Raw genomic sequence first — 115,343 nt, forward strand, 5'->3', positions numbered from 1 at the left:
GCCCAGCAGTTGATGCGCTTTCGGCTGCTGCACGATTACCTGCGGGTCAAGACCCAGGACATCGCCCAGGCCAACCAGACCATGGGCGAGCTGGCCAGCGTGCCGGCCAACCGCCGCCGCCTGACCAATATCGGCACCTTCCGCGCCTACGGCCTGGCCTATCTGAAGCAGAACCCCGAGGTGCGCCAGGACATGGCGATGATGGTGCGCATGATGGAACCCACCGCCGATGGCATTCCGGTCGAGGTCTATTGCTTCACGGCCGTCACCGCCTGGGTCGAGTACGAACGCATCCAGGGCGACATCTTCGACCATCTGCTGGCGATCCTGCCGGAACTGGGCCTGCGGCTGTACCAGCAGCCGTCTGGCGCGGACATCGGCGCCATGGGCAGCTACCTGCGCGAGGGCGCCGTCCAGGCGGCGCTGGCGGCCGAAGGCGCGCATCACCGGGCCGATCCGGAGCGCCTGGCGCCGCCGTCCGGCGCATGACGCCGTGAGATAATCGCCCGGTAGGATTCCCAGGGCCTGCAGCAGGCCCGTTTCGTGCAGTTCCGTATCAAGGCGCCCCAGGCGATGGATCCGATGTCGAACCCGTTCTTCAACCTGTATTCCCATGGCTTCGCCCGGGTCGCCGTGGGCGTGCCCGAGTGCAAGGTCGCGGACCCGGCCTTCAACGCCGCGCAGACCATCGCGCTGGCGCAGCAGGCGGCCCAGGGCGGCGCCGTGCTGGTGGCGTTCCCCGAACTCGGCTTGTCGGCCTACACCTGCGACGACCTGTTCCACCAGAAGGCCCTGCTGGACGCCTGCGAGGCGGCGCTGGACCAGGTGGCGCGGGCCACGGCCGAACTGGATATCGCCGTCATCGTCGGCGCGCCGCTGCGGGTGGCGCACCAGCTGTACAACTGCGCCGTGGTCATCGCCGGCGGCCGCATCCTGGGCGTGGTGCCCAAGAGTTTCCTGCCCAACTACAGCGAATTCTACGAAGCGCGCCAGTTCAGCGCGGCCGATTGCGCCGTCGCCACCGAGATCCGCCTGCTGGACCAGGCCGTGCCGTTCGGCGCCGAGCTGCTGTTCCAGATGGAAAAGCTGCCGCTGTTCCAGTTCCACGTCGAGATCTGCGAAGACGTCTGGGTGCCGATCCCGCCGTCCTCGTTCGCGGCGCTGGCCGGCGCCACGGTGCTGGTGAACCTGTCGGCCTCGAACATCGTGGTCGGCAAGTCGGCCTACCGCCACCAGTTGGTGGCGCAGCAGTCGGCGCGTTGCCTGGCGGCCTACATGTACACCTCGGCCGGCCGCGGCGAGTCGTCCACCGACCTGGCCTGGGACGGCCAGGCGCTGATCTACGAAAACGGCGAGCTGCTGGGCGAGTCCGAGCGCTTCCTGAACGAATCGCACCTGCTGTTTGCCGACGTCGACCTGGAGCGCCTGTCGCGCGAGCGCATGCACCAGACCACCTTCGGCCAATCGGCGCGCCGTCACCGCGACGAAGTGCGCCAGTTCCGCCTGGTGCCGGTGCCGGTCGCGGCGCCGCTGGAGGACGCCGAGCTGCCGCTGGAGCGGCGCGTGGCGCGCTTTCCGTACGTGCCGGCCGATGCCCGGCGCCGCGACGAGCGCTGCAAGGAGGTCTACAACATCCAGGTGCAGGCGCTGGCGCAGCGGCTCTCGGCCAGCGGCATGTCCAAGGTGGTCATCGGCATCTCGGGCGGCCTGGATTCGACCCACGCGCTGCTGGTCTGCGCCCAGGCCATGGATACGCTGGGGCTGCCGCGCGCCAACATCCTGGCCGTGACCATGCCGGGTTTCGCCACCAGTACGCGCACGCTGCAGCAGGCGCGCCAGTTGATGGCGGTGGTCGGCTGCACGGCCTCCGAGGTCGACATCCGCCCGAGCTGCCTGCAGATGCTCAAGGACCTTGGCCATCCCTATGCCGAAGGCCAGCCGGTGTACGACATCACCTTCGAGAACGTGCAGGCCGGCGAGCGCACCAACCACCTGTTCCGCATCGCCAATTTCAACAACGCCATCGTCATCGGGACTGGCGACCTGAGCGAGCTGGCGCTGGGCTGGTGCACCTATGGCGTGGGCGACCACATGTCGCACTACAGCGTCAACGCCAGCGTGCCCAAGACGCTGATCACGCACCTGGTGCGCTGGGTGGCCGAGTCCGGCCGCCTGGGCGAGACCGGCGCGGCGGTGCTGCTGGACGTGCTGGGCACGGACGTCAGCCCCGAACTGGTGCCAGGCGGCGATGACGGCAAGCCGACCCAGAAAAGCGAAGACACCATCGGCCCCTACGAGCTGCAGGACTTCAACCTGTACTACACGCTGCGCTACGGCTTCGCGCCGACCAAGGTGGCGTTCCTGGCGCTGGCGGCCTGGCGCGACCGCGATGCCGGCGCCTGGCCGGAAGGCGGCCACGTGGCGCGCAACCAGTACGACCTGGCGGCGATCAAGCGCAACCTGAAGATCTTCCTGGACCGCTTCTTCCGCCTCAGCCAGTTCAAGCGCACCTGCGTGCCGAACGCGCCCAAGGTGGGCTCGGGCGGGTCGCTGTCGCCGCGCGGCGACTGGCGCGCGCCGAGCGATTCCGAGTCGGTGGTGTGGATGCGCGACGCCGACCGGATTCCGGACGAGGCGCCGCCGGGCTGAGCCGTATTCGGGTTTTCCCGGCAATGGCGGACGGGCCGGTTGGCCCCCGGCGCCGGTGGTATTCTCTCAATCATTGCGCCTGGGTCCGATAGTGTTCGAGGCCGGGCGCCGCAACAGACCGCACAATCAGGACGACCAACGTGAAACAAGTCACCGCCATCATCAAACCCTTCAAGCTCGACGAAGTCCGCGAGGCGCTGGCCGAGGTCGGCGTCAGCGGGCTGACCGTGACCGAAGTGAAGGGCTTCGGGCGCCAGAAGGGGCATACCGAGCTGTATCGCGGGGCGGAGTATGTGGTGGATTTCCTGCCGAAGATCCGCGTCGAGGTGGTGCTGCCGGATGATCAGGTCGAGGCGGCGATCGAGGCGGTGGTGAAGGCGGCTCGGACCGGGAAGATCGGGGATGGCAAGATTTTCGTGACGCCGGTCGAGCAGGCCATCCGGATTCGGACGGGGGAGAGCGACGAAGAGGCGCTTTGAGTTTGCGTTTGAATCGCTTGGGTTGGATGTCGGGGTGGCCGTAAGGGTCGCCCCGAAGTTTTTTGCGGTAGTGGTTTTTTCTTGGGTCGCCCGGCGCGCAGGCGGGACGGATGCGGGCGCCAACGATTGCGGTCCGGAGCGTTCGCTCCGGACTTCCCCGTTGTCATCTTCGTCCAGGCCTGCGGCCTTCCCTTCAGATTCCCTCGGGCGCATCGACGGCGCCCGCATCCGTCCCGCCTGCGCGCCGAGCTGGCGCCTTTGAGAATTGACGCGCTGCTGTGGTGGTGGCTTGCGGGGGAGCTTGCGGGGCCCGCAAACTGTGGCCGCGCGGGCGGCCGCAGTTTGCATACGCTGTGGTGGGGCGGCGGGGTGTTGTCGCTTCGCGCGGGTGGGGAGAGAGAACTGTAGGGCGGCGGCTTTTGGGGGGGCCGCTTTTTTTCTTTGGCGTTCACTTTTCTGTTTTTCCGCGCGCTGTTATTCCAGCTGTTCCGCGGCGTGCCAATGCGCGGGTTGGCGGTTGTTCGATTCCTTGTTATGGATTCCCTGAGGCCCGCGGCTTGGACGCGGGCCTTTTCTTTTTGTGCGCCTAGCGGATCAGCTGGTTCATTTCCAGGATCGGCATCATCACGGCCAGCACGATCAGGAGGACGAAGCCGCCCATCAGCAGGATCAGGGCGGGTTCCAGCAGGGCGGTCATGGCCATGGCGCGGCGTTCGAGGTCGCGCGACAGGTTCTGCGCGCCACGGTCCAGCAGTTCGGGGAGCTGGCCGGTCTTTTCGCCGCTGGCGATCAGGTGGATGAGCAGCGAGGGGAAGGCTTTCTGCGCGGCCAGCGAGGCCGACAGGGACGCGCCTTCGCGCACGCGCGCGGCGGCTTCGTCGACGGCGCCGCGCAGCACGTCGTTGCCGAGGGTGCGGCGGGCGGCGTCCAGGGCGGTGAGCAGGGCGACGCCGCTGCCGCAGAGAATGGCCAGGGTCGAGGCGAAGCGCGCGGCGTTGACGCCGAGCACGAAGCGGCCGGCCAGGGGCAGGCGCAACACGCGGGCGTGCCAGGCGTGGCGGGCGGCGGGCACGCGCAGGGAGTAGCGCCACAGCACGATGGCCAGCGCGACGGCGGCGCCGGTGGCCAGGCCCCAGTCGCGCACGTAGTCCGACAGCGCCAGCATGATGCGGGTCAGCAGCGGCAATTGCTGCTTGGCGTGGTTGAAGGCCGACACCACCTGTGGCACCACGTAGCCCAGCAGGAAGATCACGATGATGACGGAGACGCAGGCCACCACGGCGGGATAGATGAACGCCGTCATGACCTTGCTGCGCAGCGTGTTGCGCTCTTCGATGTAGTCCGCCAGTTTTTCCATGACCTGCGCCAGATCGCCGGATTCCTCGCCGGCGCCGATCAGCGCGCGGTAGATCTCGGGAAAGTCGCGCGGGCGCGAGGCCAGCGCGGTGGACAGGCGATGGCCGGCGCGTACGTCGTCGCGCACGCCTTCGAGCGTGGCGGCGATGTGCTTTTTCTCGGCCTGTTCGAGCGTGGCGCTGAGCGCGGCGTCCAACGGCAGGCGGGCGGCCAGCAGGCTGGCGAGCTGGCGCGTGAGCCAGGCCAGGTCGGCATCGGACAGGCGCGTGCGCAGCGCGGCGCCCAGGCCTTCGACGCGCGCGGCGGGGGAGGTGGACAGGGGCAGCAGGCCGCGGCCGCGCAACTGGTTGCGGGCGCCGCGCTCGCTGTCGGCGTCGATCGTGCCCTGCACGATTTTGCCGAGCGCGTCAGTCGCTTCGTAACGAAAGGATGGCATGGTGGGAAGGTGGCTCGGGCCCGCGCCGCTTGGCGGAAAGGCCCGTAAATCAAGGCTTTGCAGCCCGTCACCTTGCCTTTGGATTATGACCGTAGTGTTGCAGTGTCACCCCGTATACTCCGACGCGCTTTCACGTTTTTTCACACGACTTCACGTCTCAGGCATATCTCGTCATGCGTCATATCGCGCAACTCAGCCTTGCGGTCTTGCTCGCGGCAAGCCAACTCGGACCCGCGGCCGGCCAGGCCTATGCTCAACAGGCGGACAATCGCGTCAGCCTGAACTTCGTCGACACGGACATCCCTGCCGTGCTGCGTGCGCTGTCGTTGTTCACCAAGCGCAATTTCCTGGTGGATCCCCGCGTGAAAGGCAAGCTCACGCTGGTGTCGGACCGGCCGGTCGACAGCGGACAGGCGCTGTCGATGCTGACCGGCGCGCTGCGGCTGCAGGGCTTCGCGATCGTCGAGGTGGACGGCGTGACGCGCGTGGTGCCCGAGGCCGACGCCAAGCTGCAAGGCAGCGCGGTGGTGGGCGATCCGCGGCCGGCGCCCGCCGCCGGCGGCGCGGGCAAGGCGCCTGTGTCGGTCGCGGACTTCGCGCGCGGCCGCTCGGGCAACAGCGGCGAGATGCTGACGCGGGTGTTCCCGCTGAAGTACGAGAACGCGGCCAACCTGGTGCCGGTGCTGCGCCCGATGGTGCCGCCGAACAATCCCATCAATGCGTACCCGGGCAATAACACGCTGGTGGTGACTGACTATGCCGACAACCTGGATCGCATCGCCGCGGTGATCGCCCGCATCGACGTGCCCAGTTCGATCGACACCGACGTGGTGCCGGTGCGTTCGGGCATCGCGTCGGACATCGCCGTCCTGGCCTCGCAATTGCTGGACACGCAGAGCAGCGATCCGACCCAGCGCATCGCCGTGGTGGCGGACCCGCGCAGCAACAGCGTGCTGATCCGCGCGGGCAGCCCGGCCCGCACGCGACTGGCGCGCGACCTGATCATGAAGCTGGACGCGCAGCAGAACCGCGCCGGCAATCTGCACGTGGTTTACATGCGCAATGCGCAGGCCACCCGCATCGCCGAAGTGCTGGGCGGCCTGCTGGCCGGCCAGGCCAACGCGGCGCCGGGCTCCAGCCCCAATGGCGGCGCCGGCGGCGGCATCGGGCAGACCGGCGGCAACCGCCCGGCGCAATCCTCCGCCAGCGCCAACAACACCGGCCTGGGCATGTCCGGCTCGTCGAACAGCGCCGGCAACGCCAAGGGCGGATTGTCGGGGGACCAGGAACGCATCGCGCGCGACGATTCCGGCAACCAGGCCGTGTCGTATTCCGCCGGCGGCGCCACCATCCAGGCGGACCCGGCCACCAACTCGTTGATCATCGCGGCGCCCGAGCCGCTGTACCGCAGCCTGCGCGAAGTGATCGACCAGCTCGACCAGCGCCGCGCGCAGGTGCTGGTCGAGAGCCTGATCGTCGAGGTCAGCGAACAGGCGGCCGCCGAATTCGGTATCCAGTGGATGACCGGCGCGGGCAACATCAACAGCGGCGGCACCAGCTTCATCGGCGGCACCAATCTGGGCGGCAGCGGCTTGTCGGGCACCGGTCCGACCTCGATCGACGCGCTCGGCAGCGGCCTGAGCCTGGGCGTGGTCAAGGGCACGGTCGACGTGCTGGGCAACAAGGTGATCAACCTGGGCGTGCTGGCGCGGGCGATGCAGAACACCGGCGAAGCCAACATCCTGTCCACGCCGAACCTGCTGACGCTGGACAACCAGTCCGCCAGCATCCTGGTGGGCAAGACGGTGCCCTTCGTAACCGGCCAGTACGTCACCAACGGCGGCAACAACAACAACCCGTTCCAGACCATCCAGCGCGAGGACGTGGGCCTGAAGCTGAACATCCGGCCGCAGATCTCCGAAGGCGGCGCGGTCAAGCTGGACATCTACCAGGAAGTCAGCAGCATCGATGAGAGCCGTTCGACACCGACCACCGGCATCGTCACCAACAAGCGCGCCATCGACACCAGCGTGCTGATCGACGATGGCCAGATCATCGTGCTGGGCGGCCTGCTGGAAGACAACGTGACGCTGACCTCCAACAATGTGCCGGGCCTGAGTTCGATTCCGGTGCTGGGGTCGCTGTTCAAGTACGACAGCCGCAAGCGCACCAAGACCAACCTGATGGTGTTCCTGCGGCCCTACGTGGTGCGCGATGCGCGCCAGAGCGCCAGCGTGACGATGGACCGCTACGACTACATGCGCCGCGCCCAGGGCGTCGCGCAGCCGGGCGATCACTGGCTGCTGCCCAACATGCAGGCGCCCATGCTGCCGCCGCCGGGCTCGGCGCCGTCGGTGTCCAACAACGTCTACGACATGCGGCCCGATCAGTTGGCGGACACGATGCGGCGTCCGCCGCCCGCCACGGTGGAATCGTTCGCGGTGCGCCAGTATCCGGCGGCGCGCCAGACCAGCGATCCGTCGCTGCCGATCCGCGCCAACCTGCCGCTGGGCGTGAGCGTGGCGCGCGACCCGGCTTCGCTCTACGGCGAAGTCGACAAGACCAGCGCGACCCTGCAGTTCGCCTCGGTCAAGACGCGCGGCGAGGCCGATCGCATCGTCCAGCGGGTCCAGGCCAGCGGCCTGCAGGCCTACGTGCAGGCCGGCCCGGGCGGCATGGGCTATGTGGTGCGCAGCCAGGTGTCCAAGGATCCCGGCACCATCTCCACGGCCACCTCGCTGCTGCGCGAGCTGGGCTACAAGGGCGAACTGGTCTCGCATCTATGAGCGCGCATCCCTTGCCGTACGCGTGGGCGCGGGCGCAGCGGGCGGTGCTGTCGCTGCGCGCGGGTCATGCGCAACTGACCGTGAGCCCGCGCACGCCGGAATGGGCGGTGCGCGAGATCCGGCGCTGCCACGGCGACATCGCCGTGACGCGGGTCGACGACGAGGCGCTGGAAACGCTGCTGGCGGCGGCCTACAGCCATGCCGAGGACGCCGCCTCGGTGATGGGCGTGGCCGAGAACGAGATCGACCTGGACCGCTTGCTGCAGGATATGCCGGAGGTGGCCGACCTGCTGGACGCGCAGGACGACGCGCCGGTGATCCGCATGATCAACGCGCTGTTCGCCCAGGCGGCGCGCGATGGCGCCAGCGATATCCACATCGAGCCATTCGAGACCCATTCGGTGGTGCGCTACCGCGTCGATGGCACGCTGCGCGACGTGGTCTCGCCGCGCAAGGCGCTGCACGCGGCGCTGATTTCGCGCATCAAGATCATGGCGCACCTGGACATCGCCGAAAAGCGCCTGCCGCAGGACGGCCGCATCGCGCTGCGCGTGGGCGGCCGGCCGATCGACGTGCGGGTGTCGACCCTGCCCACCGGCCACGGCGAGCGCGCGGTGCTGCGCCTGCTGGACAAGGAAGCCGGCCGGCTGCAGCTGGAAAAGCTGGGCATGGCGCCTGGTGTGCTGCGCCAGCTCGACCGCCTGATCCGCCAGCCGCACGGCATCGTGCTGGTGACAGGGCCCACCGGCAGCGGCAAGACCACCACGCTGTACGCGGCGCTGAGCCGGCTGGACGCCTCCACCAGCAACATCCTGACCGTGGAAGACCCGATCGAGTACGACCTGCCCGGCATCAGCCAGACCCAGGTCAACGCCAAGATCGACATGAGTTTCGCGCTGGCGCTGCGCGCCATCCTGCGCCAGGATCCGGACGTCATCATGATTGGCGAGATCCGCGACCTGGAGACCGCGCAGATCGCGGTGCAGGCATCCTTGACGGGTCACCTGGTGCTGGCCACGCTGCACACCAACGACGCGGTGTCGGCGGTGACCCGCCTGACCGACATGGGCGTGGAGCCGTTCCTGCTGTCCTCGTCGCTGCTGGGCGTGCTGGCCCAGCGGCTGGTGCGCAAGCTGTGCCCGGCCTGCAAGAAGCCGGCGATGCAGGACGGCGAGCGGGTGTTCCAGCCGGTCGGCTGCGAGGCGTGCAACCACACCGGCTACGCCGGCCGTTCCGGCATTCATGAACTGTTCACGGTCGACGACGAGGCGCGCCGCCTGATCCACGAAGGCAGCGACGAACGCGAGTTGCGCCGCGCGGCCAGCGCCGCCGGCATGCTCAGCATGCGCGAGGATGGCGCGCGCTGGGTGCAAAGCGGTGAAACCTCGCCCGAGGAGATCCTGCGGGTGACGCGCGACGCCTAGTGTGCGGCCGGCTACCGCGCCACGCGGTTCAGGGCGCGACCGCGCCCGGCTTGCCCGGCGCCCGCGCGCAGGCGTCGGCGATGCGGCGCAGGTCCGCGCTGGACAAGGCGCCGAGCTGGCCCTCGCAGATGCGGGCCTGACGGGTCGCCACCGTGAAGGGCAGGGCGCCGCCCCGGTTGCCAGCGGCGCGCATCAGGGCGACGACATTGCCGCCGGGGCGCAGCACCGGCAGGCGGACGTCATGGCGCCGCGCGAATTCGGTGGCGGCGGCCGGGGCGTCGGTGCTGACCAGCAGCACCGTCCACGCCGGATGGGCGTCGGCGAAGCGCTGCAGCCGTGGCAGCTCGGTGACGCACGGCGGGCAATCGCGGCTCCAGAAATTGACCAGCACCGGCCCTTCCAGGGATGCCAGCCGCACGAAGCGGCCGCCGTCCAGGGTGGGCAGGGAGAAGTCCCAGGCTCGACCCGCCGGCGGGCGCGAGACCGGCCGTGGCTGGGCGCTGGCGATCGCCGTCGCCGCGCACAGGGCCAGGCAGGTCCACGGCAGGCGGCGCATCAGAAGCTCAGCCGGGTGCCGGCATACAGGTAGCGGCCGCGGCTGGGGCCCCACAGCTGGGTGACGTCGAGGTCGCCATCGCCGTTGACGAACAGCGGGCTTTCCTTGTCCGACTGCTTGTAGTCGAACAGGTTGTCGACCCCGGCATAGAGCGTGAAGTGCTTGTTGACGGCGTATTCGCCGCGCAGGTCGAGGGTGAAGAAACCGGGGCTTTTTTCGCGCTTGGGCGTGCCGTCCAGGTTGTAGCGATCCTGCCGGCCCGAGCCGTCGTCATGGAACTTGCGCAGGTTCATCGGGCCGGTCCAGACCAGCTTGGCGTTGAAGTCGAAATCGCCGCGGTCGTAGTCCAGGCCCAGGTAGGCCTTGGCGTTGGGACGCGCGAAGATCAGCGTCTTGGCGGGGAAGCGGTAGTTGAACGCCTCGGCCGCCGCCATCACGCTCAGGGCCGGCGTCAGCAGGTAGGACATCGTCAGGTCCACGCCCTGCACGATGACGGGCTCGCGGGAGCTGGAGAACAGCGTGATGTCGTTGCCGTCCGCATCGTGCCGGTCGGGGTCGAGCATGGCGAAGTTCTTGATGCGGTTGTAGTTGTACGAGCCGGTCACGGCGAGGCGGTCGTCGGCGTAGTTGAGCGCGTAGCTGGCGTTGAGCGATTCTTCGGGCTTGCTGATCTGGCGGTCGATGCGGATGGTGTTGAGGATGCCGTGTTCCTGCTCGAAGAAGCTGGTGGGCGCGCGGAAGCCCTTGCCGACGCTGACGCGGCTGGAAAGCCGGTCGTTGTGGTGGTACAGCGCGTTCAGGCGCGGCGAGGTGATGCCGCCGAAGACGTTGTGGCGGTCATAGCGCACCGAGCCGTTGATCTCTAGCGCGTCGTCCAGCAGCGCGCGGTAGGCCTGCACGAACAGGGCCGGAGTGCGGTAGGTGTAGTCGTCGACGCCGCTTACCGGGGTGCCGTCTTCCATGCTGCCGTGGCTTCTCAGGTCTTCGTAGCGCAGGTTGGCGCCCAGGGTGGTCAGCCAGCCCGCGATGGGCGTCTGCCAGCTGGCCTCGGCGTAATACTGCTTCTGGCGGGCGATGTAGGTGGCCAGCTCGTAGAAGCTGTCCTGCTTGTGCTCGGCCGCGCCCACGGCCAGGCGCAGCAGGCTGTCGCCAAAGCGCTTTTCGCCGGTGGAGATGAACTGCACGCGGTCGGTGAAGATGATCTCGGACATGCCGCCACGGCCGCCGCGGTCGCCGCCCGGGCCCTTGTCGTAGGCGATGATGGCGCCGTCCGCCGGGTCGACCCAGCCGTCGCGGTCGGGCGAGCCATGCACGCCGCCGCGCCAGTCGAAGGGGTTGCCCGTGGTGCTGTGCTTGATGGCGGAATAGTCGGTGCCGAGTGCCCCGCCGCCGCGCTTTTCGTTGACCACGTCGAGCCGGCCGCGCACCTTGAAGCCGCCGGCGTCGTCCAGGAAGAAGCCGATGCCGCCCAGGCGGCGGTCGTAGCCGGTGTATTCGGAGATGCCGTTGTGGTCGGCGTCGACGGAGTCGTGCTTGTTGTAGTTCAGCGTCGCGGTGATGGCGCCGCCGTCGAACGGCCGCGCGAGGTAGGCGTCGCCCTGGCGCGACCCATAGCTGCCGATCTGCGCGCGGGCGCGGTTCTCGGCCTCGGTGGGGCGCTTGGTGACGATGTTGACCGAGCCGGACAGGGCCTCGGGGGCGATCAGGCTGGCGCCGGCGCCGCGCGCCACGTCGATGCGTTCGACGCCGTAGACGCTGACGCTGTCCAGTCCGTAGGCCGACGATACCGAGGAGAAGATCGGCACGCCGTCGATCATCAGCGTGGTGTAGCGGCCGGGCAGGTTGTTGAGCAGGATGTTGCGCACGTTGCAGATCGAGCATTCGACCTGGACCGCGATGCCGGGGTTCTTGTCGAGCGCCTCGTTGACGTTGGTGGCGCCGGCCTTGGCAATGGCGCGTTCGCTGATGGATTCGGTCTTGACGAGTTCGTCGCGCAGGGCGCCGGGCCGCATCGAGCCCTGGTTCGAGCGGTCGATGACGGTGATCGGGGCAAGCGTGGGCGCCGCGTCGGCGGCAGCCGCGTTCTGCATCGGGGCGGTCCAGGCGGCGGCCAGGGCCGCGGCCAGCGTGGCGAATCGGAGGCGGGTGCGGGGAGGGAAGACGGAAGGCATGGCGGAGGGCATCGGATGGTCGGGTTCCAGGAAAGGCGGCCACGGCCGGGGCGGCGAGCCCCGGCCGTGGTGCGTTCAGTTGAGACAGGAGCCGGCCGTGGCGATGTCGCGCGTCGTGGCCCGGGATGCGGACCGGAGCGGCGGCGCGGGGGGATGCGCGGGACGTGCGCGGGGCGAATACGACATGGGGAGACGAACGAAAACGACGGCTGCAAAAATCATTCAAAACGTTATGTTTTATGAATTTTTGCGTCAATCGAGAGACAGTCCGAGATCGCGCGGGCGTGTCCGCGAGCGGGCTGCTGCGCGGTCTACGCAGGGCGGAAACGATGCAGACTCCGCGGCGTCGCCGAGGACGCCGCGGAGTCTGCGACTCAGTCTGACAAAGACGGCTTCGTGGCCGGCGTGCAACAGGACGCCGGTCCGGCGCTACTTGTCGGTGCCGAAGATCACCGTGTCGTTGTTGCGGCGGCCCAGCGTCGACATGAGGCCGTCGAGCGCGCCGCGGTCGGCTTCGCTGGCGCCAGGCGCGAACGTGGCCTGGCCCTGGAAGCGCACGCCGCGGGCAGTCACGCTGCCCTGGCCGGTCACCGCCAGCGGACCGCTTTCGGTGCTGAGCGCCAGCGTGGCGCCGGCGCGGCCGTTGCCACGCACCCGCAGCACGTAGGTCCCCACCGGCGCCACGGGCGACAGGGCGGTGGCGGCATCGCGCCAGCGCAGTTCGGCCAGCGGCGCATCGGGCAGGGCGCCGCCCAGCCGCAGCGCCTGCCACTGGATTTCCAGCAGGCCCTCGGGCGCCAGCGTGTTCCAGGGCGCGCCCAGCGCCGGCAGCACCGTGGCAGGCAGGCGCAGCGATTGCGCCGACAGGCTGATGCCGTTCCAGCCCAGGCCGGCGCGCACCGGGCCCTGCAGCCAGGGGTGCGACAGTTCCAGCGACAGCGACGACCAGCGCCATTGCCAGCGCAGGGCCTGGGGCAGCATGCGGCGCGCCCCCGGCGGACCCAGCGCGATCCAGGCGCTGCCGTCCCAGATCGTGCCGCCAGCATCGGCCAGCGCCACCGGCGCATCGGCGGGCAGGCAGGCCAGCAGCCAGCGCGCCGGCAGCACGGCGGCCGCGGCGATCGCGGCGCTGGCGGCGCAGGCCAGCGCCAGGCCGGTGCCTTTGGGCAGGCGGGGCAGGCGCATCAGGATCGCGCCTGGCGGGCGGGCAGGACCAGCGTCACGCTGCCGTTGACCAGGCCGGGCAGCGGCCGGCCATTGGCGTTGGCGGCGCGCGTCAGGTCGGCCTTGCCGACCGTCAGCCCCCAGTCGCCGGCAATGTTCTCCAGCCACCGCAACAGCGCCGAGGCGGGCACTTCGGTCAGCGCCAGCGTCACGCTGTCGCCCTGGCCGGGGGACTCCAGCTTCCAGTGATCGGCCGGCAGGCCGGCGCGCGCCAGGCTGGCGCCGATGTCGGCCGCGGCAGGCAGCGTGGCGGCGGGCGCGGCGGCCTGGTTGCGCAGCCCGGCCGCCTGGCGGGTCAGGTCGGCTACGGCGGCGGCCTGGCCGCGCAGCCGTGGCAGTTCCTCGCGCAGCTTGCGCACCGAATCGAGCGCCGGCTCGACCAGGATGGTGAAGACCAGCGCCAGCCCCAGCAGGACGCCGGCGCTGTTGATCAGCCGGCGTTCACGCGGGGCCAGGGCCTGGTAGCGCTGGCGCGCGCGATCGGCGGCGGGGGCCAGGGGGGTGAGGGCGGCGCGCCAGGCGGCGCTCAGGCGTTCGATCGGTTTCATGGTTGGCTGCGCGTGATGCGCCAGGTGTTGTCGGTGTCGCCGCGTTCCAGTTTCAGGCCCTGGGCCGCGGCCTGCTGGATCAGCGCCGGGGTTTCGGCGACGCGCTGGGCCTGGGCGCCGGCGTCGGCCAGTTGCAGGGTCAGCGCCTGGTCGCCGTACGACAGCCGCGCGACGTTGTCGGCGGCGAAGGGCAGGGTCTGGGCCGCGGCCCGCGCCAGCGGCAGGAAATCGCCGGCGGTGGCGGCGCCGCGGCGATTCTGCAAGGCGTCCAGCCCCTGCCGCGCCTGGCGCGCCGGATCCAGCACCACCGGGATGTCGGGAAAGGTCGCCAGCACCTGGCGCCGCATGTCTTCGCGCAGCGCCTTGGCCTCGCCGCGCATCTGGGCGGCGTGCAGGTTCAGCCCGCCGATCCAGACCACGGCGGCGGCCGCGCCCCAACGCCACACAGGCCGCCAGCGCGAGACGCGCGCCGGCGCCAGCTGCGGCATGGCCAGCGACCAGGAGGGCGAGGGCGCGAGCCAGCGCGGGTCGGCGGGATCGCGCAGCGGCGCGGCTTCGCCGGGCGCCAGCGTCTGCGGCGCGATCAGGGCGTGGGCGCGCAGGCCCTGGGCGTTCAGCAGGCTCCAGGCGCGGCGCACGGGTTCGCGTGGCGCCCAGGCCAGCGGCACCTGGCCATCGGCGCCGCGCGGGCCGTGGCCGATGGCCAGCTCGTCCAGGTCGCTCAATACCAGCGGTTCGAGCGCGCCGCGCACGGCGGCGGCGAAGCGGGCCTTGGCCACGGCGGGCACCTGTACGGTGGCGGCGATTACGTCGCCGGGATGCAGCACGGCTTCGCAGGCCGCCTGCGGGTAGGCCTGGCCGAGGGCATGCAGCGGCAGTTCGCCCTGGCGCGCGCAGCGGCCGCGGCGGTCGAACCAGGCATAGGGCAGCAAGGATCCCGGACCGAGTTCGGTCAGGGGGACCAGTGCGATGCGCAGGGAATTCTTCAAGGGTTTTCTCTCGTCCAGATAGTGTCGGGCGCGGCCGGCGGGGCGCTGCGTATCAGCGCCTGCATCGAGACGCGGGCCCGTTCGTACACGACCGCGCCGCTGGCCATGAACCAGCCGCTGGCCGTGGTCACGGCCGGCACCGGGCCCTTGACGCCGGTGGCGGCCAGGCGGTTGGCGAAGTCGCCGCTGTTGTTGAACCAGTTGCCGCGGTCGCGTTCGCCGGTCAGCGCGCGCGCCTGGCTCAGCGACAGGCCGGGCACCAGCGCCGCCACGACTTCGGGCGGCGCCGTATTGACGTTGACGCTGGTGGCCACGGGCAGCACCGTCATGGTGCGCCGCATTTCGTTGCGCACGGCCGGCTCCAGCCCCAGCAGCGCGCTGACGTCGTCGATGCCGCGCGGCAGCGGCGCGCGCGCGTCGGGGGTCGGCCCGCCCTGCGCCGGCGTGGGCGCGCCGGCCGCCGGCGCCGGCGGCTGGCTGGCGGCGATGATTCCGACGATGCGCGCGGCCAGCGTGTCCGGCAGGCGCTGCGCGCCCAGCAGGCGCCGCAGCACCTGTTCCTGTTCGGGCTGGGGCACGCCATGGCTGGCCAGGTTGCCCAGGTTGTACTTGCCCTGTTCGTCCTGCACCTGGCCGGAGAACACCGCCACGCGATCGTCGCCGGGCCGTTCGATGCGGGTGTCGAGCACCGGCGTGGCCCAGATCTGGTCGCCGCGGGTGGTCGATTCGCGCCGGCCGTGGTCGCGTATCACCAGGCGCGCCCAGTCGATGCCGCCGGCCAGCAGCATGCGCGCCTGCACCCGGGCCATCTCGTTCTCGATGCGGCGGGTGCTGGCCGTCTGGCGCTGGAACAGGCTGGTGGTCAGGGCCGCGACGATGGCGACAATGATCAGCGCGCTGACCACCGCGGCGCCGCGTTCGCGCGGCAGGCACGGGTTCATGGCGGCCCCCTCATGGCAGTTCCAGGATGCGGCTGTAGCGCCGCGCGTCGCCGGCCGGGCCGCGGTCGAGCGTGATCTCGATGCCGGCGGGCGTGGCGGAGAAGGGCGCGCGGGTGTCGACCCAGCCCATGCCCGTCACCCAGCCGCGCAGCGCCAGCGCGCGCACGCCGGGCAGCAGCAGCACGCCGTCGTTGACCGGCGGCAGCGGTCCCTGTTCGGCCGGCAGGCCGCTGGCGCGCCACAGGCCGTCCTTGCGCACCGACCATTGCACCCGCTGCCAGCGGCCGTCGTCATCGGGGGCGGGGCGCAGGATTTCCAGCGTCTGCGCGCCGGCGGCGCCGCGCAGCAGCCGCACGCCCGAGGTGAAGACCTGGGCGTCGACGCCGGGCGCGGCGAACGACGGACCGTTGTAGGCCATTTCCACATCGCGTCCCATCTGCCCGAGGGTGCGGACGACGGCGTCGGTGTCGTCGGCCTGCCGCGCGATCCAGTCGCGCGCGCTGGAGACGCTGTCCAGGCCGCGCCAGGCCATCAGGCTGACGAGCGCCATCAGGGCCAGCGCCACCAGCACTTCGATCAGGGTGAAGCCCGCCTGGGCGCGGGCGACGGCGCGGCGGGAATTCATCGCAGGCTCGACAGGAGGCCGTCCAGCTGCAGCAGGGACGCGCCGTTGGCGCCATCGCGCACCTTGACCGAGACCTGGCGGAAGCTGCGGTTCAGCGAATTGGTGAAGACCAGTTCGCATTGCAGCGCCAGGCCGCCTTGCGGGCAGGGCACGGTCTGCGAGCCGGCGCGCGGCAGGGTCTGTTCCAGCCGCAACTGGGTCAGCGCGTTCTGCGCCGCCAGCAGCGCCAGGGTCTTGTCCTGCAGCGCGCGGTTGTTGGCGGCCATGACGCCAGTGGCGCGCAGTGCCGCGCCCATCGCCACGGCGATGATGGCCAGGGCCACCAGCACCTCGATCAGGGTGAAGCCGCGCTGGCGTTGCCGCCGGCGGCTAAGCGGAAGGGGGGAATCAGTGAATCTCATAATGTCCGGCGGCGTCGCGCGTCAACGTCACGTGCGAGTCGCCCGCGCGCAGCTGCACGCTGAACGGGTCGGCCACCCATTCGGTGTTGAAGCGCAGCGGGCGTTCGGGCGACAGATGCCATTGCACCGGGCCGGCTCGCCAGGCTTGCGGCCGCAGCACCTCGTCGCGTTCCAGCTTGTCCGCGGGCAGGGGCGAGTCATCCTGGGCGGTCGGCGCGGCGGAGCGGCCCTGGCGCTCGAACGACCAGCCGCCGCTGGTGGGCAGCCAGCGGATCGGACGGCCATCGCTGCGCGCCTCGCCCTCGGCCACGGTGAAGGCGTCGGCCAGGCGCCGCGCATCCTCGCGCAATGGATCGGCGCCCTTGCCGATGGACAGGCTGACCATGCTGGCGGCGATGGCGACGATCACCAGCACCACCAGGACTTCGACTAGCGTGAAGCCGCGCTCAGAGTTCCCACGAACCGATGTCGGCATCGCCGCCTTCTCCCCCGGGCTTGTTGTCGGCGCCGAACGAGAACACATCGATTTCGCCTTTGACGCCAGGGCTCAGGTATTGGTAGGGATGGCCCCAGGGATCGTTGGGCAGCTTGTCCAGATAGCCGCGCCAGTTGGACGCGCCTTCGGGCTTTTCCACCAGCGCGCGCAGGCCCTGGGCGGTGGTCGGGTAGCGGCCGTTGTCGAGGCGGTAGAGCTTGAGCGCCTGCATGATGCCGCCGATGTCCTGGCGCGCGGCGACCTGGCGCGCCTGGTCGGGGCGGTCCAGCACGCGCGGCACGATCAGGGCCGCCAGAATCCCCATGATCACGATGACCACCATGATCTCGATCAGGGTGAAACCTTGCTGGCGGGCGAGCCCACGCGATGACTGGCGCACTTCACGACTCCGGTATTTCAGTGAGAAGCGTGCGATTGTGGACATGAAATATGACAGCAATATGAGGCGCGCGGCTCACGGCGCGGCGCGCGCGATGCCGCCCTCGGGGGCGGGAGCGGCCGGCGCGGCGATGCGGCTGGCGCGGCCGCCTTGCTCGACCGTGACGGCGTCGGCGCCGACGGCCTTGAGCACGATGCCCGGGGCGACCTCGTCGCCGACGCGCCAGGCCAGCGGCGGGCCGCCGTCGACGCTGAAGACGGCGGCGCCGTCGGGGCCGGCCGCGATCACCCCAAGCACGCTGATCTGCGTGCGCAACACTTCATCGCGGCCGAACCACAGGGCCACCGGGCCGTTGTCGGCCGCGCGCGGCTCGGGCGCGGCGACGGGGGCGGGCAGGGCGGGCGGCGCGGGCGCGAACAGCACCGCGCCCCACACGCCCAGGCCGGCAGCCAGCGCCAGGATGGCAAGGACTCGGAGCGCGGCGGGGGCCGCGGGCGGGGACAGGCGCAGGGACAGGGGCATGGCGGTGACGCGGGCAACGTTACGGCGGAAATGCGCCCGACTCTAGCAGCCGATCATGACAATTGCGCGATACGGCGGCGCGGGTTCTTTCAAACAACCAACACCGCACTGTCATCAAGCTTACATCGCGTCTCTCTAGCATGCGTGCACGTTGCGGCCGGGCGCCGCGGCACCGATCCCTTCCCACAGGAAACCACGATGCAAGACACGACACACGCCAATCGCCGCCGCCTTCTGAAGATGCTCGGGGGCGCGCCGATGCTGCCGCTGGGCGGCGTCGGCATGGCCGCGCTGCTGACGGGCTGTAATTCGAGCGACGACGATGACGACAGCCCCGTCGTCACGCCGCCGCCGAACGTGACCTTCACGTCCGCCGCGTTCACCTCGATGGCCGCGCCCACGCTGGCCACGCCCGAGCTGATGGCGCGCACCACCGTGGGGTCGGCGATGGTGCTGACCTTCAGCGACGGCTCCACCCGCAAGATCGAGCTGGGCTACGAACCGTTCTTCATGACCGGCGACGCGGTGCCGGACGGCAAGGGCGGCAGCATCATCGCCGGCGCGTATTTCAACAACAGCGGCGCGCCCATCATGGACAACTCGGTGCCGGCCAAGGCCCGCCAGTTCTTCTCGAACTGTCCGGACGGCATGTCGCTGCTGAAGCTGGACGCGCCCGCCGTGCCCGGCGTCAACGGCAATACCGTGTTCGCCGTGGTGCAGTTCGAATACCAGTCGATGGACCAGTCCGGCGCCGACATGTATGGCCGCCTGCCGTCGCCGATCGCGGTGCTGACGCTGGCGCAGGACCCGGCCACCGGCAAGCTCAGCCTGGTCAAGTACAGCAACGTGGACACCTCGTCGGTCAACGGCCTGTGGATCACCTGTGGCGCCAGCCTGTCGCCGTGGAACACGCACCTGTCCAGCGAAGAGTACGAACCGGACGCCACCATCGCCCGCTCGGACGCGCAGTTCCAGGCCTACAGCCAGAACCTGTTCGGCGATCCCAACAAGGCCAACCCTTATCATTACGGCCACATGCCGGAGGTGACGGTCAACCCCGACGGCACCGGCAGCATCAAGAAACACTATTGCATGGGCCGCATCTCGCACGAGCTGGTGCAGATCATGCCCGACCAGCGCACCGCGCTGATGGGCGACGACGCCACCAACGGCGGCCTGTTCATGTTCGTGGCCGATCGCAAGGCCGACCTGTCGTCCGGCACGCTCTACGTGGCCAAGTGGACGCAGACCTCGGGCACGGGGCCGGGCGCGGCCACGCTGACCTGGATCAAGCTGGGCCACGCCACCAGCGCCGAAGTGAAGGAACTGGCCGACCAGCTGACCGCCGCCGACATCATGGACGTGCGCACTGCCGATCCGGCCGACAGCAGTTTCACCAAGATCCGCTTCAACGGCGCCAACAACTGGGTCAAGCTGCTGCCGGGCCGCCGCCAGGCCGCGGCGTTCCTGGAAACCCACCGCTATGCCGCGCTGGTCGGCGGCTCGCTGGGCTTTACCAAGATGGAAGGCACCACCGTCAACGTCAAGGACAAGATCGCCTACAGCGCCATGTCGCGCATCGAGAAGTCGATGATCGACGGCACGGTGGACGGCATGAAGGTGCAGGCCAACGCGGCCGGCGCGGTGTACCAGCTGCACATGAAGGCCGGCCAGGTCGACAGCACCGGCCAGGCCATCGACAGCGAATGGGTGCCGGTCGACATGGCGGCGGTGGCCGAGCTGGTCGGCGCGCCGATCTCGCCGGTCGACGCGCTGGGCAACACCCACAATGCCGACAAGATCTCCAATCCCGACAACCTCAAGTTCTCGGAGAAGCTGCGCACGCTGTTCGTGGGCGAGGATAGTGGCGGCCACGTCAACAACTTCCTGTGGGCCTATAACGTCGACACCAAGCAGCTGTCGCGCCTGTTGTCGTGCCCGGTGGCGGCTGAATCGACCGGCCTGCAGGCGGTCGACGAGATCAACGGCTGGACCTACATCACCAGCAATTTCCAGCACGCCGCTGATTGGGGCACGCCGCAGAGCGCACTGTTCAACACGGTGCGTCCGATCCTGGAACCGCTGGTCAAGGCCAACTACAAGGACGGTTTCGGCGCGTCGGTCGGCTACCTGACCGGCGTGCGGATCGGCGCCTGATTCCGCGGCCACCGGCCCTCCGACCAGCATGGGACCGGCTTGCCGGTCCCATGTCGTTGTTGCGGTCTGTAGCGCTGCGGAAAAAAATCCTGATCCATCGATCAATGATTCCTTTCTTCCCTTAATGGGGCTTTCACCTTGCGACGCCACTATGTGGGCCACCCATAAAGCGGGTTTCGAAAGGGAAAGAACATGCAGGTATTGAAATGGAAGCGCTGGTGCGCGGCGCTGGCGGCGCTGGGCGCGCTGGCCGGCTGCGGTGGCGGCGATGACAACAACGACGACGGCACGACGGCGCCGCCGGCCGTGCAGCCGCAGCCGGGCGCGGCCGCCAAGGTGCTGTTCATCGGCGTGGACGGCCTCACCTATGACGCCTACCGCCAGAGCATGGCGGACAAGTCGCTGCCCAACCTGGCGCAGTTGACGGCGACCCGTTCCTGGACCGGCGGCGTCACCGGCGGGGTGACGCAGCAGCCCACCCTGCTGGCGCCTGGCTGGGCCACGCTGCTGACCGGCCAATGGGCGGATCAGCACGGCGTGCGCAGCAACGCCCCGGGTCAGGCGCCCAAGACGGCGACCCTGTTCAAGCGCGTCAATGCCGCCAAGCCGGCCGCGCGCGCCGCGGCGGCCTTCAACTCGTCGTTGCTGGCCGGCCTGGTCGGCGGTGACCGCGACGCCGGTTATCTGCAAAGCCTGACGGACTGCGCCGGCGTCGACGATTGCGTCGCCAGCCAGGCGCGCGATCGCATCATTGAAGGTTACGACGTGGTGGTGGCGCAGTTCGGCGCCGCCGAGCGTGCGGCCGCGACCGGCGGCTTCGGCGACGGCTACCGCGCCACCTTGCGCCAGACCGACAGCGCCATTGGCGCGTTGCTCAAGCAGGTCGCGGATCGCCGCGCCGCCCATCCGGAAGAAAACTGGCTGGTGGTGGTGGCTTCCAGCCACGGCCTGGACCGCACCGGCGGCAGCGACGGCCTGCCGCTGTCGCTGAACAAAACCACGCTGCTGGCGATGAACCGCTCGCCGCTGCTCGGCGGCAGCGCCGATGATGCGGCGGTCGACGGCGCCTGGGACAACGCCTGGTACGGCCTGCCCAGCGCGGCCGATGCCGCGCCAACGCTGCTGGCGCACCTGGGCGCGCTGCCGGCGGCGGGGCAGTACGACCTGGCCGGCACCGCCTTGTCCGAGGCCGTGGCGTTGCGCCGTGGGGCCAGCCGCACCTCGATGGATAACAAGAGTGTGACGTTGAGCTGGACCCGCGTGGGCACGCCCACCGGCGACATCGTCATCAGCCGCGACGGCAAGGAGATTGCGCGCCTGCCGGGCACGGCCACGGACTATGTCGACACCGGCTTCGTCTTCACCACCGAGGGCGTGCATGAGCTGAACTATGGCATCGCGGTGGGCAACGCCGTGACGGCGGTGCGCGCCACCGTGGTCTACACCGCGCCGGTGCCGCTGCTGCCGTCGTTGAGCAACGGCCTGACGATGCTGTTCCCGTTCGAAGGCAACCTGACGGACAAGGCCGCCGGCGGCGGAGCCATCACCCCTTATGACGGCGTGCAGGCGCCGGTGTTCGCCGACAAGGGCGTGTTCGGCAAGATGTTCCAGAACGAGCGCAGCGGCGACCCCACCGGCGCCTTCAAGCTGGACTATCCGGCGGGCCTGCTCGACAGCGTCCAGGCCTTCACCATCGGCTTCTGGTATCAGTCCGATGGCACCGCCAACGACCGCTCCATCCTGGGCAACAAGGACTACAACTCCGGCGGCAACCCCGGCATCACCATCGCCCAGTGGGCCGGCCCCGAGCTGCGCTTCAACCTGGCGGGCGGCAGCCGCGTGGACATCAACGGGGTCAAGTTCACGGCCAACAAGCCGGTCTACGTGGCGATGGTCATCAACAAGACCGCCAAGACCATGGCCGCCTATGTCTACGACACCGAAATGGGCTGGTTCAGCCGCTCGATCTCCACCGGCAGCGTCAATTTCGCCCAGATCGCCGGCGTGTTCGGTCCGCACCTGGGCCTGAATGAAGACGGCAAGGGCACCTACGGCGTGTGCTGCGCCGGCACCAAGGGGCCCTACACGATGTACTTCGACGACCTGGCTTTCTGGTCGCGCGCCCTGACCGAAACCGAGGTCAAGTCGCTGGCCATGTCCGGCAAATCCGTTTCCGAACTGCTTCCCTGATGTCCAAGGATAGATACGACATGAACACTGCCTCCCCGATCTTGCGCGCCTGCCTGCGCGCGGGCGCCGCCCTGATGGTGGCCGCCGTCCTGACCGCCTGCGGCGGCGACAAGGATGACGACGACGCCGGCACCAACCCCGGGACCCAGCCCGAGACGCCGACCCAGCCGGTCAAGCCCCAACTGCGTTGCGCGCCCTGAAGCCGCGCTTTTTTCAGAATCCAAGGAATAGCATCCGTGACGTCCGCTAAAGACCCGATCCACGCCGGCAAGCGCCGCTTCCTGCGCAACGCCGCCGCCTCGACCGCCGGCCTGACCGCCTTGTCGATGTTTCCGCCGGCCATCCGCCGCGCCCTGGCGATTCCCGCCAACAACCGCACTGGCACCATCAACGACGTCGAGCACGTGGTCATCCTGATGCAGGAAAACCGCTCGTTCGACATGTACTTCGGCACGTTCAAGGGCGTGCGCGGCTTCGGCGACCGCATTACCGTGCCGCTGCCGCAGAACCGCTCGGTCTGGGAACAGACCAACGGCACCCGCGTGGTGCTGCCGTACCATCTGGACAGCACCAAGGGCAACGCCCAGCGCGTGTCCGGCACGCCGCACGACTACCCGGACGCGCAGAACGCCTGGGACGGCGGCCGCCTGTACCAATGGCCGCGCTACAAGCAGAACCAGTCGATGGGTTACTACACGCGCCAGGAGTTGCCGTTCCAGTTCGCGCTGGCCGAGGCCTTCACGCTGTGCGACGCCTATCACTGTTCTTCGCACGGCGGCACCAACACCAACCGCCTGTTCCACTGGACCGGCACCAACGATCCGCTGGCGCAGGGCAATGGCCCCTCGACCCGCAACCAATGGGACGGGCTGGGCGTGTCCACCACGGGCTGGACCTGGGAAACCTATCCCGAGAAACTGCAGAAGAACGGCGTCAGCTGGAAGGTCTACCAGAACCTGCCGGACAACTTCACCGACAATCCGTTGGCGGGTTTCCGCCAGTTCCGCAAGGCTTACGAACTGTCCGGCAATGATCCGGCCGCCAGTAATCCCAGCCCGCCGGCCTGGACGGCCGCGGCGGACAGTGGCAACCCGCTCTACAAGGGCGTGGCCAACACCATGCCAGACGGGGGCTTGTTGCAAGCCTTCCGCGACGACGTGTTGAACGGCGCGTTGCCGCAGGTGTCGTGGATCGTGGCGCCGGCCAACTACTCGGAGCACCCCGGCCCGTCGAGCCCGGTGCAGGGCGCCTGGTACATCCAGGAGACGCTCAACGCGCTGACGGCCAACCCGGACGTCTGGAGCAAGACCGTGCTGCTTATCAACTTCGACGAGAACGACGGTTTCTTCGATCACGTGCCGTCGCCGGCCGCGCCGTCGCTCAATCCCGACGGCTCGATGGCGGGCGCGTCCACCATCAACACCGACCTGGAGCGCCACATCAAGCCGTCGCTGCAGGACGCGGCCGACAAGCGCGTGTACGGCCCCGGCCCGCGCGTGCCGATGTACGTCGTCTCGCCCTGGAGCCGCGGCGGCTGGGTCAACTCGCAGGCCTTCGACCACACCTCGGTGCTGCGCTTCCTGGAAGCGCGCTTCGGCGTCAAGGAAACCAACATCAGCGACTACCGCCGCGCGGTGCTGGGCGACCTGACCTCGGCCTTCAACTTCGCTACGCCCAACAGCGAGCAGTTGCCCGACCTGACCATGTGGACCAAGGCCACGGCGGACCAGACCCGCGCCGACCAGCAGGCGCTGGCCCAGGTGCCGCTGCCCGACACCACCACCCAGGCCAGGCCCAGGCAGGAAACCGGCGTGCGTCCGTCGCGCGCCTTGCCCTACGAGATGCACACCAGCGGCCGCGCCCAGCCCGGCAGCAGCGCCATGTGGCTGGTGTTCGCCAACACCGGCAGCGCCGCCGGCGTGTTCCACGTGTACGACCGCCTGCACCTGGACCGCCTGCCGCGCCGCTACGCGGTCGAGCCCGAGAAGCAGCTCGAAGGCAGCTGGGACGTGGCCGCCGATGGCGGCAAGTACGACCTGTGGGTGATGGGCCCGAACGGCTATCTGCGCCATTTTGCCGGCGATCTGGCGCTGGCCCGCGCCGAAGGCCTGGGCGCGGAAATCCGCGTCTGCTACGACATCGCCAACGGCGACGTCTACACCAGCTTCATCAACAGCGGCGCCAAGCCCTGCACCTTCGTCATCACGCCGAACGCCTACTACACCAATAACGAGAAGTGGACGATCACGGTGCCGGCCGGCGGCCAGGTCGAGCAGTCGTGGTCGCTCAAGGCCAGCGGCAGCTGGTACGACTTCACGGCGCGCCTGAACGAGGACCCGGCCTACCTCCGCCGCTTCGCCGGCCGGGTGGAGACGGGCAAGGCGTCGATCACCGATCCGGCGATGGGCCAGTAAGGCCCGCTGCGCGGGCGCGGCCGGCCACGGCCGGGCCCGATGCGACGCCCCGTGCCGCTCCCGCCCCCGGGGAGACGGCGCGGGGCATTGCCATTCGTGGCGGGTCTACGCCGCCGCCTGCGCGTCGCGCGCCCGGAAGGCCGCGGCGCAGGCTTCGCAGATGGCCGAGGTGATGCCCTGGCGGGCGTGTTCGCGCCGCTCCAGCATGCCGATGGCGCGCGCCGACGGCCCCAGGTCGTCGGGCAGGGGCAGGATGCGCAGCTGTGGGCTGTCGCGCCAGTTCGAGCCGTTGATCAGCGGCAGCAGCGTCACGCCAACCTCCTGGCGCACCAGTTCGATCAGAGTCTCGATCGCGTTCAGTTCCAGGAATTCGTCCAGCGGCACCGCCAGGCGCCGCAGCAGGCGGTCGATTTGCAGGCCGGTTCGCTGGGTGCGGTCAAAGCGCAGGAAGGGGTTGCCGGCCAGCACCTGGCGCGCGTCGCGCCCGGCGGCCGAGGGCGGGGCGATCACCACCAGCGGTTCTTCATAGAGCGGGGTCCAGCGGGTGCTGGCCATCTTGCGGCCGGCCTCCACCAGGAAGGCCGCGTCCAGTTCGCCGTCCTCGACCTTGCCGGCCAGTTCGCTGGCCTTGCCCGACAGGATGCGCACGTCCAGCCTGGGGTGCGACTTCTTCATGCCCGACACCACCTTGGACAGGGTGCCCATGCAGGACACGATGCTGCCCACCGAGACCGACCCCGCCAGTTCGCCCGGCACGGTGCGCGGCAGTCGCATGCGGTCGTATAAATCCAGCAAGTGCTTGATTTCCGGCAGCAATTCCCGGCCCGCCGCATTCAGGATGGCCAGCCGGCCGCTGCGGTCGAACAGCTCGCGCCCCAATTCCGCCTCCAGCGAGCGCATCTGGAAGCTGACGGCGGCCTGTGTCAGGGCCACCTGCTCGGCCGCCTCGGAAAACGAGCCATGGTGGGCGACGGCCAGGAAAGTGCGCAGGAAACGGATCGTACTCATGGGGTCAATTCACAAAAATTTCTTTTATGACCGAACAAAAAATCAAATTGATTTAATTAGATCACGGGAGTACCTTCGCCTGCTTACCTATATGTGAGACAGGCGCCATGAAATCCTTTGACTGGGTCAATCCGTATCCCTCCATCCGCATCCCGCTGTTCGCGCGCAACGTGGTGTCCACCTCGCACCCGCTCGCGGCCCAGGCCGGCCTGCGCATGTTGCTCAAGGGCGGCAACGCGGTTGACGCCGCCATCGCCGCGGCCGCCACCATCGTGCTGGTCGAGCCGGTCTCCTGCGGCCTGGGCGGCGACTGCTTCGCCATCGTCTGGGACGGCAAGGAACTGCATGGCCTGAATTCCTCCGGCGTGGCCCCGGCCGCCTGGAATGTCGAGTATTTCAAGCGCAAGTACGGCGTCGGCGCTGACGGCCTGGCGATCCAGCCCAAGCGCGGCTGGGACGCGGTCACGGTGCCGGGCGTGGTGGCCGGCTGGTCCGCGCTGCACGAAAAGCTCGGCAAGCTGCCGTTCGAGCAACTGTTCGAACCGGCCATCGAGATCGCCGAGCGCGGCTACGCCGTGCCGCCGGTGGTGGCGCACAAGTGGGCCGCCGCCGCCAATGAACTGAGCAGCCAGCCGGGCTATGCCCAGGCCTTCATGCCCGAGGGCCGCGCGCCCAAGGTCGGCGAGCACTTCCGCTTTCCGGACGCGGCCCACACGCTGCGCCGCATCGCCGCCTCCAAGGGCCGCGATTTCTACGAAGGCGAGCTGGCCGAGCGCATCGCCGCCTTCAGCCAGGAATGCGGCGCCGCCATGACGCTGGAAGACCTGCGCGGCTACCGGCCGGAGTGGGTCAAGCCGATCTCGCGGTCCTATCGCGGCTACGAGCTGCACGAGATCCCGCCGAACGGGCAGGGCATCGCCGCGCTGATCGCGCTGGGCATCGTCGAGCGCTTCAACATCGCCGACCTGCCGGTCGACTCGGTGCAGTCGCAGCACGTGCAGATCGAGGCCATGAAGCTGGCCTTCGCCGACCTCTACAAGTACGTGGCCGACCCGCGCTCGATGGAAGTCACGCCCGAGCAGATGCTGTCGGACGATTACCTGGACAGCCGCGCCAAGCTGATCCGCCTGGACGGCGCCACCCATTTCAGCGCCGGCCGTCCGGCCGCCGGCGGCACCATCTACCTGACCGCCGCCGACGAGAACGGCATGATGATCTCGTTCATCCAGTCCAACTACATGGGCTTCGGCTCGGGCGTGGTCGTGCCGGGCACCGGCATCAGCCTGCAGAACCGCGGCGTCGGCTTCTCGATGGATCCCAAGTCGGCCAACGTGGTCGAGGGCGGCAAGCGGCCGTTCCACACCATCATCCCGGGTTTCCTGACGCGCGGCGGCAAGCCGGTCATGAGCTTCGGCGTGATGGGCGGCGACATGCAGCCGCAGGGCCACCTGCAGACCGTGATCCGCATGGTCGACTACCACCAGAACCCGCAAGCCGCCTGCTGCGCCCCGCGCTGGAAGGTCAACCGCGATTTCACGCTGGATATCGAGACCAATATGAAGGCTTCCACTATTGCGGGCCTGAAAGACCTCGGGCATGCTTTGAAATCCGTGGACGATCCGTACATGGATTTCGGCGCCGGCCAATTCATCTGGCGCATGTCCGAAAGCGACAACGAGCTCGGCTACGTCGCCGCCAGCGACAGCCGCCGTGACGGCCAGGCCGTGGGCTTCTGACACGCGCCTTGCCGCCGGGCATCGCAACCCGGCATTGCAGCCACAAGGGGAACAAACACAATGAAACGCTTTACCATGACCTTCGGCGCCAGCGTGCTGGCGCTGGCCGCCGGCGCCGCCTGCGCGCAGAATATTCGCATCGGCCTGCAGGAAGATCCGGACGTGCTGGACCCGCACCGCGCCCGCACCTACGTCGGCCGCATCGTCTTCACCTCGCTGTGCGACAAGCTGGTGGACATCGATCCCAAGCTGCACTTCGTGCCGCAACTGGCCACCTCGTGGTCGTTCAGCCCGGACAACAAGGTGCTGACCTTCAAGCTGCGCGAAGACGCGCTGTTCCATGACGGCAGCAAGTTCGACGCCGCCGCCGCCAAGGCCAACCTGGAACGCGCCATGACGCTGCCCGACAGCCTGCGCAAGGGCGAACTGGCCTCGGTCGAGAAGGTCGAGGCGCCCGACGCCAGCACCCTGGTGCTGACCCTCAAGCAGCCCGACGCCACGCTGCTGGCGCAGTTGTCCGACCGCGCCGGCATGATGCTGTCGCCCAAGTCGTTCGCCGATGCCGACGTGGCCGCGGTCGGCCGCAAGCCGATCTGCTCGGGTCCGTACAAGTTCGTCGAGCGCATCCAGAACGACCGCGTCGTGCTGGAGAAATTCGACCAGTACTACGACGCCAAGGACTACGCCTTCAAGCGCATCACCTTCCTGCCGATTCCGGACACCACCGTGCGCCTGTCGAACCTGCGCGCCGGCGACCTGGACCTGCTCGAGCGCCTGAACCCGTCGGACGCGGCGCAGGTCAAGAGCGACGCCAGCCTGACCTTCGCGCCGGTGGCGGGCCTGGGCTTCCAGCAGTTCATGTTCAACGTGGCCAACGGCAAGCGCGCCGAGGACAACCCGTTCAAGAACAAGCTGGTGCGCCAGGCGTTCCAGCTGGCCATCGACCGCAACGCCATCAACGAAGTGGCCGGCGGCGGCATCTTCGAACCGGCGCAGCAGCCGTTTCCGCCCGCCAGTCCCTACCACAGCGACAAGTTCCCGGTGACCAAGCGCGACGTGGCCAAGGCCCGCGCGCTGCTCAAGCAGGCCGGCTTCGACCGCGTCAAGGCCGAGGTCATGTTCGGCAACAACACCACCACCTCGTCGGTGGCCGAGATGGTGCAGGCCATGGCCTCCGAGGCCGGCTTCGACCTGTCGCTGCGGCCCACCGAGTACGCCGCGCTGCAGAAAGAATCGGCCGGCGGCAATTTCCAGGTGGTGATGCTGGGCTGGTCGGGACGGGTCGATCCGGACGGCAACATCCATAGCTTCGTGACTTGCAAGGGCGCGCTGAACGACGGCCACTATTGCAACCCGGACGTCGACAAGCTGCTCAACGAGGCCCGCATGGTGCCCGATGAAACCAAGCGCCGCGCCATCTACGACCAGGCGCAGACGATCATCCAGGACGAACTGCCCGGCGTGTACAACTACTACCAGCCGTGGCCGTTCGCGCTGGCCAAGAAGGTCAAGGGCTTCGTGCCGTACCCGGACGGCATGATCCGCCTGAAGGGCGTGACGTTCGCGCAGAAGTGATCCGGGCGCGGCGGTTCGCCGCCGCGTCCGCCGGCCGCTTGAACGCGGCCGGTCGTTTCCCGCGGCGGCCGCGCGCCGTGCCCTGACGGGCCGGCTCCGTCCGCCGCTTTCGTTCTACGGTTTTCCCTCATGCTCAAACTCATCTTGCGCCGCGTGATCGTCGCGATACCGACCCTGATACTGGTGTCGATGATCGTCTTCATGCTGCAGAAAATCCTGCCCGGTGACGCGGTGCTGACCATGGCCGGCGAAGAGCGCGACCCGGCCGTGCTGGACTATCTGCGCGAAAAATACCGCCTCAACGACCCGCTGCCGGTGCAGTACGTCGCCTGGGCCACCCAGGTGGTGCAGGGCGACCTGGGCAAGTCGCTGCGCACCGACGTGCCGGTGACCACGCTGATCGGGCAGAAGCTGCCCGTGACCTTGCAGCTGGCCGCCATGGCGATGTTCTTCGCGCTGCTGATCGGCATCCCCATGGGCATCGTCGCGGCGGTGCGCAAGGGCAAGCCGGTCGAGATGGGCGCCAACATCGCGGCGCTGTCCGGCATGTCGATCCCCAATTTCTGGCTCGGCATCATCCTGATCATGGTGGTGTCGGTGCAGTGGAAGCTGCTGCCGGCCTCGGGCTACGTGTCGCCCAGCGAGGACTTCTGGCTGTCGATCAAGACCATGCTGATGCCGGCGCTGGTGCTGTCCACCGCCATCGCCGCCTACCTGATGCGCCACACCCGCTCGGCCATGCTGGAGGCATTGTCCGCCGATTACGTGCGCACCGCGCGCGCCAAGGGCGTGTCGCCGCGCCGCGTGGTGCTGCGCCACGCGCTGCGCAACGCCCTGATGCCGATCGTCACGCTGGTGACGCTGCTGTTCGGCGAACTGATGGCCGGCGCGGTGCTGACCGAGCAGGTCTTCACCATCCCCGGCTTCGGCAAGCTGGTGGTCGATGCCGTTTTCACGCGTGACTACGCGGTGGTGCAGGGCGTGGTGCTCTGCGTGGCGGTGGGCTTCATTCTGATGAACCTGCTGGCCGACATCCTGTACATCCTGGTCAATCCCCGTCTGAGGCACGCATGAGCGCACTTCCCGCAACGGCCGCCGCCGTCACGCCGCCCCGCGCCCGCAACCGCGCCTGGGCCAAGTTCAAACGCAACCACGTCGCCATGCTGGGCCTGGGCATCGTGCTGTTCTTCGTGCTGGTGGCCCTGGTGGCGCCGCTGATCGCCAACCACGACCCGTTCCAGACCAGCTTCACCACCATCCGCAAGGCGCCGTCGGCGTCCTACTGGCTGGGCACCGATGAACTCGGTCGCGACATCTTCAGCCGCATGGTCTATGGCGCCCGCGCCTCGCTCATGGCCGGCCTGGTGTCGGTGCTGATCGCGCTGGTGGTGGGCGTGCCGTTCGGCCTGGCCGCCGGCTACTTCGGCGGCTGGACCGACAGCTGCATCTCGCGCGCCACCGAGGCGCTGCTGGCGATCCCGTTCCTGATCCTGGCCATCGCGCTGGCTGCCTTCCTCGGGCCCAGCCTGACCAACGCCATGATCGCCATCGGCGTGTCGGCCGCGCCCAAGTTCATCCGGCTCACGCGCGGGCAGGTGCTGGCCGTCAAGAACGAGGACTACGTGCAGAGCGCCCGCGCGCTGGGCGCCTCGGACCTGCGCATCATCTGCCGCCACGTGTTCCCGAACGTCATGCCGCCGCTGATCGTGCAGGCCACGATCACCATCGCCACGGCCATCATCGCCGAGGCCAGCCTGTCGTTCCTGGGCCTGGGCCTGCAGCCGCCGAACCCATCGTGGGGCTCGATGCTGAACACCGCCAAGAACTTCATGACCCAGGCGCCCTGGATGTCGATCTTCCCCGGATCGGCCATTTTCCTGGTGGTGCTGGGCTTCAATCTGCTGGGCGACGGGCTGCGCGACGCGCTGGATCCCCGTCAGGACAAGTAATCATCATGGCAACCATGGATCCCAAACGCGTCGTCCAGGTCAACGACCTGACCGTGCGCTTCAAAACCCCCGAGCGCGTCGTCGAAGCGGTGCGCAACGTGTCATTCCACGTCGACCGCGGCGAAACCCTGGCGATCGTGGGCGAGTCCGGCTCGGGTAAATCGGTCACCTCGCTGGCGCTGATGCGCCTGGTGGAGTACGGCGGCGGCCGCATCGTCAACGGCGGCATGCTGCTGCGCCGGCGCAACGGCGACGTGCTGGACCTGGTCAATGCGCCCGACAGCACGCTGCAGCGCGTGCGCGGCGCCGACGTGGCCATGATCTTCCAGGAGCCGATGACCTCGCTCAACCCCAGCTTCACGGCCGGCAACCAGATCGCCGAGGCGCTGCAACTGCACCAGGGGCTGGACGCGGCCGCGGCGCGCGCGGAAACGCTGCGCATGCTGGAGCGGGTGCGCATCCCCGAGGCCCGCGCCATCCTCGACCGCTATCCGCACCAGCTGTCCGGCGGCATGCGCCAGCGCGTCATGATCGCCATGGCGCTGTCCTGCAAGCCGCAACTGCTGATCGCCGACGAACCCACCACGGCGCTGGACGTCACCATCCAGGCCCAGATCCTGCAACTGATCCGCCAGTTGCAGGAAGAAATGGACATGGGCGTGATCTTCATCACCCATGACATGGGCGTGGTGGCCGAAGTGGCCGACCGGGTGCTGGTGATGTATCGCGGCGACAAGGTCGAGGAGGGCGGTTCCGACGACGTCTTCGCGCGGCCGCAACATGCCTACACCCGCGCCTTGCTGTCGGCCGTGCCGCGCCTGGGCGCCATGCATGGCACCGACGAGCCGGCGCCGTTCCCGCTGCTCAAGGTCGAGGAAGCCGCGCGCCAGGCCGAGCCGGCGGCCGCCCCGGTGGCGCAGCCGTCCACCGTGCGCCGCGACAACGGCCCGGTGCTGAAGGTGCGCGACCTGACCACCAGCTTCGACATCACCGGCGGCATCTTCGGCCGGGTGCAAAAGCGCGTGCACGCCGTCGAGAAGGTCAGCTTCGACCTGTATCCCGGCGAGACCCTGTCGCTGGTGGGCGAATCCGGCTGCGGCAAGACCACCACCGGCCGTTCGCTGCTGCAACTGGTCAAGAGCAAGAGCGGCACGATCGAGTTCGACGGCCAGAACATCGGCGCGCTGCGCGGCAGCGCCATGCAGACGCTGCGGCGCCATATCCAGTTCATCTTCCAGGATCCGTTCGCCTCGCTCGACCCGCGCATGACGGTGGGCTATTCCATCATGGAACCGCTGCTGATCCACCGCGTGGCCAGCGGCGCGGCGGCGCAGGAGCGGGTGCGCTGGCTGATGGACAAGTGCGGCCTCGCGCCCGAGATGATCGACCGCTATCCGCATGAATTCTCGGGCGGCCAGCGCCAGCGCATCTGCATCGCGCGCGCCCTGGCGCTGAACCCCAAGGTGGTGATCGCCGATGAATCGGTCTCGGCCCTGGACGTGTCGATCCAGGCGCAGATCGTCAACCTGCTGCTGGACCTGCAGCGCGAGCTGGGCGTGTCGTTCCTGTTCATCTCGCACGACATGGCGGTGGTCGAGCGCGTCAGCCACCGCGTGGCGGTGATGTACCTGGGGCAGATCGTCGAGATCGGCCCGCGCCGCGCCATCTTCGAGAATCCGCAGCATCCCTACACCAAGAAGCTGATGGCGGCGGTTCCGATCGCCGATCCGCAGCGCCGCCATCGCGAGCGCTCGCTGCTGGTCGACGAAATCCCCAGCCCGATGCGCAAGCTTGGCGACGATCCCCTCGTGGAGCCGCTGGTGCGGGTCGGGGAAGGGCACTACGTCGCGCGCCATTCCGTCGGCGTGTACTGAGCCGTGGCGCGGGCGCCCGCCGGCAAAGCGGCGGGCCCTCGCCGCGGCCCGCGCGGGCCGGCCGCGCCACAGGCGGTATCATGGCGGCCTTCAGTCATTCGCCCCATTCAACGGATTTTCTCGCCATGGCCCTGCGCGCCACTATCTACAAGGCCGACCTCAACGTGGCCGACACCGATCGGCACTACTACGGCAGCCACGCGCTGACGGTCGCCCGCCATCCCTCCGAAACCGACGAGCGCATGATGGTGCGCCTGGTGGCCTACGCGCTGCAGGCCCAGGAAGAGCTGTCCTTCACCAAGGGGCTGAGCGACACCGACGAGCCGGACCTGTGGGTCAAGGACCTGACTGGCGCCATCACCCTGTGGATCGAGGTCGGGCAGCCCGAGGAGCGCCGCATCCTGCGCGCCTGCGGCCGCGCCGAGCAGGTCATCGTCTACTGCTATGGCGGCTCCGCCAGCAGGATCTGGTGGGACGGCGTGCGCAACAAGCTGGAACGCACCCGCAACCTGAAGGTCATCAATCTGCCGTCCGAGCAGACACGCGCGCTCGCCAATCTGGCCGAACGCACCATGCAGCTGAACGCCAACATCTCGGACGGCGTGGTGTATTTCTCGGCCGACAAGGGCGAAGTCAGCATCGAACCCGAAGTCTGGCGCTGATACCGCCAGGCCCTTTCCTGGAGTCGTAGGGATGAGGAAGACCCGAGCATTGGCATGGGCGGCATTGCCGCTGATGGTATTTTCGCTGCAGGCGGTCGCGGCGCCCGCCGAGGAGCCGGCCACGGCCGCCACGGACCGCATGCACGTGTTCGCCGGCGGCCAGAAGGTGCTGGTCCCGGCGGGGTGGGAACTGCTGCAGGGGCCGGCGCAGGCTGGCCAGGAAATGATCATGATCGCCAAGCCTGGCGCCACCGCGGCCGACAACCAGACGTGTTCGGTCTCGCTGCGCACCATCGATCCCCCGGCGCCGCTGGGCGAGCAGGATGCCGTCCTGCCCGAAGTCGCCTGGAGCATGATGTATTCCGACCAGCAGGTGAAGGTGCTCGAGAACGGGGTGTCGACCCTGGCCGGGCTGCCGGCGCACCAGGCCCTGCTGGCCCTCACCCAGGGGGACGACCGCCAGGTGGCGCTGGTGCGGCTGCGGTTGGCGGACGGCTACACCTGGTCCCTCATGTGCTCGTCTGGAGCCTATCACCCGGGCGTCGCCCGGGAGGGCTTCGACCGCACGGCCGGGACGTTCCGCAAGGTGCTGGACAGCTTCAGCGCGCCCTGAGGGGGCTTTTCCGCCGCGCCGGCGCGCGTTCCGTGAGGAATCGTGCGCCGCAACAAAAAAAGCGTGCAAAGCGCGCGGGGTGGATTTATATTATGGTCATCATATTCAGGAGTGCCTGATCATGGCCGGCCCCGCTTCCCGTAAAGAAATGTCCCACGACCGCATCGTGGAAGCGGCCGCGCGCGCGATCCGGCGGGTCGGTTACGCCGGCGTCGGCGTGGCCGACGTCATGAAAGAGGCCGGGCTCACGCACGGCGGCTTCTACGCGCATTTTCCGTCCCGCGATGCCATGCTGGTGGCGGCGATGGAACGCGCCGGCCGGGATGGCGCGGCGCGCATGGCGCAGGGCATGGCGCGACGCCGCGCCGAAGGGGCCAGCCCCCTGCGCGCCCTGGTCGAGAGCTATCTGTCCGAGAACCATCTGCTGGCTTGCGAAAGCGGGTGCCCGATTTCGGCGCTGGCGTCGGAAATGCCGCGCCAGTCGCCCGAGGTCCGCGACATCTCGGCCAGTCGGGTGACCGGCCTGGTCGGCGTGGTGCGGCAGGCGCTGCCGGCCGACGCCGGCCCGCACGCGGCGATGGCGATCACCAGCAACCTGGTCGGCGCCATGCAACTGGCCCGTGCGCTCGGCGACAACGAGCAGGGCCGGGCCATGCTGGCGGCCGCGCGCCAGTCCATCCTGGACCAGTACGACAGCGAGGGCCGTCAAGCCGCCCACTGAACCCCTTTTTTCCGGGCCGCCGCGCGCGGCCCTTCTTCACTCCATGAATATGATGATCATCATATTTATATAACCGGCCGGTGTTTCCGACCCCCGCCAGAACGCAGCACCCAAGGAAAGACATCATGCAACTGAAGAACGCCACCGTCCTCATCACCGGCGCCAATCGCGGCATCGGCCTGGCCTTCGCCCGCGAGGCGCTGGTGCGCGGCGCCCGCAAGGTCTACGCCGGCGCGCGCGATCCGGCCAGCGTCACGCTGCCGGGCGTGCAGGCCATCCAGCTCGACGTCACCAGTGACCGGGACGTGGCCGCCGCCGCCGCGCTGGCCAGGGACGTGACACTGGTCATCAACAATGCCGGCATCGCCGCCATGGGCGGCTTCCTGGCCGAAGGCAGCATCGAATCGGCGCGCCGCCACCTGGAAACCAATCTGCTGGGCTCGCTGCGCGTGGCGCAGGGCTTTGCGCCGGTGCTCGCGGCCAACGGCGGCGGCGCGCTGCTGAACGTGCTGTCGATCGCCAGCTGGATCAACCGGCCGATGCTGGGCGTGTACGGCATGAGCAAGTCGGCCGCCTGGGCCCTGACCAACGGGCTGCGCCACGAACTGCGCGAGCAGGGCACGCAGGTGCTGGGCCTGCACATGGGGTTTGTCGATACCGACCTGACGCGGGGACTGGACTCGCCCAAGAGCACTCCTGAATCGGTGGTGCGCCAGGCCTTCGACGCGCTCGAGGCCGGCGCCGAGGAAGTGCTGGCCGACGACGCCACGCGCCAGGTCAAGCAGGGCCTGTCGGCCCAGCCGCCCGTCTACCTGCAGGCATGAACCGCGCACGCCACGCCTTCGCGACCTTTCCGACGACACTTCCGAGTCCGATCGACATGCATTCGAATGCCACCTCCGCGGCTCCCCATGCCGCCGCCGCGCCGCTCGCGGCCCAATCTCCCTGGCCGATCTTCTGGATCGCCAGCGTGGCCGTGTTCCTGGTTTCCCTGGACGCGACCATGCTCTACGCCGCGTTCGGCGCCATGCGCGCCGGCTTTCCGCAGGCCTCGGCCGCCGACATGTCCTGGGTGCTGAACGCTTATACGGTGGTCTACGCCGCCATGCTGATCCCGTCCGGCGGTCTGGCCGACACGCATGGACGCAAGCGCATGTTCATGGTCGGGGTGCTGCTGTTCCTGGCGGCCTCGGCTGCCTGCGGCCTGGCGGGCAGCGTCGGTTGGCTGATCGCGGCGCGCGTGGCGCAGGCGGTCGGCGCGGCGCTGCTGACGCCGGCCTCGCTGTCCATCGTGCTTGCCGCCTTCCCGGCCTCGCAGCGCTCGGTGGCGGTGAGCCTGTGGGGCGCGGTGGCCGCGCTGGCGGCGGCGGTCGGTCCCAGCCTGGGCGCGTTCGTGGTCGATGCCGCCGGCTGGCCGTGGGCCTTCTACATCAACCTGCCGCTGGGCGCGTTGTCGCTCTGGTTCGGCGCCAGCCGCCTCAAGGAATCGGTGCGGCCCGAAGCGCGGCGGCGCGTCGACGGCGTCGGCATGGCGCTGCTGATGGTGGGCGTGGGCGCGGTGGCGCTGGCCATCGTGCAGTCGGAATCGCCGCACTGGAGCCGTGGCGAATTGTGGGTGGTGGCGGCCATGGGGCTGGTGTCGCTGGCGGCCTTCGTGGGCTGGGCCCGCAGCACGCCGCACCCGCTGGTCGATCTGGCGCTGTTCAAGCATCGCACCTATCGCTACGTGAACCTGGCCACGCTCAGCTTCGGCATCGCCTTCGCGATGATGTTCTTCGCCTTCTTCTTCTACATGACCGGCGTCTGGCACTACAGTCTGCCGCGCGCGGGCCTGGCCGTGACGCCGGGCCCGCTGCTGGTGATGCCCACCGCGATCATCACCGGCAAGCTGGCGGCGCGCCTGGGCCATCGCCCGTTCCTGGTGGGCGGCTCGCTGGTGTACGCCGCCAGCGGACTGTGGTTCCTGCTGGTGCCGGGCGCCGAGCCCGCCTACCTGGCGCATTGGCTGCCCGGCTTGATCCTGAGCGGGTTGGGCGTGGGCCTGGTGCTGCCGTCGCTGGCCGGCGCCGCCGTCAACCGCCTGCCGCCGCAGCACTACGCGGTGGGCAGCGCCGTCAACCAGGCCACGCGCCAGATCGGCGCGGTGCTGGGGGTGGCGTTGACGGTGCTGTTGCTGGGCAAGGGGGCGCTGAGCCACGCGGACTTCGATCCGCTGTATATCGGCCATGTGGGGCTGGCGCTGCTGACGGGCCTGCTCTGCCTGGCGGTGGACACCCGGCCGCGCCCCGCGCATGCGTAAGCGCCTGCGCGGCGGGAACGAGGCGGGGGTGTGCTGGGCGCAGGCGTGCGGCGCGGCGCCCGGCGGCGCCTCGCGGCTAGCGCGGCGTGCGCTGGTGCGGCACCAGCGGCGGCGCCGCGCGCCCGGCCACCAGGCGCCAGAAATCCGGCAGGAAGCATTCCGCCACCAGCAGCGGCTGGCCCTGGCGCCAGAACACCGAGCGTCGCGCCCAGACCCGCTCGGCGTCGCACCGGCGGCCATTGGCGGCCAGCGCGCCAGCGGCGGTGGCGTGAAACGGCACCGGCGAGGCCAGCCGGCGGCAAGCGAACGGCGAGCGGATCACGGTGCTGTCGTGATACAGCATGTCCGCCAACGGCCGCGTCAGCAGCCGCCGCATGCCCTGCCAGGCGCCGTGCGAGGCGCGCAGCGGCGTCAGGCTGCGCGCCGGCACGCTGTCGATGCCGTCCACCGACATCAGCACCTCGCGCACCCAGACGGGCGCGCCGGGCGCGATGCGCATGGCGTGCGCTTCGTCGGCGGGCGCGCCGTCGGCGTACTCGGCCAGCACCCGCAGGCGCACCTGGCCGACCTGGCGCAGGCCGGCGGTCAGGGCGCCGGGGCGGAACAGCCAATGGCGCTGGGCAAGGGTCAGGACAGGCGGGGCGCTGGCCAGCCAGCCGGCGGCCAGGGGAGGGCGATGTGCTGCTGCTGAGGTCATCATGGCTGCGTATTATGCCAAGGCCGGCGCGCGGCCTGGCCCCCGCGCCCTGTGGCCAATTGCCGCAGGGGCGCTGGCGGCCGCTCGGCGGCGGCGCGGGCGGGGCCTGCGCATACAATACCGGCCATGGAAAAAGTACGAATCTCCAAGCTCATGTCCGAGCGTGGACTCTGTTCGCGCCGCGAGGCCGACAGCTATATCGAGCGCGGTTGGGTGCGGGTCGACGGCGAAGTGGTGTCCGAGCTGGGCGCGCGCGCCTTCCCGAACCAGGTCATCACGCTGGAACGCGCCGCGCAGGCGCGCCAGACGTCGCGCGTCACCATCCTCATCAACAAGCCGGTGGGCTACGTCTCGGGCCAGGCCGAAAAGGGCTACACGCCCGCGGTGGCGCTGATCGACGCGCGCTCGCGCTTTGCCGGCGACCGCAGCCCGCAGCGCTTCGAGCGCGGCCACCTGGACGGCCTGGCCGTGGCCGGGCGGCTGGACATCGATTCGCAGGGCCTCCTGGTGCTCACGCAGGACGGGCGCGTGGCCAAGCTGCTGATCGGCGAAGATTCCAGCATCGACAAGGAATACCTGGTGCGGGTGCAGGGCGAACTCTCCGAGAACGGCCTGGCGCTGCTGAACCACGGCCTGTCGCTGGACGGCAAGGCGCTCAAGCCGGCCCAGGTGCGCTGGCAGAACCACGACCAGTTGCGCTTCGTGCTGCGCGAGGGCAAGAAACGCCAGATTCGCCGCATGTGCGAACTGGTCGGGCTGAAGGTGGTGGGCCTGAAACGCGTGCGCATCGGCCGCGTGGCCCTGGGCGACCTGCCGCTGGGCCAGTGGCGCTACCTGCGCGACGACGAACGCTTCTGAACGCGGCGGGCGCGACATGCCGCCCGCCAAGGGGGCCGGCGCTCGCCGGCCGCGCACAGATTTTTCAGTCTGTTTCCGGCCGCCTTTCATTTCATGAAGGGCGCGGTATCCTTCGCCTGCCCGTCGCCGCCCAGGCGCTCCATCAGGAACTCGATGAAGATCCGGGTCTTGGCGGGCAGCAGCCGGGTTTCCGTGACGGCATACACGGGGAATGGGCCAAGTTGCCAGTCCGGCAGCACGCGCCGCAACTGGCCGGATTTCTGCTCGGCGGTCTGGCCGCCGACCAGCACGGTGATGCCCGCGCCCAGCATCGCCAGGCGCCGCGCCATTGCCACGCCGTTCACGGAAAAGCGGTTGCCGGGGGTGAACTGGATGTGCTGGTCGCCGCTGTTGAGCGGCCAGCGGGTCACGCGGCCGGCGCCTTCGGCGCGGAACTCGATGCACTCGTGGCGGGTCAGGTCACTGGGGTGCTTCGGTTCCCCGTGCTTCTCCAGGTATTCGCGCGAGGCGTACAGATGGGCCGGCAGCATGCCCAGCAGCCTCGCAATCTGCGTCGAATCGGGCAGTTCGCCGATCTCGATGGAAATATCGCAGGTCTGGAACACGCGTTGCGCGTGATCGGGATTGGCAAGGTCCAGGAAAAACGTGACGTCGGGATAACGGCGCGAGAATTCCATGAACGATTCAGCCAGGAAATCGGTGCCGAAATCGGCCGGCATGTTCACCCGCAGGGGGCCGGACGGCGTGTCGACCAGCTTCTGCAGTTCCTCGTGGGCGATCTGGGCCTCGGCGACGATGCGCTGGCAGCGCTCGAAATACAGCCGGCCGGCGTCGGTCAGCTCCACCTTGCGGGTAGTGCGGCTGAGCAGGCGCAGGCCCACCGACCGTTCCAGTTCGGCCACCTGGCGAGACAATGTCGATTTGGGCACCCCCAGGGCGGCCGCCGCACGGCTAAAACTGTGCGTCTTGGCGACTTCCACGAAGAGTTCCATGCCTTGTAGACGTTTCATGGAAGGGATTCTGTCACAGGATGGGGCGGTTTATTGTCCCATATCTGGAATGATGTTTTCTCAATATGCCTCTTTGTTTCTCGGGCGGGATAACGCAAAATGCCGATTCTGCAATGCAGCAAAGCGTCGAAGCCCTGCCTGAATGTCTGAGGCGAAACCACACCCCAGTCAATCCTCACGAGCCGCAACGATGCGCGGTTCGGGTTGCGCCGTTGCTGTCGCCGGTTGTCCGGCGGACACCGCGGTCGCCCCGCGGGCGCAGGCCACGGCGGGCGGGTATGACGCTACCTTTTTAGTTGGAAATCGGGAATGCAATCTATGAACAAGAAAAGCGCGATGTGGCGCGGTGCGGCGGTGCTTACGCTGACGGCATCGGCCCTGACGTTGGCCGCTTGCGGCAAGAAACAGGAAGCACCCCAGGCGGGCAAGCCGCAGGTGACGGTCGTCACGCTCACCACCAAGCCGGTTTCCCTGACCACTGAATTGCCCGGCCGCACCTCGCCGTTCCGCGTCGCCGAAGTGCGGCCGCAGGTCAACGGCATCGTGCAGAAGCGCCTGTTCACCGAGGGCGGCGAGGTCAAGGCCGGCGACCAGCTCTACCAGATCGACCCCGCGCTCTACCAGGCCAGCTTCGACAGCCAGAAGGCCGCCCTGGCGCGCGCCCAGGCGCAGCAGAAGACCGCCGCGCTGCTGGCCGAACGCTACAAGCCGCTGGTGGCCACCCGCGCCGTCAGCCAGCAGACCTACGACAACGCCGTGGCGGCGCGCGACCAGGCCGTCGCCGACGTGCTGTCGGCCAAGGCCGCGCTCGACACCGCGCGCATCAACCTGGTCTACACCAAGGTGCTGTCGCCGATCAGCGGCATCATCGGCCGTTCCTCGGTCACCGAGGGCGCGCTGGTCACGGCCAACCAGGCCACGGCCCTGGCCGCCGTGCAGCAGATCGACCCGATCTACGTCGACGTGACCCAGTCCAGCGTGCAATTGCTGCGCCTGCAGAACGCGCTCTCCAGCGGTCAACTGAAGAAGGCCGAGGGCGAGCAGGCCGCGCTGGTCACGCTGACGCTGGAAGACGGCTCGCAATACACCCAGCAGGGCAAGCTGCAGTTCTCCGAAGTCACCGTCGACCCCGGCACCGGCTCGGTCACGCTGCGCGCGGTGTTCCCCAACCCGGACCGCCGCCTGTTGCCGGGCATGTTCGTGCGCGCCCGCCTGGTCGACGGCGTTGCCGCCGACGGCCTGCTGGTGCCGCAACGCGGCGTGACGCGCAACCAGCGCGGCCTGCCGACGGCGCTGGTGGTCAATGCCGAGAACAAAGTGGAACTGCGTGAAATCAAGACCGACCGCGCCATCGGCGACCAGTGGCTGGTCACCGACGGCCTGAAGGCCGGTGACAAGGTCATCGTGGAAGGCGTGCAGATGGTGCGCCCGGGCGTCGAGGTGGTTGCCTCTGAAGCCAGCGCCAAGCCGGCGCAGCAACCGCAGGCGGGCGCCGCGGCGGCCAAGCAGTAGTCAGGGAGCCTTGCATGGCAAAGTTTTTTATCGATAGACCGGTTTTCGCATGGGTGATCGCGATCGTGCTGATGATGGCCGGCGCGTTGTCCATCCTGAAGCTGCCGGTTTCGCAGTATCCGAACATCGCGCCGCCGGCCATCGGCATCGCGGTGACCTACCCGGGCGCCTCGGCGCAGACGGTGCAGGACACCGTGGTGCAGGTGATCGAGCAGCAGATGAACGGCCTCGACGGCCTGGAGTACATCTCCTCGGAAAGCAACGCCGACGGCAGCATGTCCATCACGCTGACGTTCCGTCAGGGCACCAACCCCGACACCGCGCAGGTGCAGGTGCAGAACAAGCTGTCGCTGGCGCAGCCGCTCTTGCCGCAGGAAGTGCAGCAGCAGGGCATCCGCGTCACCAAGGCCACCAAGAACTTCCTGATCGTGGCGGGCTTCGTGTCCACCGACGGCACGATGACCAAGGACGACCTGGCCGACTACGTCGCCTCGTACGTCCAGGATCCCATCAGCCGTACGCAGGGCGTGGGTGACTTCCAGCTGTTCGGCTCGCAGTACGCCATGCGCATCTGGCTGGATCCGGCCAAGCTGGTGAACTACGGCCTGACCACGGTCGACGTGGTCAACGCCATCAAGGAACAGAACGTCCAGGTGTCGTCCGGCCAGTTGGGCGGCCTGCCCGCGGTGCGCGGCCAGCAGCTCAACGCCACCATCATCGGCCCCTCGCGCCTGGAAAAGCCGGAAGACTTCGGCCGCATCCTGCTCAAGGTCAATGCCGACGGTTCCCAGGTGCGCCTGGCCAACGTCGCCCGCATCGAACTGGGCGGCCAGACCTACGCCATCGACAGCTACTACAACGGCAAGCCCGCCTCGGGCCTGGCGATCAAGCTGGCCCCCGGCGCCAACGCGCTGGATACGGCGCAGGCGGTGCGTGACACCATCAACAACCTGAAGCCGTACTTCCCGCCGGGCATGGACGTGGTCTATCCGTACGACACCACGCCGTTCGTCAGCCTGTCGATCGAGGAAGTGTTCAAGACGCTGGTGGAAGCCATCATCCTGGTGTTCCTGGTGATGTACCTGTTCCTGCAGAACTTCCGCGCCACGCTGATCCCGACGCTGGCGGTGCCGGTGGTGCTGCTGGGCACCTTCGGCGTGCTGGCCGCGTTCGGCTATTCCATCAACACCCTGACCATGTTCGGCATGGTGCTGGCCATCGGCCTGCTGGTGGACGACGCCATCGTGGTGGTGGAAAACGTCGAGCGGGTGATGGCCGAGGAGGGCCTCACGCCCAAGCAGGCCACGCGCAAGTCCATGACCCAGATCACCGGCGCGCTGATCGGCATCGCCATGGTGCTGGCCGCGGTGTTCATCCCGATGGCCTTCTTCGGCGGCTCCACCGGCGTGATCTATCGCCAGTTCTCCATCACCATCGTGTCCTCGATGGTGCTGTCGGTGATCGTCGCCATCGTCTTCACGCCGGCGCTGTGCGCCACGCTGCTCAAGCCCATCCCGAAGGGCCACCATGGCACCAAGCGCGGCTTTTTCGGCTGGTTCAACCGCAGTTTCGACCGCAGCAGCCACGCCTACGCCAATACCGTGGCGCGCGGCCTGGGCCGCACCAAGCGCCTGATGGTGGTGTACCTGGCCATCGTCATCGCCATGGGCTGGCTGTTCACCCGCATCCCGACCGCGTTCCTGCCGGCCGAGGACCAGGGCATCCTGTTCGCCCAGATCCAGACGCCCGCCGGCGCCACCGCCGAGCGCACCAAGGCCGTCATCGACGAGGCCACCAACTACCTGCTGACCGAAGAGAAGGATGCCGTCACCTCGGTGTTCGCGGTCAACGGCTTCAACTTCGGCGGCCGCGGCCAGAACGCCTCGATCCTGTTCATCAAACTGCGCGACTGGGAAGACCGCGGCGCGGCCAATCTCAAGGCGGCCGCCGTGGCGGCGCGCGCCAATGCGCACTTCCGCAAGACCGAGCGCGACGCCCAGCTGTTCGTGGTGCCGCCGCCTTCGGTGATGGAACTGGGCAACGTCGACGGTTTCGACTTCCAGCTGATGGACCGCGCCGGCGTGGGCCATGAAAAACTGCTGGCCGCGCGCAACCAGCTGCTGGGCGAGGCGGCGCAGAGCAAGATCCTGCAGGGCGTGCGCCCCAACGGCATCGAGGACGCGCCGCAGTACCAGCTCGACATCGACCGCGAAAAGGCGCGGGCGCTCGGCGTGGCCGTGTCGGACATCAACAGCACGCTGTCCACCGCCTGGGGTTCGTCGTACGTCAACGACTTCATCGACCGCGGCCGCGTCAAGAAGGTGTTCGCGCAGGGCGAGGCCTCGGCCCGCATGCTGCCCGAAGACCTGGACAAATGGTACGTGCGCAACAAGGATGGCGACATGGTGCCGTTCTCGGCGTTCGCCAAGGCCACCTGGAGCTTTGGCCCGCAGAAGCTGAACCGCTACAACGGCGTGCCTTCGTACAACATCCAGGGCGGCGCGGCGCCGGGCTACAGCTCGGGCGCGGCCATGGACGAGATGGAACGCATCGCCAGCAAGCTGCCCACCGGCGTGGGCTTCGAGTGGACCGGCATGTCGTACGAAGAACGCCTGTCGGGCGCCCAGGCGCCGGCGCTGTACGCGATCTCGCTGATCGTGGTGTTCCTGTGCCTGGCGGCGCTGTATGAAAGCTGGACGATTCCGTCCGCGGTCATGCTGGTGGTGCCCCTGGGCATCATCGGGGCGCTGGGCGCGACGCTGCTGCGCGGCCTGTCCAACGACGTGTACTTCCAGGTGGGCCTGCTGACAACGATCGGGCTGGCGGCCAAGAACGCCATCCTGATCGTGGAGTTCGCCAAGGAGCACTACGAGGCCGGGGCGAGCCTGACGGAATCGGCGATCCACGCCGCCCGCCAGCGCCTGCGCCCGATCCTGATGACGTCGCTGGCGTTCATCCTGGGCGTGGTGCCGCTCGCGATCTCCTCGGGCGCCGGTTCGGGCAGCCAGAACGCCATCGGCACGGGCGTGATCGGCGGCATGCTGACCGCGACCTTCCTGGCCATCTTCTTCGTCCCCGCGTTCTTCGTGATCATGCTGCGCCTGTTCAAGGTGGAACGCATGAGCGCGCGACGCGATCCGCACGACCCCAGCGCCAACGACGCGCAGGACGTGTCCGTCGAAGGAAAACCGCAATGAAGCTGCAGATGAGAACCCTGGTTTCCCTTTCCCTGGCGGCGGCCCTGGCGGGCTGCTCGCTGGCCCCGACCTACGAACGGCCCGACGCGCCGGTCTCGGCGGCCTATCCGGCCGGCCCGGCCTACAAGGCCGATGCCGCCGGTCCGGTGGCCACCGCCGACATCGGCTGGCGCGACTTCTTCGCCGATCCCTTGCTCCAGCAACTGATCGAGCAGTCGCTGGCCAACAACCGCGACCTGCGCGTGGCGGCCTTGAATGTCGAGGCCGCGCGGGCCCAGTACCGCATCCAGCGCGCCGACCTGCTGCCCAGCGTCGGCATCGCCGGCAAGGAAACCGCCCAGCGCACGCCGGCCGACCTGTCGCCCAGCGGCCAGGCCACCACCAGCCACAACTACCAGGTCGGCGCCGCGCTGTCCTCGTGGGAGCTGGACCTGTTCGGCCGCATCCGCAGCCTGAGCGACAAGGCGCTGGAATCGTACCTGGCGCTGGACGAAACCCGCACCGCGACCCAGCTGACGCTGATCGCCGAAGTGGCCAACGCCTACCTGACGCTGCGCGCCGACCAAGAGTTGCTGAGCCTGACGCGCGACACGCTCAAGAGCCAGGATGATTCCTACAAGCTCACCAAGCAGAGCTATGACCAGGGCTTGTCCACCGCGCTCGACCTGAGCCAGGCCGAAGTGTCACTGCGCACCGCCCAGCGCAACCTGTCGCAGTACACGCGCCAGGCCGCGCAGGACCGCAACGCGCTGGTGCTGCTGGTGGGCCAGCCGCTGTCGCCGGAAATCTCGGCGGCGCTGGACAACGCCGTCAAGCTTGACGACGGCATGCTGCCGACCGCGCTGCCGGCCGGCCTGCCGTCCGAGCTGCTGGCGCGCCGTCCGGACATCCGCGCCGCCGAGCACCAGCTCAAGGGCGCCAATGCCAACATCGGCGCGGCCCGCGCCGCATTCTTCCCGACCATCAGCCTGACGGGCAACGCCGGCACCGCCAGCGCCAGCCTGGGCGGCTTGTTCAACGCGGGTTCGGGCGCCTGGAGCTTCGTGCCGCAGATCACGGTGCCGATCTTCGCCGGCGGCTCGCTGCTGGCGGGCTTGGACCTGGCCAAGGTGCAGAAGAACATCCAGATCGCGCAGTACGAGAAAACGATCCAGACGGGATTCCGCGAAGTGGCCGACGCGCTCGCCGGCCGCGGCACGCTGGACGAGCAGATCCAGGCGCAGCAACTGCTGGTGGCCGCCAACCAGCGCGCCTATGACCTGTCCGAGCAGCGCTTCCGCCAGGGCATCGACGACTACCTGACGGTGCTCGATTCGCAGCGTTCGCTCTACACCGCGCAGCAGTCGCTGGTCGATACGCGCCTGGCGCGCCTGTCCAACCTGGTCACCTTGTACAAGGTGCTGGGCGGCGGCTGGACCGAGCGCACGGTCACGGCGGCGCAGCCCGCGCCGGACGCCGCGCCCGCTGCCGACGGCCAGCGGGGCTGATCCCCGGGGCAGTCCGACAGCATGAAAAAAGCGGGCCGATCGAAAGATCGGCCCGCTTTGCGTGGTGCGCGCGCGGCGCGTCAGGTGCGTTTCTTGGCGATCAGGCCGACCACGAACAGGACGATGATCGCGCCGACCACCGAGCCGATCCAGCCGGCCGGTTCGCCCGGGGCGTACCAGCCCAGCTTCTGGCCGAGGAAGCCGGCCACGACGGCGCCCACGATGCCCAGTATGGTGGTCATGATGATCCCCATGTTCTGGTCTCCGGGCATGATCGCGCGGGCGAGCAGCCCGACGATGAAGCCGACGATGATCATGATGATGATGCTCATGCGCGTACTCCTTGCGAGGGTGAAGGGCGATGTGCCCTGATATTACTCACGCGCGCGGCTTGCGGGCTGTAACAACTGGTGTTTGGCGCTGGCGCGCAACATGCCGCGGCCTGTCGCCATGCAGCAATGTTGCATGCGGCCTTACGAAGTCAGGTCGATCAACTGGCGCAGGTCCTTGGTCATCGCTTCGATGCTGTCGGTGTCCGAGGCCAGCAGGCGGGCGCGGCCCTGATTGTCGAAAATGTACACGCCACGGCTGTGCGTCACTTCGTACTGGTCGGCGTCGTCGCCGGGGCGGGGCTTTTCGATCTGGTAGGCCACGCGGTAGCGGCGCGCCAGGTCGGCCACCTGCTTTTCGTTGCCGGTGACGCCGATGGCCTGGTTGTTGAATGCATTGACGTAGGCCTGCAGGATATCCGGCGTGTCGCGGTGCGGATCGACGCTGACGAACACGATGCGCACGTCGCGCGCCTTGTCGCCCAGGTTCTGCAGCACCGCCGTTAACTGCGCCATGGTGGTGGGGCAGATGTCCGGGCAACTGGCGTAGCCGAAGAACAGCAGCACGGTCTTGCCCTTGAGGTCGTCGCTGCTGACGGTCTTGCCGCCGGCGCCCGGCAGCGAGAACTTCAGATCGGGCAGGTGGCCCTTGACGTTGTAGAGCGTCCAATCGACATTGCGGTCGCCGCAAGCGGCAAGCAGCATGCACAGGGCCAGGAAAAGACCGCGCCAGGCGCGTCCGGTAAGCAGGTGTCGCATGGGTTCCATCGCCGGTTGGGGGATAAACCCGTCGATTCTACCCGCAGGCGCGGGCCGGCCCGGCGGCGGTGCGCGGCCAGGTTTGTCCTGGCGCAAGGACGCGCCGGCTCGGCGGGCCGGCCCGCGTCGCGCGGCAATTGTGAAGCTTTGTCGGAATATTGTTGGAGATCTGGCAAAACGGCTCACGTGGTCCATCGCTGCCCGCTACATTCAGGTCCGTGTCAGTAATGGCGAGGTCTCCCTCATGCGCTCCACGGCCAATCATGCGCTGGGCTATCCCTATTTTCCGTACTACCCGGTGGTGCTCGACATCCTGCGCAGCCGCCTGGCGGACCGCGTGCTGGACGCGCCGTGCGCCCGCGGCTGGCTGGGCGACATGGCGCGCCGCGCGACCGGGCGCGAGGTCGAGGTCGATGGCATCGGCCCGGCCACGCCGTCGGCGTCGGCCAGTGGCTACCGTCGCCTGACCGTGCATGACCTGGACACGCCGTTGCCCGCCGCCATGCCGTATGACGCGGTGGTCTGCAGCGAGGCGATCCACGTGGCGGCCAATCCAGGCGTGTTGATGCGCGGCTTCCATGACACGCTGCGCCCGGGCGGCACTCTGGTGCTGACCACGCCCAATGCCGGCCACGTGCGGGCGCGCTTGCAGGCGCTGGTGCGCGGCGTGCCGGCCGATTCCGGGAACGAGACGGAGCGGGGCGACAACGCCGCGTTGTTTCCCTGGGGCTTTGCGCAGTTGCACCGGTTGCTGGCGCATCATGGTTTCCGCGACATCACCTTGCATGCGGTTGTCGAGGGCGGACAGCGGCGCTGGCTCGACCGGCTGCTGGGCTGGCAGGCGCGGCGCTACTGCGAGGCTCGTCGCAAGCGCGCCCAGGACGAGGACAGCCGCCACTTCTGGCGCCAGGCGGGCTCGGACCCGTCGGTCCACGGGCGCTGGCTGGTGGTGTCGGCGCGCCGTGCGGGGGCGGGCTAGCGTGACCGGAGAAAATACCCCCACGCTGCGCCGCCGCGCGGGTCGCTGCCCCCCAAGGGGGCATTTTTGCCTTGGGGCGGCCCTGCGAAGAAAACGCCCCCACGCTCGCCGCCGCGCGGGTCGCTGCCCCCCAAGGGGGCATTTTTGCCTTGGGGCGGCCCTGCGACAAAAAAACCCGCTGATCAGGCGGGCCGGGGCAGTGCGCGGACGGATCAGGCCGCGCTCATGCCGCTGTGGCGCAGCAGCGCATCGATGCGCGGGGCGCGGCCGCGGAAGGCGGCGAACGACTCGGCCGCGGGACGCGAACCGCCGACGGCCAGCACTTCGCGGCGGAAACGCGCGCCGGTGGCCGGATCGAGCGTACCCAGGGCGTTGCCGGCCTGCCTGGCCGCGGCTTCCTCGAACGCCTCGTAGGCGTCGGCCGACAGCACCTCGGCCCACTTGTAGCTGTAGTAGCCGGCGCCGTAGCCGCCCGCGAACAGGTGCGAGAAAGCATGCGGCAGGCGATGCCAGGCCGGCGGAAACAGCACCGCGACCTCGGCGCGCACTTCCTGCAGCAGGGCCAGCACTTCGCTGATGCTGGCGCCCTTGGCGCGGTCGTGCATCAGCATGTCGAACAGCGCGAACTCGATCTGGCGCACGGTCTGCATGCCGCTCTGGTAGTTGCGGGCCGCGACCAGGCGGTCGTAGAGCGCGCGCGGCAGCGGCTCGCCGCTGTCGACGTGGGCCGACAGCTTCTGCACCACCGCCCATTCCCAGCAGAAGTTCTCCATGAACTGCGAGGGCAGTTCGATGGCATCCCACTCGACGCTGGCGAAGGCGGCGGCGCCGGGCTCGTCCACTTCCGATAGCAGCGCGTGCAGGGCGTGGCCGGTTTCATGGAACAGGGTGATGACGTCGTCGTGCGTCAGCACGGCGGCGCGGTCGCCGTTGGGGCGCGAGAAATTGCAGGTCAGGTAGGCGATCGGCGTCTGCACGCGGCCGGCGACCACGCGGCGGGTGCGCTCGCTGTCGACCCAGGCGCCGCTCTGCTTGCCGGCGCGGGCGTACAGGTCCAGGTAGAGGTAGCCGATCAGGTCGCCCTGGGGGCTTTCGACGCGCACGCCGCGCACATCGGCATGCCACGACGACACCGGCGTTTCGGCCAGGCGCACGTCGAACAGGGTCTCGATGACCTCGAACAGGCCGGCCAGCACGCGCGGCTCGGTGAAGTACTGCTTCACCTCGTCTTCGGAGTAGGCGTAGCGCGACTCGCGCAGGCGCTCGGAGGCATAGGCCACGTCCCACGGCTGCAACTCGGCCAGGCCGAGCTCGGCGGCGGCGTAGGCCTTCAGCTCGGCCAGGTCGCGCTGGGCGTAGGGCTTGGCGCGGGCGGCGAGGTCGCGCAGAAAGGTGGTGACTTCCTTGGCGTCGCGCGCCATGCGCGTCTGCAGGCGCAGCGCGGCGAAGGTGCCCAGGCCCAGCAGGGTGGATTCCTCGGCGCGCAGCGACAACAGTTCCTCGATCAGGGGCGAGTTGTCGAACCGGGCATCGCCCTGTTCGGACGCCACCGTGCCGTAGCCGCGATACAGCGCCTCGCGCAGCGAGCGGTCCTGCGCGTACTGCATGACGGGCAGGTAGCAGGGCATCTTCAGCGTCAGCTTCCAGCCCGGCTTGCAGTCTTCCTCGGCGGCGGCGCGCGCGGCGGCCCGCACGTCGGCGGGAATGCCGGCCAGGCGGGCCTCGTCCTCGATCCGCAGCGACCAGGCGTCGATGGCGTCCAGCACGTTCTCGGAGAATTTCTGCGAGGCCTGCGCTTCGCGGTCGGAAATCGCGGCGTAGCGTTCGCGGTCGGCGCCGCGCAGTTCGACGCCGCTCAGGCGGAAGTCGCGCAGCGCCATCTCGACGATGCGGCGGCGCACCGGCGACCACGACGCGAAATCGGGCGCGGCGGCCAGGCGCTGGTACTGCTGGTACAGGCCTTCGTGCAGGCCGACCCAGGTCGAGAACTCGGTCACCAGGGGCAGGGCGGCGTTGTAGGCCTCGCGCAGTTCCGGGGTGTTGACCACGGCGTTCAGGTGGCCGGCCACCGACCACGCGCGCCACAGCCGCTCGGACGCGGTATCCAGCGGCTCGACCACGGCTTCCCAGGTGGGCGCCAGCGCCGGATCGGCGGCGCGGTCCACGGCCTGGCGGGCGATGCCCAGCAGTTCCTCGATGGCGGGCACCACGTGGGCGGGCTTGACCGCCTGGTAGTCGACCAGTTCTGAGACGGGGGCGAGCAAGGGATTCTGGGTCATGGTGTTACCAATAGCGTGAGAGGAGGGCGGGCAGCAAGCGAGCGCGCCGGCAGGCATAAGGATCAGGTTGGGGCGGCAGGTCGAAAAGCAAGGGCCGGCCCTGGGCGCGCCCGGTTCCGCGCGGCGGGCCCAGAGACGACTGTGGGTTTGCCCCCGGCCCCCGGAAGGGCGCGGGACAAACCCACAGGGGTGCCACGGCGGGGCGCGGGACCGGTCTTCAGGCCGCGGCCCGTTCCGCCGCTTCGACGGTGTTGACCAGCAGCATGGCGATGGTCATGGGGCCGACACCGCCCGGCACGGGGGTGATGGCGCCGGCCACCTGGCTGGCGGAGGCGAAGTCGACGTCGCCGCACAGCTTGCCGTCGGCGCCGCGGTTGATGCCCACGTCGATGACGACCGCGCCGGGCTTGATCATCGAGCCGTCGATCATGCCGGGCTTGCCGGTGGCTACCACCAGCACGTCGGCGCGGCGGGTCTGGGCCGCCAGGTCGCGGGTCTTGGAGTTGCAGATCGTGATGGTGGCACCGGCGGCCAGCAGCAGCATGGCCATGGGCTTGCCGACGATGTTGCTGGCGCCGACGATCACGGCCTCGGCGCCGCGCAGGGCCACGCCTTCCGATTCCAGCATCTTCATCACGCCGTAGGGCGTGCAGGGGCGGAACAGCGGCTGGCCGGTCATCAGCAGGCCGGCGTTGCTGACGTGAAAGCCATCCACGTCCTTCTCGGCGGCGATGGCTTCGATGACCTTGTGCGCGTCCATGTGCTTGGGCAGCGGCAGCTGCACCAGGATGCCGTGGATGGACGGATCGCGGTTCAGCTTGTCGATGCGGGCCAGCAGTTCGGCCTCGGTCATGTCGGCGGGGTACTGTTCCTTGACGGAATGCAGGCCGGCCTTCTCGCACGCCGCGACCTTGTTGCGCACGTACACCTGGGAGGCGGGGTCTTCGCCCACCAGCACCACGGCCAGGCCGGGGCGGGTGCCCTTGGCGGCCAGGGCGGCGACGCGTTGGGCGACTTCTTCGCGAATGCGCTGCGACAGGGCGGCGCCATCAATAATCCTGGCGGACATTAGGCAACCTCCGCGCGGTGCGCTACGGTATTCGCCTTGGGAACGGCCCGGCGGCTCATGCATGCGCCTCCGGTTTGGCCAGGGCCACTTTCATCAGGTCGGCAACGGTGGTCACTTCAAGTTTTTCCATGATGTTGGCGCGGTGCGCCTCGACGGTCTTGATGCTGATGCCCAGGTCGTCGGCGATCTGCTTGTTCAAGCGGCCGGCGACGATGCGCTCCAGCACCTGCTGCTCGCGCGCGGTCAGGCGCGCCAGCATGGCTTCGTGGTCTTTCTGGGCCTGGTGCTTGCTCACGCGCTGCGTGGCCTGCTCCAGCATGCGCGCCACGATTTCGCGCAGATCGGATTCGTTGAACGGCTTCTCGAGGAAGTCGACGGCGCCCTTCTTCATGGTCGACACGGCCATCGGCACGTCGCCGTGGCCGGTGATGAAGACGATAGGCAGGGGGGCGTTGCGGGCGATCAGTTGTTCCTGCAGCTCCAGGCCGCTCATGCCGGGCATGCGCACGTCGGCGATCAGCACGCCGATCTGGCTGGGGTCATAGTCTTCCAGGAACGACTCGCCGCTGGCGTAGGCGCGAACCCGGTAGCCATTGGCCTCCAGCAGCCAGCGCAGCGAATCGCGGACCGCTTCGTCGTCGTCAACAATGAATACCGTGCTCGACAGGTGGGGCGTGTTCATGCGTGCAACTCCTCGGACTGATCATTCTGGGCCTGCGTCTGGGACGCAGCGCAGGGCAGGGTAAAGCGGAAAATAGTACCGCCGGCGGGGTTCGGGTCCGCCCACAGGCGGCCGTGGTGCGATTCGATAATGGTACGGCAGATATTCAGTCCCATGCCCAGGCCCTGGGTCTTGGTGCTGAAGAAGGGCTCGAACAGGCGCTCCGGCTCGGCCAGGCCATGGCCGCGGTCGACCACCGCGACCTCGATGTGCTGTTCGTGCAGGATCACGGCCACCTTGAGCTCGTCGGACTCGCTCTTTTCCATGGCTTCCAGGCCGTTCTTGAGCAGGTTCAGCAGCACCTGTTCGATCAGGATCGGGTCGGCCAGCACGTCAGGCGCGTTCGACGGCACGAAGCTGTCGATGCGGATGCGGCGCTTGCGGGCGTCGATCTCGGCGAAACCGATGGCGTTGTCGACGATGCGGCCGATCGCCACGCGCTGGCGGCGCGGCTCGCTGCGCTTCACGAATTCGCGGATGCGGCTGATGATCTTGCCGGCGCGCTCGGCCTGCGAGGCGGCCTTCTCCAGCGCCGGCAGCAGCATATTGGGGCTGGTGTGGCCGGCCTTGACCAGCGCCACCGCGCCCATGCTGTAGTTGGCGATGGCGGTCAGCGGCTGGTTCAGTTCGTGCGCCAGCGACGAGGCCATCTCGCCCATGGTGGTCAGGCGGCTGGTGAGCTGGATCTTTTCCTGCTGCACGCGCGAGGCCTCTTCGTGGGTGCGGCGTTCGGTGATGTCGCGCGCCACCTGCATGCGCACGCGGCGGCCGTCGGTCCAGGCCAGCATGCGGTGGTGCACTTCGAACCAGCGCTGCACCGAGGGCGCGAAGACTTCCACGGATTCATCCGTGAAGCGGCCGCGGCGGCCGGCCAGCAGCTCGTCGTGGCCGCCGGTCTGGGCGCCGAACACGCGGCGGTAGGTGCGGTTGGCGAACAGCAGCTCCAGGCCGTCGTGGGTGTCGGCGGTGACCGAGATGGCGTCGTCCAGGCCTTCCAGCACCGTCATGAAGCGCTCGTGCGCGGCGGTCAGGGCCTCGCGGATGCGCTTGGGCTCGGTGATGTCGGTCATCGACGTCATCCAGCCGATCTGGTTGCCGTTGGGGTCCAGCAGCGGCGACACGTACATGCGCGCCGTGAAGCGCGAGCCGTCGCGGCGCTGGGCCTCGACTTCCAGGCCGCTGCTGGGCGTCTTGCCGGACATCAGCACGTCCAGGGTGTGCTGGTGCTGTTCATGGCGGCCCGGCACCCAGTAGGGGAAGGGCGGGCTGCGGCCGATCAGGTCGGCCTCGTTCCAGCCGATCATGCGGCAGAAGGCCGGATTGACGTAGGCGATGCGGCCCTCCATATCCAGCACGCGCATGCCGGTGGACATGGAGTTCTCCATGGCGCGGCGGAAACCGGTCTCGGCGATCAGGGCGGCCTCGGCGGCGGAACGGAAGCGCGTATAGCGCCACAGCATCAGCAGGCTGATGACGATCACGCACGACAGCGCCAGCACCACCCAGATCAGGCGCTGCTGCCGCATTTCCTGGTCGATGGTCACGAACATGACGCTGTCGTCATGGATGCGCTGCAGCCAGAAGAACACCCCCATCACACAGATATAGAGGATCAGCACCATCGCGGGCGTGACCCAGTACACCCCGCGGCGGCGCGTGCGGGCGTGGTCGTGGAACGGTGTGGGTATATTGGACTTGGGCGCGCTGGACATGTAGTTTGGGCCGGATAGGCCGGGCATTTTTCGTCGCCGGGCCGCCTCAAGATGAAAACGCCCCGGCTGGGGGAGCAAGCCGAAGGCGCGGCGTGGGGGGCATTTTAGTGCGTGTCGGCGGGGAATTGCCGGGAATCAAGCCCGTCAGAAGGGAGATGGGCTAAAAAAGTGCCTTCTATTCTTTTCAGCTTCCATTCATATTTTCGCATTATGAAATGCCGTACCGCAACATGAAATTTTCCTTGCGACCGGTTAATCTTCTTTCTTAGAATGCCGGCTGATAGGGAAACCGCTCCCGAGTAGCTGGTCTCTAGCACAACACCCCGACCCATGCATGGCATGGTAGCCCGGATGATCCCGACTACCATGGCATGTCCGCGAGTAGATAAATAAGCGGGTGCGGTCACGAACGAACCCCAACAGGAGACACACGATGTCCTCTTTCGCCCAGGCTGGCGCCGTGCAGGCTGCCAACGACGAAGACACCCTAGAAACCCAGGAGTGGCTCGAAGCCCTGGCGGCAGTCCTTGATCGCGAAGGACCGCAGCGCGCGCACTACCTGCTGGAACGCCTGATCGACGAAGCCCGTCGTTCCGGCGCCCACATCCCGTTCTCGCCCAACACCGCTTACGTCAACACGATTCCGCCCGGCCTGGAGCCGGCCCATCCGGGCAACCTGGAACTGGAATCGCGCATCCGCTCGTACGTGCGCTGGAACGCCATGGCCATGGTGGTCAAGGCCAACAAGCACAACCCGCCGGACGGCGGCGACCTGGGCGGCCACATCGCCTCGTTCGCCTCGCTGGCCACCATGATCGGCTGCGGCCAGAACCACTTCTGGCACGCCGAGAACGAAAACCACGGCGGCGACCTGGTCTACTTCCAGGGCCATACCTCGCCCGGCATGTACGGCCGCGCCTACCTCGAAGGCCGCCTGACCGAAGACCAGCTGAACCACTTCCGCCAGGAAGTGGACGGCAAGGGCCTGTCCTCGTACCCGCATCCGAAGCTGATGCCGGACTTCTGGCAGTTCCCCACGGTGTCGATGGGCCTGGGCCCGCTGATGGCCATCTACCAGGCCCGCTTCCTCAAGTACCTGCACGCCCGCGGCATCGCCGACACGAGCAAGCGCAAGGTCTGGGTATTCTGCGGCGACGGCGAAATGGACGAACCCGAGTCGCTCGGCGCCATCGCCCTGGCGGCCCGTGAAAAGCTCGACAACCTGATCTTCGTCATCAACTGCAACCTGCAGCGCCTGGACGGCCCGGTGCGCGGCAACGGCAAGATCATCCAGGAACTGGAAGGCGACTTCCGCGGTTCGGGCTGGAACGTGATCAAGCTGATCTGGGGCGGCTATTGGGATCCGCTGCTGGCGCACGACAAGGAAGGCATCCTGCGCAAGATCATGGAAGAAACCGTCGACGGTGAGTACCAGGCGTACAAGGCCAACGACGGCAAGTTCGTGCGCGAGCATTTCTTCGGCAAGCACCCCAAGCTGCTGGAAGCCGTGTCGCGCATGAGCGACGAAGACATCTGGCGCCTGAACCGTGGCGGCCACGATCCGCACAAGGTCTACGCCGCGTTCGACGCCGCCTCCAAGCATGAAGGCCAGCCGACCGTCATCCTGGCCAAGACCATCAAGGGCTACGGCATGGGCCACGTGGGCCAGGCCAAGAACCCGACCCACCAGCAGAAGAAGCTGGAACTGGACTCGATCCGCGAATTCCGCGACCGCTTCGGCATCCCCATCCCGGACGACAAGCTGGCCGACCTGCCGTACTTCAAGCCGGCGGAAGACTCGCCCGAAATGAAGTACCTGCACGAGCGCCGCGCCGCGCTGGGCGGCTACCTGCCGCGCCGCCGCGCCAAGGCCGACGAGCAGCTCAAGGCCCCGGCCCTGGACGCCTTCAAGGCCGTGCTGGAACCCACCGCCGAAGGCCGTGAGATCTCCACCACGCAAGCCTTCGTGCGCATCCTGAACCAGGTGCTGCGCGACAAGGAACTGGGTCCGCGCGTCGTGCCGATCCTGGCCGACGAATCGCGCACCTTCGGCATGGAAGGCCTGTTCCGCCAGATCGGCATCTACGCGCCGGAAGGCCAGAAGTACGTGCCGGTCGACAAGGACCAGGTCATGTACTACAAGGAAGCGGCCGACGGCCAGCTCCTGCAGGAAGGCATCAACGAAGCGGGCGCGATGAGCTCGTGGATCGCGGCGGCCACGTCGTACTCCTCGAACAACCGCATCATGATCCCGTTCTTCATCTACTACTCGATGTTCGGGTTCCAGCGCATCGGCGACCTGGCCTGGGCCGCCGGCGACATGCAGGCGCGCGGCTTCCTCTTGGGCGGCACCGCCGGGCGCACCACGCTCAACGGCGAAGGCCTGCAGCACGAAGACGGCCACAGCCACATCCTGGCCTCGACCATCCCCAACTGCGTCTCGTACGACCCTACCTTCGGCCACGAACTGGCCGTGATCATCCAGCATGGCCTCAAGCGCATGGTGGAAGACCAGGAAAACGTCTACTACTACCTGACGGTGATGAACGAAAACTACCCGCAGCCTGGCCTGACCGCCGGCGACGAGGAAGGCATCATCAAGGGCATGTACAAGCTCAAGTCGCACGGCAAGGGCAAGAACCGCGTGCAACTGATGGGCTCGGGCACGATCCTGCGCGAAGTCATGGCCGCCCAGGAACTGCTGGAAGCCGACTGGGGCGTGGCCTCGGACCTGTGGAGCGTCACCAGCTTCACCGAACTGCGCCGCAACGGCCTGGACGCCGAGCGCCACAACATGCTGCACCCCGACGAGAAGAAGCCGCAAGTGGCCTACGTCACGGAACAGCTGGCCAAGACGGAAGGCCCGATCATCGCGTCGACCGACTACATGAAGCTGTTTGCGGACCAGATCCGTCCGTTCGTGCCCAAGGGCCGCGAATACAAGGTGCTCGGCACCGACGGTTTCGGCCGTTCGGATTTCCGCGCCAAGCTGCGTGAGCACTTCGAAGTGGACCGCCACTTCGTCGTGGTCGCCGCGCTGCGCGCGCTGGCCGACGAAGGCAAGGTGCCGGTTGCCAAGGTGGCCGAAGCCATCAAGAAGTACGGCATCAACCCGAACAAAGCCAACCCGCAATACGCCTGAGGGTAAAGAGACATGAGCAACGTCGTGCAAATCAAGGTTCCCGACATCGGCGACTTCAAGGAAGTGGAAGTCATTGAAGTGCTGGTGGCGGTGGGCGACACGATCAAGGCCGAGCAGAGCCTGATTACCGTCGAGTCCGACAAGGCCTCGATGGAAATTCCCGCCTCCACCGGGGGCGTGGTCAAGTCCATCAGCGTCAAGGTCGGCGACAAGGTCGCTGAAGGCTCGGTGGTGCTGGAGGTCGAAGCGGCCGATGCCGCCGCCCCGGCCGCCAAGGAAGCCCCCAAGGCCGAAGCCCCCAAGCAGGCCGCCGCCGCCGCGCCCGCCGCCAAGGCCGGGGCTGCCGCGCCGGCCGCCAGCAGCGGTCCGGTCGAGATCGAAGTGCCGGACATCGGCGACTTCAAGGAAGTGGAAGTCATCGAAGTCATGGTCGCCGTCGGCGACACCATCAAGGCCGAGCAGAGCCTGATCACCGTCGAGTCCGACAAGGCCTCGATGGAGATCCCGGCCTCGCAGGGCGGGGTGGTCAAGGAAGTGAAGGTCAAGGTCGGCGACAAGGTCGCCAAGGGCTCGGTCGTGGTCGTGGTGGAGGGCAGCGCGCCCGCCGCCGCGCCGGCCGCCAAGGCCGAGGCCGCGCCGGCCAAGTCGGAAGCCCCGGCCGCCAAGGCGGAAGCGCCCGCCGCCCCGGCCACGCCCGCCGCCGGCTCGCGTCCGGCTCCCGCCGCCGCGCTGGAAGACGCCAACCTCAAGCCCGGCCAGCTGCCGCACGCCTCGCCGTCGGTGCGCAAGTTCGCCCGCGAACTGGGCGTGAACCTGAGCAAGGTCAAGGGCACCGGTCCCAAGGACCGCATCACCGCGGACGACGTGCGCGGTTTCGTCAAGCAGGCGCTGGCCGCCGGCCCGGTGGCCGCCGCCGGTGGCTCGGCCGATGGCGCCGCGCTGGGCCTGCTGCCGTGGCCCAAGGTCGACTTCACCAAGTTCGGCCCGGTCGAAGCCAAGCCGCTGTCGCGCATCAAGAAGATCTCCGGCGCGAACCTGCACCGCAACTGGGTCATGATCCCGCACGTCACCAACAACGACGAAGCGGACATCACCGACCTGGAAGCGCTGCGCGTCACGCTGAACAAGGAAAACGAGAAGTCGGGCATCAAGGTCACGATGCTGGCCTTCCTGATCAAGGCCGTGGTCTCGGCCCTGAAGAAGTTCCCCGAGTTCAACGCCTCGCTGGATGGCGACAACCTGGTGCTCAAGCAGTACTACCACATCGGCTTCGCCGCCGACACGCCCAACGGGCTGGTGGTGCCGGTGATCCGCGATGCCGACAAGAAGGGCATCCTGCAGATCGCCCAGGAAATGACCGACCTGTCCAAGAAGGCGCGCGAAGGCAAGATCTCGCCCGCCGACATGCAGGGCGGCTGCTTCTCGATCTCGTCGCTGGGCGGTATCGGCGGCACCTCGTTCACGCCCATCATCAATGCGCCCGAAGTGGCCATCCTGGGCGTGTCGCGTTCGTCGCACAAGCCGGTCTGGGACGGCAAGCAGTTCGTGCCGCGCCTGATCGTGCCGCTGTCGCTGTCCTATGACCACCGCGTCATCGACGGCGCCGCCGCTGCCCGCTTCAACGCCTATCTGGGCGCCTTGCTGGCCGACTTCCGCCGCATCGCGCTGTAAACGGGGAGCCCTATGAGCAATACCGTTCAAATCAAAGTGCCGGACATCGGTGACTTCAAGGAAGTCGAAGTCATCGAAGTGCTGGTCGCCGTTGGCGATACCATCAAGGCCGAGCAGAGCCTGATTACGGTCGAGTCCGACAAGGCCTCGATGGAAATCCCCGCCTCCACGGGCGGCGTGGTCAAGTCCATCAGCGTCAAGGTCGGCGACAAGGTCGCCGAAGGCTCGGTGGTGCTGGAAGTCGAGGCGGCCGAGGCCGCCCCGGCCGCCAAGGAGGCGCCCAAGGCCGAAACCGCCAAGGCCGAGGCCCCCAAGGCCGACGCCAAGCCGGCCGCCGCGGCTCCCGCCGCCGCGACCTTCAAGGGTTCGGCCGACGCCGAGTACGACATGCTGGTGCTGGGCGCGGGCCCCGGCGGTTATTCGGCCGCCTTCCGCGCCGCCGACCTCGGCCTGTCCGTGGTGCTGGTCGAACGCTACGCCACGCTGGGCGGCGTCTGCCTGAACGTGGGCTGCATCCCGTCCAAGGCGCTGCTGCACAACGCCGCCATCATCGACGAGGCGCGCGAGCTGGCCGCCCACGGCATCAGCTTCGGCGAACCCAAGATCGACCTGGACAAGCTGCGCGGCTACAAGGACAGCGTGGTGGCCAAGCTGACCGGCGGCCTGGCCGGCATGGCCAAGGCGCGCAAGGTGACCGTGGTGACGGGCGTGGGCGAATTCGCCGATGCCAACCACCTGGCGGTCAAGGGCGCCGACGGCAAGTCGCAGACCATCCGCTTCAAGCAGGCCATCATCGCCGCCGGCAGCCAGTCGGTGAAGCTGCCGTTCCTGCCGCAGGACGAGCGCATCGTCGATTCCACCGGCGCCTTGCTGCTGCGTGAAATCCCCAAGAAGATGCTGATCATCGGCGGCGGCATCATCGGCCTGGAAATGGGCACGGTGTACTCCACGCTGGGCGCGCGCCTGGACGTGGTGGAAATGCTGGACGGCCTGATGCAGGGCGCCGACCGCGACCTGGTCAAGGTCTGGCAGAAGAAGAACGCCGGCCGCTTCGACAACATCATGCTCAAGACCAAGACGGTCGGCGCGGAAGCCAGGAAAGACGGCATCTACGTCACCTTCGAGGGCGAGGGCGCGCCGAAGGAACCGCAGCGCTACGACCTGGTGCTCCAGGCCGTGGGCCGCAGCCCCAACGGCAAGAAGATCGGCGCCGACAAGGCCGGCGTGGCCGTGACCGACCGCGGTTTCATCGAGGTCGATCGCCAGATGCGCACCAACGTGCCGCACATCTTCGCCATCGGCGACATCGTCGGCCAGCCGATGCTGGCGCACAAGGCGGTGCATGAAGGTCACGTGGCGGCCGAAGCCGCCGCCGGCCAGAAGTCGTTCTTCGACGCCCGCGTGATTCCGTCGGTGGCCTACACCGATCCGGAAGTGGCGTGGGTCGGCCTGACCGAAGACGAAGCCAAGAAGCAGGGCATCAAGGTCGAGAAAGGCGTATTCCCGTGGGCCGCTTCCGGCCGCGCCATCGCCAACGGCCGCGACGAAGGCTTCACCAAGCTGCTGTTCGACGCCGAGACGCACCGCATCCTGGGCGGCGGCATCGTCGGCACCCATGCCGGCGACCTGATCAGCGAAGTGGCGCTGGCCGTGGAAATGGGCGCGGACGTCATCGACATCGCCAAGACCATCCACCCGCACCCGACCCTGGGCGAATCGGTGGGCATGGCGGCCGAAGTGGCCGAAGGCGTGTGCACCGACCTGCCGCCGATGAAGAAGAAGTAAACCCTGGCTGGCCGGATCTTGCGTCCGGACGCAGGCACCACAGCCCGAAGCGCCTCCCGGCCTTCGGGCTTTTTCATTGCGGCTCGCGCGGATCGGCAGCCGTCCGATCCTGCCGGTCCGCCAGGGGCGTTTGCGGCGCCGGCACCGCACAGGCTCTGGCATTGGGGCGATTTTCTGGATAATCCATCCGGCCATGCCCGGCTGATCCCGGCCCCGCCGCTGCCTAGAATCGAATCTCCATCGACACACATGCGGGAGATTTTCCATGGCAGACCATTCCATCAAGGGCAAAGTCGTCCTGATCGCCGGCGGGGCCAAGAACCTGGGCGGCCTGATCGCGCGTGACCTGGCGCAACAGGGCGCCAAGGCCGTCGCCATCCACTACAACAGCGCCGCGTCCAAGGCCGATGCCGACGCCACCGTGGCCGCGATCCAGGCCGCCGGCGCCCGGGGCGTGGCATTCCAGGCCGACCTGACCACGGCCGGCGCCGTCGAGAAACTGTTCGCCGACGCGGTCGCGGCGGTGGGCCGGCCCGACATCGCCATCAACACCGTCGGCAAGGTGCTCAAGAAGCCGCTGACCGAAATCAGCGAAGCCGAATACGACGAGATGAGCGCGGTCAACGCCAAGTCGGCGTTCTTCTTCCTGAAAGAGGCCGGCCGCCACGTCAACGACAATGGCAAGGTCTGCACCCTGGTGACCTCGCTGCTGGGCGCATTCACGCCGTTCTACGCCGCCTATGCCGGCTCCAAGGCGCCGGTCGAGCACTACACGCGCGCGGCCGCCAAGGAGTTCGGCGCGCGCGGCATCTCGGTGACGGCCGTCGGCCCCGGCCCGATGGACACGCCGTTCTTCTATCCGGCCGAAGGCGCCGATGCCGTGGCGTACCACAAGACCGCCGCCGCGCTGTCGCCGTTCTCCAAGACCGGCCTGACCGACATCGAGGACGTGGTGCCGTTCATCCGCCACCTGGTCAGCGATGGCTGGTGGATCACCGGCCAGACCATCCTGATCAACGGCGGCTACACCACCAAGTAGCCGGTCAGGCCGCCCGGGGGGCCGCCTGGCCCCCGCGATTCGAGGTCGCGTGGGTCTGGCCCGGCCTGCCTGGCGGGGGCGCCATTTCCCGTGCCTGCGATGTCCCGCGAACCGGCTATGCTGTCACGGGCGGCGTCGTGCCGCTGGCGCTGGGGGACTCCCGGGGGAGCATGGACAGATTCGAACAGTACCGCGTCTTCGCGCAGGTGGCGGAGATGGGCAGCTTCATCAAGGCGGCCAACGCGCTGGAACTGCCGCGCGCCTCGGTCTCGGCCGCCGTGCAGCAGCTCGAGGCCCAGTTGGGCGCGCGGCTGCTGCACCGGACCACGCGCCAGGTGCGCCTGACCGCCGACGGCGCCCAATTGCTGGAACGGGTCCGGCCGTTGCTGGCCGAGGTCGAGGACATTGACCACCTGTTCCAGCAGAGCCAGCGCCAGGTTTCCGGGCGGCTCAACGTCGACGTGCCCAGCCGCATTGCGCGCCGCCTGGTGGCGCCTGCGTTGCCCGGCCTGCTGCGGCGTCATCCCCGGCTGCAACTGGCATTGGGGTCCAGCGACCGCGCCATCGACCTGATCCAGGAAGGCGTCGATTGCGCGGTGCGCATCGGCGCGCTGCATGACAGCAGCCTGGTGTCACGGCCATTGGGCAACATCGCCCTGGTCAACTGCGCCAGCCCCGCCTACCTGCGCGAGCAGGGCGAGCCGCGGGCGCCGGACGCGCTGCCGACGGATCACTGGATGGTGGGATACGCTTCGCCGACCACCGGCCGCGAATTGCCCTGGGAGGTGGCGGCCGGCGACGGCGACCGCCAGGCCATCACGGTGCCCAGCCGGGTGGTGGTCAACAATGCCGAAAGCTATATCGCCTGCTGCCTGGCGGGCCTGGGATTGATCCAGATTCCGCGCTTCGACGTGCAACACCTGCTGGACGCCGGCGAACTGGTGGAAGTCATGCCAGCGCACCGCGCCGCCTCCATGCCGGTGGCGCTGCTGTATCCGCACCGGCGGCAACGCTCACGCCGGCTGGCGGTTTTTCTGGAGTGGTTCGAGGAACTGATGCGCAGGCACCTGGAGGCCTGACGGCGCTAGCCCGGGCGGGCAGGGAGTCGTGAAGAGGGCGGGGCGAAGAAGCGGGCCGAAGAAGGGGCCGAAGAAGCGGGCCGAAGAAGCGGGCCGAAGAAGCGGGCCGAAGAAGCGGGCCGAAGAAGCGGGCCGAGGAGGGCTGGGCGCGGCAATCGTTGCCGCGCGCGCCGGCGCGGTTTACGCCTGGGTATTGATGCGGGTGCCGATCTTGCCGTCGATGGCGACCACCGGCAGTGACTGCATCAGCGTGGCGACGGTGTCGGCCTGGGCGTTGATGGCCTTCTTGGTGACGCGCGCCTGGACTTCCTGCATCAGTTGCGCGTCGCGCATGGCCAGGCCGGTATTCACGGTGTTGCTGACGGAAAGATCCATGGCGGGGAGTCCTGTGAGGCTTGCCGGACGGTGTCCGGAACAAACGGATTATGCGTGATTATCGCGTACTTCACCGCATCGCGGTGGAATTCTCGGACGAGAATTGCGCGGCGTCAGGGTTGGGCCGGGCATTCCTTGACGGCGCCCCAGCCCTGGTTCGGGCCGCAGTATTGCTTGCGGGCGGCCCAGGCGCAGTCGGGCCGCTCGAAAAAGCCCAGCGTGGCGCAGCGCGCCAGTTCGGCCTTCAGGCTGTCGACCCATGCGTGTGGATTTTCGGCGGGGATTTCGGTGATGCGCAACGTGGGTTTGGGCAAGGCCGGGGCGGCCGCATGCGGCGTCGCGGCTTCGCGAGCCGAGGCGGAGGGCGTTGTCGCCGCCGGGCTGGGGGCGTCCGTGCGGCCCGGCGCCGGCGTGTCGTCCCGCGGTCTCGCGGCGTCCTGCGGTGTCGAGGCGGGCCCGGACGCATGTTCTTGCACGGTCGGCGTGGGGGCGGGGGGAGGCGGCGCGGCGTCGGGCCGCGTGGTAGCGCCGGGTTGCCGCAGGGGAGCCGGACCCGCGTCGAGCGGCGCCAGCGGCACGCGCATCGGGCCGGCGGCGGATGCGCCCGACCGTCCCGCGTTGGGCGTGCTGCATGACACCACCAGCAGCACCAGGGCGCCATAGATCGCCAGGGTATAGAGCACGGTCAAGGTGGCGTAGCCCACCCGCTTGCCGGTGATCGGCGCGGCGTGTTCGCGCCCCAGCAGGCTGCGCCAGCCGACCAGCGCGGCGCCGGGCGCGCTGATCAGCCACCAGCCCAGCCGCTTGAGCGGGCCGGGAGGGCGCGGAATCGACGCCTGGACCTGCGCGGCCAGCAGTTCGCGCAAGGCGCGGTTCTCTTCGCGCAGGCGCTGGGTGTGGGGATCCACCGGCGCCTGGTCATCTTGATCCGTGGTGCCGTCATGCCGCGTAGCGAGTGGATCGGGAGGCGTGGTGGTCATATTACGAAAAATATAGATACAAAAGCGTGCGAGGGCAATTATGAAGGGGCGTGGCGCGTCTCAAAAAAGCGAGAAGGTGGCAAAAAGCCTCCTTCCACGATCGCTTGGAAGTCCGGGCCATTCGTGGGGCGGGCGCGCAGGGGCAATCCATCGCGCGGGCAACCGCGGCAAATGTGGCCGGCACGGAAGATGTGTGGGGATGAGGCCCAAGGGTGTCCATGCCGCGGCGCAATGGCGCGCTGCCGTCGGCCTCGGGGTGGACTTGGGGGGCACGAATGCAAACAAGCCGGCTTGCGCCGGCTTGTTTTACGACCGGGTGTCAAGCACCCGGTGCGGGAGGCGGGTGGGGCAGGCCTTGCGGCACGCCCCGCCCAACCGTCAGGCGTTGCGGCGGATTAACGCAGCAGCGACAGGACGGTTTGCGGCACTTGGTTGGCTTGCGCCAGAACCGAGGTGCCAGCCTGCTGCAGGATCTGAGCCTTCGACATGTTCGACACTTCCGTGGCGTAGTCCGCGTCTTGAATGCGCGAGCGGGCCGACGACAGGTTGTTCACGACGTTGTTCAGGTTGGCGATGGTCGATTCCAGGCGGTTCTGCACAGCGCCCAGTTCGCCCGTCAGCTTGTCCAGCTTGGTGAAGGCGGCGTCCAGCGTCTTCAGCGGGTCGGACGTCTTGCCGCCCTTGCTGGTCGTTTCCGTGGTCAGCTTGCCCGACGAGTTGACGTAGGCGGTAGCGCCGACCTTCGGAGCGTAGTCGCCCGTGCCCGTGCCGCCCTTGACCGTGGCCTTGCCCGTGTTGGGGTCGACGGTGTAGGTCGTGTCGTAGTTCTGGGTACGGGTGAAGTTGCCCGAACCGTCAACCCACGTGTCGGTCGAGGTGCCGGTCGTGAACGTCAGGGTGGCGGCGGTGATGCCTTGGCCCAGGTTGATCGTGCTGCCAGCAGCGCCGGCCTTGAACGTGGCCAGCAGGGCATCCTTGGCGACCGTATCGGTGTACGTCACGACGCCGGCGGTGCCGCTGCTGTTGAAGGTCTTGCCGCCGATCGAGACGCTGGCGCCGCCAACGGCTGCCTTGCTGGTGGTGGTCAGGACGTCGTCCAGCGTGGCTTGCGCGCCGCCGCCGGGGTTGTTGGTCGACAGTTCGCCGGTCGCGGCCAGGTAGGCGGCCTTGCCACCGATGGTCAGCTTGCCGGTCGCATCAACTTCGAACGAGGACGAAGCCGAGGCGTTGTTGGTGTAGGTGCCGGTGACGGTGCCGGTGGCCGGGGTCAGCGACGTGGCCAGCTTGGTCAGGGCGGCGGCGTCGGCGGTCTTGTTCTGGAACGTGAAGTTGCCGTTGGCGGCATCGTACGTGTAGGTGGTGCCACCGACAGCGACGGTGTTGCCGTTTTCCAGCTTGCCGAAAGCTTGCTCGGCGGTCGCGGCGGCGTGGTTCGTGGTCACGGTCCAGTCATTGCCAGCGGCGGTACCGCCAGCGGCTTGCAGGTCGGACACGGTGGCGGTGCGGTTTTGCGTCACGCCGGTGCCGTTCACGTTGAAGCCGTCCAGGCCCAGCGTCTTGACGCTGATTTCGGTCAGGTTCAGGGTGATGGTTTCGCCGTCGTTGGCGCCGACTTGCAGCGTCAGCGGCTTGGCATTGCCCGACAGGACCTTCACGCCGTTGAAGTCGGTTTGCTGCGAGATGCGATCGATGTCCGACAGACGCTGGTTGATTTCGTCTTGCATCGAGTTGAGCTGCTCTTGCGAGTAGCTGCCGTTGGCGGCTTGCACCGACAGTTCGCGAACGCGCTGCAGGTGGGTGTTGATTTCGGAGGCGGCGCCTTCCGTCGTCTGGGCCAGCGAGATGCCGTCGTTGGCGTTGCGGGCGGCTTGGGTCAGGCCCTTGACGTTCGCGGTGAAGCGGTTGGCAATGGCCATACCGGCGGCGTCATCCTTCGCGCTGTTGATGCGCAGGCCGGACGACAGACGCTCGATGGCGGTACCCAGGGCGGATTGCGACTTGTTCAGGTTGTTCTGAGCAACCAGCGACAAGTAGTTGGTGTTGATAACTGCAGCCATGTTTAGGCTCCCAAGAGAGAAAGGCTTCTTCAAACCGGGCAGCTAAGCCGCCCAACTGTAACGTGAAGAACTGACTTTGTTGATTTCAGTTTCGTCCGTTGCCAGGATTACGGCAGTGCCAAATCAATCTTTAGGACTAAATCACGAAAATCGCATTTTTTTCCATTTCCCCTGAGCCGGCGGGAGTGCAGGGGAAATGGAAGCGCCCATTGCTACATAAGCAAGCCGCCAGAACGCATGGCGTCCAGGATGCGTACCAGCAACTCCTGGGCGACCGGATCGACGTTGCGGGCCCCCTTGAGCGCGAGCCCGTCCGGATGAGGGATGCGCCCGGATGTCAGCGCATCACGCAGTTGCGTGCGCACTTCAGCCTGGGGCAGCGAGCCGTCCAGGAGGCTGGCGACATAGCGGGTGGCGGGCTCTGTGCTCAGGTTTACCCACTGGTGCCACAGGTTGTAGTGGCCGACCTGCAGCGTCTTTTCGCTGGCGGCAATGATCAGTTCGCGGGCGCCTGGAATCAGGCGGGGCCGGGCTGAGTCGTTGCCGTAGCCGAGCGGTTCGCGGCGGTATCGCAGCGCCCCGCAATTCATCAATGTAATCAAATGCAATAGCGTGGCGTGTTCCGCGGCCGTACCGCTCTGAGCCGACTTGGTGCCTACGATCGTCTGGGCCTGCTCGAACGAAATCGCGTTGGGCCATTGCTCCTGCAGGGTCTCGATCAGTGCGATCAGCGAGGGATCCTGCGTCGCCAGCCCGGTGTTGGCGGGCGTGCGGAAATGCCGGTGACCCGGATTGGCCCGGTCCCGCTCCGCTTCCGATTGCAGCTGGACGGAAACGAACATCGATGAGAAGTGGCTGGCCTCGGGCTTCTCCCGGATCTGGTCGGCGCGTTCGGCATGCACGAGGATGCTCTGGCGGAATTGGCGGCCGACCGCAAAATCCAGGTATTGCTCGCGCATGACGCGGTCGGCGCCCGCGGACATGGTGGCGAGCGCGGCCGCGGTGGCCTGGCCGTAATTCGAGGGGAAGGAGCCTTCGGGCTGAGCGTCGCTGACATAGGCCAGGTCCGCTTGCTGGATGCTGGCGATGAACTCCAGGAAGTAGCAGGGCGAGTTGATCATCTCCAGGTATTCGTGGAAAAGATAGTGGTCCGGCTGCTGGCTCAAGGTGTGTGCCGCCTTGCTGATTGCCTCGCGCATCAGATTATTGGGCGACAGGCCATGCTGGAGCAGGCCAAGCATTTCCTTCGCCTTTTTCAGTTTTTCGGCTGGCGTGGTGGCCGAGAAACTATTCAGCTGCATCGCGTCGCGCAAGATGTCCGATGTTTTCCACCCGGGGTAGACGTTGTAGCTGATGAAGGCAAGGCCCTCGGGCGCCAGATTGTCGCGGCAGACTCGCAGAATCGCTTCGCGGACCACGGGAGGAACCCAGCTGAACACGCCGTGGCAGATGATGTAGTCGAACTTGCCCAGGCTATCGTCGATGTCGGTAATGCTGAGGGCACGCAGGTCCAGGTTGCGCAGTCCGAGCCGTTGTGCGATCTCGCGCCCGGCATTGATCTGCTCCGGGGACAGGTCGATGCCGATCACTTGTGCATCCGGGTTTGCCACCGCGAACGGGATAAGGTTGCCGCCCGCGGCGCAACCCAGCTCCAGGACCCGCGCGGTCGCCAGCGGGGCGGAGTCCAGTCCGTATAAGTGAGCAACCGCCCGGAGATGCCCAGGGGCGGTTTGCGCCAGTGCGTTCGAAGTGTAGGGCGTTTCATCGTAGGCGTCGGAAATCGCCTGGTTCAGCAGATCGGGTTCGGTCATCTTGGGGTCCGTGTCGAGGCAGCCATGGCAACGGCGGCCTGGTCGCGCGCAAAGGCAAATAGTGCAGGCGACAGCCTATCAGCCGGCAGGGGATCCGGAAGGCTCGAAAAAGGGCGGAAAGAGCCCGGGTTTCGCTAGGCCGGAAGCTCCATCTGGAAATCGGGCCGACATTGATGCGAAACGGGGTGGGTGTCCGGCTCGCCTCAGATAATCTGCGCGATCTGCCCCTCCTGGGGCAATTGCTGCCAGGCCTGCTCGCGCAGCTTGGCGCGGATGCGGGCGGTGGCCTGCGAGCGCAACTGGCAGACGCGGGCCTCGGTTACGTTCATGATCGCGCCGATTTCCTTCAGGTTCAGGCCCTGTTCGTAACACAGCGAAAGCAGCAGCTTTTCGCGGTCGGGCAGGGAGTCGATGGCGTGGATCAGGGCCTGGCGGAAATCGCCGGCCAGCAGCGAATCCAGCGGATTGCCGCCGGCGGTGCCGTGATTCAGCGTGGCGGCCCAGTCAGACTGGCCCGAGGCGGTGTCGGGCTCGGTGGCGAAATCTTCGTAATGGACGATCTGCACGCCTTGGGCGTCGTGCAGAAGCGTCTGATATTCGTTCAGCGGCATTTCCATCTGCTGCGCGATCTCGGCTTCGCTCGGCGCGCGCATCAGGCGTTGCTCCAGCTGCTGGATGGCCTGTTCGATCTTGCGGGCCTTGGCGCGCACGCTGCGCGGCAGCCAATCCTGGCCGCGCAACTCGTCCAGCATGGCGCCGCGGATGCGGGTGGTGGCGTAGGTCTCGAACTGGGCGTCGGCGGTTTCCTGGTAGCGCCGCACGGCGTCCAGCAGTCCAATCATGCCGGCCTGGATCAGGTCGTCGAGCTCGACGCTGGCCGGCAGCCGGGCGAGCAATTGCAGGGCCAGCTTCCGCACTAGCGGGGCATATTCGACCAAGCTGTCATCTGCGTGGGGCATTGCGGAAATGTCGGGCGGTGTCCATCGTGACGCATTGTCGGTTGTTGTCAATTTGCGACATTGTCGACAAACGCGCGGCTACGCTAAAGCTAGCAAGATTCTGTGATCGGCAAGGTGCCATTGTCGGCAAAAGACGGCATTTCATTCGCTAAAGCACGCAACGTTTTGAATGCTTATTTGCCAAATTGACGTACATTTGTCAGGGCTTTCTATGTCAAGGTGTATCTAAAGTCTCAAGTTGCGCAATATCAACAAAGATTTGTCATATAAGTCATAGAAAATGACATGACCTGTGGTAAATTTTACTTAAATTGCGAACAAATGATACATTTCGCATTAAAACAGGATGCAGCGGGCAGGGCGCAACATATGTTGCGAAATGCTTTGGTTATCAAGCCCCTTCGGTGGGATAGGGAATAGGGAGTCGGGCGTGCAACAAGTCGAAAATTCTTTGCTGGCAGATATTCGTGAAGTGAATCTGTCCTATCTACTTCTCGCGCAGCGCATGCTGCGCGATGACTATGCTGCATCGATGTTCCGCCTGGGTTTCAGCAATGAGGTTGCCGATATCCTGATGCGTCTTTCTCCGGCCCAGCTGGTGAAGCTGGCCAGTTCCAGTTCGCTCCTGTGCCGTTTCCGTTTCGACGACTACAGCCTGCTGTCCGCCCTGACCCACGACGTACTGGGCGGCGCGCTGCAGCAAGCGCACGCGACGATCCTGCTGGCCAAGCAACCTGTTGAAGAACTGGCCTGACGGCCTGTCGAATCCCACTCGGACACGTGTAATGGCCACCAAGAGCGTTTCGCAGGAAGCGGATGACATCCTGCTAGCCAGCTCCATGATCACCCTGGGCGCGCGGCTGCAGGTGTTGGAGGCGGAAACCAGCCTCAGCCACGACCGCCTGGCACGCCTGTACCGCGAAATCCGCGGCTGCTCGCCACCTAAGGGCATGCTGCCTTTTTCGGTCGACTGGTTCATGACCTGGTTGCCGAACATCCATTCCTCGCTTTTCTACAACGTGTATTCGTTCCTGAATGCGCGTACCAGCAGCAAGGGCATCCGCGCCATCATCGACGCGTACCGCCTGTACCTCGAAAATGCCGGCGTCGATAGCGCCGAATCCACCGAACCCGTGCTGAGCTTCACTCGCGCCTGGATGCTGGTGCGGTTCTTCGACAGTGGCATGCTGCAGCTTTCGGCCTGCCGCCAGTGTGGCGGGCATTTCATCGCCCATGCGCATGATCCGCAATCGGATTTCGTGTGCGCGATCTGCCGCCCGCCACCCCGCGCCGGCAAGACCCGCGCCGCCGCCAAGGCGCGCGCGGGCAGCCGCTCCGCGCCTGCCGTAGACGCCGCCCGTTCCTGAGCGGCGCGTCCAAATACATCAAAAGCCCTGGAAAAGTCCCCGTAACCCGCCTTTTTGGGTCGGGGGGAACAGGGGATCATTGACGCCGGTTTTAGACTTCGTTGGCAGGGGCCTGATGTGTTGATTGTTATCGGTTTTCTAGTGGTGATCGTGTCGGTCATCGGCAGCTTCGTAGCGCTGGGCGGCCACATGGGCGCGCTCTACCAGCCGTTCGAGTTGACGCTGATCTTCGGCGCGGCCTTCGGCGCGTTCCTGGCCGGCAACAGCAAGAAGTCGCTGATGCTGGTCAAGAAGGCGCTGCCGGATACGCTGAAAAGCTCGCGCTACGGCAAGGACGTCTACATGGAGCTGATGGCGCTTCTGTACGTGTTGCTGAACAAGGCGCGCCGCGAAGGCCTGATGGCGATCGAATCGCACATCGAGGATCCGGCTTCCAGCCCGATCTTCAGCGAGTATCCGCGCATCGCCAAGGACGAGAAGCTCATGGAGTTCATCACGGACTACCTGCGCATCATGATCAGCGGCAACATGAGCTCGTTCGAAATCGAAACCCTCATGGACGAGGAAATCGAGACCTACCGCCACGAACGCGAAGTGCCCGCCAGCATGATCCGGCAGATGGCCGACGGCCTGCCGGCCTTCGGTATCGTGGCCGCGGTGCTGGGCGTGATCAAGGCGCTGGCCGCCGTGGACCAGCCGCCCGCCATCCTCGGCGACCTGATCTCCAAGGCCATGGTCGGCACCTTCCTGGGCATCCTGCTGGCCTACGGCTTCGTCGGTCCGCTGGCCTCGCGCATCGAGCGCCGCACGGACGAGGCCATGAAGGTGCTGGAATGCATCAAGACCACGCTGCTGGCCAGCATGAACGGCTACCCGCCGCAACTGGCGGTGGAATTCGGCCGCAAGGTGCTGTATTCGTCGGTGCGCCCGACTTTCGGTGAGCTGGAAGAACACGTCCGGCAGACCAAGTCCACCGCCAAGGCCTGACGGAGCGGGCCATGAGCACGGTAAACAACCACCGTGTGGTGATCCGCCGCAAGAAGGTCCACGGCGGCGGGCACCACGGCGGCAGCTGGAAGATCGCCTACGCCGACTTCATCACGGCGATGATGGCGTTCTTCCTGGTGATGTGGCTGATCAGCATCGTGCCGCGCGAGGAACTCAAGGGCATCGCCGAATACTTCCGCATGCCCCTGCGCGTGGCGCTGACCGGCGGTCCCAGCAGCTCGGCCGAGACCAGCGCGGTTCCCGGCGGCGGCCGCGACCCGCTGCGCAGCGATGGCGACGAACGCCGCGCCCAGGGCAACCGGGTCGAGGCCCAGCCCATGGGCGACGCCGAGCGGCGCGACCAGCATCGCCTGGAAAACCTCAAGAAGCGCCTGGAAAACGTCATCGAGAACAGTCCGGTGCTCAAGAGCTTCCGGCCCCAATTGCTGATCGACCTGACCACCGAAGGCCTGCGGATCCAGATCATCGACAACCAGAACCGTCCCATGTTCGCGACCGGCCGCGCCGAGGTGCAGCCCTACATGCGCGACATCCTGCGGGAATTGGGGCCGGTTTTGAACGAACTGCCCAACAAGGTCAGCATCTCGGGCCATACCGACGCGTCGCAGTACGCCCGCGGCGAGCGCGCCTACAGCAACTGGGAACTCTCGGCCGATCGCGCCAACGCCTCGCGCCAGGAACTGGTGGCCGGCGGGATGAACGAAAGCAAGGTCATGCGCATCCAGGGTCTGTCCTCGAGCATGAGCCTCGTTAAAGATGATCCATATGCGGCCGTTAATAGACGTATCAGCCTAGTGGTGCTCAACCAGAGCACCCAGCGGCGCATCGAAAACGAGAACGCCGCGGCCGCGGACGTCAGCGCCAAGGATGCCCGCGAGGTTGGAACGGCCGTGGAGGCGGTGAATGCCGCCGCCCAGGCCACGACGGCAACCAAGCAAGGCGACGCGGCGGCAACGCCGCCCGCCGAAGGGGCTCGATAGCAATGGCGGCAACGATTCTGGTGGCGGACGATTCGGCGACGATGAGAATGATCGTCCAGGCGACGCTGACGGGCGCGGGATGGAAGGTATTGACGGCTGGCAACGGCCAGGAAGCGCTGGAAGTGGCGAAAAGCCACCCGGTCGACCTGGTGGTGAGCGACTGGAACATGCCCGTGATGGGAGGCCTGCAATTGATCCAGGGCCTGCGCGAACAGGAACAGTACCTGGACGTGCCGGTGCTGGTGCTGACCACCGAGGATGACGTGGACAGCAAGATGGCGGCTCGGGATCTGGGTGTGTGCGGCTGGTTGTCCAAGCCGGTCGATCCCGATGTGCTGGTGGAATTGGCGTCCGAATTGCTCGACGAGCAATCCGGCGCGTAGGCAGGTTCATTTATGAAGGCGTACGGGTCATGAGTTCTGGTTTGGACCTCAGTCAGTTTTACGAGACCTTTTTCGACGAGGCGGACGAGCTGCTCGCGCAAATGGAGCAGTTGCTGCTCGAGCTCGACGTCGGCGCGCCCGACATCGAACAGCTCAATGCCATTTTCCGCGCGGCCCATTCGATCAAGGGCGGCGCGGCGACGTTCGGCTGCTTCAACCAGCTGGCGGGCACCACCCATCTGCTTGAAAACCTTCTGGACGCGATCCGTCGCGGCGAAATGGCGCTGCGTACGGACATGATTGATATCTTCTTGGAAACGAAAGACGTGCTCAAAAGCCAACTGGATGCCTACCGGGCCTCCGAAGAGCCCGATGAAGCCGTGTTTGAGCGCATCTGCGCGGTGTTGAGGCAGCTCGCCCTGGAGCATAAGGATCCCGCGGCGGCCGCGGCGCCTGCGCCGGCCCCGGTCGCCGCGCCTGCGCCGGTGGCGCCGCCGCCGGTACAGGCCGCGCCCGAGCCGGCTCCGGTGGTCGAGGCGGCGCCCGCTGCCGCCGACGCCGCCGGCCTGCCGCTGCGCGTGCGCATCACCAAGGTGTCGGACAAGGATGCCGAGTCGCTGCTCGAGGAAATGGGCAATCTCGGCCAGGTCAAGGCCAGCGAGCGCGCCAACGGCGTGCTGACCGTCTGGGTCGACAGCACCTGCACCCCGGATGACATCGAAGCCGTCTGCTGCTTTATCGTCGACGCCGACCAACTGAATATCGCCCGCGAGGCAGCGCCCGTGGCCGACGCCGCGCCGGCGCCCGCCGTGGCCGCCGCGCCGGTGGCCGCGACCCCCGAGGCCGCGCCTGCCGCCGCGCCTGCCGCGGCCGAGCCCGCCGTGGCCGAGTCCGCCGCCGCCGCCGAAGCCATCTCGCAGGCCGCGCGCACCAGCCGCGCCGCCGCGCCGGCCCACGTCGACAAGGAATCCACCTCGATCCGCGTCGGCGTCGAAAAGGTCGACCAGGTCATCAACCTGGTGGGCGAACTGGTCATCACCCAGGCCATGCTGGCGCAGACCGCCTCGACGTTGGACCCTGTGCTGCACGACCGCCTGCTCAACGGCATGGAGCAGCTCGAGCGCAACGCGCGCGACCTGCAGGAAGCCGTCATGTCGATCCGCATGATGCCGATGGACTACGTCTTCAGCCGCTTCCCGCGCCTGGTGCGCGATATCGCCGGCAAGATGGGCAAGCAGATCGAATTGCAGACCTACGGCCGCGCCACCGAACTCGACAAGAGCCTGATCGAGCGCATCATCGACCCGCTGACGCACCTGGTGCGCAACAGCCTGGACCACGGCATCGAGACGCCCGAGAAGCGCGTCGCCGCCGGCAAGGATCCGGTCGGCCAGCTGGTGCTGTCTGCCCAGCACAATGGCGGCAACATCGTCATCGAGGTCAGCGACGACGGCGCCGGCCTGAACCGCGAAAAGATCCTCAAGAAGGCCATGGCCCAGGGCCTGCCGGTCAACGAGAACTCGCCGGACGACGAAATCTGGCAACTGATCTTCGCGCCGGGCTTCTCCACGGCCGAGAAAGTCACCGACATCTCCGGCCGCGGCGTCGGCATGGACGTGGTGCGCCGGAACATCCAGGACATGGGCGGCCACGTGCAGCTGTCGTGCGAGCCGGGCAACGGCACCACCACGCGCATCGTGCTGCCGCTGACGCTGGCCATCCTGGACGGCATGTCGGTGCGGGTCGGCGAGGAAACCTTCATCCTGCCGCTGAACCACGTGACCGAATCGCTGCAGCCCACCAACGACCAGATCTATTCGGTGGCGGGCAACGAGCGCGTCATGCATGTGCGCGGCGAGTACCTGCCGCTGGTGGAGATGCACCGCGTGTTCTCCGTCAGCGACGCGCAAACCGATCCCACCCAGGCCATCGCGGTCATCATGCAGGCCGAGGACCGCCGTTTCGCCCTGTTGGTGGATCACCTGATTGGTCAGCACCAGGTGGTGGTGAAGAATCTCGAGTCGAATTACCGCAAGGTTCCCGGCATCTCCGCCGCCACCATCCTGGGCGATGGCAGCGTGGCGCTGATCGTCGATGTATTTGCGCTTGCGCGCGCCAACCGTGAGCGTTGGTCGCAGCCCGAAGCCATTCTGAATTGATGGAGAAATAGCCCCATGGCAGCCAAACCGCAAGCGCAAGCCGCGCGCAACGAAGATGTCGGCAACGAGTTCCTGGTCTTCACGCTGGGCGACGAAGAGTACGGCATCGACATCCTGAAGGTGCAGGAAATCCGCGGCTACGATGCCGACACGGTGACCCGCATCGCCAACGTCCCGCCGTTCATCAAGGGCGTGACCAACCTGCGCGGCATCATCGTGCCGATCGTCGACCTGCGCATCAAGTTCAACCTGGGCAGCGTCGAATACAACGAACAGACCGTCGTCATCATCCTCAACCTGGATCGCCGCGTGGTCGGCATCGTGGTCGACGGCGTCTCGGACGTGCTGATGCTCAACGCCGGCCAGATCCGCCCGGCGCCGGAATTCGGCGCCACCCTGTCCACCGAATACCTGACGGGCCTGGGCACGGTCGACGAACGCATGCTGATCCTGGTCGACATCGAAAAGATGATGACCAGCGATGAAATGGCCCTGGTGGAGAAGGTCGCTTCCTGATCGGAAGGACTGGACCCGGATGCGCGACCGGCGGGGCGGGGCCCCGGCGGTGGCGACCTCCCAGGGAGATGGGCGCGCCATATTGTGGAATCGATATGGCGCTTTTCCTTAACGATTGCAGTCAGGAGGGGTGCTTGTGATGCGCAAGTTTTTCGCGAACATGACGATACGCAGCAGCCTGTTGTGGGTGCTGGCGTTTTTCTCATTCATGTTGGTGATTGGAGCGGCGCTGGGCGTGCTGTCGTTGCGCATCAGCAACGCGACACTGGCGGAAATCAAGCAATCGCAGGAGCTGAACGATGCGCTCGGCCGAGTCGTGTCGAGCTACAAGGACACCCTCAATGGCCTGGGCCGTACGGCCTCGTCCAATTATGCCGACATCGTGCGCAGCGTCGGCCAGCCGACGCTGCTGACGCAGGGCCTGTCGAGCGAGGCTACGGGCCTGCTGGAGCGCGCCAAGGCGGCGCAGAACAAGGGCCAGGCCGAATTCGAGTATTTCAAGACGCTGCCGCGGCCCGCCGAGGCAGCCGAATCGCTCAAGGAGGTCGAGGAAGCCTACGGCGCCTTGATCCAGCAGGGCGTGCAGCCCCTGACCGCCGCGCTGGAGAAGGCCGACATGCCGGCCTACCAGACGCAGGTGCAGAAGGTGCAGGACGCGCTGGAAGGGCGCTTCGCGCGCGCCGTCGAAGGCTTTGATTTCTGGCGCGCCAGCAAGATGCTGGACGCGTTCGAGGTGGCCCAGGTGCGCTACCAGTTCGTGCTGATGGCAGTGGGCGCCGGTGGCATCATCGCCGCGTTGCTGGTGTTCGCCACGTATGTGTTCCTGCGCCGCCGGGTGCTGCAGCCGCTCAAGGAAGCGGGCCATCATTTCGACCGGATCGCCGGCGGCGACCTGACCGCACGTGTCGACGTGCGCAACACCAACGAGATCGGCCAGTTGTTCGCCGCGCTCAAGCGCATGCAGGAAAGCCTGACGCGCACCGTGGCGTCGGTGCGCCGCGGCGTGGACGAGATCAACATCGGTTCGCACGAGATCGCGGCCGGTAACACCGACCTGTCCAGCCGCACCGAGCAGCAGGCGGCCTCTCTGGAAGAGACCGCCGCGTCGATGGAAGAACTGGCTTCGACGGTCAAGCAGAACGCCGACAACGCGCGCCAGGCCAACCAGCTGGCGGCCAGCGCTTCGGACGTGGCCGAGCGCGGCGGTTCGGCGGTGGCCGAAGTGGTCAACACGATGCATGGCATCTCGGCCAGCTCGCGCAAGATCTCTGAAATCGTGTCGGTGATCGACGGCATCGCGTTCCAGACCAACATTCTGGCGCTGAACGCGGCGGTGGAAGCGGCCCGTGCCGGCGAGCAGGGCAAGGGCTTCGCGGTGGTGGCGGGCGAAGTGCGCTCGCTGGCGCAGCGCAGCGCGCAGGCGGCCAAGGAGATCAAGGGCCTGATCGAGGACTCCGTGACCAAGGTGGGCGCGGGGTCCGAACAGGTGGAACGCGCCGGGGCGACGATGCAGGAGATCGTGGCGTCGGTCAAGCGTGTGACGGACATCATGGGCGAGATCTCGGCGGCCTCGGAAGAGCAGTCCAGCGGCATCGACCAGGTCAATCGCGCGGTTTCGCAGATGGACGAGGTGACGCAGCAGAATGCGGCGCTGGTGGAAGAGGCGGCGGCCGCGGCCGGTTCGCTGCAGGAACAGGCGCAGCGCCTGGCCGAAGCCGTGGCGGTATTCAAGATCAATGCCGGCGAAGTGATCGAGGTGCCGGCCCAGCGCCTGTCCTCGGGCCGGTCATCCGCCGCGGACGATTCGCGGTTGCAAGCGCCTGACGCGCTTGCGCTTGGACACTGAGGGTAGTGGTGGCAACAGCGGCAAACCTGGCGCCGTCCATTCCGGTGGACCGCCAATTCGATTTCCGGGACGCGGACTTCACCCGCGTGCGCAAGATGATTCACGCGCGTGCCGGCATTTCACTGGGCGCGCACAAGCGGGAAATGGTCTACAGCCGGCTGGCGCGGCGCCTGCGGGCGCTGGGACGGCAGGATTTCGGCAGTTATCTGGACCAGCTCGAGAACGAACCTGACGCGGCCGAATGGGAAGACTTCGTCAATGCCCTGACGACCAACCTGACGGCGTTCTTCCGCGAGTCGCATCATTTCCCCATCCTGGCGGACTTCGCGCAGAAGCGGGGCGGCCCGGTGTCGGTGTGGTGCTGTGCCGCGTCGACCGGCGAGGAACCGTATTCCATCGCCATCACGCTGGCCGAGGCGCTGGGGCCGCGCGCCGGCGCCTGCTCGGTGCTGGCGACCGATATCGACACCAATGTGCTGAACCGGGCCCGCACCGCGGTCTATCCGGCCGAGCGCGTGGCAAAGATGGAGGAAAGCCGCCTCAAGCGCTTCTTCCTGAAGGGCCGGGGCGCCAACGCCGGGCAGGTCAGGGTGCGTCCCGAGATCGCCGACATGGTGCGGTACGAAACGTTGAACCTGCTGGCGCCGTCCTGGCCGATCAACGAGAAGTTCGACGTGATCTTCTGCCGCAACGTCATGATCTATTTCGACAAGCCGACCCAGGCGAAGATCCTGGAGCGGTTCGTGCCGCTGCTCAAGCCGGGCGGCCTGCTGTTCGCGGGCCATTCCGAGAACTTCACCTATATCAGCCGGGATTTCCGTCTGCGCGGGCAGACAGTCTACGAATGCGCGGGTAAGGCCTAGGCGCGCCTTCGGGGCACGCTCCTGGCCAGACTGAGGCGGTAAACAATGCAGAAAATCAGAGTTCTATGTGTGGATGATTCCGCGCTCGTGCGCGGACTGATGACCGAGATCATCAACAGCCAGCCGGATATGGAAGTGGTTGCGACCGCGCCCGATCCGTTGGTGGCGCGCGAGCTGATCAAAAAGCACAATCCGGATGTGCTGACGCTGGACGTGGAAATGCCCCGCATGGACGGGCTGGATTTCCTTGAGAAGCTGATGCGCCTGCGGCCGATGCCGGTGGTGATGGTGTCGTCGCTGACCGAACGCGGCGGCGAAATCACGCTGCGAGCGCTCGAACTGGGCGCCATCGACTTTGTCACCAAGCCCAAGCTGGGCATCCGCGACGGGTTGCTGGAATACACCGAGATCATTGCCGACAAGATCCGCGCGGCTTCGCGCGCCAAACTGCGCACGCCCAGCCCGCACGCCCCGGCCGCCGCGCCGGCGCCGATGCTGCGCCGGCCGCTGGCCAGCTCGGAAAAGCTGGTCATCGTGGGCGCCTCCACCGGTGGCACCGAGGCCATCCGCGAAGTGTTGCAGCCGCTGCCGCCGGATAGCCCGGCGATCCTGATCACGCAGCACATGCCGGCCGGTTTCACGCGCTCGTTCGCGCAGCGCCTGGACGCCCTGTGCGCGGTGACGGTGCGCGAGGCCGTGCACGGCGAGCGCGTGCTGCCGGGCCACGTGTACCTGGCGCCAGGCGGCGAGATGCACATGCGCCTGGGTCGCAGCGGCGCCAACTACGTGATCGAGCTGGAGGCCAGCGAACCGGTCAATCGCCACCGCCCGTCGGTGGATGTGTTGTTCAATTCCGCCGCCGTGGCGGCGGGCAAGAACGCCATCGGCGTCATCCTGACCGGGATGGGCAAGGACGGGGCGGCCGGCATGCTGGCCATGCACCGCGCCGGCGCCCATACCATTGCGCAGGATGAAGCCAGTTGCGTGGTCTTCGGCATGCCCCGGGAGGCCATCGCAATCGGTGCGGCTGACGAAGTGGTGCCGCTGTCGGCAATGAGTGAGCGCATTCTGACTCGCCTGGGCGACCGGGGACACCGCGTTTGACGCGGTTGTGATCCCGATCGATCTCAAGCAAATTTCTTCTGGAGTAAAAGATGGTAGACAAGGGCATCAAGATTCTGGTGGTGGATGACTTCCCCACCATGCGGCGGATCATCCGCAACCTGCTCAAAGAGCTGGGTTTCGAAAACGTGGATGAGGCCGAAGACGGCGCGATCGGGCTGGAGAAGCTGCGCAACGGCGGCTTCCAGTTCGTCGTGTCCGACTGGAACATGCCCAACCTGGACGGCCTGGAAATGCTCAAGCAGATCCGCGCCGACGCCAGCCTGGCCTCGCTGCCGGTGCTGATGGTGACGGCCGAGGCCAAGAAGGAAAACATCGTCGCGGCGGCCCAGGCCGGCGCCAACGGTTACGTGGTCAAGCCTTTCACCGCGGCGACGCTGGAAGAGAAGCTGGTCAAGATCTTCGAGAAAATTGGCGGCTGAGGTGTGCAATGAGCACGACGCAGAATGTTGACTCGACGGAATCGCCCGACCTGATTCACCGTATCGCCTCGCTCACCCGCATGCTGCGCGACAGCATGCGCGAACTGGGCCTGGACCAGGCGATCAAGGACGCGGCCAACGCCATCCCCGATGCCCGCGACCGCCTGCGCTACGTGGCGCAGATGACCGAACAGGCCGCCAACCGCGTGCTGAACGCGACCGAGGCGGCCGGCCCGATCCAGGACGGCATGTCGCGCTCGGCCCAGGCGCTGGATAGCCGCTGGCAGCAATGGTACGACCAGCCGCTGGAACTGCCCGAGGCCCGTGAACTGGTCAAGGACACCCGCGCCTTCCTGCAGGACGTGCCCAAGCAGACGCAGCAGACCCAGTCCAAGCTGATGGAAATCATCATGGCGCAGGACTTCCAGGATCTCACCGGCCAGGTCATCATGCGCATGATGGACGTGGTCGGCGCGATCGAGCGCGAGCTGCTGCAGGTGCTGCTGGACAACGTGCCGCAAGAGCGTCGCGACGAAGCCAACAGCCTGCTCAACGGCCCGCAGGTCAGCCCGCAGGGCAAGGCCGACGTGGTCACCAGCCAGGACCAGGTCGACGACCTGCTGGCCAGCCTGGGCTTCTGAGCCCGCCGGGCGGCGGGCCGCGCGGGCCCGCCTGCCGCCATGCCCGCTGGCCGGGCATGGTCGTATTCCCTAAGGGTGCGAACGCGCGCCCTTGGGTAGACTGCAACACAACAAGAATCGGGGCCGCAGCAGGAGACAGGGCGCATCGCGCCCAGGCAACGGATGCCCACAGAAGGCGATCCGGGCCGCACAAGGAGGTGCCATCTTGGCCAGATCCGTATTCCGATTCGGGGGCATCTGGGGTTTGTTGCGCCGGCTCAACCGTGGCCGCGCCACGCTGTCCGAACGCCCGATTTCCCTCAGTCCGGCCGCCTGGCCGCTGTACCGCTTCCTGGCCGGCGTCCGTAGCCGCATCGCCACGGTGCGGCAATCCAGCATCGAGATCGCGCTGAACGCAGCCCGCACCCAGTTCCAGGCCGGCCGCTGCGCGCTGCTGGCCCAGGAGCAGGCGCGCGCGGCCGAGGCGCTGGCGGCCAGCGGCGCCCAGATCGCGGCGCTGTCGGCGTCCACCTCCACCCATGCGCGCGAGATCGCCCAGGTCTCCGGGCAGAACCTGCGGGCGGCCGAGCAGGCGCTGGCCGAGCTGTCCGAGGTCAAGGAGCGGGTCGACCGCATGACGCGCGAGATGGCGGCGTTCACCGACGTGGTGGCGCAGCTGACAGGCCGGGCGCGATCGGTCGGCGATATCAGCAAGCTCATCAAGGACATCGCCCTGCAGACCCAGTTGCTGGCGCTGAACGCCGGGGTGGAGGCGGCTCGCGCCGGCGACGCCGGGCGCGGTTTCGCGGTGGTGGCCAGCGAGGTGGGCCGGCTGGCCGAGCGGGTCAATGCCGCCACCAGCGACATCGGCCGCCATACCGGCGAGATGCTGGAGCTGGTCGATACCACCCAGCGCCAGACCGGCACCCTGCGCGAGGACGTGGACGCGTCCGGCGCGGTGCTGGACAAGACGCGCCAGGATTTCCAGCACTTCGTGCGCGACTTCGACAGCATGAACCGCCAGGTGGGCGAGGTGGTGCAGGCGATCGGCGAGGTCGACGCCACCAACCATGGCATGAGCCAGGACGTCAGCCGCATCGCCGCGCTGAGCGCCGACGTGCGCGAGCGGGTGGCCAGCATGTCCGGCGAGATCGACCGCATCCGGCGCCAGACCGAAAGCGTGCAGGAGGTGCTGTCGGACATGCGCACCGGCAATACCGCCTTCGACCGCCTGTCCGAGACGCTGGACGCTTTCCGGCTGGCGGCGATCCGGCTGCTCGACCATGCCCGCGAGCGCGGCCTGGACGTGTTCGACCGCCATTACCAGCGGATCGCGGGCAGCGAGCCGCCGCGCTACCACACCGGCTATGACCGCGGCATCGACGAGGCGCTGACCCGCCTGCTGGACCGCGTGCTGGAGGCCGTGCCGGGCGGCAGCTATGCGCTGCTGGTGGACGCGCGCGGGTATGCCCCGGCGCACAACAGCCGCTATTCGCATCCGCCCAGCGGCGACCCGGCCCAGGACATCGCCCGGGTGCGGCACAAGCGCATCTTCGACGACCCGGTCGGGGCGCGGTTGGCCGCCAACACCGAATCCCTGCTGTTTCAGACTTATTCCCGTGATACCGGCGAGATCGTCAACGACATCTCCGTGCCCCTGTTCCTGGACGGCGAGCACTGGGGCGCGGTGCGGATCGGGCTCGATTACGTGCGCTTCCAGGCCACCCTGGAGGCCGGCGGATCGGCCCGGCCGGTGGTGGCGGCGGCTGGCTGAATCGGACCGATCCAGCGGACGGGAGGGGCAGGGCGCCCGGCCGGCGGCCCGCCCCGGCCGGCCCGGTTCGGGCGCATCCGGGAATAGCGCCGCTTTCCCCCCGTTTCTTGGCTTATCGCCAAAGGCCCAGGCCTCCTAGAATCTCGGCGGGCAGCTCGTAATCCGAAAATCCGCGAGCCGCAACGACACCGCAGAGCATGGCCGAAGAAAGCGACCTCGAGAAAACCGAAGCCGCCTCTCCCAGGCGCCTGGAAAAGGCGCGCGAGGAGGGGCAGATTGCGCGTTCCCGGGAACTGGGCACGTTCATGATGCTGGCCGTCGGTGTCGGGGCGATCTGGGCCGGCGGCGGCACGATTTACAAGGGACTGAGCGGCGTGCTGCGCAACGGTCTGGCGTTCGACCAGCGCGTGGTGGCGGACCCGGGCGTGATGGTCGAGCAGGCTGTCAACGGCTTCGGCCAGGCCCTGATGGTGATCCTGCCGATCTTTGGCCTGCTGGCGGTGATCGCGGTGCTGTCCAGCGTGCTGCTGGGAGGCATCGTCATCTCGGGCAAGCCGCTGTCGCCGAATTTCTCCAAGCTGAGCCTGTTCGCCGGGCTCAAGCGCATGTTTTCCGCCCAGACGGTGGTCGAGCTGATCAAGGCGCTGGCCAAGGCGATGCTGGTGGGCGGCGTGGCGGTGTGGATCATCTGGCGCTACCACGACGACATGCTCGGCCTGATGCATGTGGCGCCGGCGGCCGCCTTGACCAAGGCGCTGAGCCTGGTGGCGATGTGCTGCGCCTTCATTGTCGCCTCGCTGCTGGTGATCGTGATGCTGGACGTGCCGTGGCAGATCTGGAGCCACCTGAAGAAGCTGCGCATGTCCAAGGAAGACGTGCGCCAGGAACACAAGGAAAGCGAAGGCGACCCGCACACCAAGGCGCGCATCCGCCAGCAGCAGCGCCAGGCCGCCCGCCGCCGCATGATGTCCGAGGTGCCCAAGGCCGACGTGGTCGTGACCAACCCGACCCACTACGCCGTGGCGCTGAAATACGAGGAAGACAAGAACGGCGCCCCGCGGGTGCTGGCCAAGGGCACCGGGCTGGTGGCCGCCAAGATCCGCGAACTGGCCGCCGAACATCGCATTCCCACATTGGAAGCGCCGCCGCTGGCGCGCGCCCTGTATCAACACGTCGAGCTGGGGCATGAAATCCCGGCCGAGCTATACACCGCGGTCGCGGAAGTGCTGGCGTGGGTATTCCAGTTGCGCTCGTGGCGCTCGGGATGGGGGGCCGAACCAACGGCGCCGACGTCCCTGGCCGTGCCGGCCGCGCTGGACCCGCAGGCAAAAACCGCAGCACAAGGAGCTTAAGGAATGAGCGCTCTGCTCACCATGTTGAAAAGCAACGGAGCCACGCACGCGCGGCTCCTGGCCGGTCCCATCCTGATCGTGATGGTGCTGGGCATGATGGTGCTGCCGCTGCCCACCTTCCTGCTGGACCTGCTGTTCACCTTCAATATCGCGCTGTCGGTGATGATCCTGCTGGTGGCCATGTTCACCCGCAAGCCGCTGGATTTCGCCGCCTTCCCGGCCGTGCTGCTGTTCGCCACGCTGCTGCGCCTGTCGCTGAACGTCGCTTCGACCCGGGTGGTGCTGCTGCACGGCCACACCGGCCCGGACGCCGCGGGCAAGGTGATCGAGGCCTTCGGCCACTTCCTGGTGGGCGGCAACTTCGCCGTCGGCATCATCGTCTTCATCATCCTGACCATCATCAACTTCATCGTCATCACCAAGGGCGCGGGGCGGATCGCCGAAGTCGGCGCGCGCTTCACCCTGGACGCGATGCCAGGCAAGCAGATGGCCATCGACGCCGACCTGAACGCCGGCCTGATCGGCGAGGACGAGGCGCGCAAGCGCCGCGCCGAGGTGTCGCAGGAATCCGACTTCTTCGGCTCGATGGACGGCGCCAGCAAGTTCGTGCGCGGCGACGCCATCGCCGGCCTGCTGATCATGGCGATCAACATCATCGGCGGCCTGATCGTGGGCGTGGCCCAGCACGACATGTCGATGAGCGACTCGGCCCGCGTCTACACGCTGCTGACCATCGGCGACGGGCTGGTGGCGCAGATCCCGGCGCTGGTGATCTCGACCGCCGCCGGCGTGGTGGTGTCGCGCGTGTCGACCGACCAGGACATCGGCCAGCAGATCATCAGCCAGCTGTTCTCCAATCCCAGCGTGATGTTCCTGACGGCCGGCATCATCGGCATTATGGGCCTGATCCCCAACATGCCGCATATCGCCTTCCTGACCCTGGCCGGCGCGCTGGCCTGGGGCGGCTGGGCCATGCACAAGCGGCGCAAGGCCGCCGAGGTGGCCGCGGCCGAGGCGCCGCAACAGGCGGTGACGCAGGCCCAGGCCGCCGCGGCCGAAGCCAGCTGGGACGACGTATCGATGGTGGACCAGCTCGGCCTGGAGGTCGGCTACCGCCTGATCCCGCTGGTCGACCATGCCCAGAACGGCGAGCTGCTGCACCGCATCCGCAGCCTGCGCAAGAAATTCGCCCAGGACGTCGGCTTCCTGCCGCCGGTGGTGCACATCCGCGACAACCTGGAGCTCAAGCCCAACGACTACCGCATCCTGCTGTCAGGCGTCGAGATCGGCCACGGCGTTGCCATGCCGGGCCAATGGCTGGCGATCGACCCGGGCGGCGTGACCATGCAGATCCAGGGCACGCCCACCACCGATCCGGCCTTCGGCCTGCCGGCGCTATGGATCGACGGCAGCCTGCGCGATCAGGCCCAGGTGGTCGGCTACACGGTGGTGGACGCTGGCACCGTGGTCGCCACTCACCTGAACCACCTGATGCATCGCCACGGCTCCAATCTGCTGGGCCGCCAGGAAGTGCAGCAACTGCTGGATCGCATCGGCCGCGACGCGCCCAAGCTGGTCGAGGACCTGGTGCCCAAGACGCTGTCGCTCACCGCGCTGCAGAAGGTGTTGCAGGGCCTGTTGGCCGAGGAAGTGCCGATTCGCGACATGCGCACCATCATCGACACGCTGTCCGAGCATGGGCCGCGCCTGGCCGCGCTGGCGGCCGGCACGGGCGGCCAGCCCGATATCAACGAACTGATCGCGCTGACGCGCCGCGCGCTGGGCCGCGCCATTACCCAGCAATGGTTCCCGGGCGAAGGCGAGCTGCGCGTGATCGGGCTCGACGTCAAGCTCGAGCGCGTGCTGTCGCAGGCGCTCACCACCAGCGGTGGCCTGGAGCCGGGCCTGGCGGATACACTGCTGCGCGAAACCCAGGCAGCGGTCGAGCGCCAGGAGTCGCAGGGCAACGCGCCGGTGCTGCTGGTGTCGCCGGTGTTGCGCGCGCCGCTGTCGCGCTTCCTGCGCCACCATCTGCCGCAGCTGGGCGTGTTGTCGAATACGGAAATTCCGGATGAGCGCATGGTCCGCGTGACCGCGCTCATCGGCGGAGGTAATGGTCAATGAAAATAAGCCGCTTCTTTGGCGCCAACAGCCGCGAGGTCATGCGCCAGGTGCGCCAGGTGCTCGGGCCCGATGCGCTGATCGTGTCGAACCGCAGCGTGGATGGCGGCATCGAGGTGCTGGCCACGGTCGATGGCGCGTTTGACGACGCGCCGCAGCAGGCGCAGGAGTATGCGCCGCGGGCCTATGCCGACGGCCATGCGCCCGCGGGCCGCGCGCCCATGACGCCGCAGCCCCCGGCGCCCGCCGCGCCGGCGCCATATGGACATGCTGCGCCCGCCGGCGTGGGCCAGCCGCCGGCCTACGGTGCGGCGGCCGCGGCAACGCAGCCTCCTTACGGCGCGCCGTCCCATGGCGCGCCGCCGATGCCGGCCGCGCCGCAGGCCCCCTATGGCGCGCCGACGCCGCCGTCCGGCTATGTGCCGGCCCCGCAGCCCGCTCATGGCGTGCCCGCGCCGCAACCGGCTTTCGGGGCGGCCACGCCGCAGCCGCCGTTTGGCGCACCCGCCGCCGCGCCGGCGGTCCAGCTGCCGCCGCCGGCGCAGCCGGGCTATGCGGTGCCGTCGCGTTCCATTGCCGCCTATCAGTCCGCCTATGCCGCGCCGGCGGTGCCGGAACACGAAGTGATGGCCGAGCCTGCCGCCCGCCAGGCGCCGCCCGCGGCCGCCCCGGCGCCGATGATGGCGCCCGCGCCCGTCGCCGCGCCGGTACGCATGGAGATGCCGGCCTTGCCGCCGGCGCGCGAACTGCCGCCGGCCGCGCCGGCCATGGCCCGCATGCCGGATGCGCCGTTGCGCAACGGTCCGGTGGTACCGCCGGCCGCGCTGCCTGGCGACGCCGCGGCGGGGCTGCAGGATGCGATCAGTGCCCTGCGCGGCGCGCTCGAGAGCCGCATGGACGGCCTGCTGTGGGGCGGGCGCCAGGGGCCCGGCCGCGAGCCGGCAGGCGCCGCGCTGTTCCGCAGCCTGCTGGATGCGGGCTTCAGCACCAAGCTGGTGCGAACGCTGGTCGAGCGCATGCCGCAGGGCATGAACGCCGAGGCCGCGCTGGCATGGGCCCGCAATGAACTGGTCACGCACCTGCCGGTGCTGGGCTCGGAAGACGAATTCCTGGGCGGCGGCGTGTACGCGCTGGTCGGCCCGACCGGGGTCGGCAAGACCACCACGCTGGCCAAGCTGGCGGCGCGCTGCGTCGCGCGCGAGGGCCGCGAGCAGGTGGCCATGCTGACCACCGACAATTTCCGGATCGGCGCGCTTGAACAGCTGCAGATCTACGGCCGCCTGATGGGCGTGCCGGCGCACTCGGTGCGCGATGCCGGGGAGTTGCGTCGCATCCTGGCCGAGCTGGGCAACCGCAAGATCGTGCTGATTGACACCACCGGCATCAGCCAGCGCGACCGCCAGGTGGCCGAGCAGGCCGCCATGCTTTGCAACGCAGGCAAGCCCGTGCGCCGTTTGCTGGTGCTCAACGCCGCCAGCCAGGGCGACACGCTGGACGAGGTCGCCCACGCCTACCGCAACGGCGTAGGCGAAGATGTCGCCGGCTGCATCATCACCAAGCTCGACGAAGCTTCGCGCCTGGGTGCGGCGCTGGACACGGCGATCCGCCACCGGCTGCCGATCCACTATTCTTCGATCGGACAGAAGGTGCCCGAGCACCTGGAGCTGGCGCGCGCCGACGCGCTGATCGACCGCGCGTTCGCCATGGTCGAGCGCGCCCGCGCCCTGTATGCCCCCAGCGAAGCCGACATGGCCTCGCTATGGTCGACGCCACGCGAATCCGACAGCGTCGATCCCGCCCGCCGGCGCCAGTTGTTGGCCTCGGCGATCCTGCGCCCGCAAGGCGGCGCCGGCTCGATCGAGGCGGCGCAGCACCTGGACGATACCCTGGGCTGGCTCGATAGCGATGCCGCCTGCGTCCAGGCGCGGGCGTCGTGGCGCGAGTACGTCAGCGACGGCGCCGGCTCAAGTCTGTCCGCGCTGGGCGAAGCGCCGCTGGCCATGGTCCGGCGCGAATTTTCCACGGCCTGCGGCCGCCACTTGCTGGCGATGCACGGCAAGACCAGCATGAAGGGCGAAGGCCTGCCGGCCGGCACGCTGCTCAGCGCCGTGCTGATGAGCGACCGTGGCGCGGCGCTGGCGGCGCCGGCGCAGCAACTGGTGCTGCCGCACGGCATGCTGTCGTCGTTCGCCCCGGCCGCCGCCGCCCAGCCGGATACCGCGCAGGCGCTGGCGGAGCGGGTGCGCTGGCTGGGCGAACAGTTGGCCCGCCTGCCGCTGGTGCATATGCTGGAGGCCGGCACGTCGGCCCTGTGGCAGAGCCTGGGCGAGCAGGGCGCATCCTGGGTGGCGCGCAGCCCGGGCGGCATGCGCGTGATCCAGGACGATTGCCCGACCAACCTCAACGCGGTCGGCAAGAGCGTCGGCTATCTGCCGGTGGGCCAGCCGGGCGACATGCCCGGCCTGCGCGCCGTGCCGGGCACCCGGCCGGCGCCGTTGGCGCTGTGGGCCTCGGGCACCGAGATCGGTTTGCCGGGCCGGGGCGAGGACGCCCGGTTCCGGCTGGTCTGCGCCCGCCTGATCGACACCGCCAGCGGCGAGGTCGCCGGCCAGCTGTTCGGCCTGACCAACCTGGCGGCCAGCCAGGCGGATGCCGCCACGGTGGCGCGCTGGCTGGTGTTGCAGGAAGAGGCGCGCGCGGGCTTTCGCTATATGGCCAATGCCTGGCAGGCGCTGCCCGCCGTCGATGGTTCGCATACGCTGGCGCGGCAGTCGCTCATGGCCGGCCAGCTGGCCTCGGCCTGCTGGCAGCTGGCGCACGCCTCGGCGGCCGATGGCGTGCGCGCGACGCTGGCTGGCGTCGTCAGCCCCGAGCGCAAGCTGTCCGGGCGCCTGTTGCCGGTGGCGCTGCTCAAGATGTTCGCCATGCTGGAGATGGCCGGCGGCGTCTAGCAAGGCGGCCATCCGGCCGGTATCGGCCAAGACAAACAGCCCGCTTCATGCGGGCTGTTTGTCTTTGAAGATGAAGGTCGCGGGCTAGCCGGCGACGATGGGCTTGCGGCCCGGCGCGCTGCGGGCGCCACGGCCTTGTGCGTCGTAGGTGGAGGTGCCGCCCAGCCCGCCGATCTGGCGCAGGGCGTCCAGCGACTGTTGGGTATAGCGCAGGTGCACGTCGATCAGGGCGCCGTTGCGCATATTGATCTCGTTGGCGGAGGCCGATTTGGCCAGCAGTGCCTGCCAGACGCCGGACAGCTGCGGGTGCAACACGGCGGCCTGTTCGGTGCCGGCATGGCCGGCGGGCAGGCCGATCTCGGCCAGCAGGCCGTCACGGGTATTGCTCAGGTCCACCAGCTGCCGGGCGACGCTGCCTTTGCGTTCGGTGATGTCATGCAGCGCGTCGACGTTGCCCGGCCCGACCAGCACCTTGGTTTCTTCCTCGAGGATGGAAGAGAATTCGGCGATCAGGGAATCTTCCTGTTTCAGGCAGGCTTGCAGGGACTCGACGGGGCTCATGGTCATGCTCGGGCAGGCGGACGGGTCGGGTGACGTACGGAAAACGGCGGTTTACTTCAGCAGGTCGCGGGCGCTGGCGATCAGGCCGTCGGCGATGCGGCTGGTATCGATCTTGAGCTGACCCGAGGCGATGGCGGCGCGAATGGCGGCGACACGCTCGACGTTGATGTCGTTCGAGCCGTCCTGCAGCGCGAGCATCTTGCGCGAGGCCGAGCTCAGCGCGACTTGCGAGCTGCTGGCGCCGCTGCTGCTGCCGGCGCCATAGGCCTGGGCGACCGCGGAGTCGGCGCGGGGGCTGAGGGCGTCGGGCGAGATGGGCCGGTTGGTGGTCGAATTGATTTTCAAGGTTTTCTCCGCAAGGCGTCCTGGGTCGGTTTGCGACGGGTCCGCCTACTTATGCCTCTGTAACGACAGGGCCGGAAGGAACTTTAGGGTAGGCGGCCGAATGCCGCAACGCGATATGTAACATTGCCTAAAGTTGTATTTCGACCAGGCCGGCATTGCGCACCACGCCGCTGACGACCTGGCCGCTGGCGGTGCGCACCTGCACGGTGGCGCCGGGCGCGGCGTTGTCCAGGGCCTGGCCCTCGCTGCTGACCACGAAACCATTGCCGCGCGCATTGATGCGCACATTCGAGCCTCGCACCACCGATTGGGCGTTACGCAGGGCCGCCCCCTTGACCGGCTGGCCGGCGTTGATGCGGTAGGCGGCCGTCATGCCGATCACGGTCTCGGGGCGGGTGATGACGCCGGGCGGCAGGGCCACCAGGTCGCCGTCGCGCGGCGCCAGGTCGGCCGGGGTGAGAGCCTGGCCGGCGGCGATCATGCGGGACGCGACGTAGTAGTGGCCCGGGACGCTGACGGTGGCCTGCACATAGGTGGTCCAGGCCTTGGGCGCATTGCAGCGTACGCCGACCGTCATGCGCGAACGCAGCTTCATGCCCGACGGCATAAATGGGGACATGGCATCGCAGGGGGCCAGCCGCTCGACCCTGGGCGGATCGATCGCCACCGAGGGTTGGCCGGGCAGGGCGGCCAGTTGTTCCAGCAGATAGGTCTGCGCGGCGATGACGATCGCCTCGGGCGCCTGGACCGGGGCGTCCTGGGCCCGGGCCGCGATGGCGGGGGCCAGGAGCAGGGCGGCCAGACAGGCGGCGCGCGCGCGGACGTTTGCGGGAAATTTCATGATGTCTGAATTGTAGAAGCCCGCGTTGCTTGGCAATACGTGAATTGGATGAGAAATGATGGGTTATTTGGTTGATTGTGTTGTGCCGCCGACCCCTATGATGCCGTCATCCAATGGGATAGCGGTGTGTCCGCCGTCCCGGGTTTCATCCGTATTGAAGGCGATCCGATGTTAGACCGGCTTAATGAAGATTTCCGCTTCTTCCAGCAGTCCCTGTCGTTGCGCGCGCAGCGCCAGGAAGTGCTGTCCTCCAACATCGCCAACGCCGACACGCCCAACTACAAGGCGCGCGATTTCGATTTCAAGGCGGCGATGCAGAACGCGATGGAAGGCTCCAAGCGCCTGCCAGATACCTCGCTGACCCTGACCTCGGCGCGCCACATCCCGGCCAAGGCCGTGTCCGAAGGCCCGACGCAGATGCTGTACCGCCTGCCATACCAGCCCAGCCTGGACGGCAACACGGTCGACATGGACATCGAGCGCGTGCAGTTCGCCGACAACACCTTGCACTACCAGAGCACGATGCAGCTGCTGACGGGCCGTATCCGCAGCATGATGGCCGCCATCCAGGATTGATTTTCATAGGGAACCGCAGGCAATGTCCTTGTTGAGCATTTTCGATATCGCCGGTTCGGCGTTGAGCGCGCAGTCGCAGCGCATGAACGTGGCGGCCAGCAACATGGCCAACGCCGACAGCGTGGTCGGCCCCGATGGCCAGCCCTACCGGGCTCGCCAGGTGGTGTTCCAGGTCAACCCGCCGGCCGGCCAGGTCCAGGGCCACGAGATCGGCGGCGTGCGCGTGGCCGGCGTGGTGGTGGACCAGTCCCCCCTCAAGCAGGTCTACGACCCCAAGCATCCGCTGGCCGACGCGCAGGGCTATGTCAGCATGCCCAACGTCGATCCCATCGCCGAGACCGTCAACATGATCGCGGCGTCGCGTTCGTACCAGGCCAACGTCGAGGTGCTGAACACCGCCAAGAGCCTGATGCAGAAGACCCTCACCATCGGCCAATCCTGATCCTCCTGATTCCGCGCGCCGCGCCGCCCGCGCGGAAGTTTTTGAAGAAGTGAACCCATGACCACCGTTGATCAATCCACAAGCAAGACCGGCCTGGGCCTGGCGCAAGTCGGCGCCAACGGCTCGAGCACCGCGCAGGGCCTGCAGGACCAGTTCCTGAAGCTGCTGGTGACGCAGCTCAAGAACCAGGATCCGCTGAACCCGATGCAGAACGCCGAGCTGACCTCGCAGCTGGCGCAGATTTCCACGGTGGAAGGCATCACGAACCTGAAGAACACCATGCTGGCCATCAGCGGCCAGATCGACGTGTCGCAGTCGATGAACGCGGTGGCGATGATCGGCAAGGGCGTGCTGGTTCCTGGCGCGAGCGTCAAGGTCGGCGTGAACGCCGAGAATCCCGCCGAGCGCGTGGTCACGCCCTACGGCCTGGATCTGCAGAAGGATGCGGTCAAGGTGCAGGTGCGCATTTCCGACAGCAACGGCGCGGTCGTGCGCACGATCGAACTGGGCGAGCAGAAGGCCGGCGTGTACACGCTGGACTGGGACGGCAAGAACGACGCCGGCGTGGCGCTGGACGCGGGCGCGTACACAGTGTCGGTCCTGGCCACGGATGGCGACGACAAGAAGGTGGCCGCCGAAGTGCTGAAGTACGGCAAGGTCAAGAGCGTGGCCTACTCCACCAACGGCCTGCGCCTGGATATGGGCCTGGATGGCCAGACCAGCATGCTGGATGTGCGCAAGGTTATCGGCTGAAGCGGGCCGGTTTGATGATCTGCCGACGCCACGGCGGCGGTTTCCAAATTTAGAGATTAGCGAGAGAAAACATGGGCTTCGGACAAGGATTGAGCGGCTTGAACGCCGCGGCGCAGAACCTGGACGTCATCGGCAACAACATCGCCAACTCGGGCACCGTCGGCTTCAAGTCGTCGACCGCCTCGTTCGCTGACGTCTACGCCAGCTCGCGCGTCGGCCTGGGCACCAAGGTGGCGGGCATCACCCAGCGCTTCACGGTGGGCACGGTCACCGGCGGCGGCGGCGAATACGATATCGCCATCGATGGCGCCAAGGGCATGTTCCGCGTCACCGACCAGAGCGGCGCGGTCATGTACAGCCGCAATGGCGAGTTCCTGGTCGACAAGAACAACTTCATCGTCAACGCGCAAGGCTACCGCCTGACGGGCTATCCCGCCGGCGGCATCGGCGCCAATCCGGTCGAACTGCAACTGCCCACCGCCAACGTCGCGCCCAAGGCCACCACCACGGCCACCACCGTCGCCAACCTGGACGCCAACGCCAAGGTCATTTACCAGGTCGACACGGTGACCTCGCCGGCGGTGCCCGGCTCCGTGACCCTCGGCGGCGTTGCCTATACCTTCACCAAGGCCGCTGGCGGCGCGATCACCTGGGCCCCGGGCAATCCGCCGGCCGGCACCTACGGCACCGCGCCCGACACCGTGACCATCGACGGCACGGGTCAGGTCACCGCGGGCAACCTCAACGTGATTCCCGGTTTCGTCGACTTCACCGCCGCGGTGACCGAAGTCGGCAAGCCGTTCGATCCCAAGGTCACCACCAGCTACACCAACGCCTCGCCCATGACGGTGTACGACTCGCTGGGCAACTCGCACCAGGTGATGCAGTACTTCGTCAAGCGCGCCGCCGACGCCGCTGGCAACAGCGTCTACGACGTCTACTACACCATCGACGGCCAGGCCATGGCGCCGACCACCGAAGCGGGCGGCGTGTGGGGCAACCCGACGCAGTTCACGTTCAACAAGGCCGGCGCGATGACCAGCGCCACCACGGTCAACCTGTCGTTCGCCACGCCGGGCGGCAACACCACTCCGGCCGATCCCCTGGCCATCGCCGTCAACTACACCGGCACCACGCAGTACGGCAGCGCCTATGCGCTCAAGAGCCAGCCAGACGGCTACACCTCGGGCGAGTTCAGCGGCATCAATATCAGCGCCGACGGCAACCTGGTGGCCCAATACACCAACGGCGAAACCTCGATCGTCGGCACCATCGTGCTGGCCGATTTCGCCAACCTGCAGGGCCTGCAGCCGGTGGGCAACAACGCCTGGAAGGAAACCTCCTCGTCGGGCCAGCCGATCCTCGGTCAGCCGGGCAGCAACGGCTTGTCCAGGGTGGTCGGCCAGGCGACCGAAGCCTCGAACGTCGACATGAGCAAGGAGCTGGTCAACATGATCATCGCCCAGCGCACGTACCAGGCCAACTCGCAGACCATCAAGACCCAGGACGAGATCATGCAAGTCCTGATGAACCTGAAGTAATGGTTGGCGGGCACGCGACGACACCGACGGAATAGGCAATGGATCGAATCATCTACACCGCCATGAATGGCGCGGCGCGGATCACTGAGCACCAGGCCGCGCTCTCGAACAACATGGCGAACGTGAACACGCCGGGCTTTCGCGAGCAGATCGCGCTGTACCGGTCGGTTCCGGTGACCGACGGCGTGAGCCTGCCGACGCGTGTCTCGACGGTGGCGTCGACGCCCCGCAACAACTTCGAGATGGGCAACATGCAGACCACCGGCCGCGACCTGGACGTGGCCCTGGCCAGTTCCAACGGCTGGATCGCGGTGCAGACCCCGCAGGGCGAGGCCTACACCCGCGCCGGCAGCCTGCAGGTGGGCGTGAACGGCCTGCTGCAGACCTCGCTGGGCCAGCCGGTGATGTCCGACCAGAACGGCATCATCGACGTGCCCGACCAGGCCGCGCTGACCATCACCTCGGACGGCACCATCACCGCCATCGGCGCCGGCGATGCGCCCAACAACATCCTCAACCTGGGTCGCATCAAGCTGGTCAACCCGCCGGAGGCGCAGCTGGTGCACGGCGACGACGGCGTCTTCCGCCTGGCGCCGGTCAACGGCCAGCCCGCGCCGCCGGTGCCGGCGGATCCCAGCCTGCGGGTGCTGTCGGGCGTGCTGGAAGGCAGCAATACCAATCCCATGGCGGCGATGGTGGGCATGATCGAAAACGCCCGCCGCTTCGAACAGCAGATGCAGGTGGTGCAGCAGGCGGACCGCAACGCCGAACGCGCCAACGGCATTCTCTCGGTTTCCTGATCCGGTCAGCCGATCCGAACCAAATAATTTTCGCGCGCGGCCGGGCCGCCGCACCAGGAGTACTTCATCATGATGCGTTCGCTGTGGATTGCCAAGACGGGCCTGGAAGGTCAACAGACCTCGATGGACGTGATTTCCAATAACTTGGCCAACGTCTCGACCAACGGTTTCAAGCGCGGCCGCGCCGTGTTCCAGGACCTGATGTACCAGACGCTGCGCCAGCCCGGCGCCCAGGTCGGCGACGCCACGCAGCTGCCGTCGGGCCTGCAGCTCGGCACCGGCGCCCGCGTGGCCGCCACCGAGCGCATCCACACCACCGGCGGCCTGAACAACACCGGCGGCGAACTGGACGTGGCGATCAACGGCCGCGGCTTCCTGCAGGTCGAGCTGCCCGACGGCACCCAGGCCTACACCCGCGACGGCGCGCTGCAGCGCGACCAGAACGGCCAGCTGACCACGGTCAGCGGCTACGTGATCCAGCCGCCCATGAACGTGCCCGACAACGCCCTGTCGATCTCCATCGGCAAGGACGGCATCGTTTCGGTGACGCAGCCCGGCGCGGCCGGCGTCAATGTGCAGATCGGCCAGTTGCAGGTCGCCACCTTCATCAACCCCACCGGCCTGCAGAGCGTGGGCGAGAACCTGTACCTGGAAACCGACGCCTCGGGCCCGGCCAACCTGCTGCAGCCGGGCGTGGACGGCGCCGGCACGTTCATGCAGAACTACGTCGAAACCTCCAACGTGAACGTGGCCGAGGAACTGGTCAACATGATCACGACCCAGCGCGCCTACGAAATGAACAGCAAAGCCGTCAAGACCTCGGACGAAATGCTGGCCCGCCTGACCCAACTGTGATGCCTATGTCGTCTGTCCTGCGTCTGGTTTCGAGCGCGGCCCTGGCGTTGCTGGTGGCCGGTTGCGCCATGATTCCGCCCGAACCCATCGTGACCGGGCCGACGACGGCGGCCCCGCCGCCGCCGCCGATGCCGGCGGCGCAGCCCACCGGTTCGATCTACCAGCCCACGACTTACGGCAACTACCCGCTGTTCGAGGATCGTCGGCCGCGCAACGTCGGCGATATCGTCACCATCGTCCTGAACGAAAAGACGAACGCCTCCAAGAATGTCGCCACCAACACCAACCGCAGCGGCAACGCCAGCCTGGGCATCGCCGCCGCGCCGTCCTTCATGGACAGCTGGGCCAATGCCAACCTGAACACGGACGCCAAGGGTGGCAACGTGGCGCAGGGCAAGGGCGACAGCACCGCCAACAACGCCTTCACCGGCACCATCACCACCACGGTGGTGGGGGTGATGTCCAACGGCAACCTGCAGGTGGCCGGCGAGAAACAGATCGCCATCAACCGCGGCAGCGAATACGTGCGCTTCTCCGGCGTGGTCGACCCGCGTTCCATCACCGGGACGAACACCGTGTCGTCGACCCAGGTGGCCGATGCCCGCATCGAATACCGCAGCAAGGGCGTCATGGACGAAGTCCAGACCATGGGCTGGCTGCAACGCTTCTTCCTGATCGCTTCGCCGTTCTGACCATGAAACAACCCACTCCGATTTCCGCCTTGCTGTCCCTGCTGGCGCGCGTCTGTGTCGCGGCCGGGCTGCTGGCCGGCGCCTCGGCGGCGCACGCCGAGCGGCTCAAGGACCTGGCATCCATCCAGGGGGTGCGCGGCAACCAGCTGATCGGCTACGGCCTGGTGGTGGGCCTGGACGGCAGCGGCGACCAGGTGCGCCAGACGCCTTTCACGCAGCAGAGCCTGACCAACATGCTGTCGCAGCTGGGCATCACCGTGCCGGCCGGCAGCAACATGCAGCTCAAGAACGTGGCGGCGGTCATGGTGACGACGACGCTGCCGGCCTTCGCGCGGCCCGGCCAGACGCTGGACGTGGTGGTGTCCTCCATGGGCAACGCCAAGAGCCTGCGCGGCGGCACGCTGCTGATGACGCCGCTCAAGGGCGCCGACAGCCAGGTTTACGCGATCGCCCAGGGCAACATCCTGGTCGGCGGCGCGGGCGCCTCGGCGGGCGGTTCCAGCGTGCAGATCAACCAGCTCAACGGCGGCCGCATCAGCGGCGGCGCCATCGTCGAACGCGGCGTGCCCACCACCTTCGCGCGCGACGGCTACATCTATCTGGAAATGAACAACACCGACTTCGGCACCGCCCAGAACGTGGTGGCGGCGCTGAACCGCAAGTTCGGGCAGGGCACCGCGACCGCGCTGGACGGCCGCGTGGTGCAGGTGCGCAGTCCGATGGAGCAGTCGGCGCAGGCGCGCTTCCTGTCGCAGGTCGAGGACCTGCAGGTGACGCGCGCGCCCACCGTGGCCAAGGTCATCATCAACGCCCGCACCGGCTCGGTGGTCATGAACCGCACGGTCATGATCGAAGAGGCCGCCGTGGCGCACGGCAACCTGTCGGTCATCATCAATCGCCAGAACCAGGTATCGCAGCCGGATACGCCCTTCACGGAAGGGCAGACGGTGGTGGTGCCCAATACCCAGATCGAAGTGCGCCAGGACAACGGCTCGCTGCAGCGTGTGACCACCAGCGCCAACCTGGCCGACGTGGTCAAGGGCCTGAACGCCCTGGGCGCGACGCCCCAGGACCTGCTGGCGATCCTGCAGGCCATGAAGAGCGCCGGCGCCCTGCGCGCCGAACTTGAGATCATCTGACCGCGATGGCCTACACCAATCCCTCCGCGCGCCTGGGCAGCCGCCAGGATTCCGTCTTCGACATGGGGCGCCTGTCGGACCTGAAGCGCGACGTCACCAAGGACCCGGCCAACCCCGGCACCGAGCAGCAGAAACAGGTGGCCAAGCAGTTCGAGGCCCTGTTCCTGCAGATGATGCTCAAGCGCATGCGCGAAGCCACGCCCAAGGAAGGCCTGTTCGACTCGCAGCAGACCCAGATGCTGCAATCCATGGCCGACGAGCAATTGGCGCTGCACCTGGCCACGCCCGGCATCGGCCTGTCGCAATCGATCCTGGCGCAGATGCAGCAGGGTAAGCCGGGCGACCTGCCGGCCGAAGCCGTGCAGCGCCTGGGGCAGGGCACCGACCTGGATTTCCAGACGGGGGGCTCGCGCCAGGTATCGGCGCTGATGGACGTGATGCGCAACAATCGCGCGAGCGACCGCGCCCTGGCCGCGGCCGAAGGCGCGCCCGAGCACGTCATCAACTTCGTGTCGAAGATGTCGCGCGCGGCCACGCTGGCCTCGCAGCAGAGCGGCGTGCCGGCCCGGCTGATCATGGGCCAGGCGGCCCTGGAGTCCGGCTGGGGCCAGCGCGAGATCAAGCACGAGGACGGCCGCACCAGCTACAACCTGTTCGGCATCAAGGCGGGACCGGGCTGGAAGGGCAAGGTCGTGAATGTGCTGACCACCGAATACGAAGACGGCGTCGCAAAAAAGGTGACGCAGCCCTTCCGGGCCTATTCGTCGTACGAGGAATCGTTCGCCGATTATGCCCGCCTGATCGGCAACAGCCCGCGCTACGAAAGCGTGACCCAGGCGCGCAACGAAATCGAGGCGGCCCGCCGCATCCAGAGCGCCGGCTACGCCACCGATCCGCAATATGCGCAAAAACTGATCGGCGTCATGAGCCAGCTGCGAGGGGCGGCCGCCAAGGTGGATATTTCACGCCAGATGTTGGAAGGACTCTAAATTTGGACTACCCGCTGCCGTTAATCGGGTATCCAGAAATATCAGTCGCGGTTACATACGGGGCACTGTCAGCATGAATCTGTACAAATTGGCGTTGGGCGGGTTGAACGCGTCCCAGGCGGGATTGGCCACCACCGGCCACAACATCAACAACGCCACCACGGTGGGTTACAACCGCCAGCGCGTCATGATCTCGACCGCGGGCGCCCAGGCCACCAGCAACGGCTTCATCGGCCGCGGCGTGCAGGTCGACACCGTGGTGCGCAGCTACGACAGCTTCCTGTACAAGCAGCTGGTCGGCGCCCAGGGTAGCAGCGCCCAGTTGCAGACCCAGTTCGACCAGGTATCGCAGATCAACAACCTGTTCGCCGACCGCACCGTGGGCATCGCCCCGGGCCTGACCAATTTCTTCACCAGCATGAACACCGTGGCCAGCAAGCCGGCGGATCCCGCCGCGCGCCAGGACCTGCTGGGCAAGGCCAACAGCCTGACCACCCAGATCCGCTCGGCCTACCAGGAAATGCAGAACCAGCGCCTGGGCCTGAACACGCAGATCTCCACCACCGTCGAGCAGGTCAACAGCTACCTGACCCGCATCAATGACCTGAACAGCCAGATCTCCATCGCCCGCGGCAAGGGCGCCGGCAATCCGCCCAACGACCTGCTGGACCAGCGCGACCAGGCCGTTTCCGAACTGAATCAGCTGATCGGCATCACTACCTACGAGCAGGGCGACAAGCTCAACATCTCGCTGGCCTCCGGCGGCCAGGCGCTGCTGTCCGGCGATACCGTCTACCCGTTGCAGGCCGTGGCGTCCGCCAAGGATGTCAGCCGCACCGTCATCGCGTACACCCTGCCGGCCGGTTCCGGCGGCAAGACCGTGGCGGTCGAACTGAACGACGCCGAAGTCAGCGGCGGCAAGCTGGGCGGCCTGCTGCAGTTCCGCGCCAGCTCGCTGGACTTCATGCAGGCGCAGTTGGGCCAGATGGCCGTCGGCCTGGCCATGACGTTCAACGAGCAGCACCGCCAGGGCCTGGACTCCGCCGGCAACCCCGGCACCGATTTCTTCAGCATCGGCAGCCCGCAGGGCGTGCCGAACGCCAACAACAAGAGCGGCGCCCAGCTCAGCGGTACGTTCACGAACGTGAACAACATCAACGCCAAGGACTACGAAATCAGTTTCGACGGCGCCAATTACCGCGTGACGCGCCTGCCGGAAGGCACCCAGGTGTACAACGGCCCGGCCACCGGCACGCCGCCCACCGCCACGCTGGACCTGACCGATGAAATGGGCGTGTCGCTGACGATCGACTCGCCGCCGCAGGCCGGCGACAAGTGGTCGCTGTCGCCCACGCGCGACGCCGCGCGCGACATCAACGTGCTGATCACCGACCCGGAAAAGGTTGCCGCGGCGGATGCCGCCGGCGGCGACGCCAACGGCAAGAACGCGTTGGCGCTGGCGCAACTGCAGACCCGCAAGGTGCTGGGCCACGGCACCATGAGCATCACCGAGATGTTCGGCCAGGTGGTCAACACCGTCGGCGTGCAGACCGCACAGATCAGTTCGGCTAATACGGCCCAGAAGAATCTGCTGGCCCAGAAGACCGCGGCCCAGCAATCGGTGTCGGGCGTGAACCTGAACGAAGAATACGTGAGCCTGTCGCTCTACCAGGAGCAGTACCAGGCCAGCGCCCGCATCATCGACGTCGCCAGCACGCTGTTCGATACGCTGCTGGGCCTGCGCGGCTGATTCGGATCGTTGACATCGTGACCTATCAAGACCTATTTGGAGCTTCCCCATGCGCCTGAGCACCTCGATGATGTATTCGAACGGCCTGAAGGGCGTTCTTTCTCAGGAATCCGACATGAACCGCCTGGTGGAACAGGTGGGCAGCGGCAAGAAGTTCCTGACGCCGGCGGATGATCCGCTGTCCGCCTCGTTGTCGATCAACGTCGCGCAGACGCAGAGCATGAACGCTACGTACCAGCTCAATCGCAATACCGCCAAGACCAACCTGGGCCAGGAAAACAACGTCCTGGATTCCATCACCACGGCGCTGGCCGACGTGCGTACCCGCGTGGTGCAGGCCGGTAACGGCACTTTCGCCGACAGCGACCGCCAGGCCTTGTCGACCGCGCTGAAGAACGCCCGGGACGCGCTGCTGGGCCTGGCGAACAGCACCGACGGCAACGGCCAATACCTGTTCTCCGGCTACCAGGGCGGCGTTGTGCCCTATGCCCAGGACACCAACGGCAAGATCGTCTATAGCGGCGCCACCGGCGAGCGCACGGTGCAGGTCGATCAGTCGCGCCAGATGTCCTCCAGCGACATCGGCAGCGACATCTTCAACCGCGCCAACCCGGGGTCGCAGGCCTATGTCAGCACCGCCGCCGCCGCCAACACCGGCACGGCCCAGTTCAGCACGGTCTCGGTGACGCCGGGCAGCCCCAACATCGGCAAGAACTTCAAGCTGCAATTCGAATCCGACCCGGCCACGGGCAACATGGGGTATCGCGTCATCACGACGGACCCTAATGCCAACCCGCCGGTGCCGCCGGTCATCAACCCGGCTCCGCCGGCCGCGCCCACCGTCTACACGCCCGATGCCGCGATCGATTTCGGCGGGGTGTCGGTGGTCGTCAAGGGCACGCCGCAGAACGGTGACGTGATCGACGTCGAAAGCGTGCAGTCCGCCAACGTCGACATTTTCAATACGCTGGACAGCCTCATCAAGACGCTCGACTCGCCGATCGCCGGCGATCCGGTGGCGTTGGCCAAGCTGAACAACGAGTTGGCGACGGCCAACAAGAAGTTGTCGACCAACTACGACAACGTGCAGACGGTCGCCGCCTCGGTGGGCGCCCGCATGAACGAACTGGAAGCCCTGGACGCCACCGGCACCCAGAAGGGTCTGGGTTATTCCAAGTCGTTGTCGGATCTCGAAGACCTGGACTACTACTCGGGCGCCAGCCAGTTGGCGTTGCGACAGGTGGCCCTGCAGGCCGCGTCGGCGGCGTTCATGACGATTCAAGGATCCAGTCTTTTCAGCCGCAAGTAATGCGGTGAGTCCATAGACCGCGCCCAGGACGGACGCGGCATGTTGCGCCCTTACGGACGCTTCCGGTGGCAAGCCGGAGCGTCCGTGTGTGCGTACAGGGTAGGAATTTTGTCGTTTCAATAACGCTCGGATATTTCATGCTTGTCAATTTGAAAGTTCGCACCTGCATCATCCTGGTGCTATTGCTCTTCACGGGTGCCATGTTCGTGTCGAACGGCGTGGCTTGGATGGGACTGAATTCCAGTAACACGAAACTCGATCAGATCAACGCCGCCTATACCGACCAGGGAGTTCCCCTCAACCGCGCCTACACCATATTCCTGCGCGCGCGCCTGTTGCTTTCCACATCGCTGATGGATATGCAGCAGGGCAAGACCGAGCAGGCGACCGAACAGGCCAAGCGCTCCGAAGCCTTGATGCAAGAAGCCTTCAAGATGATGGAGGAAATCCGCAAGGCGCCCAAGCTGGAGGGAACCGAGGCACTGGGCCAGGCAGTGGATGCCGCGCTCAAGGAATACGATTCGGTTATCAAGGGGCAGGCCAAGGCGCTCGCCAACATGGCGATCCAGGACTACCTCAACCTCAATGACGCCGCCACGAACGTCAACACCAAGTTCCGCGGGGCGGTCGACGATTACCTGACCTTCATCGACAAGCGTACGGATGAGCTGGCGGCGCAGGCCCAGGTCGATCACAACATTTCGCGCAGCGTCACGATCGCGCTGCTGGTGATTGCGGCGGTGCTCGCGATTGGCTGTTGGATCTTCATCAACCGTACAGTCCTGCGTCCCCTGCACGAGGCGGGCGATCATTTCGAGAAAATCGCGAGCGGCGACTTCACCGGACGTATCGAGGTGCGCAGCACCAATGAAATCGGCCAGATGTTCTCCGCCGTCAAGCGCATGCAGGAAAGCCTGACGCGCACGGTGGCCACGGTGCGCCGTGGCGTGGACGAGATCAACGTGGGCGCGCGCGAAATCTCGGCGGGCAACACCGACCTGTCCAGCCGCACCGAGCAGCAGGCGGCCTCTCTGGAAGAGACCGCCGCGTCGATGGAAGAACTGGCTTCGACGGTCAAGCAGAACGCCGATAACGCGCGCCAGGCCAACCAGCTGGCGGCCAGCGCCTCGGACGTGGCCGAGCGCGGCGGTTCGGCGGTGGCTGAAGTGGTCAACACGATGCAGGGCATTTCGGCCAGCTCGCGCAAGATCTCTGAAATCGTGTCGGTGATCGACGGCATCGCGTTCCAGACCAACATTCTGGCGCTGAACGCGGCGGTGGAAGCGGCCCGTGCCGGCGAGCAGGGCAAGGGCTTCGCGGTGGTGGCGGGCGAAGTGCGCTCGCTGGCGCAGCGCAGCGCGCAGGCGGCCAAGGAGATCAAGGGCCTGATCGAGGATTCGGTGACCAAGGTGGGCGCCGGTTCGCAGCAGGTGGAACGCGCGGGCGCGACGATGCAGGAGATCGTGGCGTCGGTCAAGCGCGTGACGGACATCATGGGCGAGATTTCGGCGGCCTCGGAAGAGCAGTCCAGCGGCATCGACCAGGTCAATCGCGCGGTTTCGCAGATGGACGAGGTGACGCAGCAGAACGCGGCGCTGGTGGAAGAGGCGGCGGCCGCGGCCGGTTCGCTGCAGGAGCAGGCGCAGCGCCTGGCCGAAGCCGTGGCGGTGTTCAAGATCAATGCCGGCGACGTGATCGAAGTGCCGGCGCGCCAGCTGGCCCAGCAGCCCCACGCGCCGCGGGTCGCCGCGCCGCACGCCGAGCCGTCGGCGCCCGCCGCCAAGCCGATGCATCCGGCCAGGTCCGAAGCGCCCGCCGAATCGACGCCGGCGGCCGACAAGCCCGCCGCGGCGCCGCGCCTGACGCAGCCAGCCCGTGCCCGGCCCACTGCCAACAGCGGCGCCACCGCGGCCCGGCCGTTGCGTCGTCCGGTCGTCAAGACCAGCGACGCCACCGATGCCAAGCCGATCAAGCCCGCGCCGGCCGCCACCCGCCGCGCCCCGCCCGCGGATGATGACTGGGAGTCCTTCTGACAACGCACGCACGGACGCATTGAACAGGTAGTCGCAGTAACAAACACCCCCCTTTTACGTTGGGGCGGCAATGGTGCCGCCCTGACGGTTACTGGAAATATCGGAAAATGTTAAGCAATCTGAAGGTGCGCACGGGTTTGATGCTTGCCCAATTGGCAGTCGCCGTGGCCGCGCTGGTTGCAATTGCCTTGGGTTGGAACAGCATGCGCTCCAACGCCGAAGCGATCAACGCTTTGGATAGCCTGAGTGTCCAGCAGAGCAATCTGGTCAAGGACTCGTACGTGCAGATGCTGCGCGCCACCATCCGCGCCGATATCGCCGCCGCGCAACGCGCGGCGGGCGACAAGGCGGGCGCGGCCGAGAACACCCGCATCGTGCAGCAACTGCTGGCCGAAGCCAAGACGAAACTCGAAAGCTTCAAGGCGATTCCGAAGAACACCGAGATCGGCCGCGCCGCGGAAGGCCAGTTGCTGGCTTCCTTCAACGGCTTTGCCGAGGGCCTGCAGGCGATGCTGGGCGCGTTGGACCGGGGGGACAACGCCGAATACCTGAACCTGAAGAACACCAAGACCGCCGCGGCCAGCGGCGCGTTTTCCAAGCAGTTGACCGAGTTTGCCAGCACCATTACGAGCTACAGCGAAGCCCAGGTGGCCGAATCGCGCTCGCAGGGCGCGATCATGACCTACGTCTACCTGGCGCTGGTGCTGGTGATCCTGGCCGTGTCGCTGGGCGCATTCCTGTTCATGAACCGGGTGGTGCTGCGGCCGCTGCGCGTGGTCGGCGAGAGCTTCGACCGCATCGCGGGCGGCGACCTGACCACGCGCGTCGAGGTGCATTCGAGCAACGAGATCGGGGCCTTGATGGCCGCGGTCAAGCGCATGCAGGAAAGCCTGGCGCGCACGGTGGCCACGGTGCGCCGCGGCGTGGACGAGATCAACGTGGGCGCGCGCGAGATCTCGGCGGGCAACACGGATCTGTCCAGCCGCACGGAAGAACAGGCGGCTTCGCTGGAAGAGACCGCCGCGTCGATGGAAGAACTGGCTTCGACGGTCAAGCAGAACGCCGACAACGCGCGCCAGGCCAACCAGCTGGCGGCCAGCGCCTCGGACGTGGCCGAGCGCGGCGGTTCGGCGGTGGCCGAAGTGGTCAACACGATGCAGGGCATTTCGGCCAGCTCGCGCAAGATCTCTGAAATCGTGTCGGTGATCGACGGCATCGCGTTCCAGACCAACATTCTGGCGCTGAACGCGGCGGTGGAAGCGGCGCGCGCGGGCGAGCAGGGCAAGGGCTTCGCGGTGGTGGCGGGCGAAGTGCGCTCGCTGGCGCAGCGCAGCGCGCAGGCGGCCAAGGAGATCAAGGGCCTGATCGAGGATTCGGTGACCAAGGTGGGCGCCGGTTCGCAGCAGGTGGAACGCGCGGGCGCGACGATGCAGGAGATCGTGGCGTCGGTCAAGCGCGTGACGGACATCATGGGCGAGATCTCGGCGGCCTCGGAAGAGCAGTCCAGCGGCATCGATCAGGTCAATCGCGCGGTCTCGCAGATGGACGAAGTGACGCAGCAGAACGCGGCGCTGGTGGAAGAGGCGGCGGCCGCGGCCGGCTCGCTGCAGGAGCAGGCGCAGCGCCTGGCCGAAGCCGTGGCGGTATTCAAGATCAATGCCGGCGACGTGATCGAAGTGCCGGCGCGCCAGCTGGCCCAGCAACGTAGTGCGCCACGGGTCAGCGCACCGCAGGTCGAGGAGCCGGCGGCGGCGCAGGAAAAGGCCGTGGCGTCCGCCGCGCCGGCGCCACGCCAGGCAGCGCCTGCCGCGCGCTTGACGCATGCCACGCGTGCCAAGCCGGCGGCGGCAGCGGCCGAGGCCGCCAGCGCGGCACGTCCGCCGAGGCGTCCGCCGCCGCGCGCAACCGCGGCGACGAGCGACGCCAAGCCGCCAGCCGCGGCTACCCGTCGCCAGGCGCCTGCGGACGATGATTGGGAATCTTTTTGACGCCGGTCGAGACCGGTAAATGGGCAGGTATGCGAGGCTATCTACATCTTCTGGCGACGGCGGCAATTGCGGCGCTGATCGCGGGCTGCGCGGCAACGGGCCACAATTTCGACCCCAGCAAGCTGTCGACCCTGACCCCGGGTCAGACGACGCTGGAAGAAGCCTCGCGGGCGCTCACCGCCCCGCCTGACAAGTTCTACAAGCAGACCGACGGCACCTTCCTCGCCCTCTGGTCCTTCAAGATCACGTTTGTCGCGGACGGCCTGTACAGCCGCAAGGAAGCACTGCTGCAGTTCGGCCCGGACGGCCGGCTGATGCGCCTCGTCGACAGCACCAATATTCTGCTGGAACCCTGGGAACGCCAGAAATTGCTGGGCCCCGCACCCATGCCTGACCCCGTTCAGGATTGGGCGCAACAGCCCGCGCCGCCGCCCCAGGTGGAAACCATCGTCATACCGGTGCCGGCTGCGCCGCCCGAGACGGTGCGCCAGGGGCGGTAGGCCCCGTTTTCCGCGGAGAGCGCGCCGGCCCCCGGGGCCACCGCGTACGTCGCCCTGAGGCGAACCCTTCCGCAAGGAGGGTTCGCCAGGGTGGTTTTTCATTTGGTCAGAGCTGTACCTGAGGGATGGGGAAAGAATATGGAAGCGAGTCTGGAATCCGGAGCGAAATCAGGCAAGGTGGGCAAGAAGAAGGCCGCGCGCGCACCCAAGGTGAAACGCAAGCTGCGGCTGCGCGATGCCCGCGTCGGCACGATGCTGCTGTGGGTCATGGCATTCTTCGCGGTGCTGATCGCGGCGGTGGGCGGCCTGGCCGCCTTCTTCCTGCAGCACAACTACGAGTCCATCCGCGAGGTTAATGCGCTGACCGAGCGCGCCAAGCAAGTGGATGTGATCAACAGCGACATGCTGCGCGCCCGCGTCAGCCTGATGGTCGCGGCCCGTCACCTGCAGGAGTCGGGCTGGGGTAGTGGCGAGAACTCGGCGCGCGACGCGGCCGCGGCGCTCAAGGGCGCCACCGATCTGCTGACCGGCGTGCGCAGCCGCTTCGCCGACTTCCAGAAGAACATGCTGCAGGATGACACCGGCCGCCAGCTATCGATGAACCTGGTACGCCGCTACCGTTCGTATATCGATGACGGCGTCGACACCATGGTGGAAGCGCTGCGCAGCGAGGACTACTCGACCTTCTACATGGTCAACAATGAATACGGCACGCCGCGCAGCGCCGCCTTCATCGAGGCCATCGGCGAATTCAGCAAGTACATCGCCGACCAGCAGGAAGCCACGATCCAGCAGGCCGAGGACAACTTCAACCGCGCCATGGTGGCCGTTGCCGTCGCGGTGGCGTTGGCGCTGGCCCTGATGGTGTTCTGCCGCGTGCTGTTCGGCCGCCTGGTGGTCCGTCCGCTGGTCGAGGCCGGCCAGCATTTCGACAAGATTGCCGCCGGCGACCTGACCAGCCGCGTTGAAGTGCGCTCGCACAACGAAATCGGCCAGCTGTTCGCCGCGCTCAAGCGTATGCAGGAAAGCCTGACACGCACGGTGGCCACGGTGCGCCGTGGTGTCGACGAGATCACGGTGGGTTCGCGCGAGATCTCGGCGGGCAACACGGATCTGTCCAGCCGCACGGAAGAACAGGCGGCTTCGCTGGAAGAGACCGCCGCGTCGATGGAAGAACTGGCTTCGACGGTCAAGCAGAACGCCGACAACGCGCGCCAGGCCAACCAGCTGGCGGCCAGCGCCTCGGACGTGGCCGAGCGCGGCGGTTCGGCGGTGGCTGAAGTGGTCAACACGATGCAGGGCATTTCGGCCAGCTCGCGCAAGATCTCTGAAATCGTGTCGGTGATCGACGGCATCGCGTTCCAGACCAACATTCTGGCGCTGAACGCGGCGGTGGAAGCGGCCCGTGCCGGCGAGCAGGGCAAGGGCTTCGCGGTGGTGGCGGGCGAAGTGCGCTCGCTGGCGCAGCGCAGCGCGCAGGCGGCCAAGGAGATCAAGGGCCTGATCGAGGACTCGGTGACCAAGGTGGGCGCCGGTTCGCAGCAGGTGGAACGCGCGGGCGCGACGATGCAGGAGATCGTGGCGTCGGTCAAGCGTGTGACGGACATCATGGGCGAGATCTCGGCGGCCTCGGAAGAGCAGTCCAGCGGCATCGACCAGGTGAACCGCGCGGTCTCGCAGATGGACGAGGTGACGCAGCAGAACGCGGCGCTGGTGGAAGAGGCGGCCGCCGCGGCTGGCTCGCTGCAGGAGCAGGCCCATCGCCTGGCCGAAGCCGTGGCGGTGTTCAAGATCAATGCCGGCGAAGTGATCGAAGTGCCGGCCCAGCAACTGGGCGGCTATCAGGCCCCGACGCTGACGCAGGACTGATCGGCACGGGGCCCGGCCCCGTCGCCCAGCGGAGCGGGCCCGTTGCCGGCCCGGCTCCGGCCGACCCGGCGCCCGTTCACGGCCGCCGGGTCGAGTGCCTTGCGCGATGTGGATTTGTGAACGGGTTAAGTTTTCGAAAATATTACCGTTAATGGGCATAACGCCCGAATACCGGGGCGAACCGGTTTCGGCGGTGCCGCGCATCGCGCACCGGCGCTGGAACACCGGGCGGGGACCGGTCGCTGCGGGGCGACAGGTCCGTCCACACCGCCATTCATCGTTCGCCGCGACATATGATGTAACCGGAGACAAGCTGTGCGCGTAAACCTTCCAGTCAATGACGTGGAAACCAAGCTGCGCGAGGATCAATATCTGATCTCGCGTACCGACACCAAGGGCCGCATCCTTTACGCGAACCCGGCGTTTATCGAAGTCAGCGGCTTCTCGCGCGAGGAACTGATCGGCAAGGCGCACAACATTGTCCGCCACCCCGATATGCCGCCCGAGGCCTACGAGGACCTGTGGCGTACCCTGCAGGCGGGCGAATCGTGGCTGGGCCTGGTCAAGAACCGCCGCAAGGATGGCGGCTATTACTGGGTGCTGGCCAACGCCACGCCGATCGTCGAGAACGGCGAGGTGGTGGCGTATTCGTCGGTGCGGGTGCGCCCCAGCGACGCCCAGGTCGAGATGGCCGAGGAACTCTACGCGCGTATGCGCGAAGGCCGCGCCCGCGGCGTGCGCATCCTGCGCGGCCGCCCGGTGCGGGCGGGCTGGCGCCGGGGCCTGGACCTGTTGGCTTTTCCGTTCCGACGCAACGTGCGTGGCCGCATGTTCCGCCATGCGCTGCTGTCCTCTGGCATCGTGGTGGCCGCCGGCGCCTACGGTCTGCGTGCCAACTGGGAAACGCTGGACGCGACCGGCGCCACCCTGGCGTGCGGACTGCTCGGCGCGGGGGTGGCCGCGATCTTCGCCTTGGGCTGGCACCTGAGCCGGTCGCTGCTGGATCCCATGGTCGAGGCCGCCAACATGGCGCGCCAGGTCGCCGCGGGCAACCTGACCACGCAGATCGTGGCCGAGTCGGACGACGAGATCGGCAGCCTGAACTTCTCGCTGGAAGTCATGCGCAAAAGCCTGGTCGGTATCGCCCAGGACGTATATCGCGGCATCGAAGGCACCACGCAGGCGGCGGTTCACATTGCTCGCGGCAACCAGGAACTGGCCGGCCGCACCGAGGGCCAGGCCGCCTCCCTGCAACAGACGGCGGCGAGCATGGAACAGTTGACTTCCACCGTGCGCCAGAATGCCGACAATGCGCGCCAGGCCAACCAGCTGGCCGCCAGCAGCATGGATGTGGCGCGCCGTGGCGGCGTGGCGGTAGGGCAGGTGGTGCATACCATGCACGGCATTTCCGACAGCTCGCGCAGGATCGTCGACATTGTCAGCATCATCGAAGGCATCGCCTTCCAGACCAATATCCTGGCCCTGAACGCGGCGGTGGAGGCGGCCCGCGCCGGCGAGTCCGGCAAGGGCTTCGCGGTGGTGGCGGGCGAAGTCCGCAGCCTGGCGCAAAAGAGCGCCCAGGCGGCCAAGGAAATCAAGGGGCTGATCGAGGACTCGGTCGAGCGCGTGACCGAAGGTTCGGCCCAGGCCGAGCAGGCCGGCGCGACGATGGAAGAGATCGTGGCGGCGGTGCACCGCGTCACCGACATCATCGGCGAGATCTCGCAGGCCTCGCAGGAGCAGTCCAGCGGCATCGAGCAGGTCGACAGCGCGGTATCGCAGATGGATGTGATGACGGTGCAGAACACGGCCCTGGTGCAGGAACTGGGCGGAGCGGTGCTGCAGTTGGGCAACCAGTCGGGCGCGCTGCGCGAGACCATCCGGGTGTTTCGCCTGACAGGGCAGCAGTGACGCGCCTGCCCGCATCGAATGAAAAAACGGCCCTCGGGCCGTTTTTTCATTGTGCCCGCGCCAGCCTGGCGGGGCCTCGGTCCGCGGGTCGCCCGCTTGCCGCTAGCGTCCCGCCAGCGCGTCGGTGACCCGGCTCATCGCCGACAGGCCGGATTCGAACAGCGATTCCAGGAAGGGGCCGGAGTTCGGCAGCACCACGGTCAGCAGCACCACGCCTACGATCAGGCTGACCGGAAAGCCCACCGAGAACACCGACAATTGCGGCGCGGAGCGGTTCAGGATGCCCATGGCCAGGTTGATGGTCAGGAGCGCGCAGATCAGCGGCAAGGCCAGCAGAAGGCCGGATACGAACACGGTCTTGCCCCATTCCACCACGACGCCCCAGCCATTCTGGTGCAACTGGATCGCCTCCACCGGCAGCGTGTCGAAAGACCGCACCAGGGCCGCCAGCACCAGCAGGTGCCCGTCCAGCGCGAGGAACGTCAGCATGGCCACGATGTTGAACAGGCGCGACAGCACGGCGGTGTTGGCGCCGGTGCTGGGATCGAAAAAGGAGGCGAACGACAGGCCCATCTGCAGGCCGACGAATTCGCCGGCCGTCTGCACTGCGGCGAACACCAGGCGCATGGTAAAGCCCATGGCGATGCCGATCAGCACCTGCTGCATCACCATCCACAGGCCGGCGAACGAACCCGGGGCGATCGGCGGCATGGGATCGAGCGCCGGGCTGACGGCAAGCGCCAACACGAAGGCCAGACCGATCTTGACCTTGACGGGAATGGTGGATTCGGAAAAGAGGGGCGCGGTGCCCACCAGCGCCAGGATGCGCACGAACGGCCAGAGGAACTGGCCGATCCAGCCATTGAGCTGCTCGATGGTGAAGGAAAACATGGGGACGCGTCCCGGCGGCGGCGGATGCCGCTACGACACCAGGCCGGGAATCTGGCCGATCAATTGACGGATGTAGTCGACCATGATGCCGATCAGCCACGGGCCCAGCAGCACCAGCACGCCGCACATTGCCAGCAGCTTCGGGATGAACGACAGCGTCATTTCGTTGATCTGGGTGGCTGCCTGGAAGATGCTGATCACCAGGCCGACGATCAGGGTGATGATCAGCAGCGGACCGGCCATCGCCAGCGCGATCTTCATCGCCTGGTAGGTCATGGTCATGACGGTTTCGGCGGTCATGGCGATTCCCTATTGGTAGAAGCTCTGGGCCAGCGAGCCCATCAGCAGGTTCCAGCCATCGGCCAGCACGAACAGCATCAGCTTGAACGGCAACGCCACGGTCACGGGCGGCACCATCATCATGCCCAGCGCCATCAGCACGCTGGCGACCACCAGATCGATGATGAGGAACGGAATGAAAATGGTGAAGCCGATCTGGAAGGCGGTCTTGAGCTCGCTGGTGATGAAGGCCGGCACCAGGATGCGCAGCGGCACCTGCGACGGATCCTCCAGCGCCGGCTGCTTGGCCAGGTTGGCGAACAGCGCCAGGTCGTTCTCGCGGGTCTGGTGCAGCATGAAGGTGCGCAGCGGGCCCGCGGCGCGCTCGACCGCGGCTTCGAACTGGATCGAGCCCTCGGACAGCGGTTTGTAGGCGTCGGTGTAGATCTTGTCGAACACCGGCGACATTGTGTAGAAGGTCAGGAACAGCGCCAGCCCGATCAGAACATGGTTGGGCGGCGACATCGCGGTGCCCATGGCGCTGCGCAGCAGGCCGAGCACGATGATGATGCGGGTGAAGCCGGTCATCATCAACAGCGCCGCCGGCAGGAACGACAGCGACGTCATCAGCAGCAGCGTCTGCATGCTGAGTGAATAGGTTTCGGAACCGCCCGGGCCCGGCGTCGCGGTCAGGGCAGGCAGGGTGGCCTGGGCGACCACGCCCGCGGGGAACAGGGCCAGGCCCAGCAGGGCGGCGGCGCCCAGCAGGGGCAGCGCGCCGCGGCGGGCGCGAGGGGAAGAGGGCAAGCTCATGGTGTGGAAGCGCGCGCGCCGCCTAGCGGCGCTTGAGCGCCTGGCCCAGTTTGGCCGCGAAGGCGGCGGTGGGCAAGGTCGGGGCCTGCGGCAATTCGCCGGCGGGCAGGGTATGCAGGGTGTTGAGCTGGCCGGGGCTGACGCCCACGACCACCCAGGTGTTCTCGATCTCGACGACGACGATGCTCTGCCGCGCGCCGATCGGCAGGCTGGCGACCTGCTTGAGCAGGTTGCCGCCGCCACGCTGCGTCAGGCCGGCGCGCCGCGCCAGCCAGGCTGCGGCCAGGATGGCCGCCAGCACCAGCACCAGGCCGATGACGACGCGCAGCAGGGCGGATTCGTTCATCACGGGCGCGGCTTCAACGGCGGTTGTTGAGGCGGTTGATGCGTTCGGACGGGGTGATGATGTCGGTCAGGCGGATGCCGTACTTGTCTTCCACCACCACCACTTCGCCCTGGGCGATCAGGTAGCCGTTGACGAAGATGTCCATCGGCTCGCCGGCCAGGCCGTCCAGCTCCACCACCGACCCCTGGCCCAGTTGCAGCAGGTTCTTGATGGTCAGGCGGGTGCGGCCCAGTTCCACCGTCAGCTGGACGGGCACGTCCATGATCAGGTCGATGTCGGTGCCATTGCCGGCGGCCGAGCCGGCCAGCGGCTTGAACACCGATTGCGCCGCCGATTGCGCGGCAGGCGCGGCCGGAGCCGGAGCCGGGGGAGCCGCCGGAGCGGCAGGGGGCGCGGCGGCCGCGGGCGGCGTGGCCGCCGTCTGCTCGGCCATGGCGGCGGCCCAGTCATCCTGGGCGGGCTTCAGGCCGTCCGCCTGGGTGGGCGGATTGGCGCGGGATTGTTCGGCGAGCGCGTCGGCCCAGTCGTCGGCCGGGGACGAGCCGGAGCCGGGCTCGTTCTTGTCAGTCATGGTCGGGGGCCTCGTTTGAATCGGTATCGTGGGTAAACATGTTTTGCACGCGCAGGGCGTACTGGCCGTTGAAGACGCCGTAGCCGCATTCCATCAGCGGCACGCCGTCGACGTGGGCGATGACGGTCTGCGGCACATCCACGGGAAGGATGTCGCCGACCTTCATGCGCATCAGTTCGCGGATGCTGGACGGAATGCGCGCGAACTCGGCGACCACGTCGATGTCGGCGCTGCGCACCTGGCGCGAGAGCTGCTGCGCCCAGCGCTGATCGACTTCCTCGAGCGTGGTTTCCTGCAGCGGCCGCGTGAGCAGGTCGCGCACCGGCTCGATCATGGAATAGGGCAGGCAGATGTTGAGGTCGCCGCCGGTCGCGCCGAATTCGATGTGGAACGAGGTGACGACCACCACTTCATTGTTGCCGGTGATGCTGGCGAACTTGGTGTGCATCTCCGAGCGGACGTAATCGAATTCGATCGGGTAGACGGGATCCCAGGACTTGCCGTAGCTTTCCAGGGTCAGGTTGAGCAGGCGCCGGATGATGCGCTGTTCGGTGGTGGTGAAGTCACGGCCCTCGACCCGCGTGTGGTAGCGGCCATCGCCGCCGAACAGGCTGTCGATGACCAGGAACACCAGGTTCGGGTCATAGGTGAACAGGGCAGTGCCGCGCAGCGGCTTCATCTGCACCATGTTCAGGTTGCTGGGAACCGGCAGGTTGCGTTCGAAGTCCGCGTACTTCTGGATCTTGATGGAACCGACTGTGATGTCGGCGCTGCGGCGCATGAAGTTCAGCAACACGCTGCGCATCTGGCGCGCAAAGCGTTCGTTGATGAGCTCCAGCGTCTGCATGCGCCGGCGCACCACGCGGTCCGGCGAGCTCAGGTCATAGGCGCGGGCGCCGTCGTTGGGGCCCGCGGATTCCTTTTTGCTGTCGCTCTCGCCCGTGACGCCGGCCAGCAGCGCGTCGACTTCGTCCTGCGAAAGAAACGCCTCGTAGGCCATGCTTATTGCACCACGAACGCCGTATACAGTACGTCGGTGACATACTGGCCGTCCGGCAGGGGCGCGAACGGGCGATTGACGGCTTGCTTGATGGCGTTGGCCATGTCGGTCTTGCCTTGCTGGGTCTGCACGCCGGTGGGCGATTGCGCGGACAGCACCATCAGGATGCGGCTGCGCACTTCAGGCATGTATTTTTCCAGGCGGATGCGGGTCTGTTCGTCGCTCACGCGCAGGGTCAGGCCAACGTGCATGATGCGTTCGGTGTCCGCGTTCTGCAGCGTGACCGTGAAGGCCTCGATCGGCACGAAGATCGGCGCGGGCACCGCCGCCGGGGTGGTGGGCGGGGCGACAAAAGTGGTCGGCGTGGCCTGCGGGCCGGCGGCGCCGGGCTGGCCCGGCTGGTTGCCGGTCTGCCCAACGCCCAGTTGCACCGGCGCGCCACCCTGCGGCTGCATGCGCTGGGCAATGAACCAGGTCGCGCCCGCGCTGGCGGCGGCCACCAGCAGCAGCACCAATATCATGAGCAGCGGGCGGACAATGCGGCCTATGCCGCCGGAGCGTGTCGGAAGCGCGCCGCGCGGCGGCATGGTTGTGGGTTTGGAAGTCGCCATCTCGGTGTCGATGCGTGTTTTGCCGCTGATGAAAACGGATTCTTAGTGGATGAAAGCATTCTGCCCGAAATCACACCCCCGCTTGGAGGCGAAAAACAGGGCGAAAGCCGCGTATCTCAAGCTATTGCTGCACCGCCCGCAACCGTTGCCGGCCGCGGGCCGCGCGATTGTTACGCGAAGGTGTCGACCAGCGCATTGGCGTTGCGCGAGGCCGTCACGGTGGCGGCCTGGCCATCGCTCGAACCATCCGCCACCGCGGCGCCATTGCCGCCGCCCTGGCGTTGCGAACCGCCGCCGTTCTGCTGGGCGAATTCCTGCTGCGCGGCCTGTTCGCCGACGCTGGTCTGGCCCAGCGAGATGCCGGCCTGGGCCAGGGCCTGCTGCAATTGCGGAATCGCGGTTTCGATCGCCTGGCGCACCGAGGCATGCGCCGACACGAACGAGGCGCTGGCAACGCCATCGGCCAAATTGATGCTGACGCGCAGCGGACCGAGGTCGGGCGGATCCAGGCGCAGCTCGGCGGTCTGGGTGCCCTGGCGCACGTTGTTGCTCATGACCACCATCTGCTGACCCAGTTCGGTGCCCCAGTGGGTGCCGCCGACCGGGGTGGCAACCTGCAGTACCACCGGCACATTGGGCACGGCGACGCTGGCGGGGTTGGCGATGGGCGCGGGCTGCTGGCGCTGCGAGGCGGCGGCGATCGCTTGCGCCAGGTGGTCCTGGGCATTGGCGGCGTGCTGCGGCACCTGGAATTGCTGCGCGGTGCTGAGCACCGGCGCGGCGGGGTCTTCCTCGGTGCGGCCGTGTTGCGGCAGGACAGGCGCGGGTTCGGCCGCGGCCACGCGCGCATTGGCGGCGCGCGGCGCGGCGGCTTCGGACGCCGGGCGCGGTAGCTCCGCGGCGGGCGCGGGCTTGGCGGGCGCCGCTTCGGCCGCTGGCGTCGAGCCGGGCTTGACGGCGGCGGTGACCACCGGCTGGGCGATCTGCGCATCGCGGCTGGCCAGGGCGGCGGCGGCTTCGGCCTGCTGCGCCGTGGCGGCCACCGGCGTGCGCGGGGTGGCGATGGCGTCGTTGGCGGTCAGGGCAGCCTGCACCACGGCCGCGCCGCTGCTGATGGCCGTGGCGGCCGCCTGGGCGTTGCCGCGCGCCAGCTGGACCTGCTCGGCGGCCTGGGCGGCGATTTCCAGCGCCTGTTCCGGCAACACCACCGGCGTGGCGGGTTGCTGCGCGGCGGCGACGGCGAGCGCGCCGGCTTCGGCCTGGGTCGCGGTCTGCACGGCGTTGTCGATGGCCGAGGCGGCGGCGTCTTCGGCGTTGGCCGCTGCGTCGCCGGAGGGCTTGCCGCCGGATGCCGGCGTCTTGGCGCCGTTGTTATTGGCCGGCCGCGCGTCGGCGGACGGGTTCGGGCGCTGCTGGGCCAGCACGTCGGAGAACGACGGGCCCTTCTTGGTCGAGGCGGCCGCGGACTTGGCGCCGAGCGTGTCGGCGATCGAGACCGGCGCGGCGGGCGCGATGGCGGGCGTGGGCAGGGGAGCGGTCATCTTGGGCTTCCTGTGGGCAATTAATGCATCCCGGCCTGGCGCTGGACCAGGCGGGCGGAGTATTCGTCGTTGGCGCGCTGCTCGCGGCGGGATTCCACCACGGCCTGCGCGCGCAATTCGCGTTGTGCCAGGGCGTCGTACGAATTGAGCTTGCGCTTTTCCTGCTGCCAGTAAAGACGGCCCTTGGCCAGGTTTTCGTCGGCCTGGCGCAGCACGTTCTGCTGCT

Annotated in this window: 99 protein-coding genes (2 of these 99 only partly in view); 61 read left to right on the top strand and 38 right to left on the bottom strand. The window is 67.6% G+C overall.

What is annotated here, in order from left to right:
- The 3 genes from ABFG95_RS26055 to ABFG95_RS26065 all read left to right on the top strand — a co-directional run.
- Nucleotides 1-489: the 3' end of a mechanosensitive ion channel domain-containing protein gene (locus tag ABFG95_RS26055; protein WP_054504113.1), read on the top strand. 843 nt of this gene lie to the left of the window's left edge; only the last 489 of its 1,332 coding nucleotides appear in the window; its start codon lies off the left edge, out of view; it ends in the stop codon at nucleotides 487-489.
- A 93-nt stretch (nucleotides 490-582) separates the two neighbouring features.
- A complete protein-coding gene (locus ABFG95_RS26060; RefSeq protein WP_278992475.1) occupies nucleotides 583-2,649 on the top strand; it encodes an NAD(+) synthase in 2,067 nt (688 codons plus the stop codon).
- A 140-nt stretch (nucleotides 2,650-2,789) separates the two neighbouring features.
- On the top strand, nucleotides 2,790-3,128 hold the full coding sequence (locus ABFG95_RS26065; protein WP_006386376.1) for a P-II family nitrogen regulator: 339 nt from the start codon (nucleotides 2,790-2,792) through the stop codon (nucleotides 3,126-3,128).
- Between the two features lie 586 nt (nucleotides 3,129-3,714).
- Here ABFG95_RS26065 and gspF read toward each other — a convergent pair.
- Nucleotides 3,715-4,920: a type II secretion system inner membrane protein GspF gene (gspF, locus tag ABFG95_RS26070; protein ID WP_063588013.1), complete on the bottom strand. Its 1,206-nt coding sequence runs from the start codon at nucleotides 4,918-4,920 to the stop codon at nucleotides 3,715-3,717.
- A 173-nt stretch (nucleotides 4,921-5,093) separates the two neighbouring features.
- Between gspF and gspD the strand changes: the two genes are divergently transcribed.
- Both gspD and gspE read left to right on the top strand, forming a co-directional pair.
- Entirely contained in the window at nucleotides 5,094-7,706 is a 2,613-nt protein-coding gene (gene gspD, locus ABFG95_RS26075) for a type II secretion system secretin GspD (protein WP_175147154.1), read from the top strand.
- Nucleotides 7,703-9,130 carry a type II secretion system ATPase GspE gene (gspE, locus tag ABFG95_RS26080; protein ID WP_049074503.1) on the top strand — a complete coding sequence of 476 codons (1,428 nt, stop codon included), beginning with the start codon at nucleotides 7,703-7,705 and terminating at the stop codon, nucleotides 9,128-9,130. The genes gspD and gspE overlap by 4 nt, the downstream gene beginning before the upstream one ends.
- 28 nt (nucleotides 9,131-9,158) lie before the next feature.
- Here the strand turns inward: gspE and ABFG95_RS26085 are convergent, their stop codons facing one another.
- The 11 genes from ABFG95_RS26085 to ABFG95_RS26135 form a co-directional block, all read right to left on the bottom strand.
- The gene (locus ABFG95_RS26085; protein WP_100502515.1) at nucleotides 9,159-9,686 is read right to left on the bottom strand and encodes a TlpA disulfide reductase family protein; all 528 of its coding nucleotides are present in this window, start codon (nucleotides 9,684-9,686) and stop codon (nucleotides 9,159-9,161) included.
- Nucleotides 9,686-11,857, bottom strand: a complete 2,172-nt coding sequence (locus ABFG95_RS26090) for a TonB-dependent receptor (RefSeq protein ID WP_236749549.1) — start codon at nucleotides 11,855-11,857, stop codon at nucleotides 9,686-9,688. Before ABFG95_RS26090 ends, ABFG95_RS26085 begins: the two co-directional genes overlap by 1 nt.
- 429 nt (nucleotides 11,858-12,286) lie before the next feature.
- Complete coding sequence (gene gspN / locus ABFG95_RS26095) at nucleotides 12,287-13,042, bottom strand: type II secretion system protein N (RefSeq protein WP_063569257.1); 756 nt, start codon at nucleotides 13,040-13,042, stop codon at nucleotides 12,287-12,289.
- Entirely contained in the window at nucleotides 13,042-13,629 is a 588-nt protein-coding gene (gene gspM / locus ABFG95_RS26100) for a type II secretion system protein GspM (protein WP_336729017.1), read from the bottom strand. Before gspM ends, gspN begins: the two co-directional genes overlap by 1 nt.
- Complete coding sequence (gene gspL / locus ABFG95_RS26105) at nucleotides 13,626-14,618, bottom strand: type II secretion system protein GspL (protein ID WP_348995080.1); 993 nt, start codon at nucleotides 14,616-14,618, stop codon at nucleotides 13,626-13,628. Before gspL ends, gspM begins: the two co-directional genes overlap by 4 nt.
- Entirely contained in the window at nucleotides 14,615-15,559 is a 945-nt protein-coding gene (gene gspK / locus ABFG95_RS26110; protein WP_059270032.1) for a type II secretion system minor pseudopilin GspK, read from the bottom strand. The genes gspL and gspK overlap by 4 nt, the downstream gene beginning before the upstream one ends.
- Before the next feature lie 10 nt (nucleotides 15,560-15,569).
- A complete protein-coding gene (locus ABFG95_RS26115; protein WP_175146665.1) occupies nucleotides 15,570-16,184 on the bottom strand; it encodes a prepilin-type N-terminal cleavage/methylation domain-containing protein in 615 nt (204 codons plus the stop codon).
- Nucleotides 16,181-16,585 (bottom strand): type II secretion system minor pseudopilin GspI, encoded by a 405-nt coding sequence (gene gspI, locus ABFG95_RS26120; protein ID WP_049074482.1) that lies wholly within the window; start codon nucleotides 16,583-16,585, stop codon nucleotides 16,181-16,183. The genes ABFG95_RS26115 and gspI overlap by 4 nt, the downstream gene beginning before the upstream one ends.
- Nucleotides 16,572-17,060, bottom strand: a complete 489-nt coding sequence (gspH, locus tag ABFG95_RS26125; RefSeq protein ID WP_348995081.1) for a type II secretion system minor pseudopilin GspH — start codon at nucleotides 17,058-17,060, stop codon at nucleotides 16,572-16,574. Before gspH ends, gspI begins: the two co-directional genes overlap by 14 nt.
- Nucleotides 17,032-17,460, bottom strand: a complete 429-nt coding sequence (gspG, locus tag ABFG95_RS26130) for a type II secretion system major pseudopilin GspG (RefSeq protein ID WP_020927290.1) — start codon at nucleotides 17,458-17,460, stop codon at nucleotides 17,032-17,034. The genes gspH and gspG overlap by 29 nt, the downstream gene beginning before the upstream one ends.
- Nucleotides 17,461-17,535: 75 nt before the next feature.
- Nucleotides 17,536-17,982, bottom strand: a complete 447-nt coding sequence (locus ABFG95_RS26135) for a hypothetical protein (protein ID WP_348995082.1) — start codon at nucleotides 17,980-17,982, stop codon at nucleotides 17,536-17,538.
- Between the two features lie 198 nt (nucleotides 17,983-18,180).
- On the opposite strand from ABFG95_RS26135, the gene ABFG95_RS26140 reads away from it, so the two are divergent.
- The 4 genes from ABFG95_RS26140 to ABFG95_RS26155 all read left to right on the top strand — a co-directional run bounded on the left by ABFG95_RS26140 (nucleotide 18,181) and on the right by ABFG95_RS26155 (nucleotide 24,743).
- Nucleotides 18,181-20,139 (top strand): alkaline phosphatase PhoX, encoded by a 1,959-nt coding sequence (locus tag ABFG95_RS26140; protein WP_175146667.1) that lies wholly within the window; start codon nucleotides 18,181-18,183, stop codon nucleotides 20,137-20,139.
- A gap of 192 nt (nucleotides 20,140-20,331) precedes the next feature.
- Nucleotides 20,332-22,329: an alkaline phosphatase family protein gene (locus ABFG95_RS26145; protein ID WP_348995083.1), complete on the top strand. Its 1,998-nt coding sequence runs from the start codon at nucleotides 20,332-20,334 to the stop codon at nucleotides 22,327-22,329.
- Between the two features lie 20 nt (nucleotides 22,330-22,349).
- On the top strand, nucleotides 22,350-22,529 hold the full coding sequence (locus tag ABFG95_RS26150; protein WP_049074472.1) for a hypothetical protein: 180 nt from the start codon (nucleotides 22,350-22,352) through the stop codon (nucleotides 22,527-22,529).
- 36 nt (nucleotides 22,530-22,565) lie between these two features.
- Nucleotides 22,566-24,743: a phospholipase C, phosphocholine-specific gene (locus ABFG95_RS26155; RefSeq protein ID WP_175146668.1), complete on the top strand. Its 2,178-nt coding sequence runs from the start codon at nucleotides 22,566-22,568 to the stop codon at nucleotides 24,741-24,743.
- 105 nt (nucleotides 24,744-24,848) lie between these two features.
- On the opposite strand, the gene ABFG95_RS26160 is transcribed toward ABFG95_RS26155, so the two are convergent.
- A complete protein-coding gene (locus tag ABFG95_RS26160; protein WP_348995084.1) occupies nucleotides 24,849-25,751 on the bottom strand; it encodes a LysR family transcriptional regulator in 903 nt (300 codons plus the stop codon).
- A gap of 107 nt (nucleotides 25,752-25,858) precedes the next feature.
- Between ABFG95_RS26160 and ggt the strand changes: the two genes are divergently transcribed.
- From ggt to ABFG95_RS26210, 10 genes are all read left to right on the top strand, one after another.
- Nucleotides 25,859-27,487, top strand: coding sequence for a gamma-glutamyltransferase (gene ggt / locus ABFG95_RS26165; protein WP_049074464.1), 1,629 nt, complete (start codon nucleotides 25,859-25,861; stop codon nucleotides 27,485-27,487).
- A gap of 60 nt (nucleotides 27,488-27,547) precedes the next feature.
- A complete protein-coding gene (locus ABFG95_RS26170; protein WP_278992442.1) occupies nucleotides 27,548-29,062 on the top strand; it encodes an ABC transporter substrate-binding protein in 1,515 nt (504 codons plus the stop codon).
- 129 nt (nucleotides 29,063-29,191) lie between these two features.
- Complete coding sequence (locus tag ABFG95_RS26175; RefSeq protein ID WP_049074460.1) at nucleotides 29,192-30,136, top strand: ABC transporter permease; 945 nt, start codon at nucleotides 29,192-29,194, stop codon at nucleotides 30,134-30,136.
- Complete coding sequence (gene nikC / locus ABFG95_RS26180) at nucleotides 30,133-31,011, top strand: nickel transporter permease (protein WP_049074457.1); 879 nt, start codon at nucleotides 30,133-30,135, stop codon at nucleotides 31,009-31,011. The genes ABFG95_RS26175 and nikC overlap by 4 nt, the downstream gene beginning before the upstream one ends.
- Before the next feature lie 14 nt (nucleotides 31,012-31,025).
- Nucleotides 31,026-32,885 (top strand): dipeptide ABC transporter ATP-binding protein, encoded by a 1,860-nt coding sequence (locus ABFG95_RS26185; protein WP_104010920.1) that lies wholly within the window; start codon nucleotides 31,026-31,028, stop codon nucleotides 32,883-32,885.
- Between the two features lie 125 nt (nucleotides 32,886-33,010).
- Nucleotides 33,011-33,547 (top strand): YaeQ family protein, encoded by a 537-nt coding sequence (locus ABFG95_RS26190; RefSeq protein WP_049074453.1) that lies wholly within the window; start codon nucleotides 33,011-33,013, stop codon nucleotides 33,545-33,547.
- Between the two features lie 31 nt (nucleotides 33,548-33,578).
- Nucleotides 33,579-34,160, top strand: coding sequence for a hypothetical protein (locus tag ABFG95_RS26195; protein WP_144419142.1), 582 nt, complete (start codon nucleotides 33,579-33,581; stop codon nucleotides 34,158-34,160).
- 121 nt (nucleotides 34,161-34,281) lie between these two features.
- Entirely contained in the window at nucleotides 34,282-34,881 is a 600-nt protein-coding gene (locus ABFG95_RS26200) for a TetR/AcrR family transcriptional regulator (RefSeq protein WP_049074448.1), read from the top strand.
- A gap of 125 nt (nucleotides 34,882-35,006) precedes the next feature.
- On the top strand, nucleotides 35,007-35,705 hold the full coding sequence (locus tag ABFG95_RS26205) for an SDR family oxidoreductase (protein ID WP_348995085.1): 699 nt from the start codon (nucleotides 35,007-35,009) through the stop codon (nucleotides 35,703-35,705).
- Between the two features lie 56 nt (nucleotides 35,706-35,761).
- Nucleotides 35,762-37,180, top strand: a complete 1,419-nt coding sequence (locus tag ABFG95_RS26210; RefSeq protein WP_348995086.1) for a DHA2 family efflux MFS transporter permease subunit — start codon at nucleotides 35,762-35,764, stop codon at nucleotides 37,178-37,180.
- Between the two features lie 76 nt (nucleotides 37,181-37,256).
- On the opposite strand, the gene ABFG95_RS26215 is transcribed toward ABFG95_RS26210, so the two are convergent.
- Nucleotides 37,257-37,877, bottom strand: a complete 621-nt coding sequence (locus ABFG95_RS26215) for a chorismate lyase (RefSeq protein WP_049077900.1) — start codon at nucleotides 37,875-37,877, stop codon at nucleotides 37,257-37,259.
- A 126-nt stretch (nucleotides 37,878-38,003) separates the two neighbouring features.
- On the opposite strand from ABFG95_RS26215, the gene ABFG95_RS26220 reads away from it, so the two are divergent.
- On the top strand, nucleotides 38,004-38,735 hold the full coding sequence (locus ABFG95_RS26220; protein ID WP_049074441.1) for an rRNA pseudouridine synthase: 732 nt from the start codon (nucleotides 38,004-38,006) through the stop codon (nucleotides 38,733-38,735).
- Nucleotides 38,736-38,821: 86 nt separating this feature from the next.
- Here ABFG95_RS26220 and ABFG95_RS26225 read toward each other — a convergent pair whose 3' ends face one another.
- Complete coding sequence (locus tag ABFG95_RS26225) at nucleotides 38,822-39,745, bottom strand: LysR family transcriptional regulator (RefSeq protein ID WP_225856667.1); 924 nt, start codon at nucleotides 39,743-39,745, stop codon at nucleotides 38,822-38,824.
- A gap of 318 nt (nucleotides 39,746-40,063) precedes the next feature.
- Between ABFG95_RS26225 and ABFG95_RS26230 the strand changes: the two genes are divergently transcribed.
- From ABFG95_RS26230 to adeC, 3 genes are read left to right on the top strand one after another with little or no spacing between them, the layout of a single operon-like run.
- Nucleotides 40,064-41,257 (top strand): efflux RND transporter periplasmic adaptor subunit, encoded by a 1,194-nt coding sequence (locus tag ABFG95_RS26230; protein WP_049074437.1) that lies wholly within the window; start codon nucleotides 40,064-40,066, stop codon nucleotides 41,255-41,257.
- Between the two features lie 14 nt (nucleotides 41,258-41,271).
- Nucleotides 41,272-44,454, top strand: a complete 3,183-nt coding sequence (locus ABFG95_RS26235; protein ID WP_054504140.1) for an efflux RND transporter permease subunit — start codon at nucleotides 41,272-41,274, stop codon at nucleotides 44,452-44,454.
- The gene (adeC, locus tag ABFG95_RS26240; protein WP_049074433.1) at nucleotides 44,451-45,941 is read left to right on the top strand and encodes an AdeC/AdeK/OprM family multidrug efflux complex outer membrane factor; all 1,491 of its coding nucleotides are present in this window, start codon (nucleotides 44,451-44,453) and stop codon (nucleotides 45,939-45,941) included. Before ABFG95_RS26235 ends, adeC begins: the two co-directional genes overlap by 4 nt.
- Nucleotides 45,942-46,021: 80 nt before the next feature.
- Here adeC and ABFG95_RS26245 read toward each other — a convergent pair whose 3' ends face one another.
- Nucleotides 46,022-46,273 (bottom strand): GlsB/YeaQ/YmgE family stress response membrane protein, encoded by a 252-nt coding sequence (locus ABFG95_RS26245; protein ID WP_049074432.1) that lies wholly within the window; start codon nucleotides 46,271-46,273, stop codon nucleotides 46,022-46,024.
- 141 nt (nucleotides 46,274-46,414) lie between these two features.
- Complete coding sequence (locus tag ABFG95_RS26250) at nucleotides 46,415-47,029, bottom strand: SCO family protein (RefSeq protein ID WP_020927313.1); 615 nt, start codon at nucleotides 47,027-47,029, stop codon at nucleotides 46,415-46,417.
- A gap of 244 nt (nucleotides 47,030-47,273) precedes the next feature.
- Between ABFG95_RS26250 and ABFG95_RS26255 the strand changes: the two genes are divergently transcribed.
- On the top strand, nucleotides 47,274-48,008 hold the full coding sequence (locus tag ABFG95_RS26255) for a methyltransferase domain-containing protein (protein WP_348995087.1): 735 nt from the start codon (nucleotides 47,274-47,276) through the stop codon (nucleotides 48,006-48,008).
- 212 nt (nucleotides 48,009-48,220) lie between these two features.
- Here the strand turns inward: ABFG95_RS26255 and ABFG95_RS26260 are convergent, their stop codons facing one another.
- From ABFG95_RS26260 to ABFG95_RS26275, 4 genes are all read right to left on the bottom strand, one after another.
- Nucleotides 48,221-50,287: a M3 family metallopeptidase gene (locus ABFG95_RS26260; RefSeq protein WP_348995088.1), complete on the bottom strand. Its 2,067-nt coding sequence runs from the start codon at nucleotides 50,285-50,287 to the stop codon at nucleotides 48,221-48,223.
- Between the two features lie 217 nt (nucleotides 50,288-50,504).
- On the bottom strand, nucleotides 50,505-51,356 hold the full coding sequence (gene folD, locus ABFG95_RS26265) for a bifunctional methylenetetrahydrofolate dehydrogenase/methenyltetrahydrofolate cyclohydrolase FolD (protein ID WP_020927317.1): 852 nt from the start codon (nucleotides 51,354-51,356) through the stop codon (nucleotides 50,505-50,507).
- Nucleotides 51,357-51,411: 55 nt separating this feature from the next.
- Nucleotides 51,412-52,038: a response regulator transcription factor gene (locus ABFG95_RS26270; RefSeq protein WP_020927318.1), complete on the bottom strand. Its 627-nt coding sequence runs from the start codon at nucleotides 52,036-52,038 to the stop codon at nucleotides 51,412-51,414.
- Nucleotides 52,035-53,789, bottom strand: coding sequence for a PAS domain S-box protein (locus ABFG95_RS26275; protein WP_020927319.1), 1,755 nt, complete (start codon nucleotides 53,787-53,789; stop codon nucleotides 52,035-52,037). The genes ABFG95_RS26270 and ABFG95_RS26275 overlap by 4 nt, the downstream gene beginning before the upstream one ends.
- Nucleotides 53,790-54,222: 433 nt before the next feature.
- Here ABFG95_RS26275 and aceE point away from each other — a divergent pair, with 433 nt between their 5' ends.
- The 5 genes from aceE (at nucleotide 54,223) to ABFG95_RS26300 (ending at nucleotide 62,505) form a co-directional block, all read left to right on the top strand.
- A complete protein-coding gene (gene aceE / locus ABFG95_RS26280) occupies nucleotides 54,223-56,931 on the top strand; it encodes a pyruvate dehydrogenase (acetyl-transferring), homodimeric type (protein ID WP_054504143.1) in 2,709 nt (902 codons plus the stop codon).
- Nucleotides 56,932-56,943: 12 nt separating this feature from the next.
- Nucleotides 56,944-58,602: a dihydrolipoyllysine-residue acetyltransferase gene (aceF, locus tag ABFG95_RS26285; protein ID WP_348995089.1), complete on the top strand. Its 1,659-nt coding sequence runs from the start codon at nucleotides 56,944-56,946 to the stop codon at nucleotides 58,600-58,602.
- Nucleotides 58,603-58,614: 12 nt separating this feature from the next.
- Nucleotides 58,615-60,387: a dihydrolipoyl dehydrogenase gene (gene lpdA / locus ABFG95_RS26290; protein ID WP_348995090.1), complete on the top strand. Its 1,773-nt coding sequence runs from the start codon at nucleotides 58,615-58,617 to the stop codon at nucleotides 60,385-60,387.
- A 265-nt stretch (nucleotides 60,388-60,652) separates the two neighbouring features.
- Nucleotides 60,653-61,426, top strand: coding sequence for an SDR family oxidoreductase (locus ABFG95_RS26295; protein ID WP_054418568.1), 774 nt, complete (start codon nucleotides 60,653-60,655; stop codon nucleotides 61,424-61,426).
- Nucleotides 61,427-61,596: 170 nt separating this feature from the next.
- Nucleotides 61,597-62,505 carry a LysR family transcriptional regulator gene (locus tag ABFG95_RS26300; protein WP_175146676.1) on the top strand — a complete coding sequence of 303 codons (909 nt, stop codon included), beginning with the start codon at nucleotides 61,597-61,599 and terminating at the stop codon, nucleotides 62,503-62,505.
- A 180-nt stretch (nucleotides 62,506-62,685) separates the two neighbouring features.
- Here the strand turns inward: ABFG95_RS26300 and ABFG95_RS26305 are convergent, their stop codons facing one another.
- The 5 genes from ABFG95_RS26305 to ABFG95_RS26325 form a co-directional block, all read right to left on the bottom strand.
- Complete coding sequence (locus ABFG95_RS26305) at nucleotides 62,686-62,880, bottom strand: putative motility protein (RefSeq protein WP_006387491.1); 195 nt, start codon at nucleotides 62,878-62,880, stop codon at nucleotides 62,686-62,688.
- A 113-nt stretch (nucleotides 62,881-62,993) separates the two neighbouring features.
- Nucleotides 62,994-63,788 carry a hypothetical protein gene (locus tag ABFG95_RS26310; protein WP_278993260.1) on the bottom strand — a complete coding sequence of 265 codons (795 nt, stop codon included), beginning with the start codon at nucleotides 63,786-63,788 and terminating at the stop codon, nucleotides 62,994-62,996.
- A 467-nt stretch (nucleotides 63,789-64,255) separates the two neighbouring features.
- The gene (locus ABFG95_RS26315) at nucleotides 64,256-65,917 is read right to left on the bottom strand and encodes a flagellin (RefSeq protein WP_049074415.1); all 1,662 of its coding nucleotides are present in this window, start codon (nucleotides 65,915-65,917) and stop codon (nucleotides 64,256-64,258) included.
- Between the two features lie 212 nt (nucleotides 65,918-66,129).
- Entirely contained in the window at nucleotides 66,130-67,728 is a 1,599-nt protein-coding gene (locus ABFG95_RS26320) for a class I SAM-dependent methyltransferase (RefSeq protein ID WP_348995091.1), read from the bottom strand.
- Nucleotides 67,729-67,931: 203 nt separating this feature from the next.
- The gene (locus ABFG95_RS26325; RefSeq protein ID WP_049074409.1) at nucleotides 67,932-68,687 is read right to left on the bottom strand and encodes an RNA polymerase sigma factor FliA; all 756 of its coding nucleotides are present in this window, start codon (nucleotides 68,685-68,687) and stop codon (nucleotides 67,932-67,934) included.
- A gap of 430 nt (nucleotides 68,688-69,117) precedes the next feature.
- Between ABFG95_RS26325 and flhD the strand changes: the two genes are divergently transcribed.
- From flhD to flhF, 16 genes are all read left to right on the top strand, one after another.
- Complete coding sequence (gene flhD, locus ABFG95_RS26330; protein WP_006219025.1) at nucleotides 69,118-69,441, top strand: flagellar transcriptional regulator FlhD; 324 nt, start codon at nucleotides 69,118-69,120, stop codon at nucleotides 69,439-69,441.
- 31 nt (nucleotides 69,442-69,472) lie between these two features.
- Nucleotides 69,473-70,054 carry a flagellar transcriptional regulator FlhC gene (gene flhC / locus ABFG95_RS26335; RefSeq protein WP_348995092.1) on the top strand — a complete coding sequence of 194 codons (582 nt, stop codon included), beginning with the start codon at nucleotides 69,473-69,475 and terminating at the stop codon, nucleotides 70,052-70,054.
- 117 nt (nucleotides 70,055-70,171) lie between these two features.
- Entirely contained in the window at nucleotides 70,172-71,041 is an 870-nt protein-coding gene (gene motA, locus ABFG95_RS26340) for a flagellar motor stator protein MotA (RefSeq protein WP_006387509.1), read from the top strand.
- An 11-nt stretch (nucleotides 71,042-71,052) separates the two neighbouring features.
- Nucleotides 71,053-72,042, top strand: a complete 990-nt coding sequence (gene motB / locus ABFG95_RS26345; RefSeq protein ID WP_049074404.1) for a flagellar motor protein MotB — start codon at nucleotides 71,053-71,055, stop codon at nucleotides 72,040-72,042.
- 2 nt (nucleotides 72,043-72,044) lie between these two features.
- On the top strand, nucleotides 72,045-72,425 hold the full coding sequence (locus ABFG95_RS26350) for a response regulator (protein WP_006387511.1): 381 nt from the start codon (nucleotides 72,045-72,047) through the stop codon (nucleotides 72,423-72,425).
- 29 nt (nucleotides 72,426-72,454) lie between these two features.
- Entirely contained in the window at nucleotides 72,455-74,584 is a 2,130-nt protein-coding gene (gene cheA / locus ABFG95_RS26355) for a chemotaxis protein CheA (protein WP_063584308.1), read from the top strand.
- Between the two features lie 15 nt (nucleotides 74,585-74,599).
- On the top strand, nucleotides 74,600-75,100 hold the full coding sequence (gene cheW, locus ABFG95_RS26360; protein ID WP_006387513.1) for a chemotaxis protein CheW: 501 nt from the start codon (nucleotides 74,600-74,602) through the stop codon (nucleotides 75,098-75,100).
- A gap of 139 nt (nucleotides 75,101-75,239) precedes the next feature.
- Nucleotides 75,240-76,946 carry a methyl-accepting chemotaxis protein gene (locus tag ABFG95_RS26365; protein ID WP_049074399.1) on the top strand — a complete coding sequence of 569 codons (1,707 nt, stop codon included), beginning with the start codon at nucleotides 75,240-75,242 and terminating at the stop codon, nucleotides 76,944-76,946.
- Between the two features lie 95 nt (nucleotides 76,947-77,041).
- Nucleotides 77,042-77,809 carry a CheR family methyltransferase gene (locus tag ABFG95_RS26370; RefSeq protein WP_236747623.1) on the top strand — a complete coding sequence of 256 codons (768 nt, stop codon included), beginning with the start codon at nucleotides 77,042-77,044 and terminating at the stop codon, nucleotides 77,807-77,809.
- 45 nt (nucleotides 77,810-77,854) lie between these two features.
- Entirely contained in the window at nucleotides 77,855-78,913 is a 1,059-nt protein-coding gene (locus ABFG95_RS26375; RefSeq protein ID WP_049074396.1) for a chemotaxis response regulator protein-glutamate methylesterase, read from the top strand.
- A 50-nt stretch (nucleotides 78,914-78,963) separates the two neighbouring features.
- Nucleotides 78,964-79,353, top strand: coding sequence for a chemotaxis response regulator CheY (cheY, locus tag ABFG95_RS26380; protein WP_006387517.1), 390 nt, complete (start codon nucleotides 78,964-78,966; stop codon nucleotides 79,351-79,353).
- Nucleotides 79,354-79,361: 8 nt separating this feature from the next.
- A complete protein-coding gene (gene cheZ / locus ABFG95_RS26385; RefSeq protein ID WP_049074394.1) occupies nucleotides 79,362-79,994 on the top strand; it encodes a protein phosphatase CheZ in 633 nt (210 codons plus the stop codon).
- Nucleotides 79,995-80,199: 205 nt separating this feature from the next.
- Nucleotides 80,200-81,747, top strand: coding sequence for a methyl-accepting chemotaxis protein (locus ABFG95_RS26390; protein WP_249292384.1), 1,548 nt, complete (start codon nucleotides 80,200-80,202; stop codon nucleotides 81,745-81,747).
- A 197-nt stretch (nucleotides 81,748-81,944) separates the two neighbouring features.
- Nucleotides 81,945-83,099 carry a flagellar biosynthesis protein FlhB gene (flhB, locus tag ABFG95_RS26395; RefSeq protein WP_049074392.1) on the top strand — a complete coding sequence of 385 codons (1,155 nt, stop codon included), beginning with the start codon at nucleotides 81,945-81,947 and terminating at the stop codon, nucleotides 83,097-83,099.
- 3 nt (nucleotides 83,100-83,102) lie between these two features.
- On the top strand, nucleotides 83,103-85,223 hold the full coding sequence (gene flhA / locus ABFG95_RS26400) for a flagellar biosynthesis protein FlhA (protein ID WP_049074390.1): 2,121 nt from the start codon (nucleotides 83,103-83,105) through the stop codon (nucleotides 85,221-85,223).
- Complete coding sequence (flhF, locus tag ABFG95_RS26405; RefSeq protein WP_348995093.1) at nucleotides 85,220-88,171, top strand: flagellar biosynthesis protein FlhF; 2,952 nt, start codon at nucleotides 85,220-85,222, stop codon at nucleotides 88,169-88,171. The genes flhA and flhF overlap by 4 nt, the downstream gene beginning before the upstream one ends.
- 84 nt (nucleotides 88,172-88,255) lie before the next feature.
- Here flhF and ABFG95_RS26410 read toward each other — a convergent pair whose 3' ends face one another.
- The 3 genes from ABFG95_RS26410 to flgA all read right to left on the bottom strand — a co-directional run bounded on the left by ABFG95_RS26410 (nucleotide 88,256) and on the right by flgA (nucleotide 89,918).
- Entirely contained in the window at nucleotides 88,256-88,732 is a 477-nt protein-coding gene (locus ABFG95_RS26410) for a flagellar protein FlgN (RefSeq protein WP_049074387.1), read from the bottom strand.
- Nucleotides 88,733-88,783: 51 nt separating this feature from the next.
- Complete coding sequence (flgM, locus tag ABFG95_RS26415; RefSeq protein WP_049074384.1) at nucleotides 88,784-89,077, bottom strand: flagellar biosynthesis anti-sigma factor FlgM; 294 nt, start codon at nucleotides 89,075-89,077, stop codon at nucleotides 88,784-88,786.
- Between the two features lie 127 nt (nucleotides 89,078-89,204).
- Nucleotides 89,205-89,918 carry a flagellar basal body P-ring formation chaperone FlgA gene (flgA, locus tag ABFG95_RS26420; RefSeq protein WP_049077896.1) on the bottom strand — a complete coding sequence of 238 codons (714 nt, stop codon included), beginning with the start codon at nucleotides 89,916-89,918 and terminating at the stop codon, nucleotides 89,205-89,207.
- 168 nt (nucleotides 89,919-90,086) lie between these two features.
- On the opposite strand from flgA, the gene flgB reads away from it, so the two are divergent.
- The 16 genes from flgB to ABFG95_RS26500 all read left to right on the top strand — a co-directional run bounded on the left by flgB (nucleotide 90,087) and on the right by ABFG95_RS26500 (nucleotide 109,065).
- Nucleotides 90,087-90,494, top strand: a complete 408-nt coding sequence (gene flgB / locus ABFG95_RS26425) for a flagellar basal body rod protein FlgB (RefSeq protein ID WP_049074382.1) — start codon at nucleotides 90,087-90,089, stop codon at nucleotides 90,492-90,494.
- Between the two features lie 22 nt (nucleotides 90,495-90,516).
- Entirely contained in the window at nucleotides 90,517-90,936 is a 420-nt protein-coding gene (gene flgC / locus ABFG95_RS26430; RefSeq protein WP_348995094.1) for a flagellar basal body rod protein FlgC, read from the top strand.
- A gap of 57 nt (nucleotides 90,937-90,993) precedes the next feature.
- On the top strand, nucleotides 90,994-91,689 hold the full coding sequence (locus tag ABFG95_RS26435; protein ID WP_059270074.1) for a flagellar hook capping FlgD N-terminal domain-containing protein: 696 nt from the start codon (nucleotides 90,994-90,996) through the stop codon (nucleotides 91,687-91,689).
- A gap of 71 nt (nucleotides 91,690-91,760) precedes the next feature.
- Entirely contained in the window at nucleotides 91,761-93,230 is a 1,470-nt protein-coding gene (locus ABFG95_RS26440; RefSeq protein ID WP_068952937.1) for a flagellar hook-basal body complex protein, read from the top strand.
- Between the two features lie 38 nt (nucleotides 93,231-93,268).
- Nucleotides 93,269-94,030 carry a flagellar basal body rod protein FlgF gene (locus ABFG95_RS26445; protein ID WP_175147240.1) on the top strand — a complete coding sequence of 254 codons (762 nt, stop codon included), beginning with the start codon at nucleotides 93,269-93,271 and terminating at the stop codon, nucleotides 94,028-94,030.
- A 69-nt stretch (nucleotides 94,031-94,099) separates the two neighbouring features.
- Nucleotides 94,100-94,885 carry a flagellar basal-body rod protein FlgG gene (gene flgG / locus ABFG95_RS26450; protein WP_006394443.1) on the top strand — a complete coding sequence of 262 codons (786 nt, stop codon included), beginning with the start codon at nucleotides 94,100-94,102 and terminating at the stop codon, nucleotides 94,883-94,885.
- Nucleotides 94,885-95,577, top strand: a complete 693-nt coding sequence (locus ABFG95_RS26455; RefSeq protein ID WP_049074373.1) for a flagellar basal body L-ring protein FlgH — start codon at nucleotides 94,885-94,887, stop codon at nucleotides 95,575-95,577. The genes flgG and ABFG95_RS26455 overlap by 1 nt, the downstream gene beginning before the upstream one ends.
- 2 nt (nucleotides 95,578-95,579) lie before the next feature.
- A complete protein-coding gene (locus ABFG95_RS26460) occupies nucleotides 95,580-96,716 on the top strand; it encodes a flagellar basal body P-ring protein FlgI (RefSeq protein WP_049074370.1) in 1,137 nt (378 codons plus the stop codon).
- Nucleotides 96,717-96,721: 5 nt separating this feature from the next.
- On the top strand, nucleotides 96,722-97,705 hold the full coding sequence (gene flgJ, locus ABFG95_RS26465; protein WP_348995095.1) for a flagellar assembly peptidoglycan hydrolase FlgJ: 984 nt from the start codon (nucleotides 96,722-96,724) through the stop codon (nucleotides 97,703-97,705).
- A gap of 73 nt (nucleotides 97,706-97,778) precedes the next feature.
- A complete protein-coding gene (gene flgK, locus ABFG95_RS26470) occupies nucleotides 97,779-99,455 on the top strand; it encodes a flagellar hook-associated protein FlgK (protein WP_049074365.1) in 1,677 nt (558 codons plus the stop codon).
- Between the two features lie 49 nt (nucleotides 99,456-99,504).
- Nucleotides 99,505-100,764, top strand: a complete 1,260-nt coding sequence (flgL, locus tag ABFG95_RS26475) for a flagellar hook-associated protein FlgL (protein WP_049074363.1) — start codon at nucleotides 99,505-99,507, stop codon at nucleotides 100,762-100,764.
- 137 nt (nucleotides 100,765-100,901) lie between these two features.
- Entirely contained in the window at nucleotides 100,902-102,797 is a 1,896-nt protein-coding gene (locus ABFG95_RS26480; protein ID WP_059270079.1) for a methyl-accepting chemotaxis protein, read from the top strand.
- A 107-nt stretch (nucleotides 102,798-102,904) separates the two neighbouring features.
- The gene (locus ABFG95_RS26485; RefSeq protein ID WP_336729108.1) at nucleotides 102,905-104,785 is read left to right on the top strand and encodes a methyl-accepting chemotaxis protein; all 1,881 of its coding nucleotides are present in this window, start codon (nucleotides 102,905-102,907) and stop codon (nucleotides 104,783-104,785) included.
- A 29-nt stretch (nucleotides 104,786-104,814) separates the two neighbouring features.
- A complete protein-coding gene (locus tag ABFG95_RS26490) occupies nucleotides 104,815-105,285 on the top strand; it encodes a hypothetical protein (RefSeq protein WP_049074356.1) in 471 nt (156 codons plus the stop codon).
- 138 nt (nucleotides 105,286-105,423) lie between these two features.
- Nucleotides 105,424-107,154: a methyl-accepting chemotaxis protein gene (locus tag ABFG95_RS26495; protein WP_049074354.1), complete on the top strand. Its 1,731-nt coding sequence runs from the start codon at nucleotides 105,424-105,426 to the stop codon at nucleotides 107,152-107,154.
- A 315-nt stretch (nucleotides 107,155-107,469) separates the two neighbouring features.
- Nucleotides 107,470-109,065, top strand: coding sequence for a PAS domain-containing methyl-accepting chemotaxis protein (locus ABFG95_RS26500; RefSeq protein ID WP_063581340.1), 1,596 nt, complete (start codon nucleotides 107,470-107,472; stop codon nucleotides 109,063-109,065).
- 102 nt (nucleotides 109,066-109,167) lie between these two features.
- Here ABFG95_RS26500 and fliR read toward each other — a convergent pair whose 3' ends face one another.
- The 9 genes from fliR to fliJ all read right to left on the bottom strand — a co-directional run.
- Nucleotides 109,168-109,956: a flagellar biosynthetic protein FliR gene (fliR, locus tag ABFG95_RS26505; protein ID WP_059270087.1), complete on the bottom strand. Its 789-nt coding sequence runs from the start codon at nucleotides 109,954-109,956 to the stop codon at nucleotides 109,168-109,170.
- Between the two features lie 30 nt (nucleotides 109,957-109,986).
- Nucleotides 109,987-110,256, bottom strand: coding sequence for a flagellar biosynthesis protein FliQ (fliQ, locus tag ABFG95_RS26510; protein ID WP_049074347.1), 270 nt, complete (start codon nucleotides 110,254-110,256; stop codon nucleotides 109,987-109,989).
- A 9-nt stretch (nucleotides 110,257-110,265) separates the two neighbouring features.
- Entirely contained in the window at nucleotides 110,266-111,048 is a 783-nt protein-coding gene (gene fliP, locus ABFG95_RS26515; RefSeq protein WP_049074344.1) for a flagellar type III secretion system pore protein FliP, read from the bottom strand.
- 22 nt (nucleotides 111,049-111,070) lie between these two features.
- Complete coding sequence (fliO, locus tag ABFG95_RS26520; RefSeq protein WP_348995096.1) at nucleotides 111,071-111,394, bottom strand: flagellar biosynthetic protein FliO; 324 nt, start codon at nucleotides 111,392-111,394, stop codon at nucleotides 111,071-111,073.
- 13 nt (nucleotides 111,395-111,407) lie between these two features.
- Nucleotides 111,408-111,965, bottom strand: coding sequence for a flagellar motor switch protein FliN (gene fliN, locus ABFG95_RS26525; RefSeq protein WP_049074340.1), 558 nt, complete (start codon nucleotides 111,963-111,965; stop codon nucleotides 111,408-111,410).
- Nucleotides 111,958-112,965: a flagellar motor switch protein FliM gene (gene fliM / locus ABFG95_RS26530; protein WP_068950523.1), complete on the bottom strand. Its 1,008-nt coding sequence runs from the start codon at nucleotides 112,963-112,965 to the stop codon at nucleotides 111,958-111,960. Before fliM ends, fliN begins: the two co-directional genes overlap by 8 nt.
- A 2-nt stretch (nucleotides 112,966-112,967) precedes the next feature.
- Nucleotides 112,968-113,576, bottom strand: coding sequence for a flagellar basal body-associated FliL family protein (locus ABFG95_RS26535; RefSeq protein WP_049074332.1), 609 nt, complete (start codon nucleotides 113,574-113,576; stop codon nucleotides 112,968-112,970).
- Between the two features lie 170 nt (nucleotides 113,577-113,746).
- The gene (locus ABFG95_RS26540) at nucleotides 113,747-115,117 is read right to left on the bottom strand and encodes a flagellar hook-length control protein FliK (protein ID WP_059270090.1); all 1,371 of its coding nucleotides are present in this window, start codon (nucleotides 115,115-115,117) and stop codon (nucleotides 113,747-113,749) included.
- A 20-nt stretch (nucleotides 115,118-115,137) separates the two neighbouring features.
- Nucleotides 115,138-115,343 carry the 3' portion of a flagellar export protein FliJ gene (fliJ, locus tag ABFG95_RS26545; RefSeq protein WP_006385228.1) on the bottom strand. The gene runs 244 nt beyond the window's last position, so 206 of the gene's 450 nt are visible here — the last part of the coding sequence; its start codon lies off the right edge, out of view; its stop codon occupies nucleotides 115,138-115,140.

The organism is Achromobacter sp. HNDS-1 (assembly GCF_040084795.1).
GTDB lineage: Bacteria > Pseudomonadota > Gammaproteobacteria > Burkholderiales > Burkholderiaceae_B > Achromobacter > Achromobacter ruhlandii.

Coding starts and splice junctions, on each gene's coding strand:
- ABFG95_RS26060 (WP_278992475.1), top strand. CDS start 583: ATGTCGAACCCGTTCTTCAACCTGTATTCCCATGGCTTCGCCCGGGTC.
- gspF (WP_063588013.1), bottom strand. CDS start 4,920: ATGCCATCCTTTCGTTACGAAGCGACTGACGCGCTCGGCAAAATCGTG.
- gspD (WP_175147154.1), top strand. CDS start 5,094: ATGCGTCATATCGCGCAACTCAGCCTTGCGGTCTTGCTCGCGGCAAGC.
- gspE (WP_049074503.1), top strand. CDS start 7,703: ATGAGCGCGCATCCCTTGCCGTACGCGTGGGCGCGGGCGCAGCGGGCG.
- ABFG95_RS26085 (WP_100502515.1), bottom strand. CDS start 9,686: ATGCGCCGCCTGCCGTGGACCTGCCTGGCCCTGTGCGCGGCGACGGCG.
- ABFG95_RS26090 (WP_236749549.1), bottom strand. CDS start 11,857: ATGCCTTCCGTCTTCCCTCCCCGCACCCGCCTCCGATTCGCCACGCTG.
- gspN (WP_063569257.1), bottom strand. CDS start 13,042: ATGCGCCTGCCCCGCCTGCCCAAAGGCACCGGCCTGGCGCTGGCCTGC.
- gspM (WP_336729017.1), bottom strand. CDS start 13,629: ATGAAACCGATCGAACGCCTGAGCGCCGCCTGGCGCGCCGCCCTCACC.
- gspK (WP_059270032.1), bottom strand. CDS start 15,559: ATGAACCCGTGCCTGCCGCGCGAACGCGGCGCCGCGGTGGTCAGCGCG.
- ABFG95_RS26115 (WP_175146665.1), bottom strand. CDS start 16,184: ATGAATTCCCGCCGCGCCGTCGCCCGCGCCCAGGCGGGCTTCACCCTG.
- gspI (WP_049074482.1), bottom strand. CDS start 16,585: ATGAGATTCACTGATTCCCCCCTTCCGCTTAGCCGCCGGCGGCAACGC.
- gspH (WP_348995081.1), bottom strand. CDS start 17,060: ATGCCGACATCGGTTCGTGGGAACTCTGAGCGCGGCTTCACGCTAGTC.
- ABFG95_RS26135 (WP_348995082.1), bottom strand. CDS start 17,982: ATGCCCCTGTCCCTGCGCCTGTCCCCGCCCGCGGCCCCCGCCGCGCTC.
- ABFG95_RS26140 (WP_175146667.1), top strand. CDS start 18,181: ATGCAAGACACGACACACGCCAATCGCCGCCGCCTTCTGAAGATGCTC.
- ABFG95_RS26145 (WP_348995083.1), top strand. CDS start 20,332: ATGCAGGTATTGAAATGGAAGCGCTGGTGCGCGGCGCTGGCGGCGCTG.
- ABFG95_RS26150 (WP_049074472.1), top strand. CDS start 22,350: ATGAACACTGCCTCCCCGATCTTGCGCGCCTGCCTGCGCGCGGGCGCC.
- ABFG95_RS26160 (WP_348995084.1), bottom strand. CDS start 25,751: ATGAGTACGATCCGTTTCCTGCGCACTTTCCTGGCCGTCGCCCACCAT.
- ggt (WP_049074464.1), top strand. CDS start 25,859: ATGAAATCCTTTGACTGGGTCAATCCGTATCCCTCCATCCGCATCCCG.
- ABFG95_RS26170 (WP_278992442.1), top strand. CDS start 27,548: ATGAAACGCTTTACCATGACCTTCGGCGCCAGCGTGCTGGCGCTGGCC.
- ABFG95_RS26175 (WP_049074460.1), top strand. CDS start 29,192: ATGCTCAAACTCATCTTGCGCCGCGTGATCGTCGCGATACCGACCCTG.
- nikC (WP_049074457.1), top strand. CDS start 30,133: ATGAGCGCACTTCCCGCAACGGCCGCCGCCGTCACGCCGCCCCGCGCC.
- ABFG95_RS26185 (WP_104010920.1), top strand. CDS start 31,026: ATGGATCCCAAACGCGTCGTCCAGGTCAACGACCTGACCGTGCGCTTC.
- ABFG95_RS26190 (WP_049074453.1), top strand. CDS start 33,011: ATGGCCCTGCGCGCCACTATCTACAAGGCCGACCTCAACGTGGCCGAC.
- ABFG95_RS26195 (WP_144419142.1), top strand. CDS start 33,579: ATGAGGAAGACCCGAGCATTGGCATGGGCGGCATTGCCGCTGATGGTA.
- ABFG95_RS26200 (WP_049074448.1), top strand. CDS start 34,282: ATGGCCGGCCCCGCTTCCCGTAAAGAAATGTCCCACGACCGCATCGTG.
- ABFG95_RS26205 (WP_348995085.1), top strand. CDS start 35,007: ATGCAACTGAAGAACGCCACCGTCCTCATCACCGGCGCCAATCGCGGC.
- ABFG95_RS26210 (WP_348995086.1), top strand. CDS start 35,762: ATGCATTCGAATGCCACCTCCGCGGCTCCCCATGCCGCCGCCGCGCCG.
- ABFG95_RS26215 (WP_049077900.1), bottom strand. CDS start 37,877: ATGACCTCAGCAGCAGCACATCGCCCTCCCCTGGCCGCCGGCTGGCTG.
- ABFG95_RS26220 (WP_049074441.1), top strand. CDS start 38,004: ATGGAAAAAGTACGAATCTCCAAGCTCATGTCCGAGCGTGGACTCTGT.
- ABFG95_RS26225 (WP_225856667.1), bottom strand. CDS start 39,745: ATGAAACGTCTACAAGGCATGGAACTCTTCGTGGAAGTCGCCAAGACG.
- ABFG95_RS26230 (WP_049074437.1), top strand. CDS start 40,064: ATGAACAAGAAAAGCGCGATGTGGCGCGGTGCGGCGGTGCTTACGCTG.
- ABFG95_RS26235 (WP_054504140.1), top strand. CDS start 41,272: ATGGCAAAGTTTTTTATCGATAGACCGGTTTTCGCATGGGTGATCGCG.
- adeC (WP_049074433.1), top strand. CDS start 44,451: ATGAAGCTGCAGATGAGAACCCTGGTTTCCCTTTCCCTGGCGGCGGCC.
- ABFG95_RS26245 (WP_049074432.1), bottom strand. CDS start 46,273: ATGAGCATCATCATCATGATCATCGTCGGCTTCATCGTCGGGCTGCTC.
- ABFG95_RS26250 (WP_020927313.1), bottom strand. CDS start 47,029: ATGCGACACCTGCTTACCGGACGCGCCTGGCGCGGTCTTTTCCTGGCC.
- ABFG95_RS26255 (WP_348995087.1), top strand. CDS start 47,274: ATGCGCTCCACGGCCAATCATGCGCTGGGCTATCCCTATTTTCCGTAC.
- ABFG95_RS26260 (WP_348995088.1), bottom strand. CDS start 50,287: ATGACCCAGAATCCCTTGCTCGCCCCCGTCTCAGAACTGGTCGACTAC.
- folD (WP_020927317.1), bottom strand. CDS start 51,356: ATGTCCGCCAGGATTATTGATGGCGCCGCCCTGTCGCAGCGCATTCGC.
- ABFG95_RS26270 (WP_020927318.1), bottom strand. CDS start 52,038: ATGAACACGCCCCACCTGTCGAGCACGGTATTCATTGTTGACGACGAC.
- ABFG95_RS26275 (WP_020927319.1), bottom strand. CDS start 53,789: ATGTCCAGCGCGCCCAAGTCCAATATACCCACACCGTTCCACGACCAC.
- aceE (WP_054504143.1), top strand. CDS start 54,223: ATGTCCTCTTTCGCCCAGGCTGGCGCCGTGCAGGCTGCCAACGACGAA.
- aceF (WP_348995089.1), top strand. CDS start 56,944: ATGAGCAACGTCGTGCAAATCAAGGTTCCCGACATCGGCGACTTCAAG.
- lpdA (WP_348995090.1), top strand. CDS start 58,615: ATGAGCAATACCGTTCAAATCAAAGTGCCGGACATCGGTGACTTCAAG.
- ABFG95_RS26295 (WP_054418568.1), top strand. CDS start 60,653: ATGGCAGACCATTCCATCAAGGGCAAAGTCGTCCTGATCGCCGGCGGG.
- ABFG95_RS26300 (WP_175146676.1), top strand. CDS start 61,597: ATGGACAGATTCGAACAGTACCGCGTCTTCGCGCAGGTGGCGGAGATG.
- ABFG95_RS26305 (WP_006387491.1), bottom strand. CDS start 62,880: ATGGATCTTTCCGTCAGCAACACCGTGAATACCGGCCTGGCCATGCGC.
- ABFG95_RS26315 (WP_049074415.1), bottom strand. CDS start 65,917: ATGGCTGCAGTTATCAACACCAACTACTTGTCGCTGGTTGCTCAGAAC.
- ABFG95_RS26320 (WP_348995091.1), bottom strand. CDS start 67,728: ATGACCGAACCCGATCTGCTGAACCAGGCGATTTCCGACGCCTACGAT.
- ABFG95_RS26325 (WP_049074409.1), bottom strand. CDS start 68,687: ATGCCCCACGCAGATGACAGCTTGGTCGAATATGCCCCGCTAGTGCGG.
- flhC (WP_348995092.1), top strand. CDS start 69,473: ATGGCCACCAAGAGCGTTTCGCAGGAAGCGGATGACATCCTGCTAGCC.
- motB (WP_049074404.1), top strand. CDS start 71,053: ATGAGCACGGTAAACAACCACCGTGTGGTGATCCGCCGCAAGAAGGTC.
- ABFG95_RS26350 (WP_006387511.1), top strand. CDS start 72,045: ATGGCGGCAACGATTCTGGTGGCGGACGATTCGGCGACGATGAGAATG.
- cheA (WP_063584308.1), top strand. CDS start 72,455: ATGAGTTCTGGTTTGGACCTCAGTCAGTTTTACGAGACCTTTTTCGAC.
- cheW (WP_006387513.1), top strand. CDS start 74,600: ATGGCAGCCAAACCGCAAGCGCAAGCCGCGCGCAACGAAGATGTCGGC.
- ABFG95_RS26365 (WP_049074399.1), top strand. CDS start 75,240: ATGCGCAAGTTTTTCGCGAACATGACGATACGCAGCAGCCTGTTGTGG.
- ABFG95_RS26370 (WP_236747623.1), top strand. CDS start 77,042: ATGATTCACGCGCGTGCCGGCATTTCACTGGGCGCGCACAAGCGGGAA.
- ABFG95_RS26375 (WP_049074396.1), top strand. CDS start 77,855: ATGCAGAAAATCAGAGTTCTATGTGTGGATGATTCCGCGCTCGTGCGC.
- cheY (WP_006387517.1), top strand. CDS start 78,964: ATGGTAGACAAGGGCATCAAGATTCTGGTGGTGGATGACTTCCCCACC.
- cheZ (WP_049074394.1), top strand. CDS start 79,362: ATGAGCACGACGCAGAATGTTGACTCGACGGAATCGCCCGACCTGATT.
- flhB (WP_049074392.1), top strand. CDS start 81,945: ATGGCCGAAGAAAGCGACCTCGAGAAAACCGAAGCCGCCTCTCCCAGG.
- flhA (WP_049074390.1), top strand. CDS start 83,103: ATGAGCGCTCTGCTCACCATGTTGAAAAGCAACGGAGCCACGCACGCG.
- flhF (WP_348995093.1), top strand. CDS start 85,220: ATGAAAATAAGCCGCTTCTTTGGCGCCAACAGCCGCGAGGTCATGCGC.
- ABFG95_RS26410 (WP_049074387.1), bottom strand. CDS start 88,732: ATGAGCCCCGTCGAGTCCCTGCAAGCCTGCCTGAAACAGGAAGATTCC.
- flgA (WP_049077896.1), bottom strand. CDS start 89,918: ATGAAATTTCCCGCAAACGTCCGCGCGCGCGCCGCCTGTCTGGCCGCC.
- flgB (WP_049074382.1), top strand. CDS start 90,087: ATGTTAGACCGGCTTAATGAAGATTTCCGCTTCTTCCAGCAGTCCCTG.
- flgC (WP_348995094.1), top strand. CDS start 90,517: ATGTCCTTGTTGAGCATTTTCGATATCGCCGGTTCGGCGTTGAGCGCG.
- ABFG95_RS26435 (WP_059270074.1), top strand. CDS start 90,994: ATGACCACCGTTGATCAATCCACAAGCAAGACCGGCCTGGGCCTGGCG.
- ABFG95_RS26440 (WP_068952937.1), top strand. CDS start 91,761: ATGGGCTTCGGACAAGGATTGAGCGGCTTGAACGCCGCGGCGCAGAAC.
- ABFG95_RS26445 (WP_175147240.1), top strand. CDS start 93,269: ATGGATCGAATCATCTACACCGCCATGAATGGCGCGGCGCGGATCACT.
- flgG (WP_006394443.1), top strand. CDS start 94,100: ATGATGCGTTCGCTGTGGATTGCCAAGACGGGCCTGGAAGGTCAACAG.
- ABFG95_RS26455 (WP_049074373.1), top strand. CDS start 94,885: ATGCCTATGTCGTCTGTCCTGCGTCTGGTTTCGAGCGCGGCCCTGGCG.
- ABFG95_RS26460 (WP_049074370.1), top strand. CDS start 95,580: ATGAAACAACCCACTCCGATTTCCGCCTTGCTGTCCCTGCTGGCGCGC.
- flgJ (WP_348995095.1), top strand. CDS start 96,722: ATGGCCTACACCAATCCCTCCGCGCGCCTGGGCAGCCGCCAGGATTCC.
- flgK (WP_049074365.1), top strand. CDS start 97,779: ATGAATCTGTACAAATTGGCGTTGGGCGGGTTGAACGCGTCCCAGGCG.
- flgL (WP_049074363.1), top strand. CDS start 99,505: ATGCGCCTGAGCACCTCGATGATGTATTCGAACGGCCTGAAGGGCGTT.
- ABFG95_RS26480 (WP_059270079.1), top strand. CDS start 100,902: ATGCTTGTCAATTTGAAAGTTCGCACCTGCATCATCCTGGTGCTATTG.
- ABFG95_RS26485 (WP_336729108.1), top strand. CDS start 102,905: ATGTTAAGCAATCTGAAGGTGCGCACGGGTTTGATGCTTGCCCAATTG.
- ABFG95_RS26490 (WP_049074356.1), top strand. CDS start 104,815: ATGCGAGGCTATCTACATCTTCTGGCGACGGCGGCAATTGCGGCGCTG.
- ABFG95_RS26495 (WP_049074354.1), top strand. CDS start 105,424: ATGGAAGCGAGTCTGGAATCCGGAGCGAAATCAGGCAAGGTGGGCAAG.
- fliR (WP_059270087.1), bottom strand. CDS start 109,956: ATGTTTTCCTTCACCATCGAGCAGCTCAATGGCTGGATCGGCCAGTTC.
- fliQ (WP_049074347.1), bottom strand. CDS start 110,256: ATGACCGCCGAAACCGTCATGACCATGACCTACCAGGCGATGAAGATC.
- fliP (WP_049074344.1), bottom strand. CDS start 111,048: ATGAGCTTGCCCTCTTCCCCTCGCGCCCGCCGCGGCGCGCTGCCCCTG.
- fliO (WP_348995096.1), bottom strand. CDS start 111,394: ATGAACGAATCCGCCCTGCTGCGCGTCGTCATCGGCCTGGTGCTGGTG.
- fliN (WP_049074340.1), bottom strand. CDS start 111,965: ATGACTGACAAGAACGAGCCCGGCTCCGGCTCGTCCCCGGCCGACGAC.
- fliM (WP_068950523.1), bottom strand. CDS start 112,965: ATGGCCTACGAGGCGTTTCTTTCGCAGGACGAAGTCGACGCGCTGCTG.
- ABFG95_RS26535 (WP_049074332.1), bottom strand. CDS start 113,576: ATGGCGACTTCCAAACCCACAACCATGCCGCCGCGCGGCGCGCTTCCG.
- ABFG95_RS26540 (WP_059270090.1), bottom strand. CDS start 115,117: ATGACCGCTCCCCTGCCCACGCCCGCCATCGCGCCCGCCGCGCCGGTC.